Raw genomic sequence first — 115,343 nt, forward strand, 5'->3', positions numbered from 1 at the left:
TTCCACGGTTTAATATTACTGGTAACGTTTCGCCACTAACCGTCTATTGAGAAGCCAACGAACCACTTACCATCTACTAAAATAAAAGTTTTTATGTGAAAATAGGAGTGAAGTTAAGAAAAACCTGCAATGATCGTGTAGCGGCTATTATGGGTAGTACTCTTTTAACTTTCATCTTCCGTTTTATCTTTACGTTGATTAAGTTTTACTACAGTTCCGTCAAACAATAAAGTTCCACGTTCACAAAATTGTTCTATATACTTTATTACAATAAATCTATCAATATTATTAAAACTCATGCACAATGTTTCAATAGTTATTACTTTATGTTTCATTACAATATCTAATATTTCAACATCTGGTTTTGTTATTGTTTTTGTACCAACTTGCCCAACCTGTTGTTGCATAAAAGAAACTTGATTTTTTAAAAGATCGAAAGTTTCTTTATTTAAGTGCCCAATACTACCTTTAATTTCGCTTAACTCTTTCTTCAGTTCAGCTACATCAGAGTTAGATTTGTCCTGCATAATTTTTTTTATCTCATCAATTTGTTTTGAATGAGAGCCATAATAAAAATACATAGATAAAACTAGAGATATTATCGCTAATAGGTCTGCTATTATGCCTAAATAATTTACTTGCCCCATAACTATGCGTTTTTAGATTTTATCCAGTCATACTCTTCTTGGGTAAAACCAACAGCTGCCCATTCACCAGAAAGTTTGGCCACAAATAATTTATCATTTCGATCTATAAATTGTTTCAAGTAATCACGAATAACTGCTGTTGATGTGTTATTCGCTGAAATTAACCAAACAGAACCTGTTTGATGCCACCAAAAACCATATTTCTTGATTGCACCAGTGAGTGTGTCGTAATCTCTTCCAGGATTCGATAAATCATACGTAATTGAATATAATGCCATATTTTTCTTTTATAATTTTTAATTTCTGTGTTTAGATTTTCCGATGCATTACCCATAACAATTCAATAGTTGTTAGACTATACCTCCTATCAACCTCACAGTTGGATATATTACCACTATCATATTCTAAATTAGTAATCTCAAATATATTAAGATTTCTATTATGCTGCATTAATTTCATATTTTATTTCTTACGATTCCTCCATTTGTCATTAGAAAATATACTCTATCTACATTCTTTAATTTGTTACCAAGGTTAGCCCCCAATTATGATAACCGGGATTACTATTTCATACCACTCCATAGATTTGATTTTAAGAAGGCTCAATGTATTGAATAGTATTTCAAAAGGGTATGTAATTTGGGAGTATTCGTTATGCTAAAAAGGATTTTTAGACTTGAAATAAGAGTGGATTAGTTTACGTTGTGCATATCCACGATGCAAGTACAAAAGTATATCAGTGTTTAGAAATGGCTAAAATACTGTAATATATGCGAAATGATTCATGTGGCAGTGGGGGAGATAACCATAATTTCGCTCATTTCAATGTTTTAACAGAGTAACTATGATTTTTCTCTACAGAAGAATCTTAAATCATCCAACTGTTGATAAATAAAAACTCATCTATTTCTCCTTTTAACAAACCATAAGTGAAATAATGTAACGGATTGATAAAATATAAAAAATCACGTATAATCTCTTTAGACTTTGGATTTTCTAGAACGTCAAAGCTTGAATAAAATGTCAAGAAGTCTCTGTCATAGTGTGCTGAAGCCTTATTTCTAATACTAGCCATTACATTATCATAATCATAGGTGGCTTTGAATTCTGTAAGTTCTCTGTTAAGCATATCAAAAAACTTTTTGTATATATCTTTTTCTTCATTTGTAACAGTTTTGTAAACTTCACTTTTATACTTATGATAGGTGTTAATTGTTTCGTATATAAATAAGTAAGCTATTTTAATGTTGTAGAATTTCTCCCAAGCCGATTTTGATCTTTTTAAATTTCTATAAGTACACAGCAAATCGATATAGCTACTCGTTACAAAAGAAAAAAATTCAATTTTCATTTTTTTTTGGTCGGATATTACAACATCTTCTTTATTTAAAAAATCAATTTTGGACAATAATCTAGCACTAAGTTCAAGCTCTTCTTGATAGTGATTTATTCTCTCGTCAATTTCTTTGAAAGTCATCATTGTCTAAATTACCTTTATAGTTCTGCAATTCTGCGATAGCTGTTAAAATTAACGGAACTACTCCAAATATAAAATTCCTTTATGATTTTTGATTGAAAATCGTGAGGACATCGAACCTGGTGGTTACGCAAAGCCGATACTTATGTGTCTTCATTTTTACTTTTTGCCCGTTTTAAAAACTCAGGGATGGTTGTATTAATGAAAAGGTTAACATATTGTTCAGCAACATCATTTGCGTTAACAATATATTTTAGTCTTTCATTTTTATATTTTTTTATTTTGTATTCCAGGTAAAATTTTGGCATCATTCTTTTGAACTCATCTCCTAAATCCATATTGAATTTTTCAGAATTTTTATATAACATCATAGGGCCTTCAATATCATCTTTTTCAGAATCTTTGAATATAGCTCTATGTGAGTTTAAATGTCTTGCATTAATAATATGCTCAAAACTTTTATGATAATATTCTATTATGTTTAAAGGGATAGAACCTTTCAAAGTTTCAGATTTTAATAAATTTTCCCAAGTGCATCTTTTACCATTATATCCAACTTCATACACCTCATTTATCATTAATTTAAATAATTCTAAAATCGTATGAACCTTATGATAAAACACTTCCGTGTGATACTTTATGTAATCTAAATGCGAAATTTCATTTTTTTCATAAAACTTTTTAAGAGGGAATCGCCGAAGAAAGATTTCTATTTTTCTTAAATCTTGTTGTGTTTCATGGATTTTTGAAAAGTGCTTGAATACTTGCTGCGCATATTTTCCTTCTTGACTTAATAGGTTATGATTGTTTTTGCAAGAGCTGTATGCAGGGTGTTTATGAATTTCTATCATTGTTCTATTAACGACTTCGAAAAACTTGTTATGCAATTCTCCATTAAATTGGGTAATTTCCATTTTGCTCGGTTAAAGGGTTCCTATGTTTAAGCGGCTTTACAAGTAATCCGCTAACAGTTTATAAGATAATAGTTTTTAGTGAAAAAGGAAGAACAATTTAAGAAAGTTCAATAAGTGCTCCTAAATGCTATCATAAGCTATTTTGGTATCTATTCTCAATCACTTTAGTTTTTACTTCTCTAAAAGGATTGTTGTCTGATAATAACGTTTCTATATTTTCATCATATGACCATTTTTCATTTATGTATGACCAAAAAACTTGATAAAAGGAACTATCCTTGTTGTCTCTATAAGCTATAACACCAACGCATTTTGTTGCTTTTTGATCATATTTATGAGCAAGTAAAAAATTATTCAGTGCATTTTCCCAGTACTTTGAAAGGTATGTTTTGAAAGGTATAAAAACAAAAGCACAATCTGTTCTTGGAACATGTATTCTAAATGGGGTGATAATATTTTTATCATCACATTTTTCAATCATTTTTAAAAATCTAATCCTGAATTCGTAAAGTTCAGTACGATTAAGTTTAGCAATTTCTTTGATGATTTCATAATATTCGGTTTGATGTTTTGTCATAGTTATTTTGTTTGAAAAAACATCAATTAAAAATTTGATACTAAATTCTTCTGAGTTTATTGTTTGTTCTTTTAGTTTAAGTATATACCTTGGTTCATAGTGATTAGTTTCGAGTGTTTCAAAAAAATGAGCTAAAAAATACTGTTCAGGAAGCTGAATACTTAATTCTGTATTTTCTAAAAAATATTGTTCTCGAAATTCCAAATATTCATCTATTTCCGCCGGTGTTATTAAAAATTTACAAATCCAATAATAGTCCTCAGCATGAAACAAATGAACTAATCCTATTTTAGAGCTTTGGTAAAACTTTTTTTGTCGTAAATCTTCTGGAAAAGATTTGTGTGAATCATAAATAATAATTTTTCTCTTAGTCTTACAATTTTGTGCGTTTACAATATTTAGAAAATGACCTTTTTCATTTTGAATTGAAATCTCATTATAACTTTCTAAATAGTTTAATGTTGATTTGATTTGTAAGACTGCTTTTTTCAAGATTTTATTTTCAAACCATTTTTTTTCATTACCATTTTCTCCTTCTTTGTCTTTAATTTGAATTATAAATAGTATGTCATCAAGCCAAACAACGTTATCTGCAAATTCTAACTTCTGATTTGTGTCCAAATCTTTAAAGTCATTTTTGCTAAATGTAAATTCTTTGAAGAATACATTTGAATTAATGATTGAAATATTGTTTTCAGATTTTGTTTTTTGCATTATAGAGGTAAAATGACATATAACGTTTTACGGCTTCGAGACTGTTGCGAAGCCAGCGAACTGTCTGATAAGATAGAGTTTTTTCGTGAAGAAAAAACGAGAAGCTAATCAAACAACCAGCAATAGTGGTTAACGGTTGTTGGCAGTAGTTTTTTATTCATCGTTATATCCTCCATCATAATATTCACTCATTCTTCTTTCAACTAATTCGTCAATGTCAACATAATTTTCTGCGTCAATTCCTAAATATTCAACTGGATCTGGATACTCATAGTTTGTAAAAACATCGCTTAAGCCTACTATTTTTAATTGTTGATAGCCATCAATTTTTAAACCACAGGAAAAACAAGCTAATTTTGCGGGCAAATATCTTACTTCTTCTTTAAGTTCTCCATCTATTATTTTAGCACTTGAAACAGACACTTGTTCTCCTGTTAATAAAGCTTCATTTCCACAACAAGGACAATTTGGTTTAAGAGTATGTTTTAAAAATTTTCTCAATTCTTTTTCAGAAATTTCTTTTCTTTTGGTAAGCTCTTCTTCGCTCAATTCACTATAAACTTTTTTGTATGCTTCAATTCTGTCAATTACCATTTTCTTTATTTTAGCATCATCTTCTTGAATCATTATAGATGCTGCTTTTGCTTCTTGTTCGCCGAATAAATCTATTAAGTTTAAACCTTGATGATTTAATAGAATATTGTTAATACGATAATAATCACTAATCCAGATTTTTACGGGAAATTCTTGAAATCCTTTTAACCCACTGTGTAGTTCAGTGTTTCTCTCATTGATTATTAATGCTGCTTGTTTTTGTTCGTTTTGAGTAAAATCATTTATAATTTCTCCTAATCTATTAATTGCTGTAGTAATTGAGATGGATTTTGGTTGATTTGTAACTTCAAACCCAAAAGCATATAATAAACTTTTAAAATCATTAGAATTTGGAGTTTCAGCTAATAAAGCAGGATGTATTTTAGCTAATGTACTTCTAATAATAAATTCAAGAGATAATGATAACCAAAATGGATATAAATCACCTTCTCTTTCTTCATCGTGTGCTCTTTCAATATAAAGTTGCGCTTTTGTAAACAATTCGTTGTGACTAAATGCTATACTCATAATTTATTTATAGTAAAATTCGATTCTTTCAATTATTCTTTCTTTGTTTAGATTCGTAATTGAATCTCTAGAATGTAATATTCTCCAATTATCAATTATTAGAAAAGATTTAGGTTTCCAATTAATTTCAATTTTACTTGAATTATTTATAATTTGTTCCAATTCAACCTTTTTCTTTTTTATAACAGAATCCATTATTACAGGATTATAACGCAACATTTTTTTTCCATTTATTCTTTTGTTTATCAAAGGAGTAATTTCTTTAAATCCATTACCATTAATGTTAAAAATAGAATGATAGAAAATATTTTGATTGTTTAAAGCTAATTCAAAACCATCAAGTAAAAATGTCTTGGCTACTTCTATTTCACTAGACTTTAATTTCAATACAATAAATTTCGGAGGTATCTTATTTTGTACTCCATCGTTATGAAACGGAAATGCATTCAATCCATATATTTTTGACAATGTTATTCTTGAATCACTTGATTTATTTGGAGTTAAAGTGTTTTTTTTTATCGAAAAAGAGTCATCTGTATTTTTTTGAAATATGGACAACAATTCATTGTCTGAAAAATCTCCATTTCCAAAAAACCAACCATTTTTTTCAATTTCTTCTATCATCTCTAAGATTTTCGATAAAATTACTGCCAACAATTATATAGTCGTTAAATTATACTTCCTATCAACCTCACAAGTTTTGTATAACTACTACCATATTCTAAATTAACAATCTCAAATATATTAAGATTTCTTTCATAAAACATTAATTACGTGTTTTATTTCTTACGTCTTTTCTAACTGTCATTATGAAAAATACCTCTTCTATAGTTTTTGAATTTTTCTTTAATGTTTATGCCTAGAACTAGAACTGGGTTAATAATTGTAATTTCAGTCCAAACTAAAAAAATGGATTTAAAATGAGATAAATGTTTAGAATAGTATGTCAAAAAATTTATGCTGTTAAGAGTTTTCGTTATGTAAATAAAGAGCAAAAAAAAAAAGATGCCATAGCATCTTTAATCTTTGTTTTTATTTACTTGTCTGAAATTTAATATTCAAAAAAATCTTTTAATGATATTCCTATCATTTTACAGAACTTATTAATTGTATAGATTGTTACACCTCTCTTATTGTTAGTGCTTTCCCATCTATTTAGTATTTGCCTGTCAATTTCATGTTTTTTGGCAAATTCTGTCTGAGTTAGCCCTGTCTTAATTCTCAGATGCTGAATTCTTTCAGCTATCTGATTTTTTAATTCTATATCTTCTTTATCAAGCTCTGCCATACCGCAATTTTGGTATATTTTTAAAAAATACTGTAATCCATTTGGATTACAAATGTGTTTTGTATATATTTGCGATAAATATTACATTTGCGATTCTTCATATAATAATATTTGAAGCATTCGCTTTGAATCTCGACTTTGAAAACTGGTAATTTTTGCAACGAGATGATAAGTGCCAATGCTCACGCTCTAGGGCGTGGGCTCACTTATTGTTGCAGGGTATACCAGTACCTCAAAGTCAATAAGCTGAGTTCCGCGCCTTTTTTGCGTTTACTACGCTCACAGATTCACCATTTTTATTAGCCACAAGATAGAGGATAACTGCTGTACTGTTGCCTATTGTCTTATGTAGGATAGCATTGTAAAAGTCTGCCTTAACAGCCATAGTAATAAGTACAATGGTCAAGTTGCTTTATTTGAGTTGGGTTATTGGAATTAGTAATCGTTAGGGCAGCTTTTTTTCAATTACGAATTCGGTAGCTAATGCTTAAAACAACTAGTAATAACAAAACCCTATAGCCTATGGTATAAAAAACACAACTAAACAAACCAAGAAAAAAAAAGACTTCCTATCTCGTCGCCAAACTAACATAGGAAGCCGAAGCCTAATTAAACTATTGTTCAATTAAACTGGGCCGAGCGTTAAAAAAAACAGTCCGGTGGACTGTTTTAGCGAAGGAGCCAGGCGGCGCGGTGGCCTTCAAATACTAAAAAACTTTGCCTATGACATAACTAAACTAACAAAAAAGGCTCTTCCTGTATCGTCTGCAAACTACTCAGGAGAGCCATCAATAAACAAAACTAATGTTTCATTTAATCAACCAAAATTATGAATAAATCTTTATTATTCAGGAGTAGGGCTGTTATTTGGTATTCTATTTACTCATGGATCTTCCTTTTAAGCCTAACCTGTTTTGCCCAAAACCAACCCTACGACTCCGCTCAGGGCAAGCCCACTACAATTACCGGTACTGTAACAGATGCTAATGGAGTCCTACCAGGCGTTACAGTTACTGTAAAAGGGACTAACCAAAGTACCATAACCGATTCCACCGGAAAATACACCATCATGATGAGGCAGGAAGGAGTGCTTGTATTCAGTTACATCGGATACAAAATGACTGAAGTTGCCGTTAACGGTAAAACCTCAATTAATGTTACCATGAAAGAAGACGCCACCACTTTACAAGAAGTGACCGTGAATGCAGGTTACTATACAGTGAAAGAGAAGGAGCGGACTGGCAGTATTGCTAAGATTACTGCAAAAGAGATTGAGAAACAGCCGGTGAGTAACCCTTTAGCAGCAATGCAAGGACGGTTATCGGGGGTGAATATCATTCAGAATTCAGGATTGCCCGGTGGTCGTTTTAGTATACAAGTGCGTGGATTAAATAGTATTCGTACCGATGGTAACGACCCTTTGTATGTTGTTGATGGTGTGCCTTATTCTTCCCAATCGCTGGGTGATAATACTATCTCATCGGCTGCAATTACCGGAATGGTAAACCCACTTAATATGATTAACCCTGCCGATATTGAAAGTATTGAGGTATTAAAAGATGCTGATGCTACAGCTATTTACGGTTCTCGCGGTGCAAATGGGGTTATCCTGATAACAACTAAAAAAGGAAAAACAGCTAAGACAAGCTTTGCCGTAAACGCTTTTTCAACAGTGGGTAAGGTTGCCCGTGAGTTGACGATGATGAATACAGCGCAATATTTGGCTATGCGTACTGAAGCTTTTGCCAATGACAATATTGCTACCTATCCGAACGGGGCTTATGATGTTAACGGTGCCTGGGATCAAAGTCGATATACAAATTGGCGTAAGGAACTCATGGGAGGCACAGCCAATATTAACAGTGCGCAAGCCTCGGTATCGGGGGGCAGTCCCAATACTCAATTTATGGTTAGCGGTACCTATCGAAAGGAAACAACCGTTTTTCCCGGAGATGCCCATTATGGCAGAGGTGCCGTTCACAGCAGCATTACCCATAAATCGGAGGACAATAAATTCAGCATCAATTTTTCGGCTGACTATGCCGGGGATAAAAATACGTTACCGGGGAGAGACTTAACCTCACGCGCTTATAGTTTGGCACCCAATGCCCCTGCTTTGTATGACGATAATGGAAACCTGAATTGGCAAAACGGTACTTGGATTAATCCGTTGGCTACTATGCAAGGAGATTATATCACCACAAATCAAAACTTAGTGGCCAATACCTTGCTATCGTATAAAATAATCCCGGATTTGGAGGCAAAAGCCAGTTTGGGTTATAATGAGGTAAGAAGTACTCAAAACGTTACCGTTCCTTTGAGTGTTTATAGCCCGTTTGATACTTCCAACCACGAAGCTTTATTGATGGTCAATAACGGCAGTGGTCGTTCGTATATTTTTGAACCTCAGTTACACTATGGCAAAAAGTGGCACAAGTTGGAAACTAAGGTTATGGTAGGGGCGACTTTTCAAAGCCAGAAAACTACCAAATTGGCGCAAACCGGTTCGGGCTTTACTAGTGATGCCTTAATTAACAGCCTTGCGGCTGCCACCACTGTAAGGGTTTTGAACCATACCGTTACAGATTATAAATACAGCGCTTTGTTCACCAGGGTAAACTTTGATTGGGACAATCGCTATTTACTCAATTTAACGGGAAGACGAGACGGCTCGAGTAGATTTGGCCCTGCAAATCGTTATGCCAACTTTGGAGCTGTGGGTGCTGCCTGGATTTTTAGTCGGGAAAAGTGGTTTAAGGAGCGTAACAGTGTTTTGAGTTTTGGTAAGCTTCGCGCCAGTTACGGTACTACAGGTAATGACCAAATTGGAGATTACCAATATTTAGACACGTACCAAGTATCGCCTTATTTGTATGATGGGGTGGTAGGATTGACCCCGGCACGTTTGTTTAATCCTGATTTTGGGTGGGAAACCAATACCAAATTTGAGGTGGCTGCAGAGCTTGGGTTTTTTAAAGACAGAATTTTTCTTTCGGCCGCTTATTTTAAAAACCGCTCGTCGAATCAGTTGATTGGAGTGCCGTTGCCGGGCACTACGGGTTTCCCAACGATACAATCTAATTTTGATGCTACTGTCGAGAATACGGGACTTGAAATTGAATTGCGTACAGAGAACCTCAAAAGCAAAGATTTCTCATGGACGACGAACTTGAACCTTACGACTCCTAAAAATACCCTTGTTGCATTTCCAAATCTTGAGTTGTCTACCTATGCTAATTTACTGGTGGTGGGTGAATCCTTATTTATTACCAAAGGGTATGATTATACCGGTATAGACCCGGTGACCGGCACTTATACTTTTAGGGATTACAATGGCGACGGACAAATTTCGACTTTAGACAAGCAAGCCATTATGGACACGGCACCCGATTTTTACGGTGGTCTTTCGAATCAAATACAATATAAAAACTGGAATTTGGATTTTCTTTTTCAGTTTGTAAAACAGCAGGGTAGGAACTACTATCAGACTTCGCCACTAGCCGGTTCTATGGCAAATCTTCCGGCCGATTTTACAAGTCATTTTCCGGACAATGGTACAACGAGTGTCTCACAAATATACACCACCGGACAAAACAGTGCCGCGGTTGATGCTTACTACAATTTTATTGAAAGTAATGCTACCGTGAGTGATGCCTCGTATGTGCGGTTGAAAAGTATGAGTATTTCCTATTCGATTCCGTCTCGATGGTCAAAAGCCTTTAGTGCTAAAATTTATTTACAAGGGCAAAACCTCTTGACTTTTACCCATTATAAAGGAATTGACCCGGAGAACCAGTCGATGAGTTCACTGCCGCCACTAAAACAGTTTACACTTGGCGTACAACTAGGATTTTAACTTTAAAAAGCAAACTATGAAAACAAAAATTTATACCAAAATACTAGCCGTAATTACGCTGTTTGGCGTACTAGGCTGTAGTGATTTTACGGAAGTGGATACACCGCAATCACAACTCACAACTCCGGACGTTTATAAAAATGTTGAAACTGCTGAAGCTGCTGTGACAGACATTTATGCTCACATTAGAGAATTAGGTATCGTAAGCGGAACCCTTGGCGGTGTTTCGGTATTGCTTTCCTGTTATAGCGATGAGATGCAATTTACCAGCCAAAATACAGATATACTACAGTTTTATGACCATACTATGGTGGCTTCAAACGGATTGTTAAAGCCTATGTGGTCTAACACCTATACTGAGATTTATGCTGCCAATATGGTACTGGAAGGGCTTGCCAATTCAACAGCAATCAGTGCTGCGGATAGAGACAGACTAACCGGTGAGGCTTATTTTTTGAGAGCCTATTTGCATTTTTATCTCAGCAATGTATTTGGGGATATTCCTTATGTGACCACAACGAATTATGTTGCTAATGCTACTATAGGTAAAACTCCTGCCGATGAGGTTTTGCAAAAAGTGACTGTTGACCTATTGTTGGCGGAAACACTACTGCCAACTTCTTATCCAACAGCCGAACGTGTGAGAGTAAATAAAGCTGTGGCCACAGCCATGTTGGCCAGGGTTTATTTGTACCGCGGTGATTGGAATAATGCTGTGGCTAAAGCAACAGCCGTAATTGATAATCCGGCTTATGTTTGGGTGAACAATCCTGCTACTGAATTCCTGCGTCAATCAACTTCCACTATCTTGGCACTGCATCCGGGTACTCCGGGCTTGAATGCTAAGGACGGTCGTACTTTTATTTATTCAAGCGGACCACCATCAAAACCTTTTTTATCGCCACAGTTTGTTGCTTCCTTTGAAGCGGGCGATTTAAGACGTACCAATTGGGTACGTACAGTTACCACTGCAGGCGTAAACTGGTACATGTCCTATAAATACAAAAAAACAGGAGCTACGCCCACATCGGAAGAGTACACTATTTTACTCCGACTGCCGGAACAGTATTTAATTAGAGCCGAAGCGTATGCCCATTTAAACCAAATCCCGGCAGCACAGGCTGATATTAATAAAATAAGAACAAAAGCAGGATTAGGGAACACTACAGCGGTAACCCAAGCAGGCCTACTAGCGGCTGTTGCTAAAGAACGAAAATATGAACTCTTTACAGAGCAAGGACATCGTTGGTTTGATTTGAAAAGAACAGGTCAAGCGGCTACTGTGCTCTCGCCGATAAAACCCAATTGGGAAGGGACCGATTTGCTTTTTCCTTTACCGGCTTCCGAACTGCTTTTGAATGCTAATTTGTTGCCCCAAAACCCCGGATATTAATGAAGCACACTCTTTTTTTATGGATTGTTATGGTACCGCTTTTGCAGGCGGTACCCTGTTTTGGTCAAAATAAGACCAAGAAACGAGTTACCGTTGACGACTATGCCCGATGGAGTACAATGGGAGATGTACAGCTTTCGGCCAACGGTAAATGGGTAAACTATAAACTGAACTATGATTACGGCGCCGACACACTTTTTGTAGCATCTATTCAAGGTAAGAAAAGGATAGCTTTTCCAAAGGCTGAACGTTATTCGTTTAGCCAGGACGGGAAATACTTTGCGGTAATCGAATCAGAAGGCAAGCTAAGGTTGCTGGATCTTGATAATAAACAAGAAAGGCAATACTTGGATGTAGTTGACTATGAGTTTTCACCACATGATTTGGTGATTATAACCCAATCCGACAACAAGCAAACACTTATTGTATTTGATTTGGATAGCGGTGGTGAAACTGTATTTGAGGACTGTAGTGAGTTTGCCATAGCTAAGGATGGTAAAATAGCTATGGTAGCTGAGCAGTCGATACAGTATTACCAAAACGGCAAAGTGATTAAGTTACCCTTTACAGCCTTAAGTGAAAAAATGTTATTTAAAAAGTTGGCGTGGAATGCTCAAGCCAATGCCATTTGCTTTTTGGAGCCTATGGTAATAAGTCAAGGGATGGAGTCCAACAAGATATACCATTACAGTATAGACAGTCAAAGCACTACGGTATTGAATCCGACAACAGTTGAGGTGCTACAAGGACAATTGATTTATGGTGAAGGCAATACTGCGCTACGATTTTCAGACGATGGCAGTCAAGTGTTATTTTATTACAGCGAACCTAAAGAAAAAGAAGTCAAACAGCCCTATGAAGTTTGGGATACGGATACTGTTTATGAATATGGTTGGAACAAGTTGTATGGTAATCCCAGGGTATTGAATAAATTAGCTTCGTGGTTCACGGCAACAAACAAAGTGGTACTAATTGGCACAAATGAACGCCCGAGTGCTATACTTACTATTGACGGGAACTATGCGGTTTGCTATGACCTAAAGCAGTATGAACCCCAGTATGAACAGGTGGCTCCGGCTGATATGTACTTAAAGCATATTGATACGGGTGAAGAAAAGCTATTACTTCCCAAACAAAGTACAGCACCGGGGATGACGGGTATATCCCCGAAAGGCAATTATTTTTATTATTACAAAGACAGGAATTGGTGGATTTATGATAGTAAAAAAGGTGTTCATCATAACGTGAGTGGTGTCCTTCCTATTGCCGTTACCGATCATCAGCGCTATGAAGCCGGACCACCTTATCCGTATGCCAGTCCGGGTTGGTCATCCGATGAAAAATACTTTATTGTTTATGACGCTTATGATATGTGGGTGATTACTGTGGATGATTATAAGGCACGCAGAGTTACACGCGGAAAAGAGCAGCAAGTACAATTTAGATTGAGTGAGGAGCTTTATCCGTTAGCAAGGAAACAGTTTAAGGATGAATACCTTGTAAGGCTTATCGATTTTTCCAAAGGGTTGTTATTGTATGCTAGCACGGCTGGGGGTGAAAGTGGTTATTACAAAATGAATCCCGATTTTTCTATATCAAAAATACTGTTTGGTAATTCCGGTAAAAGCCGATTGCAAAAAGCAGCCCATACTGAGGATTATATTTTTGTGGAGGAAACCGCTGTAAACCCACCTAGGCTGATGCATTTTAGCGGTAAGCGACCGACAAAAACTATTTTTCAATCGAATCCATTTGCCAAAGCGTATAAGTGGGGTACAGCAGAATTGATTGATTACCAAAATACCGATGGAGTGCCGTTAAAGGGCATACTATACAAACCGGCTGATTATGTTAAGGGCAAGCAGTATCCTATGGTGGTTTTTATTTACGAAAAACAATCGACGGGATTTCATAATTACATAGTTCCTACTGAATTTGATTCTGTAGGGTTTAATGCAGCCCATTATTTTTTGGATGGATATCTTGTGTTCTTTCCGGATATCGTTTATACACCGGGGCAAGCAGGACTTTCTGCCTTAGATTGCGTGGTGGCTGCCGTGGATAAAGTTAAAAGTATGGGAATAGTGGATGATAAGCGGATTGGGCTCATTGGCCATTCCTTTGGTGGATATGAAAGTACCTTTATCATTACGCAGACAAAGCTGTTCACGGCTGCGGTGAGCGGTGCCGGTGTTACAAATCTCATAAGCGGATATTTTTCTTATTCAACTCCCGCCAGAAGACCTGATGCTTGGCGCTATGAATCACAACAACATCGGTTTGGATTTTCACCTTTTGACAATTGGGAAGCGTATAGTAAAAACAGTCCTTTGCCCCATGCAACACAGTGTGAAACACCATTGTTAAGTTGGGCCGGAAAAAAGGATACCAACGTTTTGTGGACACAATTAGCGGAATTTCACATGGCTTTGCGTAGGTTAAGGAAAAAGAACCTTTTTATAGTATATGAAAATGAAGGACATGCTGTGAAAACTCCTGAATTGCAGAAGGATTTGAGTATGAGAATAAAGCATTGGTTTGATTTTTACCTTAAAGAGAAAAGTGTGGTTATTGATTAGTAAAGAAGCCGAAACGATTTTGTTTCGGCTTCTTCTTTTTCTAATTTACTTTTCTGTACAATTCGATGACACAGTCGGTTTGGCTGCTCATATCGTACAGGAAGGCTCCGTTCGTGCCAATGCGACATTGCGGTTTAGAACTGTCGTCAGTACACAAAGTACTGGTAACATCACAATCGTCTTCCGGGTTATGACCCCAGATGTCGACAACATCTTTACCGGCAGTTGGAGCCGGTGTGAAAGCAAATGCTGCAAAAACGGCAAAAGCTACAGCAAATAACGAAAAAACAGGTTTTAAAAAATTTGTTTTCATAATTATTACAATTTAATGGTTTATGACCTACTCTGTTACAGGTTTTCGGTCTTCCCCTGATACTGCGCGGTATATTTTTATAAAACAATTTAGTATTGCCAAGGTTGATAATAATCGGTCTTTATTCTTTCGATTGTAAGATGTTTGCCATTGAGATTGACCACATAGTCGTTAATCACAATGAATTCATCCATAGTTGTGTCTTGTTTGTTATAGATGTAGAAACTAAAGGCGTAGGTGTTGTCTTTTAGATTGTATACATCTATTATGGAGGCTTTGTCCCACATGATTTTGGGTTCATGTTTGCCCATTAAAGCCGAATTGACGAACAGATAATTACCATAAGAAGCCATGAGACGATTTACCAGTAGTGGCTGTTTGGCCAGCACGGTTTCATTTTTAGACTTGATTTTTGCTACTTTAACTTGGGCTTTAGTGATGGTGTCAATAGTTTTTCCGGTTTTTATAAGTGTAAGTTTTGGATTGGTAATGAGGAATTGATTGCGATAAAAGTAGGTGTAGATTATTTGATTGGTTTGTTCATTAAATAGCAGTTGCCCGCTGGTATCAAATAAACCATCGACTTGTTTTTTTAGAAGATTGTGGTTCAATATTAATTTTTTCTCTTCCCCAAACCATAGAACACCGAGAACGTTTTGCTTTGTTTTTGAACTCACGGCTCTTACTATACCGCTATGCTTATTAGTAGGCACAAAAGCATTAAAATAGTCCTTTGTATTGCTCTTTAATGTTGCTTTCCAAGTGAGGGTGTCTCCTGTAAACACACAAGGAACGGTGCCGTCTGTGAAGTAGAAGTAAGGTGGTTTTACGGATAACCTAGGTGCTTTGTATTTAAAATCTATTCTTGGCATATTGATTCGGACTTCTTTTATTTTTTTTAGCTTTAAATCATAAATGGTTACCAATAAAGGTGCTGTTTTATTTCCGAGGTAAATGTGCTTATTGTCGTATCCTGCTATGAAATATGAAGCGTATGGCAGTTCGATTGCAATTTTATCTGTAGTAGGATGCTTTGGAAAACGACGTATAAAGTTGTTTCGATGATGGATGGTGTTTTCAGAGCTGATATAGAGAATTATTATGGTGCAGATACTCAATAGCGCTACCGTTGCGGTTGTAGCCAGTCTGATTTTAACAGGACTGTTTCTTTTCGATAAGAATAGTGCTGACAGACTTAGCATAACAAAAATGAGATTGAAAATTAGGTGTTGTTCCCAATTCATTTCTTCGAGTATACCCCCACAAGAGCAGGGCGTAAAAGGACTGAAATGAAGCATGATAAAAATATAGGCCGAGAACATCAGCATCAGTGAGAACGATCCGTAAAGGCCTATGTAACGGTATTTGGGCAGTAATAACAGGCAACTTATCAGAAGTTCAACAATAGGTACCATATAGGAAACCGGACTTGCATAAGCACTCAACAAAGGCGATTGCCCTAATTGCACCTGAAAATTCTCAAAATCCAATAGTTTTGTAACAGCCGCATACAAATACAACACTATATGAAGGAGTGCAACAACATAAATAAAATGCGATTTGAAAGAAGCAGCAAGTTTCATTACAACAGTGATTAGATGATTACTGTGGTAAAGTTTTGAATTTAAATACTTTACAAAAGGTTGATTTGGGAATTTCAATGAGTAAATAGCGGAGACAACTCATGTATTGCGGTTTAAACCATTTTCCCGTTTTACCATGGTTGGCGGATAATGGTATTTTCTCTTGAAAGCTTTTAAGAAGGTAGGATAATCACTAAAACCACAGCAAAGAGCAATATCTTTAAAAGGAAGAGTAGTATCCTCAATAAGTAAGTGAGCCTTTTTCAGCCGTTCATCATTATAAAATTGATAAATGCTGGTCTTTTGCAATCTCCTAAAACTATTTTTCAAAGCAAATTCGTTGGTGCCAAACATTCTGGCCAGTTTCCTGGTCGATGGGAGAGGTTCCTCCAAGTTATTATAAATATAATCAAGTACCTTCCTAACAAGGAGTAAACTGCTGTCATCAAGCAAACCTAAATCAGTTTTTCTGCTGAGGTACGGATTATAATACGCCATTTCCTCTAACTTTTCAGCCAATTGGTTGAGCAAGGTAGCCAATTCATCAAAGGATTCATCCGCACCATCCAACACCATCCGATACCCCAAGTTACCGTTAGCAAGAGCCAACAGCATACGGTAAATAGCTTTAATCCGATCTTGGTTTTGTAACGAACCCATGAGTATATAGCAGTGAGAAATAGTCGGAGAAGAATCAAATGAGAATAACCAAAACTATAAAATACAAATTCCCGAATCAAACACTATAGTGTGCCATTCGGGAATTACATACTCCAATTTAAAGTCAAATCTTCAATAAATTCAATACTTTCAAAAAATCACAACCACTCAAATACTTTCAAATAATGGCACTATGCCATCCTGAGCTTGTCGAAGGACTGAGCTGAGCCTGCCCTGAGCGTAGTTGAAGGGTCGAAGGACTGAGCTTAGCCTGCCCTGAGCTTGTCGAAGGGAAGGGAAGGGTCGAAGACCCCTCTTTACAACGAAACCCAATCCGTTTCCCATTTGTCAGTCTGAGCTTGTCGAAGACCTGAGCTGAGCCCTCACTGAGCCTAGTTTACCCTGAGCCTGTCGAAGGGAAGGGAAGGGTCGAAGACCCCTCTTTACAAAGAAACCCAATCAATAACCCCATTGTCACCCTGAGCTTGTCGAAGGGCTGAGCTACGCCTGCCCTGCGCTTAATCATAGACCATCTCTACCACCAAAACCCAATCCGTTTCCCATTTGTCAGTCTGAGCTGAGCCTGCCCTGAGCGTAGTTGAAGGGTCGAAGACCTGAGCTGAGCCTGTCCTGAGCCTAGTTTACCCTGAGCCTGTCGAAGGGAAGGATCGAAGACCCCTCTTTACAACGAAACCCAATCAATAACCCCATTGTCAGTCTGAGCTTGTCGAAGACCTGAGCTGAGTTTACCCTGAGCTTGTCGAAGGGAAGGGAAGGGAAGGCAAGAAAATGGAAGGCAAGAAAAACAAACAACAAAAATCCCAATCAACCAAACATATTAAAAAATCAAGTAATTTAGTACAAATAAAACAATATGAAAACCTACTTCGTATACATAGTAAAATGCAATGACGACAGCTACTATACCGGTTTTACAAACAATTTAGAAAGGAGAATGCAGGAGCACAGCTCAGGAAAAAAGAAAGACTGTTACACTTTCAATAAAAGACCTTTACAGTTGGTTTGGTTCGAAACCTTCAACGATGTACAGAATGCCATCGCTATAGAAAAGCAAATAAAGGGATGGTCAAGAAGAAAAAAAGAAGCCCTCATAAAACAAGATTGGGACAGACTAATCCAATATTCCAAAAACTACACCCAATACGGCAAAGAGTCTTCGACAAGCTCAGACTGACAATGTCGTAAACAATTGTTTTTTTCCAAAAACTAATACCTCTTAATGCTAACAACCATCAGTTAATTATGGAGATCCCATTCTTAGCCGACTTTATCCTTAGCTGAGTTTACCTTGTGCCTAGTTTACCCTTAGCCTAGTTTACCCTTAGCCTAGTTTACCCTGAGCTGAGCCTGCCCTGAGCTTGTCGAAGGGAAGGGAAGGGTCAAAGACCCCTGCAAACCACCAAACCCAATCAATACCCCCATTGTCACCCTGAGCTTGTCGAAGGGCTGAGTTGAGCCTGCCCTGAGCCTAGTTTACCCTGAGCCTGTCGAAGGGAAGGGTCGAAGACCCTCTTTTACACATAACATTACTATCAACCCCATTGTCATCCTGAGCTTGTCGAAGGACTGAGCCTAGTTTACTCTGAGCTTAGCCTGCCCTGAGCTTGTCGAAGGGAAGGGAAGGGAAGGGAAGGGAAGGGAAGGGAAGGGTCGAAGCACCGTAACCCTAACGTCTTCGCATACCAATTACAAATGAATTACCAAGTTTTTACAAACTCAATCAAATCCAATTTGATTAATTCCCAATGCTTACCTCTGAGACAGTCTGGTTCAAAATCATCATCCGCTTCGCTAAAATCTGTAAAGTTTTTAAGGAGTTGTGGGGTATGGTGAGTATAAGGGTAGCGTTTTTGGTGTAAAGCAAACATTTCAGCAAGGCTGTAAGTATCTTTAAGTTCGTGTATATCCCAAAAATCTTTTTTTCTTCCTCCCCTGGAAATGACGTCCATTTTCATAGCAATGATATCCGCGACGGTAGCCATTCGAATGTTATCAGTAACAACCATTGCATCAAGAAAAGGGTCAACATAAAAAAGATCAAGTTTAACACATTCTTTGGGACTATAGCCTATATAATAAGACTTACCAAAACCTACAGCAGCAAAATCATTGGTGTCAACATAGGGATACACCTCACGCAAATAGGCATCTATGGCACCAAAATCTACTGAACCATAAGCTTCATCGGTAAATAAGTCTATATCAACAGACATGCGATGGCCTTGGTATAAACTGAGAGCTGTTCCACCAACTAACCGAAACGGAGCGAAAACTTCAGCCTTCATTAAATTTTCTAATATTGATCTCAATAAAGGGGTTACGGTATTATAATAAAGCATGTTTATCAGTATTTAAAACTATAGAAATAGTTTCGTTTCCATAAAAACGGGTAATTTCTCTTTTCTCTGCTTCATTGCCACGCTCAAAAACTCTTTTAATAATGGCTTTCTTTTGTTTTTGCCAATCCAGCTTTTCCATTTTGGTATCCCAAAACAAAACCGGTCTGATGATAGATAAATCGGGAAGTGAACTATTTTGTTTATTTTTCTCTCGCTCAATATCATAATATACCTGTAGAATCATAAAAAAACCTTCCTCAATGCCCAAGAGTTTTTCAATCTTTAAAGCAAGTCCAATATTCATATCGCGTTTCCCTTTGGTAATAGTGGACAAAGTTTGTGGATACTCCTGAATTTGAAGCGCAAAATTTCCTTTACGTAGGCCACGTTTTTTTAACTCGCGTTCCAATACAAAACCCGGATGGATACCTCTTAATATACTTATATGTTTATTCATAACACAAAAGTAAACAAAAATGTTTATATTTTTATGTTAATTTCTACCACAATAGTTTTTATTTAATTATCCCACTTTACCGCAAAACCCAATCAATACCTCCATTGTCAGTCTGAGCCTGTCGAAGACCTGAGCTGAGCCTGCCCTGAGCGTAGTCGAAGGGTCGAAGACCCCTCGTTACAACGAAACCCAATCAATAATCCCACTGTCAGTCTGAGCTTGTCGAAGACCTAAGCTGAGTTTCCCCTGAGACAGCAGAAGGGAAGGGTCAAAGACCCCCGCAAACAACCAAACCCAATCAATAACTCTATTGTCAGTCTGAGCTTGTCGAAGACCTGAGCTTAGCCTGCCATGAGCTGAGTTTACCCTGAGCCTGTCGAAGGGAAGTGAAGTGAAGGGAAGGGAAGGGAAGGGAAGGGAAGGGAAGAGTCGAAGGACAACCCACAACCCACAACCACTAACTCTAAGATCCCTTAGGGATACAATACAGGTAGGAGAAAGGACAACCAAAAACAATAATCCCTTTAGGGATGATAGTAAAGCGATCGTTATAAAAAAAGCCCCCAACAAGCACAAAACTCATTGGGGACATTAAATCAAGACAACTTTTCTTTAAGCTTTACTAACTTTCACTATTGCGGAACAGTTATAAGACCCATCTTGCAGGGCATACATTTCCCCATTAATCTCCTGATAGAACGCCAAGCACACAACCAAAAATAGGGGATGAGTACTGGCAGCCGTTACCTCATGACTATGATTTAAAGCAACCGTGGGCAATCCATTCCATGGCAGTACAGCACTTTCAATAGAATCAACCTCAAAAGACCTATTATTAAAATCAATGGCAGCACCACTACTGATAATCTTGTAATGAGTGGCACCACTCGGTGCCATAATCATTTCTGTTGGGACATAAGGAGGCACTTCAAGCGTTAGAGTTCCGGTTGCCCTGTCAATCGTTCCGGTATACGGAGCATAAAAAGTGGCACTTAGCGGCGACCTATTGTTAAACTCAAAATCGGTAAGCAATACCACATCTCCCTCAGCTACATTCCGTAAACCTCGGGCACTGGTCAAGTCTGCTTGAATAACCCGCATCAATTGTCCGTGCAACCTACTTACAACTAGGTTGTCCGCATTCAGTACCAGTGACCGCATCGCCGTCCTTAGTAATTTACCGGCCCTGGCAGCCCTGCCAAACTCCATTCCGTTTTCCCTTGTCCGTTGAAAAACAGGGTCTTTTTTAATTCTATTTCCGTTAACACCGCCTTTTTCGCGGATAAGGTAACCATGCTGACTTTTATAAAAGTTGATGTCACCCAGGGTGCCTTGCACCTTCAATGGTCCTCTTTGTCTGGCCATAATTTTTTAATTTTTACGATTAATATTCATTTTCATTGTCCTCATTTCGATTATCGTTGCAACTAAAATCTAATAATGAACACCAAAGATTAAACAAAGGAGTCAATGCACAAATAGCAGGTGTAAAAAATGATCTATAATGACCAATATGTACCAATAAATACCAATAATTGACTATAATTGACTATAATTGACTATAATGATACAAAACCACCAATAATCGTATTATTAGCTGGTTCTAATAATCATCAACTGTATTAATAAAGCATCGATGGTGCATAGACAGTGCATGAAGAGAGCATTGTTCAGGAATAGCACCGCTAATTACCAACAAAACAATTTCAAGTTATCAGTCCGAACCTAGTTAACACCCATCACCCCAAAGGGAAGATTCTTGTTACCACAACACCCAATTGATCACACCATTGTCACCCTGAGCTTAATCAAAGACCATCTCTACCACCAAAACCAATTGATCACACCATTGTCATCCTGAGCTTGTCGAAGGACTGAGCTGAGCCTGCCCTGAGCGCAGTCGAAGGGGCGAAGACCCATCGTTACCACCCAACCCAATTGATCACGCTATTGTCATCCTGAGCTTGTCGAAGGGCTGAGTAAGCCTGCTCTGAGCCTGCCCAAGAGTCGAATACCCTCTTTGGCACTTGAATCTACTATCAACACCATTGTCAGTCTGATCTTTGCCTGCCCTGAGCTCAGTCGAAGGGTCGAAGTCCCATCGTTACCACCAAACCCAATTGATCACACCATTGTCACCCTGAGCTTGTCGAAGGGCTGAGTAAGCCTGCTCTGAGCCTGCCCAAGAGTCGAATACCCTCTTTGGCACTTGAATCTACTATCAACACCATTGTCAGTCTGATCTTTGCCTGCCCTGAGCGCAGTCGAAGGGTCGAAGACCATCTTTAACACATAACACTACTGTCAACAACATTGTCACCCTGAGCTTGTCGAAGGGCTGAGCCACGCCTGCCCTAAGCCTAGTTTACCCTGAGCCTGTCGAAGGGAGGGGAGGGTAAGAGTCAAAGGACAACCCCGAAACTCAGAGCCTTTAAAAGCAATTAAAAATCAATTGGGCAATGTTATTATAGGCAAAAAACCTATTGGCCCTTCGACAGGCTCAGGGTGACAAGGTTACACAGAGATTTACGTAGATTCACAGAGGGTTTACTGGTTGCGGGTTTCGAGTTTCGGGTTTAAGGTTACGGGTTTAAGGTTTAAGGTTTAAAAATTCTCTCTCTCAGTTCGCTTCGCTCCGGACAAATGCAGGAATGACAAGTTTGAGGGGGAATGGTAGCGGGTATCTAACTTAGTGATTTATTAAGGGGCTAAATCATGGAAAAGCAGTTGGTTAAGAATTGGGATTAGTTGATTTGTAGTGAGATTTTGATAGTATGGTATTTTTGTATATTAATTTTCTTATTTATTGGACAATGGATGGTGATTTTGACTTTTTGAATTTGTTAAAAAAGTGTAAAAAGCGATAATTGTAAGTTTATTACTCAAGTAATGCTTGTAAAAATCCCCATTGATGGGGATTTTTTTATTCGTTTTAATTGATGAAATTGTAAGCGGAATATTATAGTTTTTTTTATAATATTTTAAAAATCAAATCATTACTAACTATTAAATCACATGTTTATGAGATTGAAAAACAACCAACTTTTGCCCCAATGGCTTATGCTGTTTGTCTTTTTGAATGCTTTTAGCAGTTATTCCCAATCGTCGGGAATCCAGATTAGCTGGAATTTTTCGGTGGGCTGCCAAGTGTATTCGAATGAAGACCCCAGGGACGGTAAGGATCCTATTTTTATTGAGGATATTGCCGCCAATGAATGTTTGCTGACCTGTGCCGGACAGCGTGTTACTTACACCTTATCCGGTAGTTTAGGGCCAACGCCTGACACTACTTGGAATGTTAATGGCGGTACCATTATCAATGAGACTGAAACCGCTTGTACCGTAGAATGGAGTTCGGTAGGAATGGGTTCTATTTCGTTTACAGTAAATACCGGAGACGGAATTTTCAGTAAGACTATTTGTATAGAGAAAGTCCCTAGGCCTAAGGCTTATTTTACAGTATTGCCTGGAGTTAGAGACGGGGATACTTATTATGTTTGTTCAGACCAAACCATTGCATTTGAAAACCTTTCAGTAGCTGATTCAGGATCGCCTATAGTAAGTTATTTTTGGGATTTTGGAGATGGTCAAACGTCCACTGCTTTTGAACCTACTCATGTGTTTGCCGATAGCGAACCTTACCATGTAACCTTAACGGTAACCAATAGTTGTGGTTGCTCCAGTAAATACAGGGTTGTAGTTAAGGCAGATCGAAAAGGATTTGAAATTGATTGTCCCGCCGTGGTTTGTGAAGGTGATGTAGTGACTTATCATCTCCCTTTTGAAGGAAGGGAAATTTGCAGGGATAATTTCCATTGGACTGTTGAAGGTGGTACAATACAAGAAATTAACCAAGAAAACGGTGATGTAACCGTAATTTGGAATCATGTGGATGAGGACGGATTTGGTTATGTAACTTTTAACCCATCTGAATGTTCTTTACCTTGTTTGCTACCTACTACAATTAAAGTACCCGTGATTCAAAATAGAGGTACCATCAACGGACCGACGAATATATGTGTTGGTAGACAATACAAATACGTTATGCCTCAATGGCCTACCACTGATTTTCAGTGGGAGATTATTGATGGAAATAATGGTGCTAACGTCAACATCATTTTGACCGACCAACGCAACGAAATTTTCTTGGAACCCAGAGTAGGTGGTCCAATTATTTTAAAAGTCGTTTACAAAAACACTTTGCTGAATTGCGGAGGTATAGCTACTTTAGAAATTAATGTTAGTGAACCTTATAATATCTTTGGTCCTGATAATCTATGTAGTAGTTCTTTAGCTGTTTTTACAGAGGCTAACGGGCAGGTTGGTAATTGGATTTTGCTTACCGCTTCAGGACAGTTAGTAAATACGGTTTATGAAAGTGCTAATTTTACTTATAACTTTACAAGCCCGGGTAATTATGTATTGAGTGTAAGTGGGGCTAATAATTGTAATGGTGATCCTAAGTTAATTAAGGTGATTGCGCCACCATTGGCTCCGGAGGGTATTACGGGAGAAACTCAAATTTGTCCTGGTGTGCCTTACACTTATACCGTAAACAATTACGATCCTAACTTTACTTATGAATGGTTACCTCCTGTAAATGGTACCATACAAGGGGCTAATACCGGACCGCAGGTGGTAGTGGTTTTTAATAATAGTTCTACTTATCAAGTTTCTGTTAGGAGGAGTACAATCTTACCGTTAGCTTGTTCTTCGGCTACAACCTCTTTACATGTTACCAAAAAGATTATACCAGTGGCATTGGATGGGCTTGATTTTGTTTGTGGTAATTCGACCAGTATCTATAAGGCTTTGGTAGCAGGTACGACCTCTACTTTATACGATCAAGGCGAGACCTATACTTGGTCGTTGAGCAATACTGCAGTAGGTAGTATTATATCAGGGCAAAACACCAATACTATTTCTGTAATGTGGAATAATGTTACCACTATCACTACCGTAACTTTATTATGTATTGTACAGAAATGTACCGTAGTGACCCCTTTTGAAATTGAGATTGAAGTACGACCAACCCCAACCATAGCCATCAGTGGTTATAACGGACCGGTTTGTAGTGAAACCGATATTGCTTTAGAAGTAGTTTCCACTGATCCTTTGAACCCATTAGATAGTAGTTCGCAAGTGAATTGGAATGCCAATTTGCAATCGTTTCAGGGAGGATTATCTGAGATTTTTGCTTATGAAAATACTAGCACCGGTAACTCTGTTTATACGATAACGGCACAGGTAATTAATCCAAACGGCTGTGGGAACTCTACCAATATTGCTACTGTACAGGTGGCTATTTTGCCGGCACCGGATGTCTCTATTTCTTTGCATAGTGGTGCTAATGCCTTTTGTTTGGAGAGTCAAATTAACTCAGTGTTAAAGGTTGCCACTTCCAATAATGCTACGGTGGAATGGTTTTACAATACCAACACCGGTTTGGGAGTTACTACGGAGACTTACAATCCCACTCAATTTGGCTTTTACACTGTATGGGCGGTTAATCCGGCTAACGGTTGTGAAAATGAATCTGATCCCTTTATTGTGTATCAGGTAAATTGTGCACCGGTTTGCGTTTTAGACCCGGCTCCTCAGGTTACCAATAATTCTGTTGTAGAATGTAACAGCAACGGCGATGGTGGCTCCACTATTAGTTTAATTGGTACAGCCACCCAAACACCATTTACCCCGATACAGGATTATTATGATATTTTAGGTCCTGTACCTACCGCCGGTTATACCGGAAGTTCTTATCCTGTTACCGTAGCCGGTATGTACAATGTGTTGCACAGGGCTAAATACGAATGTGGTGAGGATATCAATATTTATGAAGCCCGAAAAGACCTGTTAGTACCTTATGTGCCACAGTTTAATTATGCGGCTGTTTGTAACGGTACCGGGAATTCCTCGTTTACCATAAGCGTAACCGATAATACCGATTTTTACAGTCCGATTACCAACCGTACTTTTGCGTACTACATAAAGCCAACAGCGGCACCGGACAGCAGTTATGCTTTAATGTTGAGTAGCGCCAACGGTACTTTTGCTACTACTTACGGCAGTGGTAATTATACCATTAAATTGGTCGTTACCGGGGATTATAACGGGGCAACCTTAGACTCTTGTGAAAGATTGGTTTCGTTTAGTTTGCAGACGTTGCCGAATATGAGTATTCTATTTGATTCCCCTGTGGCTTGTCATGATACGCCTGTTGAGTTTCAGGTTTCTTCACCTAATAATACTTATAATTATAATTGGTTATTAGAAAGTGGTATAAATAATACTTTGCAGTCGCCCAAAAGAGTATTTACCTCTAGTGGTATATACAATCCTTCAGTTGAAATAACCAACCGTTTAGGCTGTCAAAGAACTTATACTTCATCCAACGTTATTGTTCCGGTGGAGTGTTTCAATGGCGATATAGTAGCTACTCCAGCCAACGCCACTGTTTGTGCCGGAAGTAGTAATGGTGTACTGATGACCTACCAACCTAGCGGGTCAGAATGTGGTGCTTCCTACCAATGGATGAATGAACTAACGCCTGTACCGGGGGCTAACAGCATCAGCTATACGGCTAACAGTCCCGGAATTTATTGGGTTAAACTGAGCAGTGCGCAAAACTGTACTTACAGTTCTCCCAGCCGTATTGCGCCGGTGTTTCGCTTGCCTCCTGCTGTACAGTTGAGCGGTGCAACGGTTTATTGTGCTAATAATGTCAACAGAAACATCACAGCCTTGACAGCAGCCGGCAACGGTATCAGTTGGACGGTAAACGGACAATTTTACGGTACTGCGCCTACAATTAATTTGGACAACTTGGCGGTTGGCGTTTACAACGTAACAGCCACCGTTACCGATTCTTTTGGTTGTCAGAACGCTGCCGGAACTGTAGTAGAGATTATTCCGTTACCCGAACCTCCGGCTATAGAATATAGCTTGAATAATTGCCAGCCTTACAAGGTGGATGTATTTGTAGCAAATGCCGGTAGCGGTATTTACAATTGGAGTAACGGTATGGGTGGCACGGCTAATACTTTGGTGAATGGCGGACCGCTTGAAATTGCCTACACCGAGGGAGGATGTACGGTGCGAAGCCAAATAGACATTCCGAAAGACCCTGAGTTTTATGCTTGGATATTCCCTAGTGGTTGTATAGCCGCTTGTGATTATAAAGAAGGTTTTGGGTATTTGATAGGGCCAAGATTGCCTCTGCATTATTGGGGATGGTTACAAGATAACAATATAGTGTCAGAGGGAACGGATAGTTTTCCTGAACCTTTTGAGGTGACCGGTACCGGGATTTACAATTTGTCTTATAATACCGGTTTGTGCAATTTTATCACCAAACCTTTGGATTATACACTCAGTAAAGAGTGTGACAAGTGTAGGGCAATCAAAAGCATTACGATAGACAAACTTTATAAAAATGAAACCAAGTATTGTTCGTTTACTTTGGATTTAAAAATTGAAAATGGTACTTCAGATCCTATGACCTATACCGTTACTTCGTTAGGCCCTGATGTGGTAGTGGTTCCTTCATCGGTTACCGTGCAACCCGGCTCTGCCCAAATTTATTCTTTTACCATTATACCGGTAGATTTGATGAATGGCGGTAGTGTTACCTTGTTTTTTGAAGGAGTTGATGCTGAAGGCAAACCTTGTATGACCGAGTTTTCCTTTGACCTACCACCCTGTGATATTTCGTTTGAAGCCAGTAAAACAAATGCCGATAAAAACAATACTTTGTCAGCAACAAGACAATTGACCATCGTTCCCAATCCGGCTAAGGATAGGGTAGCAGTGCATTTTGAATCGTTTGCCCACAACACTTCCTTAGAGCTTTATGACTTGGCCGGCCGTTTGTTAGACCGTTTTGAGGCAACCGAAGGCAAAGGGCTGTGGGATGTAACCGTTAGCGATTATCCTGCCGGTCTCTACATAGTTGTCTTGCGTGAAAATAATGTAGTAAAATTACAGCAAAAGTTAGTCAAAGAATAGTTATCTTTGTAAGAGAGGTGCCCGGCACCTCTCTTTTTTAAAACACAACATTATGAAACAAACACTACTTTTTTTAGGAATTCTTTTCAGTACCTTGGGCCTGCAAGCCCAGTGTTTTAGCAATATATCCTCGGGGAATTACTTTAATTTCGGTATCAAGCCTAATGGCACTATATGGGGTTGGGGCTCTTCTGTTTTCGGACAGATGGGCAATGGCAGTGAGGCTGATTTTTATGTGCCCACCCAAATAAGCAATGCTAGTGATTGGCAGGCAATAGTGTGTGGACCATTTAATACTTTTGCCGTCAAAACTAATGGCACATTATGGGCTTCCGGCGATAATGCTACTGGTCATTTAGGAATTGGAAGTACGGTAAATTATATAAATACTTTTACCCAAGTTGGTACCGATACCAATTGGTCACAAGTCTCGGCCAGTAATGGGTTTACCATCGCCTTAAAAACCAATGGTACCTTATGGGCTTGGGGACAGAACGATTCTTATCAGCTGGGTGATGGTACTTGTTGTAACAATAGGTTATCACCTGGTCAAGTTGGAACCGACAGTGATTGGATGAAAGTTGAGGTTGCCTCTATACGTACTGCATTAGCTTTAAAAAGTAATGGGACTTTATGGGGTTGGGGCGGTAACAGCACTGGTCTGGTTGGCCCGTCGAATGTAGGTTCCCGTCAATATCCCACCCAATTAAGACCCGAAACGGATTGGGCCACCATTAGCGTTGGTAATGGCCATGCTTTAGCTTTAAAAACTAATGGTACATTGTGGGGCTGGGGAGCCGGAGGATTAGGGCAAGCAGGAGATACTTTTCCAGCGGCCTATTTTAGAGACACCCCTGTCCAAATAGGTACAGACACCAATTGGGTTTATGTAGGTGCCGGTTATAATACTTCCTATGCTATAAAAAGTGACGGCACCTTGTGGGCTTGGGGTAGCAATAATTATGGTCAAGTGGGCGACGGTACTCTTGTAGACCGAAGACAACCGGTTCAAATAGGTACCGATACGGATTGGGTAAGAGTTACCGGAGGTTTCAGGCACGGTATTGCCCAAAAGGCCAACGGTGCCATTTATACTTGGGGTTCTAATGATTACGGACAACTGGGTAACGGTACTATGGATGCGGTTAGCTTGCCTACGGGGATTACGGTCCCGGGTTGTACTTTGGATACGGCTGAGTTTAGTACTGTAAAAATGGTTATAGCGCCTAATCCGGTGCAGGAGGTGTTGCAGTTTTCTTATAGCGGTAATACAGTGGTTAACGGACTTAAGGTTTATGATATGCTTGGCAGGTTGGTGTATGGTAGTCATCCGGTAGCCACGAATCAGTTGCAAGTGTCCTTACCTTTGTTATTGCCTAAGGGGATTTATTTATTGGTGTTGGAGTCGAACGGCAGTGTAGTGGTTAGTGAGCGGTTTGTGAAGGAGTGAGGGGGAAGTATGAAGTTAGAAGTACGAGGTACGAAGTGGGAAGTACTAAGTGAGAAAGGGAAAAGGAAAAAGAGATAAGGTGTTCTTTTTTATTTTTTTTTTAAACACAATATTATGAAACAAACACTACTTTTTTTAGGATTTTTTCTTAGTACACTCGGGTCTTATAGCCAGTGTTTTAGTAACATATCTTCAGGGAATTACTTTAATTTGGGTATCAAGCCTAATGGCACTATATGGGGTTGGGGCTCTTCTGTTTTCGGACAGATGGGCAATGGCAGTGAGGCTGATTTTTATGTACCTACCCAGATAAGTAATGCTACCGATTGGCAGATAATAGCGTGTGGTCCATTTAATACTTTTGCTGTCAAAATTAATGGCACATTATGGGCTTCCGGTGATAATTTGTATGGGCAATTGGGTATAGGCAGTACAGTGAGTTATACCACCACTTTTACCCAAGTTGGTACCGAAACCAATTGGTCACAAGTCTCCGCAGGGAATGGCTATACTATTGGTTTAAAAACCAATGGTACTTTATGGGGTTGGGGTCAGAATGATACTTATCAAATGGGTGATGGTACTTGTTGTAATAACAGATTATCTCCCGGACAAATAGGGACTGATAATGATTGGGTAATGATTGAGGCTACGAGTGCCAGAGTTACAATAGCCTTAAAGAGCAATGGTACTTTATGGGGATGGGGCTTGAATGCCTCCGGATTGGTAGGCCCTTCTAATGTAGGCTCTCGTCAATATCCTACACAATTAAGACCCGAAACGGATTGGGCAACCATCAGTGCCGGAAACGGACATGCTTTAGCCTTAAAGACCAATGGTACTTTGTGGGGCTGGGGATATGGTGGTTTAGGTCAAGCGGGAGATACTTTCCCTGCAGCTTATTTTAGAGACACTCCGATTCAAATAGGTACTGAGACTAATTGGGTCTATGTGGGGACCGGATATAATACTTCCTATGCTATCAAAAGTGATGGGACCTTGTGGGCTTGGGGCAGTAATAATTATGGTCAAGTGGGCGACGGTACTCTTGTAGACCGAAGACAACCGGTTCAGATAGGTACTGATACGGATTGGATAAGAGTAACAGGTGGATTAAGGCATGGTATAGCTCAAAAGGCTAATGGAGCTATCTACACCTGGGGTACCAATGATTTTGGACAACTGGGTAACGGTACCATGGATGCGGTTAGCTTGCCTACGGGGATTACGGTGCCGGGTTGTACATTGAATACTGATGAGTTTAGTACTGTAAAAATGGTTATAGCGCCTAATCCGGTGCAGGAGGTGTTGCAGTTTTCTTATAGCGGTAATACAGTGGTTAACGGACTTAAGGTTTATGATATGCTTGGCAGGTTGGTGTATGGTAGTCATCCGGTAGCCACGAATCAGTTGCAAGTGTCCTTACCTTTGTTATTGCCTAAGGGGATTTATTTATTGGTGTTGGAGTCGAACGGCAGTGTAGTGGTTAGTGAGCGGTTTGTGAAGGAGTGATGAATGATGAATGATGAATGATGAATGATGATTGAGGATAGTGGGGCTTTTTTAAAACACAACATTATGAAACAAACACTACTTTTTTTAGGATTTTTTCTTAGTACACTCGGGTCTTATAGCCAGTGTTTTAGTAACCTATCCTCAGGGAATTACTTTAATTTCGGTATCAAGCCTAACGGTACTGTGTGGGCATGGGGGTCAGGTGGAGTAGGCCAACTTGGAAATGGAAGCGATTTAGATGAATATACACCAATACAAGTCGGTACAACTAACGATTGGCAAAAGGTTTTCTGTGGACAATTTATTACTTTTTTGATTAAAAATAATGGTACTTTGTGGGGCTCGGGTAGTAATGTTACGGGAGAGTTAGGTGTAGGAAGTACAGTAAGTAATGTATTGCTTTTTACACAAATAGGCTCTGACAATAATTGGATTCAAATATCACCTTCAAATAGCTTCGCTTTAGGCTTGAAAAGTAATGGTACTTTGTGGGGTTGGGGACAGAATGATACTTATCAAATGGGTAATGGAACTTGTTGTGCTAATCGTTTATCTCCTGCACAAATTGGAAATGATACAGATTGGATTAATATCGCATCTAGTGGAGTGAGATCAGCTTTGGCTTTAAAAAGTAATGGCACTTTATGGGGTTGGGGTTTAAATTCTACGGGATTAATTGGCCCATCAAATGTAGGTTCTCGTCAATATCCGACACAGTTGAGGGCTGATACGGATTGGGCCACCATTAGTGTTGGTAATAGTCATGCTTTAGCCTTAAAAACCAATGGTACATTGTGGGGCTGGGGAGCCGGAGGATTGGGTCAAGCCGGTGATACTTTTCCCGATGCTTATTTTAGAGATACTCCGGTACAAATAGGTACAGACACCAATTGGGTTTATATAGGCACCGGTTTTAATACTTCTTACGCCATTAAAAGTGATGGCACCTTATGGGCTTGGGGCAGGAATGATACCGGTCAGGTTGGAGATGGTACAACCACTAATAGAAGACAACCTGTACAAGTTGGTACCGATACGGATTGGGTAAGGGTAAGTGGCGGATTATGGCATGGTATTGCCCAAAAGGCCAACGGAGCTATCTACACCTGGGGTACTAATGATTTTGGGCAATTGGGTAACGGTACTATGGATGCGGTTAGTTTGCCTACGGGGATAAGTGTGTCGGGTTGTACTTTGGATACGGCTGAGTTTAGTACTGTAAAAATGGTTATAGCGCCTAATCCGGTGCAGGAGGTGTTGCAGTTTTCTTATAGCGGTAATACAGTGGTTAACGGGCTTAAAGTTTATGATATGTTAGGCAGGGTGGTGTATGGTAGTCATCCGGTAGCCACGAATCAGTTGCAAGTGTCTTTGCCTTTGGTATTGCCTAAGGGGATTTATTTATTGGTGTTGGAGTCGAACGGCAGTGTAGTGGTTAGTGAGCGGTTTGTGAAGGAGTGAGGAAATATGAATTACGAATTATGAATTACGAATTACGAATTACGAAGTGGGAAAGGGATGAGAGATAAGAGATGAGGGAAAAGAGATAAGGTGTTTTTTTTTATCTTTTTTAAAACACAACATTATGAAACAAACACTACTTTTTTTAGGATTTTTTCTCTATGCACTGGGGTCTTACAGCCAGTGTTTTAGTACTATATCCTCGGGGAATTACTTTAATTTCGGTATCAAGCCAAATGGCACTATATGGGGTTGGGGGTCGAACAATGCTTTTGGTCAGTTGGGTGACGGTACGGAAACAGATATATGGGTGCCTACTCAGATTACCACTTCAACCGATTGGCAGCAAGTAATCTGTGGCCCTTACGCAACTTTTGTCCTCAAAAGCAATGGAACGCTTTGGGGCACCGGTGATAATACCTACGGTCAGTTGGGTATTGGGAGTACTGTTAATTACAGAAATGCTTTTACCCAAGTTGGTACCGATACCAATTGGGCACAAGTCTCAGCCAGTAATGGATTTACCATCGCTTTAAAAACCAATGGTACTTTATGGGCTTGGGGTCAGAATGATTTTTATCAGCTTGGCAATGGAACTTGTTGTAATGATAGGTTATCTCCCGGTCAAGTCGGAACAGATACTGATTGGATTTTTATTCAAGCAGCAGGAATTGTCAGAACAGCTTTGGCTTTAAAAAGTAATGGGACTTTATGGGGTTGGGGCGGTAACAGCACCGGTCTGGTTGGCCCGTCGAATGTAGGTTCCCGACAATATCCCACTCAGTTGCGGTCAGAAACAGATTGGGCCACCATTAGCGTTGGTAATGGCCATGCTTTAGCGTTAAAAACTAATGGTACTTTGTGGGGCTGGGGAGCCGGAGGATTAGGGCAAGCAGGTGATACTTTTCCTGATGCTTATTTTAGAGATACTCCTGTTCAAATAGGTAATGAAAGCAATTGGGTTTATATTGGGACAGGGCACAGTACCTCTTATGCCATAAAAAGTGATGGCACCTTGTGGGGTTGGGGCAGAAATGATACGGGTCAGGTAGGAGACGGTACAACCACCAACCGAAGACAACCTGTACAAGTTGGTACCGATACCGATTGGGTAAGGGCAGCCGGAGGTTTTGCTCACGGTATCGCCCAAAAGGCTAACGGAGCTATCTACACCTGGGGTACCAATGATTACGGACAACTGGGTAACGGTACTATGGATGCGGTTAGCTTGCCTACAGGGATTACGGTCCCGGGTTGTACTTTGGATACGGCTGAGTTTAGTACTATAAAAATGGTTATAGCACCTAATCCGGTGCAGGAGGTGTTGCAGTTTTCTTATAGCGGTAATACAGTGGTTAACGGACTTAAAGTTTATGATATGTTAGGCAGGGTGGTGTATGGTAGTCATCCGGTAGCCACGAATCATTTGCAGGTGTCTTTGCCTTTGGTATTGCCTAAGGGGATTTATTTATTGGTATTGGAGTCGAACAGCAGTGTAGTGGTTAGTGAGCGGTTTGTGAAGGAATTATGAATTACGAATTATGAATTACGAATTACGAAGTGGGAAAGGGATGAGGGAAAAGAGATGAGGAAAAAGAGATAAGGTGTTCTTTTTTATTTTTTTTTTAAACACAATATTATGAAACAAACACTACTTTTTTTAGGATTTTTTCTTAGTACACTGGGGTCTTACAGCCAGTGTTTTAGCAATATTTCCTCTGGGAATTACTTTAATTTCGGTATCAAGCCTAATGGCACTATATGGGGTTGGGGGTCGAACAATGCTTTTGGTCAGTTGGGTGACGGTACGGAAACAGATATATGGGTGCCTACTCAGATTACCACCGCAACCGATTGGCAACAGGTTGTCTGTGGCCCTTACGCTACTTTTGCCCTCAAAAGCAATGGAACGCTTTGGGGGACTGGTGATAATACTTATGGTCAGTTAGGTATAGGAAGCATGGTTAATTACAGGAATGCTTTCACCCAAGTTGGTACCGATACCAATTGGGCACAAGTAGCTGCCAGTAATGGATTTACCATCGCTTTAAAAACCAATGGTACCTTGTGGGCTTGGGGACAGAACGATTCTTATCAGCTGGGTGATGGTACTTGTTGTAATAATCGTTTATCTCCCGATCAAATTGGAACCGACAGTGATTGGATGAAAGTTGAAGTTGCCTCTATACGTACTGCATTAGCTTTGAAAAGCAATGGTACCTTATGGGGTTGGGGCGGTAACAGCACTGGTCTGGTTGGCCCGTCGAATGTAGGTTCCCGTCAATATCCCACCCAATTAAGACCTGAAACGGATTGGGCCACCATTAGTGTTGGTAATAGTCATGCTTTAGCCTTAAAGACTAATGGTACGTTGTGGGGCTGGGGAGCTGGTGGATTAGGGCAAGCAGGTGATACTTTTCCGGATGCTTATTTTAGAGATACTCCGGTTCAAATTGGTAATGAAAGCAATTGGGTTTATATAGGCACTGGTTTTAATACCTCTTACGCCATCAAAAGTGATGGTACTTTGTGGGGTTGGGGTCGTAATGATACTGGTCAGGTAGGAGACGGTACAACCACGAATAGAAGACAACCTGTACAAGTTGGTACCGATACCGATTGGGTTAGGGTAAGCGGGGGATTATGGCATGGTATTGCCCAAAAGACTAACGGTGCTATTTATAGTTGGGGGACAAATGAGTACGGGCAGTTAGGTAACGGTACTATGGATTCGGTTAGCTTGCCTACGGGGATTACGGTGCCGGGTTGTACATTGAATACTGATGAGTTTAGTACTGTAAAAATGGTTATAGCGCCTAATCCGGTGCAGGAGGTGTTGCAGTTTACTTATAGTGGTAGTAGAGTTGTTAACGGACTTAAGGTTTATGATATGTTAGGCAGGGTGGTGTATGGTAGTCATCCGGTAGCTACTAATCAGTTGCAAGTGTCTTTGCCATTGGTATTGCCTAAGGGGATTTATTTATTGGTGTTGGAGTCGAATGGCAGTGCTGTGGTTAGTGAGCGGTTTGTGAAGGAGTGAGGAAATATGAATTACGAATTATGAATTACGAATTACGAAGTGGGAAAGGGATGAGAGATAAGAGATGAGGGAAAAGAGATAAGGTGTTCTTTTTTATTTTTTTTTAAACACAACATTATGAAACAAACACTACTTTTTTTAGGAATATTTTTCAGCACATTGGGCCTGCAAGCTCAGTGTTTTAGCAATATTTCCTCCGGGAATTACTTTAATTTTGGGATAAAGCCTAACGGTACTATATGGGGTTGGGGGTCGAACAATGCTTTTGGTCAATTGGGTGACGGTACAGAAACAGATATTTGGGTACCTACACAGATTACCTCTTCAACCGATTGGCAGCAAGTAATTTGTGGCCCTTACGCTACTTTTGCTATAAAAAGCAATGGAACACTATGGGGTACAGGTAATAATACCTACGGTCAGTTGGGTATTGGGAGTACTGTTAATTACAGAAATGCCTTTACCCAAGTTGGTACCGATACCAATTGGTCGCAAGTAGCTGCTAGTAATGGATTTACCATCGCTTTAAAAACCAATGGTACTTTATGGGCTTGGGGTCAGAATGATTTTTATCAGATGGGTGACGGTAGTTGTTGTAACAACAGGTTATCTCCCGGTCAAGTCGGCACAGATACTGATTGGATTTTTATTCAAGCAGCAGGAATTGTCAGAACAGCTTTGGCTTTAAAAAGTAATGGGACTTTATGGGGTTGGGGCGGTAACAGTACCGGTCTGGTTGGTCCTTCGAATGTAGGTTCCCGTCAATATCCCACCCAATTAAGACCTGAAACGGATTGGGCAACGATTAGTGTTGGTAATGGCCATGCTTTAGCCTTAAAAACCAATGGTACATTGTGGGGCTGGGGAGCCGGAGGATTGGGGCAAGCGGGAGATACTTTTCCGGATGCTTATTTTAGGGATACGCCAATTCAAATAGGCACTGAAAGTAACTGGGTTTATATAGGAACAGGACACAGCACCTCTTATGCCGTAAAAAGTGATGGTACTTTGTGGGGTTGGGGCAGGAATGATACGGGGCAAGTTGGAGATGGTACAACTACTAATCGAAGACAACCGGTTCAGGTTGGTACCGATACGGATTGGATAAGGGTAACGGGTGGTTGGTTTCACGGTATGGCCCAAAAGGCTAACGGTGCCATTTATACTTGGGGGTCTAATGATTACGGACAACTGGGTAACGGTACCATGGATGCGGTTAGCTTGCCTACGGGGATTACGGTACCGGGTTGTACATTGAATACTGATGAGTTTAGTACTGTAAAAATGGTTATAGCGCCTAATCCGGTGCAGGAGGTGTTGCAGTTTTCTTATCGAGGGAATACCGTCGTTGACGGACTTAAGGTTTATGATATGTTAGGCAGGGTGGTGTATGGTAGTCATCCGGTAGCTACGAATCAGTTGCAAGTGTCCTTACCTTTGGTATTGCCTAAGGGGATTTATTTATTGGTGTTGGAGTCGAATGGCAGTGTAGTGGTTAGTGAGCGGTTTGTGAAGGAGTGAGATTACTGCCTTTGCGAGAATGACAGGAGTGAGTTGGTCCTTCCCTTCGGCAGGCTCAGGGTAAACTAGGTTCAGGGTGACAAGGTTACACAGAGATTCACGGAGATTAACAGAGATGCACAGAGGGTTGGGTTCCTGCCTTTGCGGAAATGATATTGTTTTTTATCGGGTTTATACTTTTGATAAAATCCACAGCATTAACCATATAGCGAGTTCTAAAAAAAATATCTTTATTTTTTACCCAAAATCGTTTTGGAAAAAGAAAAAGGTTGTTATATTTGCATCCGCATTACGCAAGTAGGCACCGACTTATTGGAGAAATGGCAGAGTGGTCGATTGCGGCAGTCTTGAAAACTGTTGACTGTAACAGGTCCGGGGGTTCGAATCCCTCTTTCTCCGCAGTATTTCTTTCAAAGGAAATAAAAAACCTCAAAATCCTATGATTTTGGGGTTTTTCCATTTTTGAATCAACCAAATTATTCATTCTTTTTTAAAATACAAGGGACTAAATCGAGACCCAAAAAAATATATGATCCGGGTCTCGCAAAATTCGCTTAAGCATTGTATTTACTGCTATTACACAAACGGTGCTTAACATGTTCAGTAACCTTTTCAATACTTGAACATCTTGTCAATTGGCAAACCTTTTTATAAATTATTTCTAACTTAAAGGTTACCAAAAATGAAAACAAAAATCACTACGCATTTTTATGCAAAGTCGACTAAGGTCAATTCCTCTGGACAATTCCCAATTTATATTCGATTAACCGTAGATGGTAAAAGACTCGAGTATAGTACCAAAAAATTTATTGAACCTTCAAAATGGTCCTCTGAACAAGGCAGAATGAAAGGTAATTCAGAGGAGGCTTGTTCAATTAACAGTTTACTTGATTTTACAAAAAACCGAATTAATGAAATTCACTTTGAACTTTTAAAAGATGGTATAACAGTTACTTTAGAGGAATTCAAAAACAGACTCTTGGATATAAAAGTTAGAGAACGAATGCTCATCCCTATCTTCGTGGAGCACAATCGCAAAATTAAAGAATTGGTCGGCCATGAATATGCTGCCGGAACTTTGGAGCGATATGAAACATCATTAAAGCACACTAAAGAATTTCTTATTTGGAAATACAACATCTCTGATATCAATATTGATAAGATTGACCATGCATTTATTACAGAATATGAGTTTTATTTACGAAGTGTTAGAAAATGTGCAAACAATACCGCTGTTAAATACATCAAGAACTTCCATAAAATAATAAACCAATGTTTGGCTAATGGATGGCTGCAAAAGGACCCATTTGTTAATTATAAAGCCAAAATTAAAGAAGTCATTCGAGAGTTTCTTACCGAAAAAGAATTAGAGGAAATCATCAATAAACAATTTACAACTGAGCGGTTGGAACTTGTCCGCGACATATTCATTTTCTCTTGCTTCACAGGCCTTGCCTATATCGATGTTCAGCAGCTTACTACAGACAACATCGCCATGGGAATAGATGGCGATAAGTGGATATTCAAAAACCGTCAAAAAACGGATACCGCTTCAAAAATTCCATTGCTGCCAACAGCACAGAAAATAATATCCAAATACGAGAATCATCCGGTTTGTATAAATGAAAACAGATTACTGCCTATTTTAAGCAACCAAAAAATGAACGCCTACCTAAAGGAAATAGCTGATGTATGCGGTATTAAAAAAGACTTAACCTTTCACATTGCCCGACATACTTTTGCGACAACAGTAACGCTGTCTAACGGTGTACCGTTGGAAACCGTCAGTAAAATGTTAGGGCACACCAATTTGAAAACTACCCAACATTATGCTAAAATCTTAGACAAGAAAATTAGTGAAGACATGATAGCTTTAAAATCTAAATTCGGGACTAACTCATACTTAATTACTCATAAATCAGGAACCTGATTTGGTTTTAAACCATATCAAATAATATTGTTTTAAAGTACACTTTTTGTGTACTTTTTTATTTTATAAATTACAGTATTTTAGCACAAAACAAACCAAATCAATATAAACTATACATCATGCAATCATTTTGTGGTGAATTCTTTTGCAAGGTTGATTCTGAAATTTTAAGAACTGAAACGACTTATAATTCCCCAATTTGCCAAGCCAAACATTTGTCAAATTATTTGGAAGAAAAGCTCAATGAGTTATTTATTTGGCTGGAGGGTTATGAGTTTAAAAACATCGAAGAGGAAATTTTCTTTTTCAAGGAGTTAAAAAGCAAACTAACCTCAAAATACATTTATTACCACAAAATTCTGGAAATAGAATCCAAGGCACCTAACACCAGCCGGAAACTAAAAATCAAATATTACAAAGATGTAATTGTCAAATGTCATCAGGCATCAACCAAGGATAAAGAGTTTTACAAGTATTACCGCAGCGGTTTTACACATTATGATCACATGTACTTTACGAGGTATGGAACCAAACAATCAATCAACAAACACATTGCTAGAATTTATATTGATGTTAGGCGCTGCAGTTTATACGATTATAATGTGGCCTTAATTTTGGCCAACGATAATCTTATTGAATTCTACGAAGAACGAATAGAGGAACTGACAAATATTTCCAAAAGCTTATTCTATAACACCAAATCAAATCTTAATTGGACCGGTACTAAGGTCGACTTAATCGAGCTTGTTTATGCGCTTCATGCATCCAAAGCAATCAACCATGGCAATAATGACATCAAAGAGATTGCAATGTGTTTAGGTAGGATGTTAAACGTTGATATTGAAGATGGATTGTATCGGGCATATCTCGATATCAAAGCAAGAAAGAACAACAAAACAAAATTTCTGAACACACTTTCAGAAAACCTCAACCAAAAGATGATTGAGGAAGACAATTAAAACCCTGGTCTGCGACTAGGGTTTTAATTTATCCCAACTTGGGAACAACTTGGGAAAATACTATCTACTTTCAGTTTTGATTATTTTTTGTACTGTTCTACCAATCAAGCTATTTCAAAGGAGTGAAATTATAAATCTGAAACCCCAATAAAATCAAAGTGTTTAATCTAATTTGACTTAAAATCGTTCCCAACTTGGGTTCAACTTGGGAATAAAAAATTAGCAAATGAATTTGTTTTGTCACATAACAAATAAAACACTTTCATTATGAACTTACACCCAAGAAAATTGTTTCCGGAAGTTGATAATTTAGAGCTACTAAGTCATCAACCAATCACGAAAAAGGACCTATTAAACTTCAGTCATGTACTACTGTCTGAAATTCAAGAAATGCTCGGAAAAACAGAACAACCGGCACAATGGTTAAAATCAGCGGAAGTCCGCAAGCTGCTCAAAATCTCCCCAGGCACTTTACAAAACTTACGCATCAATGGTACACTCAACTACAAACGTATCGGCGGCATCATTTTCTACAAATACGAAGACATTAAAAAAATGCTCGAGAAATAGTATGGAACCATCAAACCAATGCTACGGAACATGCGAAGCATGTGACTGTATAAAAGTCATAATTCTTAAAAATTCAATTTTAATACTACTACCATGAATTACATAAAACACCTCTCCGGCTTTTTTGAAAAAGTAGTGCTCGATTACGACTTTAATCCTACACACATAAGTCTTTACATTGCAATATTTCAAGTATGGAATCAAAACCGTTTTGTAAATCCCATCAGCATCTCCCGGGACGAATTAATGCGTATTAGTAAAATAAGTTCCAAAGCAACTTACCACAAATGCATTAAGGATCTGGTTAAAAACGGCTATATAATCTACTCTCCGTCTTACAACCCATACAAAAGCAGCATGGTGGAAATATTGGAACTCGATTTTTATACAAAACCCATCACCCGCAAGGAAGCCAAAAAACTAAAAAATGAACAAGTTGATGAACCGGTACTGAACCAGCACTGTACTAGTAATGATACAAGTACTGAACAGGTATATATATATACAAACAATATAAACAATACAAACAGTTTAAACGATATAAATAGCGAATCAAAAAAAATTGAAAAATTAAATTTTCAACCTGACTTTAAAAGTGAATCGGAACCAAAAAAAAAGTTGCGCGAAAAAAAAAGGTACAACCAGGATGATATTCCTCCTAATTATGATGAGCTTCAAAACTACTTCATCGAAAAAAGCAGCACCATTCAAGAAGCAGAGAAGTTTTTCAACTATTACACTAGCAAAGGATGGCTTGTGGGCGGCAAATCAAAAATGAAAGACTGGAAAGCTTCAGCAAACAATTGGATAATTAATACCGACAAGTTCAATCCCAAAAAGAATGAGCTTCAGCCAAATCATTTAAACACTTCTAATCAAAAAAACTATGGCGAACCACTGTAAATACATCACAGATACTTTTACGGTTGAAGATAACGACAAAGTATATGATTTCAATCGATGCTTAGATTACATCGAGTATCACGGAAAAGCACAGTACGGAAAATCGTTTAAAATTAACCAAGACGATTGTCCAACATTCTACAAGCTTTTAATTTATATGATCAAAGACCAAAGCGAGGCCCAAAAACTCCAAATTGATTTATCAAAAGGTATTTTGTTGTCCGGTCCAATTGGTTGCGGCAAAACATCCATTATGCACCTCATTAGACCTTTTGCGTTTCAAGCATCCGATTATAAAATCAAAACTTGCCGGGAAGTTGCTTTCGAATTTGCCAAACACGGCTATCAAGCACTAGAACCTTATACAAAAAAGGCAAACAACCAAACCCGATTAACCGGTTATTGCTTCGATGACCTTGGTGCCGAACAACAAATCAAACACTTTGGTAACGATTGCAACGTAATGGCCGAAATCCTAATCAGCAGGTATGAAGAGTTTATATATAACAAATCCATAACGCATTTAACAACCAATCTATCAGCATCTGAAATTGAAAAGCATTATGGTAACCGTCTTCGATCCCGAATGAGAAATATGTTCAACCTCATCAGTTTTCCAACAACCTCAAAAGACAAACGCTAACCTATCATTTCTTTGAAAACTAAAAACTTACGGATTTTAAAAGATGAGTAAATTTAATTAATCCTTTATGCGGTGATAAGTTACCAAAAAGTTAAAAAATCTTAAACAAAATCATCAAAAGAAATAAGATTGACAAACGAATACAATTTTTATAGTACTTAATAAAAATTAACTATTTTTACAATCGTGAAACTCTTAAACTACATATTATCAATCTATCTAGTGGCACTATCTTGTTTGCCTTGTGCAGATATGGAAGTCAGTAGTGCAGCACACAAAGCTGCAGAGGTTTCAGCTAATCACGATGAGAAATCCCATGACCACGATAAAGAAAAGGATTTATGTTCTCCTTTTTGCAGTTGTAATTGTTGTGGTTCTCAAATAGTAAGTTATTTTAAGATTTTAACTGTAAATTTTGCAGTAGTTTCCAAAAATATTAAAACACAGTTACCTTCGTACACTTCTAAATTCACTTCCAATTTCTACGGAAGTATCTGGCAACCACCTCAAATAGTATAACGATGCCCGAGTAATTTCGGGTTAGAAAGTTGTGACCTTTTCACAAATAATAGCAAAAGCAGTTTTGCTAATTTTCTAATTCATTATAATATTTTCAATGTTAGACAAAATCATACAGTTCAGTATAAAGAACAAGTTTATAATACTTTTATTTACTTTGGTTCTAATAGCTTTTGGTAGCTACTCTATAAAACAATTACCGCTTGATGCGTTACCTGATGTAACCAATAACCAAGTGCAAATCATTACTACTGCTCCAACTCTTGCCAGTCAGGAAGTAGAACAATTAATCACGTATCCTTTAGAACAATCCGTAAAAACAATCCCCAAAGTAATTGAACTTCGTAGTATCTCTCGTTTCGGACTTTCGGTAGTTACAGTTGTTTTCAAAGATGATGTCGATATCTATTGGGCAAGAGAGCAAATTTTCCAACGTTTAAAGCAAGCCGAAGAAAATATACCAGCTTATGCAGGTACACCAGAGTTAGGTCCAATTTCAACAGGTCTTGGGGAAATTTACCAATACGATGTCTTTGCCAAAAAAGGGTATGAAGATAAATACGACGCCATCAAGTTAAGAACCATTCAGGATTGGATTATTGTTCCTCAGCTTCAAGGTGTTGAAGGCGTTGCCGAAGTGAGTACTTGGGGTGGGAAATTGAAACAATATGAAATCGCAGTAAACCCAAATACGCTTAACAGTCTTGGAGTAACCATTACTGAAATTTTTGAAGCACTCGAAAAAAACAATCAAAATACAGGAGGAGCTTACATCGAAAAAGACCAATATGCCTATTTCATCCGCGGTGTCGGTATGGCAACAGGAAATAAAGATTTAGAAAAAGTTGTCATTAAAAACAGAAACGGGGCACCGGTTTTAGTCAGGGATGTGGCAACCGTTAGAGAAGGCATTGCATTGCGTTATGGAGCTTCCACAAAAGATGGTAAAGGGGAAATCGTTTGTGGTATGGCATTGATGCTAAAAGGTGAAAATTCAAAAGCGGTAAACGAAAGAGTAAAAGAGAAAATGGAGCAAATCAATAAAACACTTCCCGAAGGTGTTGTTGCTGAAGCTTTTATTGATAGAGGAAAATTAGTTGATAATGCAATCGGAACAGTTACTAAAAACCTACTCGAAGGCGCATTAATAGTAATTTTTGTCTTGATTTTATTTCTTGGTAATCTTCGTGCAGGTTTAATAGTTGCTTCTGTAATTCCATTATCTATGCTTTTTGCGGTAATTCTAATGAATTATTTTGGCGTAAGTGGTAACTTAATGAGTTTAGGAGCAATCGACTTCGGAATTATTGTCGATGGTGCTGTAATCATTGTTGAAGCCACAATGCACCATTTGCAAAAACTCAAACGACAAAATAATTTAACCCAAACTGAAATGGACAGTGAAGTATATAAATCAGCTTCTAAAATCCGTAACAGTGCAGCTTTTGGAGAAATCATAATCTTAATTGTATACCTACCAATTTTAGCATTAGTTGGTACTGAAGGTAAAATGTTCAAACCTATGGCAATGACGGTAGGCTTTGCAGTAATCGCAGCATTTGTTTTATCACTGACGTATGTTCCAATGATGAGTGCAATGTTTTTATCCAAGAACACAGAGCATAAGCCAAACTTTAGCGATAGAATGATGGCATGGTTCGAGAAAATATATGCACCATTTTTAGAAAAAGCATTACGATTAAAAAAAACAGTTTTGGCTATTTCATTAGGGTTGTTTGCTTTGGCACTTATAACTTTTCAAAATATGGGAGGCGAATTTATTCCAACCATTGAAGAAGGTGATTTAGCCATTAATGTTACCATTATGACCGGAAGCTCATTAACACAAATGGTAGAAACAACTACTAAATATGAGAAAATCCTAAAAGCAAAATTCCCTGAAATAAAAACCATTGTAACAAAAATCGGAAGTGGAGAAATTCCAACCGATCCAATGCCAATTGAGAGTGGCGATTTTATTATTGTACTGAAAGACAAAAGCGAATGGACTTCTGCCGATAATTGGGAAGATTTAGCCAATTTGATGAAAGAAGAAATGGAAGTTATTCCAGGAGCGAATATCGAAATATCACAGCCTATTCAAATGCGCTTTAACGAGTTAATGACAGGAAGCCGAAGCGATATAGCCATTAAGATTTTTGGTGATGATTTAGAGATTTTAGATACAAAAGCCAAAGAATTGATTTCAAAAGTTAGTAAAATTGAAGGTGTTGGTGACTTAAAAGCTGATAAAGTTGTAGGTCTGCCGCAAATCACAGTCAAATACGATTACAATAAAATAGCCTTATACGGTTTGAATATTGTCGATATCAATCAAATAATTCGTTCCTCATTTGCCGGAGAAAGCGCCGGTAAAATCTATGAAGAGAGCAAACGATTTGATGTAGTGGTTCGTATGAATGAGGCTAATAGAAGTGATATAACCGATGTGAGTAATTTATTTATTCCATTGCCAAACGGTCAACAAGTACCCCTTTCCCAAGTAGCAACCATCAGTTACGAACAAGGGCCTGTACAAGTATCTCGTCAAGATGGAAAGCGAAGAATTACAGTTGGTCTAAATGTTCGTGGTCGTGATATAAAAAGTGTTGTTGAGGAAATTCAACAAAAGTTAGACACCAATTTCAAACTTCCAGCAGGATATTATGTTACGTATGGTGGACAATTTGAAAATCTAGTGGAAGCCAATAAACGCCTTTCGGTAGCTTTACCAATTGCTTTAGGACTTATTTTGGTTTTATTGTTTTTTACCTTCAACAGTATGAAGCAATCATTACTGATTTTCACAGCCATTCCATTATCAGCAATTGGTGGTGTTTTTGCTCTATGGTTACGCGGAATGCCGTTTAGTATTTCGGCAGGAATTGGTTTTATTGCTTTATTCGGAATTGCTGTTTTAAACGGAATTGTGCTAATATCTTATTTTAACCAACTTAAAACGGAAGGAATAACCGACCCAATGCAACGTGTCTTAATCGGAACAAAAACAAGATTGCGACCAGTATTAATGACTGCTGCGGTAGCTTCACTTGGGTTTTTACCAATGGCATTGTCAACAAGTGGCGGAGCCGAAGTTCAAAAACCATTAGCAACTGTAGTAATTGGCGGATTGGTTTCGGCTACATTACTAACCTTAATCGTTTTACCAATTTTGTATTTACTCTTTGAAAAGGGAATTAAAAGAAGAAAAAAAATGTCAAATCCAATTGTAACACTAATAGTTTTATTAATAAGTAGCTTTTCATTTGCTCAAAATAGCCAAACCATAACGCTAGAAAAAGCCATTGAAAAAGCAAAAGCAAATAACATCGATTTAAAAATTGCCGACAAGGAAATTGAAAAACAAACCGTCCTCAAAAAAACTGCATTTCAAGTAGATCCTTTGCAAGTACAATACCAAGGCGGACAATTCAACAATGTTGATTACGACCATAATGTTTCCATTCAACAGTACTTTCCTATTGGTAAAATCACAAAAGCCAATAGACAATTACAAGAAGAATTAGCAAAATTGGCTGAAAAGCGAAAAGCATTAACCGAATATGAAATCGAAAAAGCGGTAACACTTGCGTATTATCAATATTTATACGGTGTTTCCATTCAAAAACTGAATACTGAATTGTTCGACATTTATTCCAAATTCCTAAAAAATGCAGAGCTTCGTTTTCAAACAGGCGAAAGTGGTAATATTGAAGTCATAAGTGCCAAAGCTAAAGTAAAGGAAATCGAAACCCAAAAAGCACAATTAGAATATGATTTGGTTGTATATCAAAAGCAATTACAATACTTCATTCAAACCGATGAAAATATAATTCCAGATGCTACAACGCCACTGAAATATGCAAACCCAACTGATGTGAATAATGCTAAAGTGGAAGGATTGGTAAACGACTATTACACACAGCAAATTACAGTCTATCAAAAAGAAGCTAATACATTCAAAGCAATGCGTACACCGAGGCTAGGATTAGGTTATTTCGGGCAAACCATTGAAACAAAATCGTATTTTCAAGGATTTACTGCTGGTGTACAAATTCCTTTATTTGGTGGAGCAAATACCGCTAAAGCGAAAGCTTCGCAGATAAGTATTTCGCAATCGCAATTAGAATTGGATAAAAGCAAACTGACTTTAAAACTACAAAAAGAGGAACTACAAAACGAGTTTGAAAAGCAGAAAAAAGCAGTGGCGTATTACCAAAACGAAGGATTGCAATATGCAGACCAAATTATTACAACGGCACAAAAGAGCTACGCCAATGGCGATATGAGTTATTGGACTTACATCAGTTTTTTAAACCAAGCCATTGATATTAAAAAGCAAAACGCAGAAGCTGTTAATACCTATAATCAAAGTGCTATTCAATTGCAATTTCCATCTTTCAACAATAATTAATATTCAATAATATGAAAAATATAAAATCAAAATCGAAGTTTTTCTTAATACTTAATACTCTTGTCTTAATACTTTTTACTTCTTGCGGCGAAAAGAAAACCGAAGAAACACACGAAGAAGAAAAATCGGAAACCGAAGTAGCACTAACAGAAGCGCAATTCAAAACCATTGGTATAGAAACAGGAACTATCGTAATGAAAAACCTCAATACGGTAATCAAAGCAAACGGATATACTGCTGTTCCACCTCAGAATATGGCAAATATATCAACCTTAATTGGTGGTGTCGTAAAAGATATTTATGTGTTAGAAGGCACTTATGTGGTAAAAGGGAAAACATTAGCAACCATCCAAAACCTTGAAGTAACCGAAATGCAAGAAGATTACAATTCGGCTATTGCAAACATTGAATACCTACAATTAGAATACAACCGCCAAAAAACATTGAGCGATGAAAATGTAAATCCTCGTAAAACGTTTCAAGAAGTTAAGTCAAAATTAGCAGTTGAAAAAGCAAAAGCACAAGCAGCAAAAAATAAACTACAAGCGTTGAATGTTAGTTTAAAAGGCAGCACTTCTTTAATTCCGATTGTTTCGCCGATAAGTGGTTATGTGGGTAAAATTAGCATCACCAAAGGAGCGTTTGCAGAAACCGGAGTTACTCTTTTTGAAGTAGTCGATAACAGCCAAATGCACTTAGATTTGAATGTGTTTGAAAAAGATTTAGGTAAAATTTCCGTTGGTCAAGAAGTCGATTTTGTATTGACCAATCAATCCAATAAATCAATAAAAGGAAAAATATTCGGTATCAATAAATCATTTTCTAACGAAAGTAAAACCGTTGCAGTTCACGCCAAAATCAATCCAAGCGATGCTAAAGATTTAATTTCCGGAATGTATGTAGCGGCTAATATCAACATTACTAATCAAACAGTTCAAGCTTTGCCAAAAGATGCTATTGTTAGAAATGGAGACAAATATTACATTTACATTCAAGAAGAACACCAAGAAGAAACTCCAAAAGTAAAAGAAGAAGAACACAATCACAAAGAGGGCGAAGCACATAATGAGCACGCTGAAGGCGAAGAGGAAGAACACAACGAAATTCACTTTAAAGCCATCGAAGTAATACCAGGAACAACCGATTTAGGATATACTGAAATAAAATTAGTTGAAGAAATTCCTGCCAATGCAAAAATAGTAATTAAAGGAGCTTTCTACTTGCTGGCAACATCAAAAGGTGGTGGCGAACACGAACATTAATAAATAATAATTTAAAATAAATAACATGAAAAATTCAATTTTAAAATCAATCGCTTTTTTAGCAATAGTATTTTTTTCAACAAATCTAGTTTCAGCACAAAAAACTACTCAAAAAGCAGTCATAAAAACTTTCTTTCATTGCGACCATTGTAAAGAATGTGAAACGTGTGGTTTAAAATTCAAAACAGAAATGCTTAAAATAAAAGGAATAAAAATGTATGAGTTAGATGATAAAGCGATGACTTTTACAATCTATTACAATTCAAAGAAAACTACTTTACAAACAATTAAAGAAGGTATCTCTAAATTAGGTTATGATGCAGATGAAGTAAAAGCAGATCCAAAAGCGTATGAAAGTTTAGATGGTTGTTGTAAAGCTTAGTCATGAAATTTAATACGATAATGCCAAATAAGCTAATTCCTTTTTATCAAAAAGAGTTAGAATTAGTTAAGGATAATTTACAACTAAATGATTTTCAAAATGCTTGGCATCATTTGGAACGTGCACATATAATAGCTCAAAAATATCCATGCGAGCATACATTTGTACATTGGAAAATGTTACAATTTGGTATTAAGATTAAAAGTACAAATGAGGTAATTGGTCAAATACCAAGATTATTGATAGGTGGTGTAAAATCATTTGTTGGACATATTCCTGTTGGTAATACTGGTGGTGCAAACGTGCCACCTTTAAAACCAATGGAAATTCCGAAAGACATACAAAAAATAATAAATTCAAATTCTTAATAATTGAATTATGAAACATCAACACAAATACGATGCACAAGGAAAACAACTTTGTTGCACATTAGAAGAAAAAATAAATAAAAAACCCGATAATCATTCTGATGATGATGTACACGACCACAACCATTCCAACGAAGATAAATCTACCTTTCAAATGTTTGTTCCAGCAATCATAAGTTTTGTTTTGTTGATGGTTGCCATTGGTTTCGATAACTACTTTCCACAATCGTGGTTTACAGGTTGGGTACGAACTATATGGTATGTTGTTGCTTATGCACCAGTCGGTTTTCCTGTAATCAAAGAAGCTTTAGTTGCTATAAAGAAAGGAGAGATATTTTCAGAATTTTTGTTAATGAGTATTGCAACTATTGGAGCTTTTGCAATTGCAGAATTTCCAGAGGGTGTTGCCGTGATGCTGTTTTATGCTGTTGGCGAAGTCTTTCAAACACTTGCAGTTCAAAGAGCCAAAGCAAATATAAAATCCTTACTCGACCAAAGACCAGATGAAGTTACTATTTTAGAAAATAATGTAGCCAAAACAATCAAAGCAGCAACAGCTAAAATTGGAGATATTATCCAACTCAAAGCAGGCGAAAAATTGGGTTTAGATGGCGAATTACTTTCCGATACAGCTTCATTTAATACAGCAGCACTTACCGGAGAAAGCAAACCCGATACCAAAGCAAAAGGAGAAACCGTTTTAGCAGGAATGATAAACCTAAATTCGGTTTGTCAAGTAAAAGTAACAACCGCTTACACCGATAGCAAACTATCCAAAATACTCGAAATGGTGCAAGATGCCACAGCAAAAAAAGCACCAACCGAATTATTTATACGCAAGTTTGCCAAAATTTATACACCAATTGTAGTGCTTTTAGCCATCTTAATTTGTGTGGTTCCAATGCTTTTTGTAGCGGATTATCAATTTAGAGATTGGTTGTACCGTGCATTAGTGTTCTTGGTTATTTCGTGTCCTTGTGCGTTAGTCATCAGTATTCCGTTAGGATATTTTGGCGGAATTGGAGCTGCTTCTAAAAACGGAATTTTATTCAAAGGAAGTAATTTCCTCGATGTAATGGCTTCCATTCAAAACGTCGTAATGGACAAAACAGGCACAATGACCGAAGGTGTTTTCAAAGTGCAAGAAGTCGTTTTTAATTCCGATTTTAATCAAACCGAAATACTGCAATTGGTCAATGCCTTAGAAAGTCAAAGTACACATCCGGTTGCAACAGCCATTCATCAATATGTTGGAAAAATTGATAGTACCATTATTTTAAAAGACGTAGAAGAAATTTCAGGACACGGACTTAAAGCCATAGTAAACGGAAATGAATTATTGGTTGGAAATTTCAAACTAATGGATAAATTTTCTATTTCGTATGATATTGATCCAACCAGTATCGTTTATACCTTAATTGCTGTAGCTTACGATAAAAAATTCGTAGGTTATCTAACTATTGCCGACAGCATTAAAGAAGATGCACAAATCACAATAGATAAACTAAAAGCACTAGGTATAAAAACCATAATGTTAAGTGGCGATAAAAATACCGTAGTGCAGTTTGTAGCAAAATCACTCGGAATTACAAATGCTTTTGGAGATTTACTTCCCGAAGACAAAGTGAATAAAGTTAAAGAAATCATTGCTAAAAATGAAACGGTAGCATTTGTCGGCGATGGTGTAAACGATGCACCAGTAGTAGCGTTAAGTAACGTAGGAATAGCAATGGGTGGTTTAGGAAGTGATGCCACAATCGAAACTGCCGATGTAGTTATTCAAGATGACATGCCTTCAAAAATTCCAATGGCTATCAATATTGGCAAACAAACCAAGAAAATTGTTTGGCAAAATATTATTTTAGCATTTGCTGTAAAAACAATAGTTTTAGTACTTGGTGCAGGTGGTTTAGCCACAATGTGGGAAGCCGTTTTTGCCGATGTAGGAGTAGCTTTGTTAGCTATTTTAAACGCAGTTAGAATTCAGAGAATGAGATTTTAACATCAATTTTAACATAAAGCAATAATTTTTAGTTAGTTTTGTATTGTTTTAATATTTATATGAAAAAATACCACATCATACTTGTAGTTTTACTAGGCATGTTCCTCATGCCTAATAATGCTTTTGCTTGTGGTAAAGGTTCAGAAAAGAGTTCCTGCAAAAAAGAAATTTCATCCAATAAAACACAAAAAAAGAGCTGTTGCGCTGATGAAAATACAAAAGATAAAGACAACAAGGGTTGTGGCGGCAAATGCGGGCATTCCGGTTGCGGTTGTTCATCAACTTGCCCTACTTCATCGGTAAGCTTCGTACCCGAAATTAGTTTTCAGCTGACTGCCTTTAACTTTCCTTCATTCGAAAAAATCAATTTTTTATATACTACACCATCAATCTCCGATGGTTTTTATTCCATTTGGCTAATCCCTAAAATAAGCTAAATCCAATTTTTGACAGCCATAAGTGTGTCAAATTCATAGCGTTTTGCTATCCAATTTACAACAGTTTTAGAATACATTTTGCTATACCATTATTTGGTTTGCATTTCTATTTCTTTCGCAACTGTTATTTATTCAAATTTATTTTATCAATCAATCAAGGTAAAACACTTTGATTACTAACATTATTTAAAAATGAAAAGCTCATTTATAAAAATAATGGTAGCAGCTCTAATGTTGCTATCAACTTCTATCAACGCACAAATAAAAAATGAAAAAATAGAAACAGTTAAAGTCTATGGTAACTGTGGAATGTGTGAAACTAAAATCGAAAAAGCAGGAAGTATTAAAAAAATTGCTAAAGTCGATTGGAACCAGGAAACCCAAATGGCAACATTAACTTATGATGCTAGTCTAACAAATCAGGATGAAATACTTAAAAGAATTGCGTTAGCAGGTTATGATAGCGATAAATTTCTAGCTCCTGATGAGGTTTACAATAGCCTTCACGGATGTTGTCAATACGATAGAGTAGCAAAAGTTCCTGTAAAAAAAGAAAACATAACTACTGCTAATACCGATGACCATTCCAATCATGGAAACCATTCTGAAACAACTACTAATGTAATTCAAAATGAAAATCAATTAAAAGCTGTATTTGATAATTATTTTTTATTGAAAGATGCTTTGATAACTTCTGATGGAACCAAAGTAGCTGCAACTTCAAAAGAACTCTTAACAGCTGTAAATAATGTCAAAATGGACAAGCTTGATATGGAGGTGCACATGGTTTGGATGAAGGTTTTAAATCCAATAAAAGAAGATGCAGAACACATCGCTGATACAAAAGATGTAAAACACCAACGTGATCACTTTACAACATTGTCAAAAGATATCTATACTTTGATTAAAGCAGCAAAATACGAAGTACCTGTTTACTTTCAATTCTGTCCAATGTATAATGATGGCAAAGGAGCCAATTGGTTGAGCAAAGAAAACACTGTAAAAAACCCATATTATGGGACAATGATGTTAAACTGTGGAAAAACAGTAGAAACTATTAAATAACCTAAAAAAAATAGAAATGAAAAATTTATCAATGATAGCTTCATTCATTGGAGCAATATTTTTAACCTCTTGTAGTAACAACGATGACAATATGGATATGACATTAAATGTCGATTATCCAGCGGCATACATTGTAAACGGAGAAGATGGTTCCGTTTCAGTAGTAAAGTTAAGTACTAATGAAGTAACCGGAACTATAGAATTAATGGGAAGTGGTTCAGATATGATTATGTGGCCACATCACATTTCATCACACCAAGATCATCTAGCGATTGGTGTTCCGGGAATGGATTTGAGTGCAGGTCATTCTGGTTTAATGACATCAGGGATGACAGGAAAATTGTTAGTAATTGATGCTATGAATGGTTCGATTGTAAAAAACATCAACCTGCCATTAATGAACCATAATTCTATTTATTCACCTAACGGAAATGAAATTTGGGTACCTCAAATGGATGAAATGAATAGTAAAGTCTTAGTATATGATGCTACTACCAATGCTTTATTGAATACAATCGATGTCGGAATGATGGCAGCTGAACTAACATTTTCTTCCGATGGTACAAAAGCCTATGTGGCAAATGGTGATGATGATAGCATAACAGTTATAAACACGGCAACAAAAGCGATAATCACAACTATTGCCGTTGGAGATAACCCTGTTGGTGCTTGGACAGGAAGCAATGGTAAAATGTATGTAGACAATGAAGACGGACAAACCATTTCTGTAATTGATGTAGCTACAAACTCTGTTGATGAAACAATTACTTTGGGCTTCATGCCAGGAATAGCATCATATAATGGTCCTAAAAATGAATTATGGGTTTCCGATCCAATGGCTGGAAAAGTGCATTATTGGACTTGGGATACAGGAATGAATATGTGGATGCACGGAAGCTCATTTAATACTGGTGCCGGTGCACATGCAATTGCATTCACAACAGATGGTAATACTGCTTATGTAACCAATCAAACTGCTAATACAGTTTCTGTTGTAAATACCACTAATCATTCAGTAACAAAAACAATCAATGTTGGAAGAAAGCCAAATGGGATTGTTATAAAAATGTAACACTTTAATAGACTAAGTCTTATGTTGGCATAGGACTTAGTTTTATAAAAAACAATGGTACTAATATGTTATTCAAAAATCAAGTAAAATACTTTACAGCACTATTAATATTGGTCGCGCTTTCGATGAATGCACAGATTAAAGTAGGTGATACAATACCATCAATTACACTAAAAAGTAATAGCAACAGCGATGTAAACACCTCATCTTTTAAAGGAAAATACGTGCTTGTCGATTTTTGGGCATCTTGGTGTGCGCCTTGCCGGTTAGGTAATAAAAAATTAGTCAAACTACACAATGAGGTTAGTCCGGATAAAATGGAAATAATTGGAATATCAATCGACATTGATGCAAACAAATGGCTCAAAGCAATTGAAAAAGATAAAATCAAATTCACTCAATTGATAGACCCTAAAGGATTTGATGCTAATGCCGCCTTAGTTTTCGGAGTAGATGAATTACCGTCCAAATACCTTTTTAACCGCGAAGGTGTTCTAATAGCGAAGAATCCAACAGAAGAAGAAATAATAAAATTAATAAAAGATTAAAATGAAACGCCTATTAACATTATTTAGATATAAAGAAGATTTAGTAGACGTTCTATCTTCAATTAAAAAACAAATATTAAATACAGATGAATAAAATAAATAAAGTGCGTGTAATTGTAGCATCAATCGTTTTGATGTTCTCAATAAAGAGTAACGCCCAAATAGTAAAAGCCGAAATCAGGGCTACGGGTTTAACTTGTTCTATGTGTTCGAATGCCATAAACAAACAGCTAAAAACATTGCCCGAAGTAGTTAATGTAGAAACCGATTTAAACACCAATACGTTTACGGTAACGCTGACTGAAGGCAATACATTAAGCCCAAAAGTATTTAAGGAGAAAGTGGAAAAAGCAGGTTTTTTTATCGGGACATTGGTATTAACAGCAAAACCTGAAACCATAACCCAAAGTACTTATATTTTGGTTAATAATAACACAGCCAACGGCACCGAAATACAATTTCAGGTAGTAGACAAAGGCTATGTGACTGAAAAGGAATTCAAAAAATTATCCAAATCATACAAGAATGTTGAAACGTATGCTTCAAACAATGAAGATGATTTCCACATTAAAATTCTGAATTAATGAGAAAGATTATTTTATTTTTAATTGCAATAAGCAGCCAAAACATTACTAGTCAGGAGTTATTCGTGGTAACTGATCCGGCCAGTAATGTTCCGGCAAATTCTTTGGCAGTTAATGTGATGCAGTCGCTTTTCAAAGAGGAAATGAAATCAGGCTATAATTACCATTTCATGCCCGAAGTAACTTATGGACTTAACAAAAATATTATGTTCAGGGCTTCTGCTTTTATAAGTAACCGAAGTAACCAACTGGTTACCGAAGGAGGTAGTTTTTATACAAAGTATCGTTTTTATTCCTCCGATGATTTGAACAGTCACTTCCGGATGGCAGCATTTGGAAGATATAGTTTCAATAATGCTGACATTCACCAGGAACAAATAGAAATCTTAGGACACAACACAGGTTTTGAAGGAGGATTTGTAGCCACTAAGTTGATTAAAAAACTGGCAATAAGTTCATCTGTAAGTTTTGAAAAAGCCTTCGACAACAAACCCGATTATCCGTTTCCCGATAATATGGGCGACAATGCGACCAACTACACCTTATCATTTGGTAAACTGATGTATCCAAAAAAATATACCAGTTTCAAACAAACTAATATTAATCTAATGGTGGAATTTGTTGGGCAAACTATCAATGAAAATGGGAAGTCATATCTAGACGTTGTGCCGGCAATACAATTTATTTTCAATAGTCAGGCGCGATTAGATTTAGCATACCGCCAAGAACTGCTAAGTTCAATGGTACGTTCAGCACCAAACGGTTTTTATTTCAATCTGTACTATACTTTTTTTGATTTAACGAATAAAACCAACCAGAAAAATTAATAATTACTAAAAACAATACATCATGAAAACACTTTTTTTAACAGCTTTTTTAGCGATAACAATAGTATCGTGTAACAATAAAGCTAAAGAAACAGAAACCAATGCAACAGAAACCCAAGCAGGTTCAAACGAATTATTCGCCTGTCCAATGCACCCTGAAGTAACAGGAAAAAAAGGAGAAAAATGCTCCAAATGTGGCATGGAATTAACAGAACCGGTTACTCAAACAAAATCGGATAAAAATGTCCAGGAAGCAAATTCAACGGATAAAGCAGCAAATGTCGAGATGCATGGTCAAGATGCACAGGTAACGTCATCTGATTATGTAAATGACATTGTTATCAGTTACATAAACCTAAAAAATAAATTAGTAAAAGACGATTCTAATGGAGCTGCTGATAAGGGAAAAGCATTATTGGTATCATTTAACAATTTTGACACAAAAAAGCTAAATGCTAATCAGAAAAAAGCTTACATAGACATTGCTGAAGATGCTAAAGAACAAGCTGAGCATATAGCTGAAAATGCCGGTAAACTAGACCACCAAAGAGAACATTATATTTTGTTAAGCAAAGACATTAACGATTTAATTAAAATGTTTGGTTCAAAAATGCAACTATACCAGGACTATTGTCCTATGGCAGATGATGGTAAAGGTGCTATTTGGATAAGCGAAACCAAAGAAATAAAAAATCCTTTCTACGGCTCTAAGATGCTAACATGTGGCAGTTTGAAAAAGACGTTATAAAATGAAAAATAGTTTAAAGAAAGTAGGTATTTTACTTTTTTTGGTAGTGGTTGCAATACAATTTTATCAACCTGCCCTGAATCAAAATCCCGACCAGGATTATACAAATGATTTTATTATTACAACCAATGCACCAAGTAATATTTCAAAACTTATAAAGACATCTTGTTACGATTGTCACAGCAATAACACTGACTATTTGTGGTATGATTACCTTCAGCCTGTTCGAATGTTTGTAGAAAAACATATAACAGATGGGAAAAAAGAGTTAAACTTTAATGAGTTTGGCAGTTATTCAAATCGAAAGCAGCAAAGTAAACTAGAAGCCATCGGTAAACAAATTAAATCGGATGAAATGCCATTAACTTCATATACCCTATTACATCGCGATGCAATAATTAATGAAGTCCAAAAACAGGAATTAATAACCTGGATTAATTCAATAAAACAAAACAGTTTATCTGAAAAATAAGGAAATATGGTAGAAAAACTAATAACATTCTCACTAAAAAACAGAGCAATTGTGCTACTGGTCTCTGCAGGATTATTTGTGTGGGGAATCTACAGCGTAAGACAAAACCCTATCGATGCAATTCCTGATTTATCCGAAAATCAGGTTATTGTATTTACCGAGTGGATGGGTAGAAGCCCACAGGTAATCGAAGCGCAAGTAACTTATCCTTTGGTTTCTAATCTTCAAGGGATACCAAAAGTTAAAAATATACGGGGAGCCTCCATGTTTGGGATGAGCTTTGTCTATATCATTTTTGAAGACAATGTAGATACCTACTGGGCAAGAACCCGTGTGTTGGAACGATTAAATTATGCCCAACGTTTACTTCCACAAAATGTTGTTCCAACCTTAGGTCCTGATGGTACAGGAGTAGGCCACATTTTTTGGTATCATTTGGAAGCTAACGGAATGGATCTTGGGGAACAACGTGCCTTACAGGATTGGTATGTGAAATTTGCACTGCAAACTGTTCCCGGTGTAGCAGAAGTTGCTTCATTCGGAGGTTTTGAAAAGCAATATCAATTGGTTTTAGATCCACTAAAAATGCAGTATTATAATGTCAGTATGATGGAAGTAATGAATGCTGTTAAGGCTAATAACAATGATGTAGGCGGCCGAAAGTTTGAAATGAGTAATATGTCTTATATCATTAGAGGTTTAGGCTACATAAAGAACAGTAAAGATGTCGAGGATATTTCGATTAAAAATTACAATTCTATCCCTGTGAAGGTAAAAGACATAGGTTCAGTACAAATGGGTGGAGATTTACGCCTTGGAATTTTTGACCAAAACGGAACTGGGGAAGTCGTAGGCGGTATAGTGGTAATGCGTTACGGCGAAAATGCTGATAAAGTCATCAAAGCGGTTAAAGCAAAGATGAAAGAAGTTGAAAAAGGATTGCCCGAAGGAGTGAAATTTAAAACTTCCTATGACAGAAGCGAGTTAATCGAAAAAGCTATTGAATCTGTCAAGGGAACACTTATAGAAGAAATGATAGCAGTTTCACTCGTTATCTTAATTTTTCTGTTCCATTGGAGAAGCGCCCTTATAATCTTAATTCAACTTCCTATATCCGTAGCAATTGGCTTCATATTGCTTGAAGCATTTGGTATTTCATCTAATATTATGTCATTAACCGGTATTGCACTCGCTATTGGAGTTGTTGTGGATGATGGAATTGTAATGGTTGAAAACGCCTACAGGACAATCTCAGAGAAACAAGAAGAAATGATTGATAACAAGTAAATTGGTATGATGATAGAAAAAATTAAAAATTTATTTAAAAAGGAACACGACCCTTTATCCTCTGATGAAAAACTTCAACTAATTGAAAAATCATCAAAGTTAGTAGGACCGGGTGTTTTTTACTCAACACTAATCGTAATTGCTTCTTTTCTGCCGGTTTTTTTACTCACAGGTATGGAAGGAAAGTTGTTTAGCCCTTTGGCTTGGACTAAATCTTTCATTCTTATCGTTGATGCATTTTTAGCCATCACACTCACACCGGTGCTTATAAGCTTTTTATTAAAAGGCAAACTTCGCCCTGAGAATAAAAATCCAATCAACAGAAAACTGGAAAGTATATATACTCCAATTTTAGTTTTTTGTTTGAAATGGAGGAAAACGGTTTTAGGAATTAATATAGTCGCTTTACTAATTGGTTTAGTGATGTTTACTCGCTTAGGTTCCGAGTTTATGCCACCGTTGGATGAAGGCTCTGTACTTTTCATGCCGGTTACTTTGCCCGATGTTTCCAACTCGGAAGTAAAAAGAATATTGCAGGTTCAAGACAAACTAATAAAATCAATTCCCGAAGTAGACCATGTATTGGGAAAAGCCGGTAGAGCAAATACAGCTACAGATAACAGCCCTATCAGCATGATTGAAACCATCATTTTATTAAAACCTCAAAGTGAATGGAGAGAAGGAAAAACGAAGAATGACATCATTACCGAAATAAACAATAAACTTCAAATTCCTGGAGTAACCAACGGCTTTACACAACCTATCATTAACAGAATAAACATGCTTTCTACCGGTATCCGAACCGATGTTGGGATTAAGGTTTACGGAGAAAGTTTAGATACTATTAATGCACTATCTCAAAAAATCAAAAAAGCACTCGAAGGTACTTCGGGTGTAAAAGATTTATATGCAGAGCCAATTACCGGCGGAAGATACATCGATATTGAAGCCAAAAGGGAAATGTTGGGACGATACGGCCTTTCAATTGACGATATTAATGCAGTTGTTGAAGCAGCTATCGGAGGAATGAAACTGACAACTACAATTGAAGGACGACAACGCTTCTCTGTAAATGCAAGATATGCACAAGAATATAGAAACAGTATTGATGCACTGAAAAAATTGCAAGTCCAAACGATGCAATATGGCCCAATTCCTTTAGAAACCATTGCAGAGGTAAAAATAAGCGATGGGCCGCCTATGATAAATAGCGAAAATGCCATGCTTCGGGGAAGTGTGCTGTTTAATGTACGTGATCGAGATTTAGGTAGTACTGTGAAAGAAGCTCAGAAAAAATTAAATTCAATGATGTCTAAAATGCCAAAAGGATATTACATTGAATGGAGTGGCCAGTGGGAAAATCAGTTGAGAGCCAATAAAACGCTAAGCATCATACTACCAATTGTGGTGATAATTATCTTCCTTATTTTATATTTTACTTACCACTCCATGAAAGAATCTCTAATTACTATGATAACAGTACCTTTTGCTTTAATTGGTGGTGTTTTTATGGTCTACTTTTATGGAATTAATTTATCTGTTGCAGTTGCAGTTGGTTTTATTGCCCTCTTCGGAATGGCCATTGAAACAGCAATGTTGATGACTATTTACTTGAATGAATCTATGAACAAAATGGTTGAGAAATACGGAAATAGCAAAGAGGTTATCACCGAAGAAATATTGAGACAATATATTATTGATGGATCAGCCAAAAGGTTGCGACCAAAACTAATGACGGTTTCTGTTTCTTTATTTGGTCTTATTCCGATACTTTGGGCAACAGGTACAGGTGCCGATGTAATGTTACCTATCACAGTTCCTCTTATTGGTGGGACAATTACTTCTACAATTTATGTATTATTAGTAACTCCTATTGTTTTTGAAATGGTGAAACTTCACGAATTAAAAACTAAAGGCAAAATAGAACTTATAGATGTTAAAGAATAAATATTATATCGTTATAAGCTTTTTGATTTTAAGCTTTACAATTGCTAATGCACAGATTGTTTCACTGGATAATATCTTGAGCACAATCAAAACCGATAATCCGCAGCTAAAAATGTATGATGCCGATATCCAAAGTATGGATGCTGCTGCAAAAGGGGCTAAAAGCTGGATGGCACCTCAAGTAGAAACCGGTTTTTTTATGACGCCCTACAATACCAAAATGTGGAAAGCAGATGATATGAGTCCTGGCATGGGCAGTTATATGATTGGAGTCTCACAAATGATTCCCAATTCAAAAAAACAAAATGCCGAATACAAGTATATGAACGCAATGTCATCTGTTGAAAAAGAAAACAAAAATTACACTTTAAATCAGCTTTATGCTATAGCCAAGACAAATTATTATCAATGGCTTGTACTAAACAAAAAAGTCAAAGTGGCCAATGATAACTTACTACTCTTAAAATACATGATAAAAAGCATGGAAATAAGATACCAGTACAATATGGATAAACTCCCCACTTATTATAAAGCAAAATCTCAATATAATGAGTTAGAAAGTATGATTATAATGCTTCAGAATGATATTTCACAAAAAAGAATTATGCTCAACACTCTAATGTCAAGAGATAAAAATATGGTGTTTGAAATTGAAGAAGCATTCGAACTAAAGGAATACAATTCACAACTATTGGACACCTCATCAATTTCCAAAAACAGAAGTGATATAAATGCCATCAAAAGAACCATGGAAGTAAACCAACTGAAAATTGATGCAGAAAAATCAAAATTTCTACCCGAATTTGGAGTTAAATATGACCACATGTTTGCTTTTGGACAACAGCCACAGCAATTCTCACTAATGGGCATGATGACTATCCCCATGCCTTGGTCAACAAAAATGAACAAAGCCAATATCAGTAGCTTTCAAATTAAAAATGAAAGTCTCAATTGGCAAAAACAAATGATTTTAAATGAAACAGTTGGAATGATTTCGGGCATGAATACAGAGCTTTCTAACCTCAATAAACAATACAATATCTCCGAAAAAAGCATCATCCCTTCATTGCGCAAAAATTATGATACCGCCGTTTTGGCTTGGCAAAATAACACTGGTGATTTGTTCATTGTCTTAGACGCATGGGAAGCTTTGAACATGGCCCAAATGGACGCTCTCGACAAATTGCAGTCCATACTAAACACTCAGGTCGAAATCGAAAAACAACTCGAAATTAAGTAACTATGAATAAGTATATAAAATATGGTTTGATTCTAGGTATAATAGCAATAATCGGTTCTGCTATTTATTTCTATGTCATAAAACCTGAAGTACATGACGCAAGCTCTCATCAAAACGTTGTCTATACCTGTTCAATGCATCCGCAAATTATTAGAGATAAACCTGGAAACTGCCCTATTTGCGGAATGACTTTAGTAAAAAAAGTAATTGACAATCATGCTATTGAAGATTATAATATTGAAAATATCATCAAGCCAACAGATAACTTTGTAGTGGGTAAATTTCAAACTATAACAGCAATAGATTCAACTTTAAGTGGTGAAATCAATCTTCCTGGCACTGTCGCTTATGACCCAAATTCAGCGGTAAATATTGCAGCAAAAATAAGTGGCCGAATTGAAAAAATATATGTGAATTTTAAATACCAACGAATTAATAAAGGACAAAAATTATTTGATTTATATAGCCCTGAACTTTTAACTGAGCAAGAAAACTTTATTTATTTACTTTCAAATGATATTGATAACAGCTCAATTATTGAGGCATCAAAACAAAAGTTGTTGCTTTACGGTATGACTCAAAATCAAATAAGTGCTTTAGCTAATTCAAAAAAAGCCAATCCTAAAATAGCCATTTACAGTCCTTCTAATGGAATTGTCATAGGGTCAGAAACAATGGTTACTCCATCAAATTCTGCAATGCAAAGTATGAATAACAGTACTGAAAAACTTGGGTTAAAAGAAGGAAACTATGTCAAAAAAGGAGAAGTTGTGTTTAAATTAGTAAATACTGATAAAGTTTGGGGAGTATTCAACATTACTCAGGAAAGCAGCAGTTTTATTGAAGTCAATCAAGCCATTAAAATAACTTCTGAACTCAATGCTGAAGAATCAATAGAAGCGAAAATAAATTTTATTGAAACACAATTTAATGCTACCGACAAAACCAATAGAATTAGGGTTTATTTAAACAACAATACACTCAAATTGCCGATAGGTTTGAGATTGCAAGGTATTATAAAAACACGGTCAATTAGCGGTCTTTGGATACAAAAAAACGCATTGGTAAGTACAGGTAATAAAAAAATTGTTTTTGTTAAATCTCACAATGGTTTTAAAGCAACACCGGTAAAAACAGGGTTTGAACTGAACGGTTATATTCAAATCATTAAAGGTATTTCTGTTAGTGATACTATTGCAAAAAATGCACAATATTTAATCGATAGCGAAAGCTTTATTAAAACGGAGTAAGTATGAAAAATTTAAATCAAATAGGCATCTTTTTATTGCTTTCCCTAATATTTACAGCTTGTAATTCTTCTAAAAAAGAAGACCATTCTCAGCATGAGAATAAAAAAGAAGACCACTCTCAACATGATAAAAATAAAGAAACTACTTTTTATACATGTTCTATGGATCCTCAAGTAAAAGAAGATAAACCCGGCAAGTGTCCTATTTGCCACATGGAGTTAACACCCATAAAACAGGATGATAGTGAGGTTAACCAAATAAGTTTAAGTAAACAACAAATTCAACTTGGTAATATCACAACTCAAGTTATAGGACAAACACAAAACAATTTAGAACAAAACTACACAGGTGTTTTAACATTCAATCAAGAAAAATCTAAAACCTTTTCTTCAAAAGCAATGGGCAGAATTGAAAAATTGTATTTCAAATCTACGGGTGATTACCTATCCAAGAACAAGCCAATATATCAATTGTACAGTGAAGATATTGCAATAGCAAAACAAGACTATTATACTGCCTTTAAACAATTGGAGATGCCCGGTGATTTTGGAAAAAATGCAAAAAACATAATGAATGCGGCCAAACAAAAGCTTCTCTTCTATGGTTTGTCCAACACTCAAATTGAGAATATAAAAAGCAACAAAGATGTTTCGCCCTATACCACATTTTACAGCACTGTCGGTGGTACAATTTCTGAAATAAATGCCGTTGAAGGGAGTTATGTCATGGAAGGAACTCCAATAATTAAAGTAACCGATTTAAGTAAACTTTGGCTCGAAACACAAGTAAATATCAACTATTTCAATAGTCTTAAAATAGGTCAAAATGCTACCATAACTTTTGCCGATTTTCCCGATAAATCTATAAGTGCTAAAGTCTCATTTATCAATCCTGAAATAAACCCGGAAACCCGTTTACTATTGATTCGATTTGAAGTCCCAAATCAAAATCTAATCTTAAAACCGGGAATGCAGGCCATTGCAAAATTGATGATTTCCGGCGGTAAAGGAATCTACATTCCTACCGATGCAGTAATTAGAGAACAAAACGCATCCTACATCTGGGTAGAAAAAAAACCGGGAGTTTATGAAAATCTAATGGTAGAAACAGGAATTGAAACCAATGGACTGATAGAAATCAAAACAAAAATTGCCAATGATCAAAAAGTAGTGATAACAGGAGCCTATGCCATCAATAGCGAATATAAATTCCGCAAAGGCAGCGACCCGATGGAAGGCATGAAAATGTAATTTAAACAGTAAGGATGAACAATTTTAATCAAATAATACAGCAATACAAAAACGATTCAGAAAGTGTTTATAATACTTGGTTTGTGGATAATGACCAACGGTTAAAAGCGTTCAGAACTATCCGTCGAGGCATTATTCAGGTTGTTGAAGATATCAAAAACAAATCATTCCCAAACGATTTTAAAAATAGCAGCTTAGAATTTGTACTGAATTGCATTGCCGAGCAAAAACAGGTATTTGTTGGGGTTTCACATCCTTTTTATTGGAAACCAAAACTCCGAATTCCTGATATCTATGAAAATCAAACCAATAAAATTGCTTTTGGCCAATTCTTAGAAAATTGTATTAACGCAAAAAATGAAGAACAGGTACTTAAAGAAATTGTTAAACTGGACGAATTACGCATCAAAGGATTGGGGCCGGCCGTTGCCAGTATTTTGTATTTTTTGCACCCAACGTGGTTTCCTCCTTTCAACACGGCAATTGTAAATGGTTTTAATTTTTTATTCAAGGATAAAAAAAAATTGGGGAGCTGGAGTGAATACTTAAAAATTAGAGAGACACTACTGGAAACAAATTCAAAATTCAAATCGGAACTATCCAATGATTTAGGTGCAATCGCAGGATTGTGTTTTGAAATTGGGACTCAAAAAATGCTAATAGGAAATGATGATTATCTGAGTGAAGAAGAGCGTCATAAATTCGAAAAAAACATAGTAAAACGCCAAAAAGAAATTATCGAAGAAAAAAAAGAAGATAATCTGCATAGTGAAATGCAATACCATCTATTGAAAATTGGGGCATCATTAGGATTCGATGTTACACCGGCAAGTAATGATAAAAGCAAAGCTTTCAACGGACAAAATTTTTCTTTTATCTCTATAAATAAATTCCCTGAATTACCTTGTGACAAAGACACTCAGAACACCATCAAACTCATAGATGTTTTATGGTTTGAAAAAGGAACTGACAACATTATCGGAGCATTTGAAGTAGAAAAAAGCACTAGTATTTACTCTGGGATTTTGCGTCTTTCAGATCTTTATTTCAGTATTTCTGATGGTGATGAAGTATTTTATATCATAATCCCTGACAGTCGCGAAAAAGATGTCATTCAGCAACTCAATAGACCTGTTATAAAAAATTCAAAAATGAATATTAAATACATTCTCTTTTCAGAACTAAGAACCAATTGTGATGCAATTTGCAAATTCGGTACAGACCATTCGATCATGGATAAAATAGCAAAAACAATTTAATAACTCAATGATGAAGCTACACATTAAAAATATGGTATGCAGCCGCTGCAAGATAGTAGTAAAATCTGTATTTGAAAATATGGGCATCAATCCTGTTTCAGTTGATTTAGGTGAAGTTGAATTGAAAAATGACATTCAGGAAATCCAAAAAAACGAATTATTAAAAAAGCTTCATGCTGTAGGCTTTGATTTGATTGATGATAGGAAAAGCAAAACTATCGATAAGATTAAAACATTGATTATTGATTTGGTTCAAAATAAAAACAATCATTTAAAAACAAATCTATCCGAGTTTCTATTCCAAGAGCTACACCAAGACTATAATACCTTGAGCAACCTCTTTTCCGAAGTAGAAAACACAACAATTGAAAAATACTTCATTAATCTGAAAATTGAGAAAGTAAAAGAGTTGATCATCTATGATGAATTATCCCTAAGCCAAATAGCTTACTCTTTAAACTATAGTAGCGTTTCACATTTAAGTAATCAATTCAAAAAAGTAACCGGCTTTTCACCAACACACTTTAAGAATATAAAAACCATTAAACGAAAGCAAATCGAAGACTTATAAATCTTGCAAATCAAACCCAAAATTTTGCAAATACAAAAAGCAGTTATGATAGAAATTTGTATTAAAATAATATAAAAAAATGATACATACTTACAGCATTACCGGAATGACTTGCGATGGTTGTCGCTCTAAAGTCGAGAAAGCATTGAATACTATTGATGGTATTGAAGCAAAAGTTTCATTAAGCCCACCAGTGGCCATAATTACTATGGACAAACACATTCCAACATCAAAGTTGCAGGAAGCACTGACGACTGTTGGAAAATACACCATAGAAATGAGCAATGATAAAACTACAGAAGATACTACAACTAATGAATCCGCTGCAAAGTCATGTTGTTCTACTCATGAGCATAATTATAAAAAAGAGGCTGTTATACCAACCAACGCCGCTGGTAAATATTATTGCCCAATGCATTGCGAAGGCGAAAAAGTCTATGACAAAGCGGGCGATTGTCCTGTGTGTGGAATGGATCTAGTCAAAGCACCTGAACTAACCGTAAACAAGACACTATATACTTGTCCAATGCATCCCGAAGTAATTAGTGAAACTCCGGGTTCCTGTCCTATATGCGGTATGGATTTAGTACCAATGGAACCAAGCGAAAGCGGAGACCAAAGGACTTATAAAGATTTGGTTAAGAAAATGAAAATAGCAGTTGTGTTTACAGTTCCCATTTTCGCCATTGCCATGATTGAAATGGCACACAATAATCCTTTATTGCAACTAATGGATGCGGACAAATGGAACTGGGTACAGCTTATTTTATCTCTTCCTGTTGTTTTTTATGCCTGTTGGGTATTTTTTGTCCGCGCCTGGAAATCAATTATTACTTGGAATCTGAATATGTTCACACTCATCGGAATTGGAACGGGAGTGGCATTTTTATTTAGTTTAGTCGGAATGTTTTTTCCGGATATTTTTCCAAGTGAATTCAAAACAGAACACGGAACTGTATTATTATACTTTGAAGCAACAACAGTTATTCTGACTTTAGTTTTGTTAGGACAATTACTCGAAGCAAGGGCACACAGCCAAACCAGCGGAGCTATCAAAGAATTATTAAAACTTGCGCCAACTGAAGCTACTTTGGTTATTGATGGCGGTGATAAAGTAATATCAATCCACGACATCAAAAAAGGCGATTTATTGAGAGTAAAACCCGGAGATAAAATTCCTGTTGACGGTAAAATAACCGATGGGGAAAGCAGTATAGATGAAGCCATGATTACTGGTGAGCCAATACCGGTTGATAAAAAGAAAGGCGATAACGTAATTTCCGGAACAATAAACGGAAACAAATCATTTGTGATGATAGCCGAAAAAGTAGGTTCCGAAACCTTGCTATCTCAAATCGTGCAAATGGTAAATGATGCCAGTCGTTCACGAGCTCCAATTCAGAAATTAGCAGATAGTATCTCCAAGTACTTTGTGCCAATTGTGGTTATCATATCAGTAATAACATTTTTTGTTTGGACAAAATTTGGTCCCGAACCGGCCTTAGTCTATGGTTTTATAAATGCAATTGCTGTATTAATCATAGCCTGTCCTTGTGCTCTGGGTCTGGCAACTCCCATGTCAGTAATGGTTGGTGTTGGCAAAGGAGCACAATCAGGCGTTTTAATAAAGAATGCCGAAGCTTTAGAGAACATGAATAAGGTTAATGTTTTAATTACCGATAAAACTGGTACCATCACCGAAGGAAAACCATCTGTCGAAAAAATTTATGCATCCAACAACAATGATAACGAACTATTGCAAAGTATCGCTTCTTTAAATCAACATAGCGAACACCCATTAGCACAGGCTGTTGTCAATTATGCTAAATCAAAATCCATTGCTTTAATCGAGGTAAAAGATTTTGAAGCTGTTGCCGGTAAAGGAGTTACAGGAACAGTTACCGGTAAAAAAGTAGCATTGGGTAATAAAAAATTAATGGAACAAGTCAAAGCAACAGTCGCTGCCGATTTAGAAAGCAAAATCATTACCGAACAAAAATTAGGTAAAACCGTTTCATACATTGCTATTGATGGCATTGCAGTTGGTTTTGTATCTATAACAGACGCCATTAAAACCTCCAGCAAAGATGCCATAAAAGAGTTAATGCGCCAAGGTGTCGAAGTAATCATGATGACTGGTGACAATGTCAATACAGCTAAAGCAGTTGCTGATGAATTGGGATTAAAAACCTATAAAGCTGGATGCTTACCCGAAGACAAACTCAAAGAAATTAAAAAATTGCAGGCAGAAGGCAAAATTGTAGCCATGGCTGGCGATGGTATAAATGATGCGCCGGCATTGGCACAAGCCAACATTGGAATAGCAATGGGAACAGGAACAGATGTCGCTATTGAAAGTGCCAAAATAACTCTGGTCAAAGGCGATTTACAGGGTATCGTAAAAGCCAAGAATTTAAGCCATGCTGTTATGAGAAATATTAAACAAAATCTATTTTTTGCCTTTTTCTATAATGTACTTGGTGTCCCAATTGCAGCTGGTGTGTTATATCCGGTTTTCGGAATTTTACTATCTCCTATGATTGCAGCTTTGGCAATGTCTTTCAGCTCCGTATCTGTTATTATCAATGCCTTGAGACTAAGAGGTTTAAAACTATAATAATTAACGATAACACGAATGAAACTAAAAAATAACATAGATAAATTAGGAACAATCGGGATGTTCTTTACAGCATTGCTTTCGCCTTGCTGTTTCCCTCTTTTTGCATTTGTAGCATCTGCTTTAGGTTTAGGTAGTTTTGAACTTTTTGGAGGTTGGACAATGTGGATTTTTCAAGGGATGGTCCTATTATCTTTAGTTGGCTTTTTTCTTTCCTATCGCCTGCATAGATGCCTATATCCTTTGTTGATAGCTATTCCAAGTACAATAATCATTTTTTACAGCTATTACTTTTGTAATAATGATTATCAGTCCTATTTTTTATATACTGGTATGTTCGGGCTTCTTATCGCTACAATAGTCAATTATCATAGAAACAAACTTCACTATGGCTGTAATACTTGCACGATGTACAACGGTAAATCAGTAGAACTGAAATCAAAAATAACATGTCCACATTGCGGTCACAAAAAAGAAGAAATGATGCCTACTGATGCTTGTCAATTCTTCTATGAATGCGAAAACTGTAAAAAAATAGTGAAACCTAAACAAGGTGATTGTTGTGTTTATTGCAGCTATGGCACTGTAAAATGTCCACCTATTCAATCAGGTGAAAAGTGCTGCTAAAAATAGTACAGGGCAGCATGCGGAAGCTAACAAAATGAAAGCTAAGCTTAAAGAATTAGATTAATATTCCAACATATTTAAAAATTAAAATAAATGAAAAAAAACATCCTATTAAGCTTTATGCTTTTGCAATCTGTAATACTGTCAGCACAAGACAAAGTTCAAATTAGAGTAACTGCAGCTAGCCCTGCAGCATCGTATGAGCAAGAAGTGGGTAGCGCAAAAATAAAAATTTCATATAGCAGACCTTTAGTCAGAGGACGAAAAATATTTGGGGAGTTAGTACCATTTGATAAACTTTGGCGAACAGGGGCAAGTGATTGTACTGTAATAACTACTTCCGAAGATATTTCATTTGGCAACAATGTATTAAAAACAGGTAGTTACTCAATATTCACAATTCCTTCAATAAATGAGTGGACTATAATTGTCAACTCAGACACTACTTTACATGGTGAAACTGGCTATGATGAGAAAAAAGATATTATGCGTTTCAAAGTCCCTTTAGAAAAAAGTCACAACTTTTATGAAACATTTACTATTGAATTAAATGACATCAATAGCAAAGGAGAAGCATTTCTAAAAATACTTTGGGAAAATACAATGGTTAAAATACCTGTAAAGAGCAAAGAGGACGATACTTTAATAGCGTTGATAAATCAACATATCATTAAAGCAAAAACGAAAGATGCCGCTTTATTATTTCAGGCCGCTAATTATTACTACAGTACTAATAGAGATTATAAACAAGCAATTCTATGGCTTTTGGAAGCAGAAAAAATAAACCCTGAAAATTTTTACTACCCAAATTTGAGACAAAAAATAGCTTCAGAAGCAAAAGATTATACTAATGCAATTGAAGCAGCAAAGAAAGCACTTTCGCTGGCGGATAAGGAAAAAATGAAAAGTTCAATAGAAATATTGAAGAAAAAAATAGCTGATTGGGAAATAATACTAAAAAATTAAAGTCATGAAAATCAAATTGTCAATTATAGTCTTTCTTTTTTTTACAATTCATTTTGTTACAGCACAAATTAATTCAACGCAAACATTTTACACCTGTGTAATGCATCCCGAAATACATTCATCCAAACCCGGTAAATGTCCCAAATGTGGTATGGCATTAGTAAAAGAAAAAACAAAGACAGTTGAACCGAAAGCAAGTGCAAAACCAAAAACCACTACACCTGTTAAAAAGACAACACTCGAAAAAACTAAATCTGCCTCCACAGACAAAGTCGATACTAATAAGGCTCATGATATGAAAAACATGGAGAAGGCACCGGCAAATCCTCCCATAAAAAAAAGAGTAATAAAAGACGAACCGCCAAAAGTAGTTAGGTACGATTTATATGTTCGCGATACAATAGTGAACTTTTCAGGAAAATCAAGAAGAGCAATAGCAGTAAATGGTCAAATTCCAATGCCCACATTAACCTTTACAGAAGGCGATACAGCAGAGATTTATGTTCATAACGAACTCGATGAAGAAACATCATTGCACTGGCATGGCTTGTTTTTACCTAACAAAGAAGATGGTGTTCCCAACCTTACACAAATGCCAATAAAGCCACACAGCACTTACAAATATTCCTTTCCAATTCGCCAACATGGTACACATTGGTACCATAGCCATTCCGGATTACAGGAACAAATCGGAATGTATGGTTCATTTGTAATGAATAAAAAAAATTCCGATCCGAATTTCCGAGAAGGAATAGATGATCTTCCAACAATTCCGATTGTGTTGAGCGAATGGACCGATATCAACCCCGAGAATGTCCATAGGATGCTACACAATGCATCAGATTGGTTTGCCATAAAAAAAGGCACAACCCAAAGCTATGGCGAAGCCATACAACAAGGCTATTTCAAAACCAAGATTATAAATGAATGGAAGCGCATGAACGCTATGGATGTAAGCGATGTTTACTATGAAAAATTCTTAATCAACGGTAAAAATGAGAGCCAGCTGTCACAATTTAAGGCAGGTGATAAAGTAAGATTACGGGTTTCGAATGGCGGTGCCTCAAGTAATTTTTGGCTAACGTATGCCGGAGGTAAAATTACCGTAGTCGCCAGTGATGGTAATGATGTCGAACCAGTTGAGGTAGACCGTTTGCTTATTGCCGTTTCTGAAACCTATGATGTTGTACTAACAATCACCGCAGAAAACACATCCTATGAGTTTTTAGCCACACCGGAAGATAGGACAAAATCAACTTCAATATACATTGGCAACGGCATCAAACAACTCATTTCACCTTTACCCAAACTGAAGTATTTCGAAGGAATGCAAATGATGAACGATATGATGAAGATGAATGGTGATCTTGATGACATGGGAATGCAGATGTCGTTGAACCAGATGGACATGAACGCCGTAATGTATCCCGAAATTACAGGCCCACAAAAAAAGGATTCTAAAGAAATGCCTATGGAAATGGATAAAGGAGAAGCCAAAAAGGATACTCCCGAAAAGCAGCATGATAGTCACAATATGGCAAATAAGTACAATCCCAATGAACTTGCTGATATCGTAACATTAAACTATGCCATGCTAAAATCGCCTATAAGCACAGCATTATCAAAAGACGCTCCTGTTAGGGAACTCAAGTTTGAACTTACCGGAAATATGAATCGCTATGTTTGGAGTTTGGATAATAAAGTCGTTTCAGAAACCGACAAAATTCTAATTAAAAAAGGAGAGATTTTGCGCATTGTTTTGCATAACAATTCAATGATGCGACACCCAATGCACTTGCATGGTCATGATTTTAGACTGATTAACGGGCATGGTGATTATGCGCCTTTAAAAAACATTATCGATATCATGCCAATGGAGACCGATACTATTGAATTCGCTGCAAGCGAAGACGGCGGTGACTGGTTCTTTCACTGTCATATCCTTTACCATATGATGTCTGGAATGGGAAGAGTTTTTAGTTATGAAAATTCGCCTCCAAATCCTGAAATCCCAAACCCTAAATTAGCCCAACGTAAATTATTTGCTGATGATAGGAAGTTTCATTTTATGGCAGAAAACGATTTTGCCACCAATGGAAACGATGGTATGGCAATGTTAAGTAATACACGCTGGAGTATCGGAACAGAATGGCGATTGGGTTACAATGACCATCATGGTTATGAAACAGAAACACATATTGGTCGCTATATTGGCAAAATGCAATGGCTCATGCCCTTCATAGGTTTCGATTGGCGCTACAGAAAGATGGGGAAAGACCAACAAGAGCATAATATTTTCAATCAAACCAATACGAAAGACATTCGTTCCGTTTTTAGCGCAGGTTTAGAATACATACTGCCAATGCTAATAAGAGCGCAGGCTGAGGTATTTACGGATGGTAATTTTAGATTTCAGTTGGAACGTATGGATATTCCGGTTTCCAAAAGGATACGTATGGATTTGATGTTGAATACAGACAAAGAATACATGGCAGGATTGCGATATATTATTAGAAGAAATCTTAGTGCACGGACTCATTATGACAGCGACATGGGATTTGGTTTGGGTGTAAATTTGAATTATTGATGAATTATGACTCCACACTTCTTAAATAAAGACTTTCAAAAATTACATGGAAATTAAAAATTTTATATATTAGCTAACTGACTAACAATCAATAAAAAAACCTATGAAATACAAAAAAACTTCAATTATCGCAACAGCATTTGCAGCCATGTTTATAGCAAGCTGCAATAGCTCCGACAACGCTGAAACAGAAAATACTGCCGCAGCAGCAGCTATGACAGTATCCTTAAACAAAATGGTTGAATCTAATGTTCAATTGAACATTCACCACAGTGGTCCTTTATACCATCATCATGACAGTATTTTTCATCACCATGATTCAGTTTATGTACATGAGCATAATAATTACCATCACGGTGATACTATACATCATCATTCCGGCGGCCAGCATACCGAAACGCACCACCATCAGCATGATTCTATAGTGGTATCCCACCATAACATTGCTCATTAATCTTTTATTCATCAAAAAAACGCTCCACCTACATGGAGCGTTTTTTAATTCATCATTAAAGAGTAACTTTACCCTCTTTCTTTTCTAATGCTAACAGATACATTCCTACAGCTCGTAAACAAATATTCCAAGGATAAAGAATTGGCCACTAACTTGTGGTTGGAAATATTCACAAAATATTCTGACTCTAAAAGACAGTATCATACAATTGATCATTTAGAAGCAATAATTGTTGATTTGACCGAAGTAAAAGACAAGATTGAAGATTGGGATACTACGCTGTTAGCGGTTTTTTACCATGATATAATCTACAAAGCATCGAGTAGTACCAATGAAGGCGACAGCGCTAAACTTGCAATGCAAAAGCTTTCTGAAATTGGTTACCCAGCTGAAAAAATTGCAAAATGCGCCAACCTGATATTGGCAACCAAACTACACGAACTATCTGAAGACAATGATACAAATTACCTTATAGACGCTGATTTAGCTATATTAGGCAGAGGTCAATATGAATATCAAAAATATACCGAGCAGATCCGGGAAGAATATTCAATCTATCCCGATTTTATGTACAACAATGGAAGAAAAAAAGCGCTTCAGCATTTCCTTCAAATGGATGCCATATACAAAACAGAGTACTTTTCTAAAAAATACGAAAAACAGGCAAGATTAAATATCAATAATGAACTCGAAGCATTGTAGAAAGTGACGAATAACTTTCTTTTGCCACTCCTTCCCAATGCTCCTAAAAAAATTACCGTCACAGTTATTGGTACAATAACACGTACACTGCGTGACTTGCGCCGGTAATTTTTTCTCCAAAGCTTCTTTACATAACGTGGCGTTATGGCTCATTATGAACTCCCTGCTTCTAAAAAAAACTTGTCATGAGCCATAACAACATTATGTAAAAAAGCCGCACACATTATCTTAACGAGAACCATGGTGGCGGCTCCAGGGCAACTTTTTTAAAACCGTCATCCTGAGCGCAGTCGAAGGACTCGCACCAGCCTGTTTTAAAAAAACCACCCTTCGCCGCCACCTTATCACCAATACCTTTTCAATTGAAGTATTGCAGTCATCTGTTTTTTATTCACCAATAGTGCAACTGTTTTATCAGCTTACCGTTTAAATCGGTAGTATTGGCATTGCTTTTATAAGTGCCTTTGCTCGTTCTAAACCACTATACCATTGAATAGAGGTAAAGCTTTCCATTCACAAATCAAGGCACCTATAAAACCAAAATCCCCGGCAAGAGTATAATTTTTCATTTGCTCAGTACATTCATTTACATTGCTTTCCCGGCTGTCCAATGCACAGTAATTACAAGTTACATTATATAAATTTTGACGAATGTCATCTATCCACTTTTAGAATAGCATCGGCCATCCAAAAAGCAATCACAACTATCTCGTTAAGCAAATGTAAAATCTATACCCTTGCCCGCGCTACTGCCCAAAGCACTAGGTATGTTAATGCATTGCTTTTATAAGTGCCTTTACGCATTCTTTACAACAACTCTGCTATAATCATATAACGCTTTCTATTCACTACTCAAGGCACACATAAAACCAAAACCTAGGAAAGCGTATAAAATCCGTACCGGAATTTTATACCCTTTCCCGAACCTCCGTAGTATCACTACCTAAAAAATCTACACAACATAAATAGACTAAAATTGGTCAAAATAAAAATGAAAAAAAAGAGAGCAAATCTATGTTGCAGGTATTCAAAAAAGCAAGTTCAAGCCCTTTGGGTTTTGGCTAAAATCTCCACCCTGCGGGTAGTATTTCATCCAAAAAACTGGCTTTTTAGAAACCTTCCACAAGGTCAAACGGCTTTCTTTTTTTTCCTTTTTTCTTTTGAAAAATTTGTGTGTGGGGCAGGGTGATAACCCGGAACCACCGCTCAAGACAGGAACAGGAAGAAGTTAACTTTAATTCCGAAGCCATGACCAATTTTATCATCAAAACCCACAGACCAGGAACTAACTATTCAAAACCGCATTTGTTCATCCTAAACAAAGGATTAAACAGCGGCAAACCCCAAAAAGAGCCGTTTACAAATAGCTTTGTGATACTCTTACAACATGAAGAGGACTGCGAAAACTTCTATTTTATTGCCTTCAGCTTATGGCAAACCAAATTCTGGCATCAATTCCTAATCGGCTCCGTAATACCATTTTTGCGCCTTCCGGATTTCAAAAATGAATTCACTCCAAGAGCAAAAACTATGATGGAAGAACACGAGCAGCACCAAAAAAATATAACCGCGCTGAAACTGCTCCAGCAAAAGGAAAAACAATTTCATGAGAATTTAATCCTTATAAATGATTTGCGGAAAGCTATTTTGTATCGGTACTGTAATAAATAAAAAAAGCCTGGTCTAACGACTAGGCTTTCTCATATCCGGTAAAGGTTACCAATCAAAACCGGACTATTGTTTTTTAGATTTTGTTACCCATTTAAGGAATAGAGAAACGGAAAAACTTACTGTTGCTCCAATCACCGCTAAGATAATTGTTTTTACAATATCTTCCGAGAGTATATTGGGCAAAATGCTCAAAACTGTTCCGGAAGCAGTTCCCGTTTTGATGGAAAGATTAGTCTCCATCACGAGGTTTATTGAGGTTTTTAGCCTTGTCATCCAGGGCTTGTCGAAGGACCTTGTCCTCAACAGTTATCTGACTGACTGCCGAAAGTACTCCGCCGGCTACGGCTGAATATCCGGCAATGGTGACAACTACGGCCGGCAAAGCTACAGGTGCAGCTATGATGCTACCACTTACGGCCAATAATGCCAAGCCAATGGTTCGCAAAATCTTAAAAAACTTCGGGGTTGGGGCAGCTGCCCTTTGAACTACATTCATGATTTTATGATTTAGTAGTGATTAGAATTTTTACAACTTGATTATCGGAGAGAACCGGATAAACCAAATCCTTAACTTTCGAAAATGCTTTTCTGGAATAATTTCCTTTTCCAATCCCGGTGTGCGTAGTAACAGGAGCAATACAACCTAATAATTCTTTTTTGGCATCATTGGCGGGATGAATCAAGATGTAATCTCTTCCCGGAACATTCACTAAATGCAAGTGCCATCCAAATTTTTTACTGAAACGCTTCTGTAAAATATATTCTCCTTCAGGAACACAAGAAATTCGCTTTTGGTTATCCAACCAGGGCAGCTCGATGGTATAGCAAATCAAATCGCCGTTCCATTCTAAAATCCCTTGCGTTCCCTCCGGAAAATATGTTCTATGCAACACAAGAACCATTACACGCCACTGTCAACTTTCACAATCGCCAAAGGGTTGAATGCACCATTTTTCAATGGGTACATTTGACCATTGATTTCTTGGTAGAATTCAATACCCAAAGCTAAAAACAAGGGTTTAGTACTCGCCGGAGTAACCGCATTGGTTTGGTTGATGGCTGCTGTTGCAGTTGCGTCCCATGGCAAAATTGCTGTCTCAGAAGTTGCTACTACATAGGTTTCAGCTTCAAAATCAACTTCTGCACCAGCAGAGATAATTTTAAAGTGAGTGGTTCCACTCGGAGCAGCTAACATGTTGGCAGGCACAAAAGAGGCCAAATCAACTGTGATTTCACCGGAAACACGGTCAATAGCGCCAACATACGGAGCATACAAACTAGTTCCTAATTTACCCCTGATATTGAATTCAAAACCGAATAACAATTCAGTTTCTCCATCAATAACGTTTCGTAATCCTCTATCGCTAACTGTGTCAGCTTGGATTACTTTCACCATTGCCTGGGTAAGTCTGCTCACCATTCTGCTATCAGCAGAATTCAAAAGCAACGGTCTTAAAGCAGTTCTTAAAAGCTTTCCGGCTTTTCCTGCTCTTCCAAATTCGGAACCATTTTCGCGCGTTCTCTGGAACGCAGGATCGCTTGCGATTCTGCTGGCATCAATGCCCCCTTTTTCGCGTGCCAAGTGTCCGTCTTGGGTTTTGTAAAAGGTAATATCCCCGATAGTACCTTTCAACTTAATTATGCCTTTCTGTCTGGCCATAACTACAAAATTTTAATTAATAACTAATGTTCAAACTCTGTCAATCTTAATCCTGTTGCAACACTTTCCGACTGATTCAAGAACAAAGTTTATACTTAAATAAACCATTTAAAACATCACACAATACAATCTGTCAACCATTGGAATAAATGACATAATTAAACTTAGAAGTCACCTAAAATCGGCTGCAAATCACCAAAAACGATTACTTAAAAACAAAAGGAATTATTTCTAACTTTAAACCTACTCAAAGGCATATCAAAGGCATGGATAAAGTATGAAATCACACAATAAGAGGTTGTGTATCTACCCAAAGGATATACAGCGTATTACAGGCAAAAGTTACAGGCAAAGTCTTAGACTATTGAACAAGATTAGAAATGACCTCAATAAGCTCGAAAATGAGTTTGTGAGCATAGAAGAATTTTGCATTTATACAGGGCTTAATTTTGAAAAAGTTCTAGAGTTAATTATTGATTAATTATCAATACTAATTCACTTATTAAACTTCTATCTATAATTTATTTTGTATATTTGATTATTAAGATTTGTCAAAAAAAGTTTGATTTTTTGAGGTTTAAAATCGAGACCCTAGAATTTAGTATTGCTGAATCCTTATTATTAAAGGCATAAAAGAGGAAATACAAATCCCTCTTTCTCCGCAAAGAAAAACCCGAAACGAGAGTTTCGGGTTTTTTGGAAACAAAAAACCAACGCCTTTTCAAAGGCGTTAAGGTTTTTGCTTTGCAAGGTTCTCCCACTGGGATCACCCTAGGTAATCCCTTAACTGGTTTACTTGTATTTCCTTCGGCAGTCGCTTTGCTCGTGTGAGAATTTTTTGGAAACAAAAAACCAACGCCTTTTCAAAGGCGTTAAGGTTTTACTTTGCAAGGTTCTCCCACTGGGATCACCCTAGGTAATCCCTTTCTTTTGATAAGTGATGGTAACTTGTTCAGTCACTTATTTTTTGAAAACAAAATACCAACGCCTTTAAAAAGGCGTTACGATTTTCTATTACAAGTTCGGATTACCCTTGGTAACCCCACACCATACATTTTTTGTTTTTAACCATTATTGCTTAAATCTTCTTTACATTTGAGGGATATAGTAGTTGAAGACTCATGTATACATCCTTACAAAAATTTTTGCTAAGCAAAGCACCGGTTTCGTCTGATGCCTTGGAAACTATTTGTTCTTGCTTTGAGTCCCTAAAAACCAAGCGCAATCAAATAGTACTGAGTTACGATGAGGTGGCCGGTTATTACTATTTTGTGAACAAGGGCGCTGTTAGGTTGTTTACTATAACGCCCGATGGGCAAGAGCTGTCTCGTTATTTTGCTTTTGAAGACACCTTTGTGACGGCTTTGCCGAGTTTTATTGACCAGAAACCGGCCAAGGAGTACTTGCAAACTATAGAGCCCTCAGAATTGTTGCGCATAAAAAGGGAAGATTTTTATCGGTTGGTAAGGACTGAGCCGGTATTTGCTGCTATTTACACGGAAATTTTAGAAATGGGTTTTATAGTGGCCCAAGAGCGTATTTATGGTTTTCAAGGATACGATGTTCTGAGTAAAGTGCGATGGATAATACAAAATCAACCAAAACTACTGTTGCGGGTTTCTAATAAAATAGTGGCTTCCTACTTGGGGATTTCGCCTTCTACCTTGAGTAGGATTAAGTCTAAATTATGAAAAAACGTTGACCTAGGTCAACAGCTACGTTTACCTCTCGCAGTAACTTTGCTGAAAAAAAGAGATGAAAAAGATTAGCTTCGTTTTTTTAAGTTTTACAACTGTGCTGTTGGCACAAAGTGAAACGGGTAAAAATCATTTTCCAACGCATTCCAATTATTGGAATACTACCAGTAGTGTAACACAGGAAGGCGCTATAGCATTGATGCTTAAAGCCAATGAGTTGTCTGCGATATCCCAAAAAAAGATAGCGCTGGCTGTTTTGAATTCCGCCGGGAACTTGATATTGCTTAGTGTAGCTGACGGTGTAGGACCACACAATGCCTTGGCAGCCCAAAGAAAGGCCTTTACCGCTTTATCTACTAAAACACCAACATTGATACTGTCCAGAAATGCTGCAGCCCATGCTGATAAGGTCAATTTAAATACGATACCGGAATTACTATTATTGGGAGGCGGTATCCCCATTATAAAGGATAACATGGTTTTGGGGAGTATTGGTGTTGCCGGCGGTGGCGGTCCGGAGCAAGATCATGTATTGACAACGCAAATCATCACCATTTTAAATAATTAAAAAAAAAAAATAACCATTATGAAAAAGATTATTGCAGTGCTAATTTTTGCCTTTTGGTCTAAAAATGCAGTGGCACAAACGACCGATTACCAATTATCAAGTCACATACTCGATGTTAGCAAAGGGACACCCGCCGTTGGTGTAACCATTCGACTTGAGAAAAGGAATGAAAAAACAAACTCATGGTATACTGTTGAGCAAAAAGTAACCGATGCTAATGGGAGAATCACTGATTTTTTGAAAAAGTCTGACGCTAATTTGGGGATTTATAAATTAACCTACTTTACTAAGCCTTATTTTGAAAAGCAAAATACAGCGAGTTTTTATCCTTTTATTGAAGTGGTGTTCGAGATTTCAGATTATAGTCACTATCACGTTCCCATAACACTCTCCGCTTATGGCTATTCCACTTATAGAGGGAATTAAATTCGGTATTATTTTGTACAAAAGGCTGTAAAATTAGAATTACGGCCTTTTTGGGTTATCGGCTTCGTGGTGGTACAAGATTTAAAAGTAAATATTGTTACTATTAAAAAAACCGACGGGTCTCCCAATCGGTTTATATACTTCTCACTTCGTACTTTCCTAATACCCCACATACTCCGTAATCTCCAATCCGTATCCAATCATCCCTACGCGTTTGGTTTGTTGGGTGTTCGAGATTAAGCGGATTTTGGACACGTCTATATCGTGTAGGATTTGAGCGCCTATGCCAAAGTCTTTGGCATCCATTTTAATTTGCGGTGCTTTAAGGTTACCTTGTGTTTGCATGGTTTTCAGTTCCGATAGTCTGTTGAGTAAATCGCTAGAGTCGCGCTCACTGTTGATAAACACCACAGCACCTTTTTCCTCGCGGTTGATGAGGTTGAATACTTCGTCCAGTTTTTTATCCATGCTGTCGGTAAGCGAATTCAGGATATCGTTATTCGATTGGGTAGAAATGATGCGCGTTAAAATAGGCTCTCCGGCACTCCAGCTGCCTTTGGTTAAGGCCAGGTGCACTTGCTTATTGGTGTTTTGCCAGTAGGCTCGGAGGCGGAACGACCCAAAGCGGGTTTTCATCTCAAAGTCTTCTTTTTTGTCAATCAGACTGTCGTGTTGCATACGGTAGGCCACCAAGTCTTCTATGGAAACCAGTTTTAAGTCGAATTTTTTAGCCACTTCCACCAATTGTGGTAAGCGTGCCATAGTGCCATCTTCGTTCATGATTTCGACTATCACTCCAGCGGGTTTAAAACCAGCCAAACGCGCAAAATCGATAGCGGCTTCAGTATGGCCGGTTCTTCTCAATACACCGCCTTGTTTGGCCGTTAAGGGGAAAATATGTCCGGGACGCGCTAAATCGTGCGGTTTCGTTTCGTCGTTAACCAAAGCTAAGATGGTTTTAGCCCTGTCGGCTGCCGAGATACCGGTAGTTACGCCATGACCTTTTAAATCCACCGATACGGTAAAAGCCGTTTCCATATGATCGGTGTTGTTTTTTACCATCGAATGCAATTCCAATTCGTTGCAACGTTTCTCGGTGAGCGGTGCACAAATCAAACCACGACCGTGGGTAGCCATAAAGTTGATCATTTCCGGTGTTACTTTTTCGGCAGCAGCCAAAAAATCGCCTTCGTTTTCACGGTCTTCATCATCTACCACGATAATTACTTTGCCTTGGCGGATGTCTTCTATGGCTTCTTCTATAGTATTGAGTTGTATTTTGGTGTTGTGGTCCATGGTAGTGTTAGTTGTTGTGTTGTTTTATCCAAAGGCTGTTATAACCGTAAAACAAGAAGTAGAACGGAAACCCTGCCAGTAGTAAAACAATTAGTGGTATGTCGTAGTTGTTTTGTGTCATTTTTCCAAGTTTGGATAAGCTTTGGTGCGATTTGAAACTGCCCCATAAAAGTAGTAGGCCCAGGGCACCAGCGACGCTTATTAAAAGCGGTGTATTGATCATTTCAAAAAAGAACAACACCAATAAGATGATGTTCGATGCTAATGCCATTAAACTGTACAGTTGGTAAGTAGAGGCTTTATATTCTATGGTTTCTATCACTTTGCCTTCCGGTAGTTCCGGTGTGGCGTTAGGGTTATCGGATAAGGTGTTTAGATAGTTATGAATTTCATCGGTTGCAATAGCCAATTCAGGTGTAACCGAAGGCAATACCGGTTCGGGTTGGGTTTTATCCGGAAATATTTTGTTGAAGAAGTTGGACAACCAATCAAAATTCAAGCTAAAGCCTTTATCATCAGTAGCTCTTTTGGTCAGCAAAATGGCAAAAGGCGTTAACACAAAAGCCGACATCCAGCAACCCAAGAAAGGAGACAATTCGCCTTGTTGGGCTACTTTTTTACCAAACGTATTGATGAAGTGGAAGATGATAAAAATTAAAATGGCAAATACGATAGGCAAGCCCAAACCACCTTTGCGGATGATAGCTCCTAAAGGCGCGCCAATGAAGAACATCAGCAAACAAGCGTAGGCTATAACAAACTTGTCGTATAGTGCAATCCAATGCTGGTTGATGTTTTTGATACGGCTGTCAATTTCATAAGTGGTGGTTTCCAAGGTAAAGGTAATGCCATCCACAGTTCCGGCAGCCACACGCAAAATGCGCATTCTATCAGAATTGTTGAAGTTGTCTAAAATGGTAGTTTTAGTCAGAGACTGTTCTGTATTGAAACGAGGGTCTAAGGTTTGCATTACCACGCGCTGATTGATATTATCGGCATACGACTTTACTTCTTTGTTGAAATTTTTTTGGAGTGAGTCGATGGTAAACGACAATTCACTCACGTTAAGCATGGTATTGGTATTGGTAATGCTTTCCTCGTTTACATTGGTATTGTTTAGTTTTGAAAGGTCGATGTTAATGACATAACGCTGAAACGTACTTTTGGCAAACGGCATTTTGTTGCGGTCTTCAAATTTTTTCGGGGTGATGTCTTCGTAGTAGTTTCCGTCTTTTAGAACCAGTTGCAAGGTGTTAGAATCTTCGCTGCTGATGAGTTCTCCTTTTTTGGCTTTGATTACGGTATTACTTCCGGCACCTACTGCGGCTTTTTTGTGAATGGTAACCCCACTTAAGAATCTGCCATTGTCACCCGATTTTTTTTCGACCTTAATACTGTAGGCACCAACATCGCTAAATTGTCCTTCGGCTATGGCCATGGCGGGTTTTACTTGGGCGATGTTTCGGCGGAAGTTGATGAACTTGTATTCGGCGTAAGGAATCACGTTGTTGGCAAAGAAGAAAGCCACTATGCTTAATAAAAAAATGAACACCGTTAAGCTGCGCATGGCGCGTTGTAGGGAAATGCCCGACGATTTCATGGCGGCAAACTCATAGTTTTCGGCCAAGCTACCAAAGGTCATGATAGAAGCTAACAATACCGAAAGTGGTAACACCAGCGGAATGATACTCGGCATTTTGAACAGTAAGAACTTTAAAATCATTACGATATCTAAGTCCTTTCCGGCCAATTCTGAAATGAAGAGCCAAACTACTTGTAAAACGAATATAAAAAACAAGATTACAAATACCGTGGTAAATGTAATCAGGAATGATTTTAATAAGTAGCGGTCAAGTATTTTCACCCGAGCTTAGTCTATTTTATTGATGTAGTAATTTGGATATTTACTCGCCGCAAAGGTAAACTGATTTTTCGATAAAGGCTGATTGGTTTTAAAAGAATTAACAGTCAAAGTAGTTTTTGAACCGTTTTTGCCCATTTCAATCACGTTGTAGATGTTTTTGGTTTGCGAATCTATCCCTAAAAAAACCTCTTTGCGCGGGTCTTTTGGGTTGGTGGGTACCAATTTGATGTATTGAATTTTGCGGCCTTTCACATCTTGTAAAATATCCCAGTAGTATTTGTAGCCGTTGTTGAAGAACGTCAACATTTTGGCCGGTGTTACCGTGTTTTCGTCTTTTTCATTCACACTCGAAATGGTAATTTCTTCATCTTCCGGTACTATGGTATAGCTTTTTTTACCGTCGAATATTTTGGTGACGCCCAAAAAGTTCAACACATATTTATTGCCTTCCAACAACAAATTGCCTTTGCTTTCTTTGTTGATGTTTTCCTTAGCGTTGGTTAGCGTGTATTTAAAATCGATGGCAATGTTTTGGTAGGTTTTGACTTTAGCCGTGACTTGATCCAGCAAATCTTTGGCTTTTTTATCCTGTGCATTGGCTGTTACAACTGTAAATAGCAATAATGCCATAGATAGGAACTTGTTCATTTTAAGAATTGTTTTGTTCATTGATAAAAAATTGTTCAAGCGAAGCCAAGTCGGTTATGTTCACACTACGTGCTTTGCTTCCTTCAAACGGTCCTACAATCCCGGCGGCTTCCAATTGGTCAATCAATCGTCCGGCGCGGTTGTAGCCCAGTTTCAGCTTTCTTTGCAATAATGATGCCGAACCTTGCTGTGCTGTTACAATAATTTCAGCGGCTTCTCTAAACATGCTGTCGCGTTCCGAAATGTCGAACTCCAAATTCACGCTGCTGCCTTCTTCGCCCACGTATTCGGGTAGGAGATAGGCGCTGGCGTAGGCTTTTTGCGAGCCGATATAATCCACAATTTTTTCTACTTCCGGCGTATCGACAAAGGCACATTGCACCCGCACCAAGTCGTTTCCGTTAGAATATAATAAGTCACCGCGTCCAATCAACTGGTCGGCACCTTGCGAATCTAAAATGGTTCTGGAGTCGATTTTCGAGGTTACTCTGAAGGCAATACGGGCCGGGAAATTCGCTTTGATAATCCCCGTTATTACGTTTACCGACGGACGTTGGGTAGCAATAATCAAGTGAATACCAATAGCACGGGCCAACTGCGCCAAACGGGCGATAGGCGTTTCCACTTCTTTACCGGCGGTCATGATCAAATCGGCAAACTCGTCTACTACCAAAACAATATAGGGTAAGAAACGGTGGCCGTTTTCCGGATTTAATTTACGCGATTTGAATTTTTCGTTGTATTCTTTGATGTTGCGTACCATGGCGTCTTTCAACAACGAATAACGGTTGTCCATTTCCACACAAAGCGAGTTCAGGGTATTGATTACTTTGGTGTTGTCGGTGATGATGGCATCTTCTACATCGGGCAATTTGGCCAAGTAGTGACGCTCTATTTTGTTGAAGAGAGTCAGCTCAACTTTCTTAGGGTCAACCAATACAAATTTGACTTCCGCCGGGTGTTTTTTGTATAATAACGATGTTAATACCGCATTCAATCCTACCGATTTACCTTGTCCGGTAGCTCCGGCCATCAATAAGTGCGGCATTTTAGCCAAATCGACTACAAAAGTTTCGTTGGAGATGGTTTTTCCCAAGGCAATCGGCAATTCCATTTCGGCTTCTTGGAATTTGGCTGAAGCGATTACCGTTTTCATCGGCACCATCGTCGGGTTTTTGTTCGGCACCTCAATACCGATGGTTCCTTTGCCCGGAATAGGCGCGATGATACGAATTCCGAGAGCGGAAAGCGATAGTGCTATATCGTCCTCTAAACTTTTGATTTTAGAGATACGAATACCGGCTTCGGGTACAATTTCGTATAAAGTCACCGATGGTCCGACGGTCGCTTTGATTTGGGCGATGTCGATTTTGTAGTTGCGCAGGGTTTCTACAATACGGTTTTTATTTTCTTCTAATTCCTCCTGATTGATGGTAATGCCTACCGAAGTGTATTCTTTCAGCAAATCAATCGTTGGGAATTTGTAGTTTGATAATTCTAGGGTTGGGTCAAACAAACCAAAATCGGCTACCAGTTTGGCTGCCAGATTTTCTTCCATTACATCTTCATCCGCTGCTTTTTCAATTACAAAGGCTTCATCGTTGGTTTCGATGATTTCTTTTATCGGTTCTGAAACGATAGGGGCTGTTTGTAAAGTAGGCGTAACCGGTTTGATGGTTGGCTCTAAACTAATTTCTGAAGCGTGCTCGATGGTAGGTTTGAGCGCTTCTTTGTTAATTTCAAACGAAGAGGTTTTTAACACCGGTTCCGGTATAGGTTCTTCTTCGATGGTCATAACTTCACGCTCGTTGTTATCGGTTACGGCGTATTCCTCTAAGTTGTAATCGGTACTTTTATTTTCCGGGATAATGCTGCTGATGTCTTCTTTGATTTCTTTGTGTTTTTTCTCGAAAAAAGATTTGATAGCATCGGGAGAAACTTTGATTTTAAAAATCATGTATACAATAATCGAAAACACTAAGACTAAGACTGTTCCGGTTTTACCAATGTAGTCTTGCAGGAACAAATTCATTTCATAGCCTACGGTTCCGCCCAGTTCCGGTAGGTTATCGGCAAAGAAGCCAAACAAAATCGACACGATAATCAAGGCGAATAAATCCCAAAACCAAGTGTTTTTTAACTTGCGTATCGGCAAGTCTAAAATAAGGAAGGCACCACTTAAAAACAGTAATTTTACCAATAAAAAAGCTGCTACACCAAAACCACGGTAAATGAATAAATCGGCTATATAGGCGCCAAATTTGCCCAACCAGTTCTGAGCACTTTCACTGCGATCGGTTAAGGCATCTACCGAGCTTTGATCGGCTTGACCGTGTAAAAAGAAAGAAATAAAAGAAACTAAAAAAGCTATCGAAGTGAGCACCAATACAAAACCGAAGAGCATTCGGTACTGCTTTTTAGTTTTCAATATTTTCAGTTCCTGGTTAGGATCTTTTTCTTTGGGTTCTTTTTTTACTGTTTTTGCCATGAATTATAGTATGAAGCTATAAAAATAGAAATTTATTCGGAGGTTTAGCCAAATTTAGGCACATAAATAAGCAAGCCAATAGCCATAGCTGCCAAGGCAGCAAACATTACTGCACCGGCTGCAATGTCTTTGATGAAACCAATTCTTTCATGGTATTCCGGATGGACAAAATCGGCTATTTTTTCTACTGCGGTATTCAAGCTTTCAACGCCTAAAACGAGTCCGAATGCGAGGATTTGCATCATCCACTCGTAACGGTCGATTTTGAAATAAAATCCGGCCACAGTCATCAGCACCGCTAACGACGATTGCACCATGACACTGTGTTCGGTAGTGATGAGTTTGAGGGCACCTTTAACAGCAAAGCCGACACTTTTGAGTCGGCCGCTGAAAAAAGTAGTATCTTTTTCGAATCCCATATTATAAAGCCGCTAGGGCTGCATCGTAGTTAGGTTCATCGGCAATTTCCGCTACTTGTTCGGCATGAACGATAGTCCCGTTTTCATCCAAAACAATTACCACACGAGAGTGTAAGCCGGCTAAAGGACCATCGGTGATTTCCAAACCATAGTTTTTTCCGAAAGCACCGGTGTTGAAATCGGATAAATTAATCACATTGTCTAAGCCTTCAGCACCGCAAAAACGTTTTTGGGCAAAAGGCAAATCTCTGGAAATACACAATACTTTGGTGTTTTCTAAAGTACTCGCTTTGGCATTGAATGCTCTAACAGAAGCTGCACAAGTACCGGTATCTATACTAGGGAAGATGTTTAAAACTACTTTACTTCCGGCAAAATCAGCCAGCGTAGCTGTTCCTAAATCAGTTTTAAGCAATTGAAAATCGGGTGCTTTAGTGCCGTTTTTCGGTAAGTCACCGTTGGTGTGAATTGGATTTCCTCCTAAAGTTATTGTAGCCATTTTGTATAATTTTTTTGATTGCCAAAAGTAGTGAAAATATTGTGAATTGCGAATGGCAAATGATGAATTGTAAATTGTCAAATAAGATTGGCGGTATAAAAATAATAGAAATATTTTGGTTTGTATTATTGTTTTATCGTAATATTGCAATATAATAATTGATAGGAATCATGGGTGCATCAAAAACAGAATCCTTTTCTCCGGAACAAAATGAAATGGCAAGCTTATTCAAAGCCTTGTCACATCCGGCGCGAATTGCCATTGTGGATTATCTTTTAAAGGTAGATAGTTGTATTTGCGGTGATATAGTAAACGAATTACCATTGGCGCAACCTACCATTTCACAGCATTTGAAAGAATTGAAAAACGCCAACATCATCAAAGGTACTATTGAAGGCACTGCCATTTGCTATTGCATCAATCCTGATACGATGGAAAAAATTGAGAGTCACTTCGGGACGATTCGCCAAAAGTTGAAAAATAAGTGTTGTTGAGTTTGAGAGAAAGCCCTTCGACTGCGCTCAGGGTGACAAATAAGGGATAAGGGAAAAGGGAAAAGGGATAAGGGAAAAGGGATAAGGGAAAAGGGATAAGGGAAAAGGGATAAGGGAAAAGTATTTTTCTAGCAATCTAAGTAGTCTAACAATCTAAGCAGTCTAACTATCTAAATAGTCTAACAATCTAAGTAGTCTAACAATCTAAGTAGTCTAACAATCTAAATAGTCTAACAATCTAAATAGTCTAACAATCTAAGTAGTCTAACAATCTAAGCAGTCTAACAATCTAAGCAGTCTAACAATCTAAGCAGTCTAACAATCTAAGCAGTCTAACAATCTAAGCAGTCTAACAATCTAAGTAGTCTAACAATGAAATTATCCGAAATTAAAAACGAATTACAAAAGCTAAACACTATAGCTTTCCAATTGCCGAATGGTGAATTGGTGCCGAGTCATTTTCATGTGACCGAAGTGGGCAAAGTCACCAAACACTTTATTGATTGCGGCGGAACGGTTCGCCAAGAAGAAGTGGTGAATTTTCAATTGTGGGAAGCCAACGACTATGACCATCGTTTGCATCCCGAAAAGTTGGTTCATATTATAGAATTATCCGAAAAAGTATTGGGATTGCCTGATGCCGAAATTGAAGTCGAATACCAAATGAAAGATACGATCGGGAAGTTCAGTTTGGCTTTTGACGGGACACTTTTTTTGTTGACTTCCAAACAAACCGATTGTTTGGCTAAAGACCATTGTGGCATTCCGCCCGAAAAATTAAAGGCCAAAATAGGCGAGTGGAAGCCTAAAGCAACGAGTTGTTGTGCGTCCGATTCGGGTTGTTGTTAATGGTAATTAAATTTTAAAGATGAAAAAAAGATTAGGGTTTTTAGACCGATTTTTAACCTTGTGGATATTTTTAGCCATGTTACTGGGCGTTGGTCTTGGTTATTTTGTTCCGAATACAGCCGATTTTATCAACTCATTTTCCTCCGGTACTACTAATGTACCTTTGGCGATAGGTTTGATTTTGATGATGTATCCGCCACTGACGAAAATCGATTTTTCGAAAGTGCCGCAGATGTTCAAACAGCCTAAATTACTAACCGCATCCTTTATCATTACTTGGATTGTTGGTCCGTTTTTGATGTTTTTACTGGCCACTTTTTTTCTGAGAGCTTATCCCGAATACATGACCGGTTTAATCATCATAGGCATTGCACCCTGTATCGCTATGGTGATAGTGTGGAACGAATTGGCTGAAGGCAACCGCGAATTAACCGCCGGTTTGATTGGAATCAATAGTTTGCTGCAAGTGTTTTTCTTCAGTTTGTATGCCTATTTTTATTTAGAAATAATGTTGCCGTTATTTGGTATCAAAGGATTAGAATTGAACATCACAGTAACCGAAATTGCTAAAACCGTTGGGATTTACTTAGGTATTCCTTTTGCTTTGGCGGTTGTAAGTCGGTATGCGATTAAAAAGTTTATCGGTGACAAATGGTTTAACCAAAAGTTCCTTCCTTTCGTTTCACCGATTACGTTGGTAGCATTATTATTCACTATCATAATCATGTTCAGTTTAAAAGGCGAAATGATAGTCGATTTACCGATGGATGTAGTTCGAATCGCTATTCCATTAGTGATATTCTTTGCCATTATGTTCTTCCTGATGTTTTTTGTATCGATGAAGATTGGGGCGAATTATCGTGATGCAACAGCCTTATCATTTACGGCTTCGGGGAATAATTTCGAGTTAGCCATTGCGGTTTCGATAGGTGTTTTCGGGATTAACAGCGGACAAGCTTTTGCCGGTGTCATTGGTCCTTTGGTAGAAGTACCGGCACTGATTATATTGGTGAATGTAGCCTTTTGGTTGAGGAAGAAATATTTCACTCCAAATCCCTGAATTTTTAAACTAAACCAGATTTTATTTTTACAGATTTAAACGAATTGAACCATGAAAAACATTTTAGTCCTTTGTACAGGTAACAGCTGTCGCAGTCAGATGGCGCACGGCTATTTGTCGCACTTTACCAATCCTGAGCAAGTTACGGTTTACTCGGCCGGTGTTGAAACGCACGGCGTTAATGCCTTAGCTGTAGCTATTATGCAGGAAGATGGTATTGATGTTTCCAAACATACTTCGAATAATGTAGAAGAGTATTTCGACATTCCTTTTGATTATGTGATAACCGTTTGTGATAATGCCAACGAGCGCTGTCCGTTCTTCCCGACACAAGCCGTAAAGTTGCACCACAATTTTCCCGATCCCAGCAAAGTTAAAGGTTCAACTGCTGAAGTGATTGAAGAATTCCGAAAGGTAAGGGAAATGATTAAAGCGTATTGTAATGACTTTGTTGTAACCAATCATTTGTAAATACAAACGTCCCGATATCATCGGGACGTTTGTATTGTCTAATAATCTAACGATCTAATAATCTAATAATCTAATAATCTGATTATACGTGCAACGCTCTATTATCCGTGGCGGCTAAAGCGGCTTCTTTTACTGCTTCGGCAAAAGTAGGATGCGCGTGAGACATTCTTGAAATATCTTCAGCAGAAGCACGGAATTCCATAGCGGTTACCGCTTCGGCAATCAAATCGGCGCAACGAGCACCAATCATGTGAACGCCCAATACTTCATCGGTTTTGGCATCGGCTAAAATTTTAACGAAACCGTCAATATCGCCACCGGCACGAGCTCTTCCTAAGGCTTTGAATGGGAAACTTCCGGCTTTATAGTTTACACCGTCGGCTTTTAATTGCTCTTCGGTTTTCCCTACAGCCGCTACTTCCGGCCAAGTATATACTACACCCGGAATCAAGTTGTAATCGATATGTGGTTTTTGACCCGCTAAAATTTCGGCTACCATTACCCCTTCTTCTTCGGCTTTGTGGGCTAACATGGCACCGCGCACTACATCGCCAATCGCGTAAATGTTCGGTACGTTAGTTTGCAAGTGGTCATTCACTTCCACCATACCTCTTTCGGTTACTTTAACACCGGCTTTGTCGGCTGCTAAACCGTCGGTGTAAGGTCGACGACCCACAGCTACCAAACAGTAATCACCGTCGAAAGTGATGGTGTTGCCTTTAGCGTCATCGGCTAAAACGGTTACATTTTTGCCTTTGCGAGTCACTTCTTTGACTTTGTGAGAAGTGTAGAATTTCATGCCTTGTTTTTTCAAGACTTTGGTCAACTCTTTCGACAAACCGCCATCCATACCCGGAATGATTCGGTCTAAGTATTCAATCACTGATACTTGAGCGCCCAATCGCAAATACACTTGTCCTAATTCGATACCGATAACGCCACCACCAATGATGATTAAGTGTTTTGGAACTTCCGGTAATTTCAAGGCTTCGGTAGAAGTGATGATGCGTTCTTTATCGATTTTAATGAACGGTAAAGAAGATGGTTTAGAACCGGTTGCTATGATGATATTTTTCCCTTCGATTACTTCAGAGGAACCGTCGGCTTTGGTAATTTTTACGTGAGTAGCATCTTCAAAAGAACCCAATCCTTCAAAAACGGTTACTTTGTTTTTGTCCATTAAGAACTTCACGCCGCCACTGGTTTGGTCGACTACCGCTTGTTTGCGGGCAATCATTTTTTCCAAGTTCACTTTTACTTTTCCGGATACTTCGATACCGTGATCGGCAAAGTGTTGCAATTCTTCATAATGATGCGAAGATGCTAAAAGCGCTTTGGATGGAATACAACCTACATTTAAACAAGTACCTCCTAAAGTATTGTATTTTTCAATGATAGCGGTTTTGAAACCCAATTGGGCACAACGAATAGCCGAAACGTAACCGCCCGGACCTGAACCTATGATGACAACGTCAAATGCACTCATGATAGTATAGAAATTAGTGTGTTTTAATTTTTGTGTCACAAAATTACAGTTTTTATTTTACTAAAAAGCGAAATAATTTGCTTAAAAGCTATAGCTTATTTTATAAGGTAAACGCAGTAGTATTTTTGACTTCGCCTATCATAAAAGTACTGTGTGTACTGCCGATGTGTTGCAGCGTTGTGAGTTTAGTGACCATAAACTCGCGGTACGCTTCCATATCTTTGACACAGATTTTTAGAATGTAATCGTAATCACCGCTCACGTGGAAACACTCTAACACTTCTTCCAGTTTTACCACTTGGTGTTCAAAAGTAGTTAAGAATTCTTTGGTGTGTTGGATGAGTTTGATGTGACAAAATACCACAAAGCTTTTGTCGATTTTAGTCCGATTCAATAAGGCTACATACTTATCGATAATCCCTTCTCGCTCCAATTTTTTGATGCGTTCATACACCGCTGTGACCGAAAGATTGAGTTTTACCGAAAGCTCTTTGGTGGTTTTTTTGGTGTCTTGTTGGAGTAGGGCTAGGAGTTTTTTGTCGGTGGAATCCATAAGTTGTAGGTTCTAGGTTATGAGTTGTAGGTTTTAATAGTTTTAAAAACTAATGAAGCCTATTTATAGATGTAAATCTAAAATTATTTTCTATAAATATTTATTTTTTTAGTTTTAAAAACTGTATTTTTTTATTTGTATTGATAATTTAACTGTATTGATTCAAATTTGTAAAGGATAAAATTAAACATCAACTTTATGACCCACAACATAGAACATACAACCTACAACCCGAAATCTTTCCATCCTGCCGATAAAATCCAGGATTTGCAATACTTCGGCGAATTTGGTGGTGTGAATCCTTCTATATCCGATAGTTCAACTTATACCTTTCTTTCGGCTAAAACCATGTTTGACACCTTTGAAGGCAATGCCGAAGGTTGTTATTTGTATTCGCGTCACTCTTCGCCTATGAACTTGTATCTGGGGCAAGCTTTGGCCGCTATGGAAGGTACCGAAAGTGCTAATGTGGCAGCTTCCGGTATGGGTGCGATTACGCCTGTTTTGCTCCAATTGTGTGCTGCCGGAGACGAAATCGTCTCCAGCCGTACCATTTATGGTGGAACCTACGCTTTCATGAAAAACATGTTGCCCAAATGGAACATCCATACTCGATTTGTAGACATCACTAATCTGGAACAAGTGGTGGCTGCAATTACAAAAAATACCAAAGTATTGTATTGCGAAACTGTTAGTAATCCACTGTTGGAAGTCGCCGATATTGAAGCTCTGGCCGTGATTGCCAAAACGCATAATCTGAAATTGGTAGTAGATAATACTTTTTCGCCAATGTCGGTTGCGCCGGCTAAATTAGGAGCCGATGTCGTTATTCACAGTTTGACCAAGTTTATCAATGGTAGTAGTGATACTGTTGGCGGCGTTGTTTGTGCTTCGCAGGATTTTATCAACGACTTGAAAAATGTGAACGATGGTGCCAGTATGCTTTTGGGACCAACGATGGATAGTTTACGTGCGGCCAGTATTTTGAAAAACTTACGCACGTTGCATATTCGCATGAAACAGCACAGTCACAATGCGATGTATTTGGCACAAAAATTCGAAGCCGATGGGTTAAAAGTCGTTTATCCCGGATTAGCCAGTCACCCGAGTCACGAATTGTACGCCAAAATGATCAATCCCGAATACGGTTTCGGCGGTATGATGACTATAGATGTGGGCAGTTTAGACAAGGCTAATGAGTTGATGGAATTAATGCAAAACCGTAACTTGGGTTATTTGGCCGTGAGTTTAGGATTTTATAAAACACTGTTCAGTGCGCCCGGCAGTTCTACTTCGAGCGAAATTCCGCTGGAAGAACAAAAAGCCATGGGCTTAACCGATGGCCTGATTCGTTTTTCTATCGGTTTGGATAATGATATTGAACGTACTTACCAAATGATGAAACAGTGTATGACAGCATTGAACGTTTTCTGATTTTAATTATAAATTAGTTGTAGAAATCCGTTGGTATGCCATTACCGGCGGATTTTTTATTTTATAGAAACAATTTTATAATTTTATAGACTTTGAATCGTTCTGCTTTCAGCATAACCTCACAGTCTTTTAACCTAATTTCAGTGAACATGAAAAAGTTGTTTTTTCTTTTAGGAATCTTCATAACATCCAATTTAAGCGCACAAACCGATATACGATTGTATTCAATTATCGATGCTGTTTCCGCCCAACGATTGGAGAACGATATTCGCACTCTAGCCAATTTCGGCACCCGAAATACGTTTAGCGATACTATTTCCAAAACCCGAGGTATAGGAGCCGCCAGACGTTGGATTAAAGCCGAGTTTGATAAAATTGATAATAACTGCAACAATTGCTTGGAGGTCTTTTACCAAAAAGATTTGGTTACGCCTAAAGACGGCAATCGCGTGCCTAAAGAAGCCTATGTGGTCAATGTAGTCGCCGTTCAAAAAGGCACCAAATATCCCAATCGCTACATCATCATGACCGGTGATATCGACAGTCGCAATTCTGATACCATGGATTATACTAATGATGCTCCGGGTGCCAATGACAATGCTTCGGGTATGGCGGGAACTATTGAAGCGGCGCGGGTTTTGTCAAAATACCAATTTGAGAACAGCATTGTTTATCTCGGACTTTCAGGCGAAGAGCAAGGCTTGTTCGGAGGAAAAGGTTTTGCCGAATATGCCAAAAAGAACAACTGGGAAATTATAGGTGTTTTAAACAATGATATGATAGGCAATATCGAAGGTGTTGACGGTGTAATTGATAACCGAACCTTCCGCATTTTTTCTGAACCAACTCCGGTTACTGAAACCGAGAAGGAGCGCAACCAACGCCGATTTTACGGTGGCGAAGTTGATGGTGTTTCCCGTCAACTGGCGCGTTACATTCACAAAACAGTGAGTACCTATATGCCTGAAATGAATCCGATGATGGTGTATCGCTTGGACCGTTTTGGTCGCGGTGGTCATCACCGTCCGTTTAATGATTTGGGTTACGCCGGGGTTCGCATTATGGAAGCCCACGAAAATTACAACCGCCAACACCAAAACAACCGGGTAGAAAACGGTATTAAATACGGCGACGTGATAGAAGGCGTCAATTTTGAATACGCCAAAAAGCTAACCGCTGTCAATGCTATTGTATTGGCAAGTTTGGGTTGGTCGCCACCCGAGCCGAAGAATGTCACCATCGGTGGTGTGGTAGAACCCAATACCAAACTCAAATGGGACAAAGTTGCCGATGATTCGGTGATAGGGTATAAAATTTATTGGCGCTTGACGACTTCTCCGCAATGGGAATTTAGCCGTTTTGTTGGCAATACCGATAACTTTGAACTCAAAGGAATTGTGATTGACAATTACTATTTCGGTGTAACCAGTGTGCACCAAAACGGTCAAGAAAGTGTGGTAGTGTTTCCGTCAGCAGTGATGCGAAGTACCGGTAAGTAATTAAGGTTGATTTAAATAAGTTTCCAATTTTTCCCTAATGTTTTGCAGCGGTGTAGCGATGGCATTCACATACTGAAAATTGCCGTCTCGTTTATTGCTGATGGACAATTGAATAGGGCAGGCTTCGCTTTGAATGGCGTTGACTTCAAATTCATTGAGCTCCGAATTATACACTAAATAAGGTGCGCCCGATGAACCAAATCGGAAATAGCCTTTGATTAAATAGCGCAATCCTTCCAAGACATAATTACCACCAATGCGTTCCGGGAAAATGGAAAAGTGCTCGGTAAAACCTTCAATTTGGGCTTTGTTCAATAGTTTACCCACTTCACTGGTGGGCGAACTTTGCAAGCCGTAAAAATGGTCTTGGCTATCGGGTAAAATATCAAAATTGACTTTTACTGCCGGCATAGCATCAATAATTTCTTGAGGTGTGTTTACCATTTTATACAAAGCGATGTCATCAGCATAGAACGCTTCAACCAGCGCTACTTCTATCAAAAATGTATGTCGGTTAATGGCCGGTTCGGCAAAATTTGTATCGGAATTGAAATGATTGGTCAAGTTGGCGTTTTGATAAAACAACGGCGCTTTGAATTGAACTATCAAATGGGTTTGGCAGATTTTCTTCTCTAAAAAAGTCACCCAACGCGTATCGAAGTTGATTTGTCTTAATGTATCTATCATCGCATTAAAATCGTTCGGATTGTTACTCTTCCAATAATAACGTTGGTTAGTGGAATTAAGTTGAAAACAGTTGTCAAATAATTGCCGTTGCGGTTGGTTTAAAAACGGCAGTATATCACGTTCAAAAATTCCCGTGTCGATTGATTTGAATATTTTGGCTTCCGTTTTTAAATTGTGTGCTACAGTCAAGAAATACCCTTTTCCCACATGGAAAGCACAAATATTATTTTCAAAATGACGTAGGTTTGGTGCCTCTATATTTTGGGTAAACATAATTCGAAACAAAGGCGAAGTTTGTTCGTGCGTCAGTTCGAGTTGTTTGGTGAGTTTATCTTGCTTCATACTTAATATCAATTCATAAAAACCAAATATACCAAACAAATCCTCACTGCCGATTTTTAGTGTGATTTTCTTACCCGAATTTATTTGTTTAAGGTTTGTGAGCCTTTAATGATTTCGGCACTGACTTTCTTTGTAACTTTAATCATTAATTTGTATCAACCATGGTCAGTCTTAAAAGTATCCAAACCGAAGTAGATGTTTGCTATCTCTATCAAATTTTAGCTGAAAACGAAAAAGATCCCAATGTAGCTGCTGTTTTCAAGCAGATGAGTGCTATAGAACACAGTCACGCCTTGGCTTTTTTAGCCAAAAACAATTTGGATGAAAGTCATTTACCAAATCCTTCCGGAAGAGCTAAGGCACTGCATTGGATTGGCAAATGTTTTGGTTACGATTATATTTTAGGCGTTTTATTGGATACAGAAAAAAGCGTTTCTTCTTCCATACTTAAAGCCCGAAAGCAAAGCCAAACCCAAGAGTCAATATCAGATACCGCGCATGTTGCCATATTGAAAAATATCCTCAACAGTAGCTCCAATGTATCGGGAGCCAATTTAGCCCGGTTTGAAAAGCGCCATCGCTCAGTTGGCGGCAATGCTCTAAGAGCTGCTGTTTTAGGTGGTAACGATGGTTTGGTTTCTAATTTCAGTTTGGTGATGGGAATAGCCGGCGCCACCGGTGGTCAGGATGAAGTACTATTGGCCGGAATGGCCGGGTTGTTAGCCGGAGCACTATCCATGGCTTTAGGCGAATGGATTTCGGTAAAAAGTTCTCAAGAATTATACGAAAATCAGATGCAATTGGAAATGGAAGAGTTAGAAACCAATCCCGAAGGAGAACAACAAGAATTGGCTTTGATTTATATGGCTAAAGGTATCCCGGAGGTGCAAGCTAAAGCGATGGCGGCCGAGTTGATGCAAAATAAAAGTCAGGCTCACGAGCTGTTGATTAAGGAAGAATTAGGCATTAACCCAGAGGATTTGAAAGGCTCGGCTATGGAAGCAGCGCTGACGTCCTTTTTTCTATTTGCCATTGGAGCTATTATACCGGTATTTCCGTTTTTCTTTTGGGGTGGTATGCAAGCCGTAATCATCAGTACGGTTTTCAGTGCGGCCGGTTTGTTTTTAATTGGCGCAGCCATTACATTGTTTACCGGCAAAAGTGTTTGGTTTTCAGGAATGCGACAGGTAGTCTTTGGGTTGGCGGCCGCAGCCATTACTTTTGGCATCGGGAAATTGATAGGCGTTTCGGTAGCAGGATAAAAAAAGGAGGTTCACAACCTCCTTTTTGCTTTTTTAATTCAGTGTATAGCTGACACTAATCTTAGTGTTGAGTAATTTCGAAATCGGACAATTGGCTTCTGCATCTTTGACCAATTCGTCAAATTTAGCGTTGTCAATTCCTTCTACTTTAGCAGTAAGGGTTAAATTTGAAGCGACTATAGAACCGTCTTCAAAAACGATTTCCGCGTCGGTCTTCAATTCGGTAGCGGTAAATCCGGCCGCTTGTAAATTGAAAGCTAGTTTCATAGAGAAACAGCCGGCATGTGCGGCACCGACTAACTCTTCGGGATTGGTTCCGATGCCTTCTTCAAAACGAGAACCAAAGGAATACTGTGTCTGATTTAAAACGGTGCTTTGCGTAGTCAAATGGCCTTTACCGTCTTTTCCTGAGCCGTTCCAAACGGCAGTTGCTTTTCTTTTCATACCTAAAATTGTTGTGATTTTTAATGACTGTAAGGTACAAAATTCTGTACAGTTGTAGTTTACTTTTTTTTGACTAAGCTTTTACTGGTTAGGACTAACCCTATTAATAGAAATGGAACGATAAAAACAAAATACAATCTGAAAAGCATAGTACAAGACACTGCAACTGTAGCCCAAACGAAAAATAATCCAACGGTATAAATGGCCTTAGGGATATTTTTTTCATTATAACCATCAATACCATAGCCAAGGAACGGTAATAGGGGTACTATGATAAAAAGCCAATTCATTAATACTTCCCGTTGAGCAATTCTCCGCCTATGGTTGATTTGGTTTCAATACCAAGCTTCTTCATCATCTCATAAGTAGTACAAACCGCTGCCGAAGTTACCGGTATGCCGCATTCTGCCTGAATCAAATCGATGGCTTCCAAAGAAGGCATTTGTACACAAGCTGAAGCTACCAATACATCCACGTCCGTTAAGTCGAGTTGTTTGTAAATTTCCAATAAGTTGAGTGGGTTTTGCGCGGCCACTTCCAAATTATCCGGAATTTCCAAAGCTATACTTTCTTTTACTTTGATGCCTTGGTGTTCTATATAATCGACCACTTTGTCGGTCAGCGGGCGCATATAAGGCGTAATGATTGAAATTTGTTTGGCTCCTAATACTTTCAGACCATTAATTAAAGCTCCGGCCGAAGTTACAATGGGTGTTGGGAAGTTATTGGCTACTGTCTCCTGATGCAAGTTCACTTCCGAAACACAATGATAACCGCGTCCCATGCTCATAATGGCTACCAAACAGGCATACCCCATTACATCAACATGAGCGTCCGACAATTCTTGGGCACATTTTAAACTCATCGCATCCATAGCTTCGAGTTCTTCTTTGGTTACTTTCTTCATTCGCATGCGACTGCTGTGAAACGTAAATCGTTCCGGTAGTATGCTTTCTCTGGCCCTAAAAATGGCCGGTATTTCGGTTTCCATCGTCACATTCGACGAGGGAACTATTTGTCCTATTCTAAATTTCATTTTTTTGCAATTACTATTAAATCTGTTGTGTCTTGTTCGTTGTGTCTGTATTTTTTTCGCTCCAAATGAATGATGGTGAAACCGGAATTTTCCAGAGTTTCAATCAGATAATCGGCTTGATGGTAGTTGATAAAAACTTTATCACCTGTACTTCCTTTTTGAAATCCGGAATTTTCGTTGTCGTCTTCCATGGTACTAAGATAAAGAATACCTCCATCTTGTATACAATAATCGGCATTCACTATAAATTCGATAGCTTCTTTTTTGGAAAGATAAGGCAATCCAAATCCGCATACTACGGCATCAAACTTTTGGTTAAGTTGTTTTATTTCCCTTAAATCAAATAATTTAAACTCAGCATTTGGGTTGTTAATTGTAGCCAGTTCAATCATATTGGGCGCTAAGTCAGTTCCGAGTATGTTTAAATCTGGGCGTTTTGTTAACAGGTATTGGGTAATATTTCCCGGTCCGCAAGCCAATTCCAATAAGGAGGCATTTGCTTTCGGAATGTGTTGGCAAAAGGTGTCAAATGAATCGTAATACATAGAAACATCCATAAACCGTTCCTGATAAATATGGGCCAGTTTGTTGAACACTTCTACCGCTATTTTCGTTTGATCCATTTTATTAAAGGCTAACTTCTCGTACAATATTACTTATGGTTCCTATGCCTTCCACCGAAGCTTCTACCACATCACCGTGGTGCAACCACTCTTGCGGATCGCGTCCTGCACCAACACCGGCAGGAGTTCCTGTTGCAATAATGTCTCCCGGTTCTAAAGTAAATACGATACTCAAATCTTCAATCAAATCGTTGATGTTGAACAGCATGAATTTTGTATTGGAATTTTGTTTTTCGATACCGTTAACTTTTAAAGACAAGTTTAAGTTGTGCGGGTTTTCAATTTCATCTTTGGTCACTAAAATTGGTCCCATCGGCGCAAAAGTATCTTGTCCTTTGGAAACAATCCATTGGCCTTCTCTACGACAATCCCGCGCGGAAATATCGTTGATAACCGTATAACCAAATACATAATCCAAGGCATCTGCTTTGGGCACATACTTACCGTGTTTACCGATTACGACCGCCAATTCCACTTCCCAATCCAATTGCGAAGTCAGTTTGGTGTTCTTAATGATCTCGGTATTGGTTCCTGTAACCGTTGTAGGCGGTTTGGAAAAAATAATTGGTTTTTGCGGTAATTTTCCGGTAGTGTCTAGAGTTCGGGCACTTTCCGCCACGTGTTCGGTATAGTTTAAGCCGATACCGATGATGTTTTTTCTTGGTTTTTGAATAGGCGCTAAAAGCGTCACTTCTTCTAAGTTATAAGCAATTTCTTTGAAGTAATTTTCCGGAGTTTCGGCTACCATTTCATTTAATTCGGCTATAATTTCAATGCCCATGTCAATCAAGTCCAACATGTCGGAAGGCAACGGGAAATTCGAAATCTCGCCAAAGTCTTCCATATCGATGACTTGGTTGTTGTGAAGGAATCCTAAACGAGGTTCGGTGTCGGCAGTTTGGTAAGTGAGTAGTTTCATTTTTTAAGGTACTAAGGCGCTGAGGCGCTAAGGTTCTGAGATTTTAGTTTGTTGTATGTTCTAAGTTAGTATTTATTTTTGCCTTTGACATTGTCATTACACTTTCTGATGCCCGTTGTTTTCGGTGTATTCTTTGCCTTGGAATAAGCCTAAGCCTTCAATTACCGGCAAGTCGTTGAAGTTAAATAAACTCGCGTCTTCTGAGTCAGAAGCGTTGTGGTGTTCGTGCCAAGCCCAACTCGGTACGCAGAAAATATCGCGTTCCTTCCAATCAAAGCGTTGTCCGTTGATGATGGTGTAGCCGCTTCCTTTGGCACATTGGTATACAAAAGAACCGGTATGTTTGTGGGCTTTGCCGTGGAATCCGGCTGGTAACAACTGCATGGCGGCACCCATCGTTTGCATCACATGACCGCCGGTTAGCGGATTGGAGTATTGCATTAAGTATCCGTCAAAAGGATTGATTTCATTGACTTTGGCGACATCCAACAGGGTTGGATATACCTTACTCCAAGAGTATTTAAACAAAGGTGAATAAGGTTTGTCCCAAGTTTGATCCGCCGGAATTAAACCCGCACCACCAAATGTCATAGGTGAATGATTAACGGCGGAGATTAAAGGTTGTTTCCCATCATACACGGCATAATCATTGGCTTCCAGAGCATTTACTAACGGAATATCCAAACCGTCTTGCCAAATACAGGTTTGTCCGTCGGGTTCCACACCGTGTTCATGCCAAGCCGAATTGGGTGTGATGACAAAATCGTTGACTTCCAGCATGATTTTATTCCCATCTACTACGGTATAGCCTTTAGAACCTTCCATGATAAAGCGTAGGGCAGAGGCACGGTGGCGATGTGCCGAAGTACTTTCGCCGGGACGGGTAACCTGAATTCCGGTGTACAACCAACCTACAGCGGCAGAAACGTCTTTCCTTTTATCGTTTACCAAATACACTACGCGTCTTCCGGCTTGTTCCGGCGTTACGAGTTCGGAAGATTTTAAAACTAAACTGCGCAAGTCGTCGTATTTCCACAACATAGGCACCGAATTCGCTCGGGGTTCCCAAGGTTCAATATCGTTGGCTACTGTCCAAAGTGCTCCGGCTCCTAAGGTTTCTAATTCTTTATAATAGGCTTCGAGTTCAGGAGTGTCTTTTACACGGGCACGCCCGATAACGTCGTCTGAAAAGTTGTTGGTTTCCATATTATTTTTGGTTGAATTCATCGTGGTTATCTACAAAGGTAATCTTTCTGGTTGGAGCGGTATTGACTCTTAAATCAAAGATGTCAAATCGGTTGTAATGTCCGAGAATGTCGTGCATTTGTTTCGGTTGGATGCATTTCTCTAAGTTGATATCGGCATATACAATGCCTTCATCGTCAATCAAAGGTGTACCAATCACAGCACCATTGGGTCCGATAAATCCGGAGAAGGCGGAGCTTTTTCGGGATAACAATTCGTCTACATTAGGCACATCATCACGCAAAGCGTCTTTAATTTCTTGGGAAATGGTAGAACACGAAACGATGGTAAATAATTTGCCTTCAAACGAATGTGCGGCTGCACGAATCTTAATTGCTTCTGCCATATCATAATCAGGTGGCGCAACCGGTAGCGAAATATAGTTGGCAATGTGAATCAATTCGCCTTGCGAAAGCAGAGTGAATCGTGCTAAAGTATTGGTGTTTTCACCACAAGCCAAGGTTCCAATTGGACCAACTTCGGTATCATACACTTTTAGCGAAGAACCATCACCGGATGTCCATGTAAGTTTTTCGGCCCAAGTTGGCACGAGCTTTCTGTGTTTACCGATTAGATTTCCTTTATTGTCAATGATGAGATTGGTATTGTAAATTTCGCCATAACTGTCGCCGCGTTCGTTGATTCCGATGACGATGTGCATGTTGTGTTCTTTCGCGGCTTGGAACAACTGTTGCATGCTTTCATCGGTAACGGCTACCGAGTTTTTATACAATTGCTCGTACCATTTGCTGCCTTGTACCGGAGTCATAATCCAGTTCCAATAAGGATAACCGGCAATGAATACTTCGGGGAAAGCGATGAGTTGCGCACCATTATCGCTGGCTTCTTTGACGAAGGAAATTACCTTATCTATCGTTTTTTCTACATTGAGAAAAACCGGTGCTGTTTGTACGGTGGCGGCTTTGAATTTATGGAATATCATAATTATGGATCATAAGTTATGTTAGTATATTTAAGATTGTTGTAGGTAAGTTGTTCGTTTTTCTTAATAATGATTAACCATTCTGTGTCTTCAGGAATCTTTTTTTTGCTTCCGTAAACTGAAACCCAATTCGTGTTTTCAATGATTTCTTTTTTGAATTCGATGTCAAATTTTTCATTGAAACCACTTATGATTATTATACTTTTTATTTTCAGTTCAGAATTTAAAATTACTTTATAGAAAGCATATTCTTTATCACTTTCCATATTATTCTGATTTTTTAGGAAATTATCATAACCACAAGAGTTTATAATATTGGCTTTATTGCTTATTTCAATATTGTTGGCTTTTAGGTTTGTTAAAAGTTTAGTTAAGTTATCAATTGATTTTTTGTAGATAGGATTGTAATTTGGATAAAATTTTTCGTCAAATATCCTGTCAATTTGTTTAGACCCTGAACATCCATGAGTGAAGTAGTGATTGATGGAGTTAGTTGTATATGCAAAGAGTATCCATTCTGAATTTAAAGGTAAATATAAACCAGAAGTTGAATTAGTATTACTGCCAACAGTCATGTTATTAGCTTTATTTTGTCCTTTATACAATGTAACTATTTCTGCATTTGCTTGAAAATCCCCATCTCCACTAAATTCGGGAGAATCTTTCAGGATTTTTGTTATTTTGACTTTCGCAATAATATCTGCATTAATAAATTGTTGAGAAAATGTGCTTACACCACAAGAACTGCATCCAATTGTTTTAATTGAAGAGAACAGCAATAGTATAAATAACACTTTTTTCATTAAAGAATAAATTTTGAAATCAATGCTTTCATTTCCTCATTAAAAGCTTCCGCTTTAATGGCGTCTCTGCCGTTGGTGATAGCAACGTTAACCAATGTAACTTCGCCTTCCAAACAAGTATTGCCTTGTTCGTCTTCGAAATGGAAACCGCAAGTTACGGAAGCACCGCCGAGTTTGATGACCCAAAGTTTTTTGGTTAACAGTTCTCCAATACGGGCAGCTTTTTTGAATTGTACTTTTAAATCTACGGTTGGAATGCCGTTAGTCTCGTGAATTTTGGAGAATGGTCGGTCTAAGGCTTCTTCAAACCAATCTTCGACCAAGTCGTTGAGCATTTCTAAAAAGCGCGGATAGAAAACGATACCGGCGTAATCGACGTGTTTGAAACGTATTTTTTCAGGTTTGGTAAAGGTTTGGTTCATATTTTTATTTTTTGCCACTGATTACACAGATTTACACAGATTTTTAATTAATCACTTCCCATTACTGATAAGCTTAGCCCCGATAGTAGCAAGCTACCGTGTAGCGCGGATAGCGGGAAATAGCTCCTAATCATTTTAATTTAAAACGTTGTATTTTTCCGGTTTCTGTTTTGGGCAGCGTATCGGTAAAATAAATTACTCTCGGATATTTATAGGGCGCGGCTACCTCTTTGAACCAGTGTTGAATATGGTTTTTCATGTTATCGGTAGCTTTAGCTGAATCTTTTAGTACTATGTGTGCACAAACCAGCATGCCTCGTTCCTCATCGGGTAATCCTACTACGGCGCATTCGAGTATTTCTTCGTGGGTTAATAATACGCTTTCGACTTCAATTGCGGCAATGTTATAGCCCGAAGAAATGATCATATCATCGCCACGTGCCACAAACCAAAAATAGCCATCTTCATCTTTTCGGAAGATGTCGCCTGTAAAATTCCAGCCGTTTTGCACGTATTCACGTTGTTTGTCTTCTCGGTTCAAATATTTACAACCGGTGATGCCGCGTACCATGAGTTTTCCCGGTTCGTTTGCTGCTACTTCATTTCCGGCAGCATCTACCACTTTGGCTTCGTAACCGGTGATGGCTACGCCGGTGGCTCCGGGTTTCATGTTTGCGGTATTCGATGAGATAAAGATATGCAACATTTCGGTAGCGCCAATCCCGTCGATGATTTTTAACCCCGTCACATCGTACCAATCTTGCCACACTTTGAGTGGTAGTGTTTCTCCGGCAGATACGCATTTACGCAAGCTTGAAATATTGAAATCCCCGACTTTGGTCGTGATGATGCGCCAAGCTGTGGGAGCGGTAAAGCAAATGGTGATTTTAAAATCCTGAATGGCTTGTAATAGCATATCAGGGGTTGGTTTTTCCAGTAAAAAAGTCGATGCTCCGAAATAGAGCGGAAATAAGACCAAACCGCCCAAACCAAACGTAAACCCGAGTGGCGGACTACCGGTAAAAATATCATCAGCTGTTGGTTGTAAGGAATATTGCGGAAAGGCTTCGCAGATGTTAACTATATCTTTGTGAAAGTGCGAAGTCATTTTAGGTAAACCTGTGGTTCCCGAAGTAAAGCCGATTAAAGCGATGCTGTTGGATTTGGTACGGTAATTTAAAAACGTTTTGGGTTTATTGGCCATTAATTCCTCCAAGTGAGAATTGCCGTAAAAGCAAACCGATTGTAGAAACTCGGATTTGACCAAGTGCATTTCATCAGCCAAACTGTGATCGCAAATGGCGTGTGAGATTTCGGCACAGTCGATTATCGTGGTTAATTCTTTAGCTCTGAGTAAAGGCATGGTGGCTACTACGATACCGCCGGCTTTTAACACGGCAAACCATACCGCTACCATCATCGGGTTGTTGGCGGAGCGAATTAAAACGCGATTACCGGATTTCAATCCTAAATCCTCCACCAAAACATGTGCTATTCGGTTCGCTTTTTCGTACAAGTCATTGTAGGTCCAAGTGTATTCAAAGGTGCGAAGACAAGGAGCGTTACCATGACCATTACGAATGTGTTTGTCCAAAAGCAAATCAACACAATTGAGCATTTCAGGTTGATGGAATTGTGGTAAGTCTAAGAACACATAGTCCGGTTGTAAGTCGGCGCTTGGGAGATGGTTGTGTGCAAAATTATCTTCGTAGTGTGTCATGAGAATTATGAATTACGAATTATGAATTACGAAGTGTTTTTTGGATAGAACCAATTATCTTCAGTAATTCCTCAGTATCTTTTAATAAATAGTTAGCTTCTTCTTGTGAAAGGTAATCAGTATCTTTCATTAATCTAATCCAATAATGTGTTTCTCTTGCTTCTTTGTATGCTATAGTAAGTTTTGCATAAAAATCTTTATCCGATTGTCCGCCAATAGCTTCTTCAATGTTGGCGCCAATCGAAGTACCACAACGTAAAAGTTGTTTGCTTAGTACGAATTCTTTCTGAGTGGTACACAAATGCTGATACGTTTTTATAATTTTAACAGCAAAGGCATAACTCTTATTTTGAATAATATTATCTTTCTTCATAATTTCCCTCGCTTCGTTTCATACTGTTTCGTCATAATTCGTAATTCATAATTCGTAATTAAATTTTATTACTCTTTGGTTTTAAGGCTTTCTTCATGCTTTCGGTTTGTTTTCTCTCGGCGGCTTTTAGCGGATAGAGATGAGAACTTCCGGCTTTATAGGAATTGGGAATGTCTGTGGCTTCGAATTGTTCGTAGGCTTGCGCATTTCTCACAAAATTGGCGTCGGCTAATAACGGTCGGCCCAGCGCCACTAAATCAGCTCTACCGTTGAGTAATATGGTGTTGATTTGATCTATATCCTGGATATAACCTGCTGTGATGGTTGGGATGTCAACAGTATTTTTAACGGCGTCGGAGAACGGTGTTTGCCACATTCTGCCGACTTGCGGTTTTTGATGCGCTACGGTATTGCCGGTGGAAACGTTGATGATATCGGCTCCGGCATTTTTAAAGGCTGTTGCTATAGTGATCACTTCTTCTTCAGTGATTCCGTTTTCGGCCCAATCGGAAGCGGAGATTCTCACCGACATGGGTTTGTGTGTCGGGAATACTTTTCGCATTTCAGTAAACACATGGATGGGAAACTTCAAGCGGTTTTCGGCACTACCGCCGAATTCGTCGGTTCGGATGTTGGTTAAGGGCGATAGGAACGAAGCCAATAAGAAGCCGTGATGCGCTTGTAATTCTATTAAATCAAATCCGGCTTGGTCAGCATTTTTGGTAGCTTGTACAAATTGTTCGCTGATCAAATCCATGTCTTCCAAAGACATCTCTTTGGGAATCGGCATTTTTTCATGGAAAGGAATCGGCGAGGCAGACAGCAAATCCCATGGTAAATCGATAGGTTCATTATTGCCATCCCACGGTTTTTTTACAGCGCCTTTTCGACCGGAATGTCCTAATTGAATTCCGATTTTAGTTGGCGTGTTGTGATGGATAAAATCGGTTATCTTTCTCCAGTCAACTAACTGTTCCTGAGTATAAATTCCGGCACAACCTAAAGTGATTCGTCCGGTTTTGGAGACCGCTGTCATTTCGGTTATGATTAGTCCAACACCACCGGTGGCTCTGCTGCCGTAATGCACCAAATGCCAATCGGATACTTTACCTTCTGTAGCAGCATATTGTCCCATAGCCGACATGACGATGCGGTTTTGCAATTCTAAATCACGTAGTTTGAATTGGGTGAAAGCAGCCGGTCCCTCGACTGCGCTCGGGATGACAGCGTTCTGATGAAATTCTGTCATTACTTTATCCGTAAACGATTTATCGCGTAATCTTAAATTTTCAAAAGTGACTTTTTTAGAACGCGTCATGCAACCGAAAGCGAATTGGTAAAACGGATGCTGCATGTGTCGGTCCATGTGTTCAAACCAATCGAGAGAAACCAGAGCAGCATATTGTATCATTTCTACCGTATTGCGACGGGTTTTATCGTATTGCTCGAAAGCGGCTTGCACGTTATTCGGATGGGCAATTACAGCATCGGATAAACCAATGGCGCAATCCATCGCCAGTTTAGTTCCCGAACCGATTGAATAATGTGCTGTGGCTTTGGCATCGCCTAGTAACACGATGTTGTTGTGATACCACTTTTCATTGGTTACATGCGGAAATTGACGCCAATGTGATTTGTTGGAAATGAGTGGATGACCGTCGAGTTCTGCTGCGAATATTTCTGAGATTTTGGCTATGGTATCGGTTTCATTGGTGACTTCAAAACCGAGTTTTTGCCAGGTTTCGTCGCTGCACTCAAAAATCCAAGTGCTCATACCGGCTTCGTATTGGTAGGTGTGGGCAACGATAGTGCCGTGAGGCGTACTTCGGAAGAAATAGGTAAAGGCATCCAAGGGTTTGGTCGAGCCTAGCCATACAAAGCGGTTTTTCTTGAGCGATATTTTGGTGCCGAATTCCTTTTCATATAGTGTTCGGATGCCGCTGCTAATTCCGTCGGAAGCCAAAATAATATCGGCGTCTTGGTACTGACTAATGTCATCTATATTTTGTTCGAAATGCAGGTTAACTCCTTCTTCTCGACAACGTTGGTGCAATAATTTAAGCAATGTTTTTCGGGAACAACCACAAAAACCGTTACCGGCTATGCTGACTTCTTGACCGTCTCGAGCCACGATGATGTCGTCCCAATAGGCAAATTGACTTCGAATTAATTCATACGACTGCATATCGCGTTTAAGGAATTCTCCCAAAGTTTCATCGGAGAAAACTACGCCAAATCCGAAACTGTCGTCGGGTTTGTTGCGTTCGTAGATATCAATTTGGCAATGCGGTATTGCTTTTTTGGTTAGGATGGAGAAGTAGAGTCCGCCCGGACCACCGCCTATAACTGCTATTTTCATTTTTTTAAGTTTCTTAGTGACTGAGTAACTGAGTAACTGAGTCTTTTAATTTAGCCTCGTTTGATGGAGAATAATTCTCCTAATTTGGCATAATTGGAACCGGCTAATCTTGCCACCGGTTTATACGTTTCTAAATTGATTTTGTAATTGTCTAATAACACGGCGTCGTCAAAATGCATCATCACAATGCGACCGATGACGATACAGGAGCCGCCGTTTTTATGATCTTCGAGAAAGTAATGATGGACCAGTTCGCATTCCAATTGTACCGGACTTTCGGCTACGCGCATCGGTTTTATTTTTACGGATGGAATAGGCGTAACACCGGCCAAGATAAATTCGTCTACTTCAGCCGGAACCGATTGCGCTGTAGTGTTCATTTGTTCCACCGTGTTTTCGGTGACCATGTTTACCACAAATTGACCGTTAGCGAGTATGTTGTTTAAGGTGTCTTTATTGGAGTGATTGGCTCTGTTTACGGAAAACATGATGTGCGGCGGATCTTCTCCGGCAGCATTGAAATAGGAAAATGGTGCGAGGTTGTTGATGCCGTCTTCGCTTACGGTTGCTATCCATCCGATAGGTCTGGGAATGATAGCACCTGTCATTAATTTATAAACTGCTGAAGAATCCAGCAGGTTAGGGTCAAATAGCATAGTGTTGTTTGTTTACTACAAATTAAAGCTATTTTTTTTATTTTTTTGACAGTTGTATAATTTCTGAAGTCAAAAGTTATCAATACTTCAAAAAAAATCTTAATAGGTCATTAGTACTATCGGGTATTCTTTCTTGGTTTTGTGATTAATCCAAACGCCTTTTATGGTTCCGTTTTCCCATTTGGCCTCAATCACACCTATTAAACCTGAAAAGTCATCAGCACTTTGTTCCCTGAAATAAAAGTGATTGTCTTTAAAAGTACCGTGACATTCAATAGGTTTTTTGTATTTGTCGTACCAATAGGTAATGGTTAAGGAATTGTCGTAATTGATGTTTGGCAACACAAATGTGACGGCATTGTTGCCAATTTTTCCTTTAAACATTTTCCCGATAGGCTGAGCACTGTTGTAATTTTTGATAGGAGTATCGTATAGCACGTTCTTGCCGTAATCAGAAAGTAAAGGAAGCAAATCGGCGTAAGAAAACGGCAGATCAAATTGGTATAAATCATCAACAGCTCGATTCACATGACTTGAACAGCGACCTCTTAACAGGTGTAGTTGGTTTTTGGTGAAATAGTAATCAAAATCACCCAATTGGTATTCGGTATAGTCGGACAAGCAGTTTTCGTATAATTCAATTTGTTCTTGGTAGCGATCGAACAACTCGCGTTGGGATATACTATCTATTTCCGCTAAGTTCTTTTTTGTCTCTGAAAGAAAAGCAGTGATTTCTTTTTTTACCATAGTATTCACTTGCTGGGCCAGTAAAGTATGCTTTTCGGGCCGAATGATATCGGTTACTAAAAGATAATTTCCGGTACGGAGGTCATAATTTTCGTGGGTCTCATAGCCTTCAATATAGGCACCACTAAACTCGGTGCTCATGGTTAGGCTTAATACGTTAGGAGGTGTATCTTCTTTCGTCCATCCGTAAAACAGATAGGTGCCACCTTGATTTTCAGGACTGTTGTAGGAGACTTTCTCAAAAGGAGTTTTCTTAAAAACACCCGGTAAGTGCTGTAAATAGTGTAATTGCAAAAAGATGTTTATTTTTTCACCTATTTTGGTTTTGGGAGCTGTTTGTATTTCGGGAAAGGTGTATTCTTCTGAAACCGGTTCCAAGTTGCGAATGGTGGTGGTATTGTTCTGTCCGAAAACGAGTTGTGTTAACAGCGTTGCACAAGCTATTGTCTTATTTAACCTCATTTAATTTGAATATTTTTTTGATGAGACTAACAATAGTGGTGGCCAATATGGCTCCTAAAAATGCCAAAAATATATCTTTTTGTGCATCCCAAATATCGCCTTGAGTTCCCAAATAAGCATCGCCTTGAGATGGGAAAAAGATGTCGGCCACAGCCCATTCTATCAACTCGTAAAAACCGCTTACTGATAAAGTAATTTCTATCGGTAACACCCAAGCCACCAAGTTTGGGTATTTAACCCATTTTAAAAACAATTCCCTCATAGGGTAAGCCAGTAAAAAGCCAAAGCTAAAGTGGACTATTCTGTCGTAATGATTGCGTTCCCATCCCATATAGTCTTTAAGCCAATAGCCAAAAGGGTTTTCGGCATAAGTATATTTAGCACCATAAACGTGCAGGCATAAATACACAGTAATTAGTAAATAAGAGAGGTCGCTGAATTGGTATTTTTTATAACTCACTATCAAAAACAAAAAGAAAAGTGCGGTCAAGGTATTTTCTAAGAGCCAATTATTGAGGTCGTTGGTGCCTATCAAAGTACTAATCCATAGAACTGTAAAACTCGTAAGGAAAATCCATAGCCAAGGATTATGTTTGAAAGGAATACGGTTGGGTGAGATGGCTAAGGTAAAAGGCATAAGCAAGAGTTTAAAAAAACGAATATAGAGAAAATATTTTACGGAATATGGAGCAAAGATTGCTTTCCTCTAGTTATGCCATCAAAATATATATATTCTTAGGATTAAGCTTTAAAGCTGATAACAAAATTGGTTCCTTTTCCAATTTCACTATTTACCTCTATCTGTCCACCCATATCCATCACGTGATTGTACACTAAATACAGACCGATACCGTGACTGTCTTTGTGTTCGTGAAATGTTTGATGAAGCCCGAAAATCTTATTTTTTACTTTGTCTATATCGAATCCACAACCATTGTCGGACACTACCAATTGGCGTACACCATGCTTTATTCGGGTGCTAATCGCAATAACCGGTATTATACCGGGTTGTCGGTATTTGATGGCATTGGTAATAAGATTGATAAAAATACTTTCCAGGTAAACCCTATTGTATGATACAGCATCGAAAGCCTCAAAGTTGAGGTTTACGGTAACTTTAGCTTCGTTGATTTGTGATTGAACAGATTGCAATACCTTTTGAACCGTTTGGCTAAGTGATAGCTCTTCAACCATAATGTGTAAATGGTCTTGGTGGCCAATATTATCTACATAGCTGTTTAAGGTTTCTTTTAAACTATTGGAGGTGATTTTCAGAATCTCAATGAGTTCCAGTGTTTCTGAGTCGTCAATTTTACTCACGTCGAGCAATTCAAACACCGAGAGCAAATTGTTTACAGGAGAGCGCAAATCGTGAGAAGCGGTATATGTAATCTTTTTTAAATCCTGATTGATTTTTTTGAGATTGGTGAGCAGTTTATTACGCTCTTCTTCAATTTTTTTACGATAGGTTACATCTTTAGCAATAGCATACACCAAACCGTGTTCAAAGTGTGGCATAGAAGTCCACGCTAACCAAACAGTATCACCATTTTTGGTTAAGTACCTATTTTCAAAATCCAACAAAGGCTCGCCATTTTTGACTAAAGCGCGCATTTGGTTGGTTCTTTCTAAATCGTCCGGATATATAAAGCTGTTGATAGGTTGTGACAGCAGTTCTTCTTCAGTATAGCCTAAGAGTTTACAAACCGATGGATTGACTTTTTTAAAGTAACCATCGTAGCCGGCTATAAAGAACAAATCAGCAGAAATATCAAAAAAAACTTCAGTCCAGTATTGATGAGATAGGGCTTTTTTATCTTTCATTGGTGAGAAATCAGATTAGTAAAGATAACCAATTGTTTTTTTGTTGCAAGGCTAAATATAAAAAAAATCTCACTGAATTTAGGCGGCTGAAATTGTTTTGACTTTTGGGTTATGCGCCGTTTTTGTCATAAAAAAATCCCGCTTCATTTTGAAACGGGATTTTTATATGTTGAGTGCAAGAATTTTGAACTCTTATGTCATATTAAAATTGCTCTCTTCCTGCAAAGTGGAAAGCACCTTCGATAGCGGCATTCTCATCAGAGTCTGAACCGTGAACTGCGTTTTCACCGATAGAAGTAGCGTATTTTTTACGGATAGTTCCTTCTGCAGCTTCAGCCGGGTTAGTAGCACCAATTAAAGTTCTGAAATCTTCCACAGCATTGTCTTTTTCTAAGATAGCTGCTACAATTGGTCCGCGAGTCATAAACTCTACTAACTCACCAAAGAAAGGTCTTTCCGAGTGTACTGCATAGAATTTTTGAGCATCAGCTACTGTCAATTGTGTTAATTTCATTGCTACAATTCTGAAACCACCTTCAGTAATCATATTTAAAATACCACCGATGTGTCCTTTTTCTACAGCATCCGGTTTAATCATGGTAAAAGTTCTGTTTGTTGCCATTTTGATATAAATGAATTTAAATTTACTTCTGTATTGGGCACTTTGCCTTTTTCGCGTGCAAAAGTAGCGTTTTTTAAGCTATTTGCAAGTAAACATTTTATAAAACTAAAATTGTGAAGTTTGACGCTAACGGTTTTAGGTTGTCATGCAGTTTATCGATGAATTCATGACCGAATTCAAGGTAAAACTCCGAGAAATTATTGCGTCTTTCCTGTAAAGATTGATTGGGGAAGAGCTCGTTTTGTAGTTGGATGATACGCTCTAAGGCATCAGCATGTTGTCGTTTTTCGGCTTTGAGTAAACGTTTTTCTAAGTTATCCAATCCTTTGAGTTGTTTTACTTCCTGAGCTTTTACAGCCTTACCAAAAGAGCTGTCGGTTTGCAATGCTATTTGGTGTAAATCGGCGAATTGTTGTTTTAAATATTCCTTTTGCGCGGTAAAATCTAAGTTGAACTGCGAGAATTCTTGGGTTTTTCGATTGAATAATTCTTGCTGATTACTAAATAAATCAGCCCATGACAATCCTAACTTATCGGCTTTATGCCATTGTTTCTCTGTAGCCAATAGGGCAGAGTTACGGACCAAAAGTACAGGGAAACTAATTTTATTTGCTTCGAAGTTAGTTTTTAATTGCAACCAATACGCAATTTCACCGCCGCCACCTATATAACACAAATTGGGTAAAATGACTTCTTGGTATAGCGGGCGTAATATAACGTTCGGGCTGAATTTTTCCGGATTTGAATCGACTAAAGCCAAGATTTCCTCTTGTGTAAAAACCAAGTTGGTTTGGTTTACTTTGTAAAGTCCGTCTTCCAAAACGATGCGTTCACGGAGGTTGTCTTCTATGTAAAACAAATTAATCTCACGTGGATTAACCTGTATGGTGTAATCTTTCAGAATTTCGTTGGTTTGGTTGACTTTTTCAAAAGCCGTTTGCTGTAGTAACTCTTGCTTAACGTAAGGCACAAAAAGTTGCTTTAAAGCTTTATCATCACCATCTATGATTACCAAGCCTTGGTTCCCGAACAATTCATTGGCTAAATATCGGGTGGCATCGGCTAAATTGGAATGCTTTAAATAGCTTTCCTCAAACAACGATTTTAAATAGTTTGCATTATCACCTAAACCAAGCTCTTGGGCAAAAACTTCATAAACTTCCTCTAAACCAGCAGTGGACAAACGGCCAACCGGTCCGTTACTTTCTCGAAGCCATTGCATTTTGGCGTGCTTGAAGTGAAAATAATTGATTTCGGCAAAATCGTGATCTTCCGTTGCCATCCAGTAAATCGGTACAAAATTATAATCAGGATAAGCTTGTTTCAGTTCCTTGCAAAGGTTGATGGTGGACACAATTTTGTACAAAAAGTACAAAGGACCGCTGAACAAATTCAGTTGGTGTCCGGTAGTGACCGTAAAGGTTTTAGTATCGGATAAAAGTTTGAGGTTATTTTGGGTAACTTCCGAAATTACAAAGCCTTGGTACTGTTGTTCTAAAGAATGAACTAAAGTATTTCTGTTAGCATTGTTATTGTATTCCAGCTCTTTTTCCGCTATTTGTAACCGAAAGTTTTCCAGTGTCGGAAACCTGTTGTATAACGCTTTCAATTCGGGCTTTTGCTCTAAATAATCAACGATGAGTTTAGAGAAATATCCTGATTTTTGATAGCTGATACAGTCGGTTGGCATGTGTTATTTTTTGGTAAAGGTACAGTAATCCGTTTTTGAGATAAAAAGGTTTAACGTTCAGTTAAGGAGTGATTACCGAACCGTAAAGGTAGTCATCTCCCAAATAAAAGCTCGTATTCCCTCTGCTCATAGTGACCTTTTTCAAACGAATGGTATGTTGAAATCCGCTACCGAAAGTAGTAGTGCTGACTTCAATAATACCGCTTACATCGGTTACACCATCGTTAGCTGTCCATTCTTGAGCAAGAGTAGGTGTGGTTGGAGTAGTAGCGGCACAAAAATAAGCATCGTTAACCGGACCGCTAAACAAACGGTAAGTTGCTTTGTTGGTCGCACTAATTAAGGCTGTTCTGGGCGTAGTGGTAACTTCGTTTTGTAATAGCGTGCTGTAATCAGCCAAATCCAATACAAAAGATTCACCACCGCTAAAGTTAAAAATTCGGTTGTCGCAGGTGCTTTTTTCGGCTTCTTCATCAAAACCAAAAGCCAAAGGCGAAACAGTAGTCGTGTAATTTCCAAAGGTGTAAGTTTCGTATACTTGCGTACCGTTTGGTTTTTGGAACGTAATGTCTTTAAAAACAATAAAGTGTTTGTAACCGGTAATTTGTGTAATACCGGTAGTAGCATTTACGGTTTTAACAGCGGTAGTCGTAATTTGAACCGTTCCGGCAACGGCATTCCATTCTTCTAATAAATTAGGGGTTGCAGAAGGTACGGTAGGGCAGATGTTGTCGGCACTGGCGTCACCATTGTATTGGCGGTAAATGACTTCTACAGAAGAACTGATGTTAACTTCAATAGGATCGCCTTCAGGGGTTTCATCGTTGGCAAAATTACTGGCCGGTATGGCTAAAATCAGCATTTCGCTGTCTTTAACTTTGTAAATAACGTCTTTGCTGCTACACTTTTGCGCGTTAACTTCGCTAAAATCAATAGTGTCTACGGTTAAATCGCCATCATCGCAAGCGGTGATTAAAAGTAAGGCTGTCAATATCCCTAAGAGTCGTTTCATGGATAGAAAATTTTTAGCAAAAATAACTTTTTTACCCTACAAAATGTATCTTTTATCATTTAATTAGGATAGTCGTTTTATATATTTGCACCATGCAAAAAGTATATCTCGACAACGCCGCTACTACGCCCATTCGTCAGGAAGTGATAGATGAAATGGTGCGTGTCATGCAAACCGATTTTGGTAATCCTTCTTCTACACACAGTGCCGGCCGAAGTGCTAAAGCTGTTTTAGAAACTTCGCGCAAAACCATTGCTAAGCTATTGCATTGTGCGGCACCTGAAATTGTTTTTACTTCCAGTGCTACCGAAGCTACCAATTGGATTTTGAGAAGTGCTGTGAAGGATTTTGGTGTAAAACGAATCATCACTTCTAAGGTGGAACATCACGCTACATTGTACACGGTGAAAGCCCTACAAGATGAATTCGGCATTGCAGTCGACTACCTCAATGTTAATCCCGATGGTAGTTTAGACTATGCGCAATTGCAAGAGCTGTTACAAGATGGAGTTAAAACTTTGGTATCGCTGTTGCATGTGAATAATGAAACCGGTGTTATGAGCGATATGGTTCGAATAGCCGCGCTTTGCCAACAGCATCATGCTTTATTTCATTGTGATACAGTACAATCCGTTGGAAAAACGATAATCGATTTACAACAAGTTCCGATTGACTTT

Annotated in this window: 98 protein-coding genes, 1 tRNA gene and 3 pseudogenes (1 of these 102 running past the window's edge); 57 read left to right on the forward strand and 45 right to left on the reverse strand. The window is 38.1% G+C overall.

Features of this window, described 5'->3' with window-relative positions:
- Positions 1-164: 164 nt before the first annotated feature.
- The 8 genes from SK086_RS05880 to SK086_RS05915 form a co-directional block, all read right to left on the reverse strand.
- Positions 165-647, reverse strand: coding sequence for a hypothetical protein (locus SK086_RS05880; protein ID WP_324690448.1), 483 nt, complete (start codon positions 645-647; stop codon positions 165-167).
- Positions 648-649: 2 nt separating this feature from the next.
- Positions 650-925: a CRISPR-associated protein Cas2 gene (locus SK086_RS05885; protein WP_324690450.1), complete on the reverse strand. Its 276-nt coding sequence runs from the start codon at positions 923-925 to the stop codon at positions 650-652.
- A 590-nt stretch (positions 926-1,515) separates the two neighbouring features.
- Positions 1,516-2,127: a hypothetical protein gene (locus SK086_RS05890; protein ID WP_324690451.1), complete on the reverse strand. Its 612-nt coding sequence runs from the start codon at positions 2,125-2,127 to the stop codon at positions 1,516-1,518.
- Positions 2,128-2,267: 140 nt separating this feature from the next.
- On the reverse strand, positions 2,268-3,038 hold the full coding sequence (locus tag SK086_RS05895; protein WP_324690452.1) for a Cthe_2314 family HEPN domain-containing protein: 771 nt from the start codon (positions 3,036-3,038) through the stop codon (positions 2,268-2,270).
- A 130-nt stretch (positions 3,039-3,168) separates the two neighbouring features.
- Positions 3,169-4,329 carry a hypothetical protein gene (locus tag SK086_RS05900; protein ID WP_324690453.1) on the reverse strand — a complete coding sequence of 387 codons (1,161 nt, stop codon included), beginning with the start codon at positions 4,327-4,329 and terminating at the stop codon, positions 3,169-3,171.
- 153 nt (positions 4,330-4,482) lie between these two features.
- Positions 4,483-5,451: a hypothetical protein gene (locus SK086_RS05905; protein WP_324690454.1), complete on the reverse strand. Its 969-nt coding sequence runs from the start codon at positions 5,449-5,451 to the stop codon at positions 4,483-4,485.
- Between the two features lie 3 nt (positions 5,452-5,454).
- A complete protein-coding gene (locus SK086_RS05910; RefSeq protein WP_324690455.1) occupies positions 5,455-6,075 on the reverse strand; it encodes a Fe(II)-2OG oxygenase family protein in 621 nt (206 codons plus the stop codon).
- Positions 6,076-6,502: 427 nt separating this feature from the next.
- The gene (locus SK086_RS05915; protein ID WP_324690456.1) at positions 6,503-6,739 is read right to left on the reverse strand and encodes a helix-turn-helix domain-containing protein; all 237 of its coding nucleotides are present in this window, start codon (positions 6,737-6,739) and stop codon (positions 6,503-6,505) included.
- An 829-nt stretch (positions 6,740-7,568) separates the two neighbouring features.
- Between SK086_RS05915 and SK086_RS05920 the strand changes: the two genes are divergently transcribed.
- From SK086_RS05920 to SK086_RS05930, 3 genes are read left to right on the forward strand one after another with little or no spacing between them, the layout of a single operon-like run.
- A complete protein-coding gene (locus SK086_RS05920) occupies positions 7,569-10,595 on the forward strand; it encodes a SusC/RagA family TonB-linked outer membrane protein (RefSeq protein WP_324690457.1) in 3,027 nt (1,008 codons plus the stop codon).
- Positions 10,596-10,611: 16 nt separating this feature from the next.
- The gene (locus SK086_RS05925) at positions 10,612-11,988 is read left to right on the forward strand and encodes a RagB/SusD family nutrient uptake outer membrane protein (RefSeq protein ID WP_324690458.1); all 1,377 of its coding nucleotides are present in this window, start codon (positions 10,612-10,614) and stop codon (positions 11,986-11,988) included.
- Positions 11,988-14,567 (forward strand): S9 family peptidase, encoded by a 2,580-nt coding sequence (locus SK086_RS05930; RefSeq protein ID WP_324690459.1) that lies wholly within the window; start codon positions 11,988-11,990, stop codon positions 14,565-14,567. The genes SK086_RS05925 and SK086_RS05930 overlap by 1 nt, the downstream gene beginning before the upstream one ends.
- 40 nt (positions 14,568-14,607) lie before the next feature.
- Here the strand turns inward: SK086_RS05930 and SK086_RS05935 are convergent, their stop codons facing one another.
- The 3 genes from SK086_RS05935 to SK086_RS05945 form a co-directional block, all read right to left on the reverse strand.
- Positions 14,608-14,880: a DUF6520 family protein gene (locus tag SK086_RS05935; RefSeq protein ID WP_324690460.1), complete on the reverse strand. Its 273-nt coding sequence runs from the start codon at positions 14,878-14,880 to the stop codon at positions 14,608-14,610.
- An 89-nt stretch (positions 14,881-14,969) separates the two neighbouring features.
- The gene (locus tag SK086_RS05940; protein WP_324690461.1) at positions 14,970-16,463 is read right to left on the reverse strand and encodes a MauE/DoxX family redox-associated membrane protein; all 1,494 of its coding nucleotides are present in this window, start codon (positions 16,461-16,463) and stop codon (positions 14,970-14,972) included.
- 99 nt (positions 16,464-16,562) lie between these two features.
- Positions 16,563-17,123, reverse strand: a complete 561-nt coding sequence (locus tag SK086_RS05945; protein ID WP_324690463.1) for a helix-turn-helix domain-containing protein — start codon at positions 17,121-17,123, stop codon at positions 16,563-16,565.
- Positions 17,124-17,997: 874 nt separating this feature from the next.
- On the opposite strand from SK086_RS05945, the gene SK086_RS05950 reads away from it, so the two are divergent.
- Complete coding sequence (locus tag SK086_RS05950; protein ID WP_324690464.1) at positions 17,998-18,318, forward strand: GIY-YIG nuclease family protein; 321 nt, start codon at positions 17,998-18,000, stop codon at positions 18,316-18,318.
- A gap of 523 nt (positions 18,319-18,841) precedes the next feature.
- Here SK086_RS05950 and SK086_RS05955 read toward each other — a convergent pair.
- From SK086_RS05955 to SK086_RS05965, 3 genes are all read right to left on the reverse strand, one after another.
- Entirely contained in the window at positions 18,842-19,483 is a 642-nt protein-coding gene (locus SK086_RS05955) for a nucleotidyl transferase AbiEii/AbiGii toxin family protein (RefSeq protein WP_324690465.1), read from the reverse strand.
- Positions 19,470-19,940, reverse strand: a complete 471-nt coding sequence (locus tag SK086_RS05960) for a helix-turn-helix transcriptional regulator (RefSeq protein WP_324690466.1) — start codon at positions 19,938-19,940, stop codon at positions 19,470-19,472. Before SK086_RS05960 ends, SK086_RS05955 begins: the two co-directional genes overlap by 14 nt.
- Positions 19,941-20,552: 612 nt before the next feature.
- Positions 20,553-21,101 carry a hypothetical protein gene (locus SK086_RS05965; protein WP_324690467.1) on the reverse strand — a complete coding sequence of 183 codons (549 nt, stop codon included), beginning with the start codon at positions 21,099-21,101 and terminating at the stop codon, positions 20,553-20,555.
- Between the two features lie 1,860 nt (positions 21,102-22,961).
- Here SK086_RS05965 and SK086_RS05970 point away from each other — a divergent pair.
- From SK086_RS05970 to SK086_RS06175, 42 genes and pseudogenes are all read left to right on the forward strand, one after another.
- Complete coding sequence (locus SK086_RS05970) at positions 22,962-27,944, forward strand: PKD domain-containing protein (RefSeq protein WP_324690468.1); 4,983 nt, start codon at positions 22,962-22,964, stop codon at positions 27,942-27,944.
- 52 nt (positions 27,945-27,996) lie between these two features.
- A complete protein-coding gene (locus SK086_RS05975) occupies positions 27,997-29,394 on the forward strand; it encodes a T9SS type A sorting domain-containing protein (RefSeq protein WP_324690469.1) in 1,398 nt (465 codons plus the stop codon).
- Between the two features lie 114 nt (positions 29,395-29,508).
- Positions 29,509-30,906: a T9SS type A sorting domain-containing protein gene (locus SK086_RS05980; RefSeq protein WP_324690470.1), complete on the forward strand. Its 1,398-nt coding sequence runs from the start codon at positions 29,509-29,511 to the stop codon at positions 30,904-30,906.
- A 66-nt stretch (positions 30,907-30,972) separates the two neighbouring features.
- The gene (locus SK086_RS05985; RefSeq protein ID WP_324690471.1) at positions 30,973-32,370 is read left to right on the forward strand and encodes a T9SS type A sorting domain-containing protein; all 1,398 of its coding nucleotides are present in this window, start codon (positions 30,973-30,975) and stop codon (positions 32,368-32,370) included.
- Positions 32,371-32,494: 124 nt separating this feature from the next.
- Complete coding sequence (locus SK086_RS05990) at positions 32,495-33,901, forward strand: RCC1 domain-containing protein (protein WP_324690472.1); 1,407 nt, start codon at positions 32,495-32,497, stop codon at positions 33,899-33,901.
- Between the two features lie 108 nt (positions 33,902-34,009).
- On the forward strand, positions 34,010-35,410 hold the full coding sequence (locus tag SK086_RS05995) for a T9SS type A sorting domain-containing protein (protein WP_324690473.1): 1,401 nt from the start codon (positions 34,010-34,012) through the stop codon (positions 35,408-35,410).
- A gap of 117 nt (positions 35,411-35,527) precedes the next feature.
- Complete coding sequence (locus tag SK086_RS06000) at positions 35,528-36,931, forward strand: T9SS type A sorting domain-containing protein (protein WP_324690474.1); 1,404 nt, start codon at positions 35,528-35,530, stop codon at positions 36,929-36,931.
- Positions 36,932-37,245: 314 nt separating this feature from the next.
- A tRNA-Ser gene (locus tag SK086_RS06005) sits at positions 37,246-37,330 on the forward strand.
- Positions 37,331-37,613: 283 nt separating this feature from the next.
- Positions 37,614-38,861, forward strand: coding sequence for a site-specific integrase (locus SK086_RS06010; protein ID WP_073364542.1), 1,248 nt, complete (start codon positions 37,614-37,616; stop codon positions 38,859-38,861).
- A gap of 119 nt (positions 38,862-38,980) precedes the next feature.
- Positions 38,981-39,820: an RteC domain-containing protein gene (locus SK086_RS06015; RefSeq protein WP_073364541.1), complete on the forward strand. Its 840-nt coding sequence runs from the start codon at positions 38,981-38,983 to the stop codon at positions 39,818-39,820.
- 267 nt (positions 39,821-40,087) lie between these two features.
- Positions 40,088-40,390 (forward strand): helix-turn-helix domain-containing protein, encoded by a 303-nt coding sequence (locus SK086_RS06020; RefSeq protein ID WP_073364540.1) that lies wholly within the window; start codon positions 40,088-40,090, stop codon positions 40,388-40,390.
- A 93-nt stretch (positions 40,391-40,483) separates the two neighbouring features.
- Positions 40,484-41,293 carry a hypothetical protein gene (locus SK086_RS06025; protein WP_073364539.1) on the forward strand — a complete coding sequence of 270 codons (810 nt, stop codon included), beginning with the start codon at positions 40,484-40,486 and terminating at the stop codon, positions 41,291-41,293.
- Positions 41,277-41,936, forward strand: coding sequence for a P-loop NTPase family protein (locus SK086_RS06030; RefSeq protein WP_073364538.1), 660 nt, complete (start codon positions 41,277-41,279; stop codon positions 41,934-41,936). Before SK086_RS06025 ends, SK086_RS06030 begins: the two co-directional genes overlap by 17 nt.
- A gap of 186 nt (positions 41,937-42,122) precedes the next feature.
- Positions 42,123-42,455 carry a DUF6660 family protein gene (locus SK086_RS06035; RefSeq protein WP_073364536.1) on the forward strand — a complete coding sequence of 111 codons (333 nt, stop codon included), beginning with the start codon at positions 42,123-42,125 and terminating at the stop codon, positions 42,453-42,455.
- Between the two features lie 97 nt (positions 42,456-42,552).
- On the forward strand, positions 42,553-46,869 hold the full coding sequence (locus tag SK086_RS06040; protein ID WP_073364533.1) for a CusA/CzcA family heavy metal efflux RND transporter: 4,317 nt from the start codon (positions 42,553-42,555) through the stop codon (positions 46,867-46,869).
- Positions 46,870-46,880: 11 nt separating this feature from the next.
- Positions 46,881-48,131, forward strand: coding sequence for an efflux RND transporter periplasmic adaptor subunit (locus tag SK086_RS06045; RefSeq protein ID WP_169522847.1), 1,251 nt, complete (start codon positions 46,881-46,883; stop codon positions 48,129-48,131).
- Positions 48,132-48,156: 25 nt separating this feature from the next.
- Positions 48,157-48,513: a hypothetical protein gene (locus SK086_RS06050; RefSeq protein WP_073364527.1), complete on the forward strand. Its 357-nt coding sequence runs from the start codon at positions 48,157-48,159 to the stop codon at positions 48,511-48,513.
- 2 nt (positions 48,514-48,515) lie between these two features.
- Positions 48,516-48,881, forward strand: a complete 366-nt coding sequence (locus SK086_RS06055; RefSeq protein WP_073364524.1) for a DUF3703 domain-containing protein — start codon at positions 48,516-48,518, stop codon at positions 48,879-48,881.
- Between the two features lie 10 nt (positions 48,882-48,891).
- A complete protein-coding gene (locus SK086_RS06060; protein ID WP_073364521.1) occupies positions 48,892-50,883 on the forward strand; it encodes a heavy metal translocating P-type ATPase in 1,992 nt (663 codons plus the stop codon).
- Positions 50,884-50,942: 59 nt separating this feature from the next.
- A complete protein-coding gene (locus SK086_RS06065) occupies positions 50,943-51,320 on the forward strand; it encodes a hypothetical protein (RefSeq protein WP_073364518.1) in 378 nt (125 codons plus the stop codon).
- A gap of 192 nt (positions 51,321-51,512) precedes the next feature.
- A complete protein-coding gene (locus SK086_RS06070) occupies positions 51,513-52,385 on the forward strand; it encodes a DUF3347 domain-containing protein (protein ID WP_290862952.1) in 873 nt (290 codons plus the stop codon).
- A 16-nt stretch (positions 52,386-52,401) separates the two neighbouring features.
- Positions 52,402-53,457 (forward strand): YncE family protein, encoded by a 1,056-nt coding sequence (locus tag SK086_RS06075; RefSeq protein WP_290862950.1) that lies wholly within the window; start codon positions 52,402-52,404, stop codon positions 53,455-53,457.
- A 65-nt stretch (positions 53,458-53,522) separates the two neighbouring features.
- Entirely contained in the window at positions 53,523-54,005 is a 483-nt protein-coding gene (locus SK086_RS06080; protein ID WP_284653184.1) for a TlpA family protein disulfide reductase, read from the forward strand.
- 86 nt (positions 54,006-54,091) lie between these two features.
- Positions 54,092-54,589: a heavy-metal-associated domain-containing protein gene (locus tag SK086_RS06085; protein WP_290862945.1), complete on the forward strand. Its 498-nt coding sequence runs from the start codon at positions 54,092-54,094 to the stop codon at positions 54,587-54,589.
- On the forward strand, positions 54,589-55,416 hold the full coding sequence (locus SK086_RS06090) for a hypothetical protein (protein WP_324690477.1): 828 nt from the start codon (positions 54,589-54,591) through the stop codon (positions 55,414-55,416). The genes SK086_RS06085 and SK086_RS06090 overlap by 1 nt, the downstream gene beginning before the upstream one ends.
- Positions 55,417-55,438: 22 nt before the next feature.
- Complete coding sequence (locus SK086_RS06095) at positions 55,439-56,164, forward strand: DUF3347 domain-containing protein (RefSeq protein WP_324690478.1); 726 nt, start codon at positions 55,439-55,441, stop codon at positions 56,162-56,164.
- Position 56,165: 1 nt separating this feature from the next.
- Positions 56,166-56,636 (forward strand): heme-binding domain-containing protein, encoded by a 471-nt coding sequence (locus tag SK086_RS06100; RefSeq protein WP_264542857.1) that lies wholly within the window; start codon positions 56,166-56,168, stop codon positions 56,634-56,636.
- Positions 56,637-56,642: 6 nt separating this feature from the next.
- Positions 56,643-59,870 (forward strand): annotated as a pseudogene (locus tag SK086_RS06105) (efflux RND transporter permease subunit).
- Positions 59,857-61,110, forward strand: coding sequence for a TolC family protein (locus tag SK086_RS06110; protein ID WP_026704796.1), 1,254 nt, complete (start codon positions 59,857-59,859; stop codon positions 61,108-61,110). The pseudogene SK086_RS06105 and the gene SK086_RS06110 overlap by 14 nt, the downstream one beginning before the upstream one ends.
- A 2-nt stretch (positions 61,111-61,112) precedes the next feature.
- Entirely contained in the window at positions 61,113-62,360 is a 1,248-nt protein-coding gene (locus SK086_RS06115; RefSeq protein ID WP_324690479.1) for an HlyD family efflux transporter periplasmic adaptor subunit, read from the forward strand.
- Positions 62,361-62,362: 2 nt separating this feature from the next.
- Positions 62,363-63,610, forward strand: coding sequence for an efflux RND transporter periplasmic adaptor subunit (locus SK086_RS06120; RefSeq protein ID WP_324690480.1), 1,248 nt, complete (start codon positions 62,363-62,365; stop codon positions 63,608-63,610).
- A 14-nt stretch (positions 63,611-63,624) separates the two neighbouring features.
- Positions 63,625-64,869 carry a hypothetical protein gene (locus SK086_RS06125; protein ID WP_324690481.1) on the forward strand — a complete coding sequence of 415 codons (1,245 nt, stop codon included), beginning with the start codon at positions 63,625-63,627 and terminating at the stop codon, positions 64,867-64,869.
- A gap of 10 nt (positions 64,870-64,879) precedes the next feature.
- Positions 64,880-65,440, forward strand: coding sequence for a helix-turn-helix domain-containing protein (locus SK086_RS06130; protein ID WP_026726771.1), 561 nt, complete (start codon positions 64,880-64,882; stop codon positions 65,438-65,440).
- 79 nt (positions 65,441-65,519) lie between these two features.
- Positions 65,520-68,057, forward strand: a complete 2,538-nt coding sequence (locus SK086_RS06135; RefSeq protein ID WP_324690483.1) for a heavy metal translocating P-type ATPase — start codon at positions 65,520-65,522, stop codon at positions 68,055-68,057.
- Positions 68,058-68,075: 18 nt separating this feature from the next.
- Positions 68,076-68,414 (forward strand): annotated as a pseudogene (locus tag SK086_RS06140) (MerC domain-containing protein); the annotation flags it as partial.
- 51 nt (positions 68,415-68,465) lie between these two features.
- Positions 68,466-68,684 carry a GDCCVxC domain-containing (seleno)protein gene (locus tag SK086_RS06145; protein WP_229658308.1) on the forward strand — a complete coding sequence of 73 codons (219 nt, stop codon included), beginning with the start codon at positions 68,466-68,468 and terminating at the stop codon, positions 68,682-68,684.
- A 93-nt stretch (positions 68,685-68,777) separates the two neighbouring features.
- A complete protein-coding gene (locus tag SK086_RS06150) occupies positions 68,778-69,650 on the forward strand; it encodes a DUF2911 domain-containing protein (protein ID WP_324690484.1) in 873 nt (290 codons plus the stop codon).
- Positions 69,651-69,654: 4 nt separating this feature from the next.
- On the forward strand, positions 69,655-72,237 hold the full coding sequence (locus SK086_RS06155) for a multicopper oxidase domain-containing protein (protein ID WP_121314460.1): 2,583 nt from the start codon (positions 69,655-69,657) through the stop codon (positions 72,235-72,237).
- Between the two features lie 103 nt (positions 72,238-72,340).
- Positions 72,341-72,691: a hypothetical protein gene (locus tag SK086_RS06160; protein ID WP_324690485.1), complete on the forward strand. Its 351-nt coding sequence runs from the start codon at positions 72,341-72,343 to the stop codon at positions 72,689-72,691.
- Between the two features lie 87 nt (positions 72,692-72,778).
- Positions 72,779-73,393 carry an HD domain-containing protein gene (locus SK086_RS06165; RefSeq protein WP_324690486.1) on the forward strand — a complete coding sequence of 205 codons (615 nt, stop codon included), beginning with the start codon at positions 72,779-72,781 and terminating at the stop codon, positions 73,391-73,393.
- Between the two features lie 991 nt (positions 73,394-74,384).
- Entirely contained in the window at positions 74,385-74,582 is a 198-nt protein-coding gene (locus SK086_RS06170; protein ID WP_324690488.1) for a hypothetical protein, read from the forward strand.
- 59 nt (positions 74,583-74,641) lie between these two features.
- A complete protein-coding gene (locus SK086_RS06175; protein WP_073364547.1) occupies positions 74,642-75,064 on the forward strand; it encodes a DUF6943 family protein in 423 nt (140 codons plus the stop codon).
- Between the two features lie 63 nt (positions 75,065-75,127).
- Here SK086_RS06175 and SK086_RS06180 read toward each other — a convergent pair whose 3' ends face one another.
- Genes SK086_RS06180 through SK086_RS06195 form a run of 4 tightly spaced genes read right to left on the reverse strand, consistent with a single transcriptional unit; the run spans position 75,128 to position 76,724 of the window.
- Positions 75,128-75,304: a hypothetical protein gene (locus tag SK086_RS06180; RefSeq protein WP_200798334.1), complete on the reverse strand. Its 177-nt coding sequence runs from the start codon at positions 75,302-75,304 to the stop codon at positions 75,128-75,130.
- Positions 75,294-75,560, reverse strand: coding sequence for a hypothetical protein (locus SK086_RS06185; RefSeq protein WP_073364466.1), 267 nt, complete (start codon positions 75,558-75,560; stop codon positions 75,294-75,296). Before SK086_RS06185 ends, SK086_RS06180 begins: the two co-directional genes overlap by 11 nt.
- Positions 75,561-75,564: 4 nt before the next feature.
- Complete coding sequence (locus tag SK086_RS06190) at positions 75,565-75,966, reverse strand: DUF5675 family protein (protein ID WP_324690489.1); 402 nt, start codon at positions 75,964-75,966, stop codon at positions 75,565-75,567.
- Complete coding sequence (locus tag SK086_RS06195; protein ID WP_324690490.1) at positions 75,966-76,724, reverse strand: hypothetical protein; 759 nt, start codon at positions 76,722-76,724, stop codon at positions 75,966-75,968. Before SK086_RS06195 ends, SK086_RS06190 begins: the two co-directional genes overlap by 1 nt.
- A gap of 1,121 nt (positions 76,725-77,845) precedes the next feature.
- Between SK086_RS06195 and SK086_RS06200 the strand changes: the two genes are divergently transcribed.
- The 3 genes from SK086_RS06200 (at position 77,846) to uraH (ending at position 79,415) form a co-directional block, all read left to right on the forward strand.
- The gene (locus SK086_RS06200; RefSeq protein ID WP_324690491.1) at positions 77,846-78,415 is read left to right on the forward strand and encodes a Crp/Fnr family transcriptional regulator; all 570 of its coding nucleotides are present in this window, start codon (positions 77,846-77,848) and stop codon (positions 78,413-78,415) included.
- A gap of 64 nt (positions 78,416-78,479) precedes the next feature.
- Positions 78,480-78,989 carry a GlcG/HbpS family heme-binding protein gene (locus tag SK086_RS06205; RefSeq protein WP_324690492.1) on the forward strand — a complete coding sequence of 170 codons (510 nt, stop codon included), beginning with the start codon at positions 78,480-78,482 and terminating at the stop codon, positions 78,987-78,989.
- Positions 78,990-79,007: 18 nt separating this feature from the next.
- Positions 79,008-79,415 (forward strand): hydroxyisourate hydrolase, encoded by a 408-nt coding sequence (gene uraH / locus SK086_RS06210; RefSeq protein ID WP_324690493.1) that lies wholly within the window; start codon positions 79,008-79,010, stop codon positions 79,413-79,415.
- A gap of 159 nt (positions 79,416-79,574) precedes the next feature.
- Here the strand turns inward: uraH and ribB are convergent, their stop codons facing one another.
- The 6 genes and pseudogenes from ribB to tpx all read right to left on the reverse strand — a co-directional run bounded on the left by ribB (position 79,575) and on the right by tpx (position 86,629).
- Positions 79,575-80,711, reverse strand: a complete 1,137-nt coding sequence (gene ribB, locus SK086_RS06215) for a 3,4-dihydroxy-2-butanone-4-phosphate synthase (RefSeq protein WP_324690494.1) — start codon at positions 80,709-80,711, stop codon at positions 79,575-79,577.
- A gap of 457 nt (positions 80,712-81,168) precedes the next feature.
- Positions 81,169-82,575: pseudogene (locus SK086_RS06220) on the reverse strand (LptF/LptG family permease); the annotation flags it as partial.
- 6 nt (positions 82,576-82,581) lie between these two features.
- Positions 82,582-83,223 (reverse strand): LolA family protein, encoded by a 642-nt coding sequence (locus SK086_RS06225; protein ID WP_324690495.1) that lies wholly within the window; start codon positions 83,221-83,223, stop codon positions 82,582-82,584.
- Position 83,224: 1 nt separating this feature from the next.
- Positions 83,225-85,711 carry a DNA translocase FtsK gene (locus SK086_RS06230; RefSeq protein ID WP_324690496.1) on the reverse strand — a complete coding sequence of 829 codons (2,487 nt, stop codon included), beginning with the start codon at positions 85,709-85,711 and terminating at the stop codon, positions 83,225-83,227.
- Between the two features lie 44 nt (positions 85,712-85,755).
- The gene (locus tag SK086_RS06235) at positions 85,756-86,130 is read right to left on the reverse strand and encodes a diacylglycerol kinase (RefSeq protein ID WP_324690497.1); all 375 of its coding nucleotides are present in this window, start codon (positions 86,128-86,130) and stop codon (positions 85,756-85,758) included.
- Position 86,131: 1 nt separating this feature from the next.
- Positions 86,132-86,629 carry a thiol peroxidase gene (tpx, locus tag SK086_RS06240; protein ID WP_324690498.1) on the reverse strand — a complete coding sequence of 166 codons (498 nt, stop codon included), beginning with the start codon at positions 86,627-86,629 and terminating at the stop codon, positions 86,132-86,134.
- A 170-nt stretch (positions 86,630-86,799) separates the two neighbouring features.
- Between tpx and SK086_RS06245 the strand changes: the two genes are divergently transcribed.
- From SK086_RS06245 to SK086_RS06260, 4 genes are all read left to right on the forward strand, one after another.
- A complete protein-coding gene (locus tag SK086_RS06245; protein ID WP_290872086.1) occupies positions 86,800-87,123 on the forward strand; it encodes an ArsR/SmtB family transcription factor in 324 nt (107 codons plus the stop codon).
- A gap of 372 nt (positions 87,124-87,495) precedes the next feature.
- Positions 87,496-87,972 (forward strand): DUF6428 family protein, encoded by a 477-nt coding sequence (locus SK086_RS06250; RefSeq protein ID WP_324690499.1) that lies wholly within the window; start codon positions 87,496-87,498, stop codon positions 87,970-87,972.
- Positions 87,973-87,991: 19 nt separating this feature from the next.
- Positions 87,992-89,032, forward strand: a complete 1,041-nt coding sequence (gene arsB, locus SK086_RS06255) for an ACR3 family arsenite efflux transporter (RefSeq protein ID WP_324690501.1) — start codon at positions 87,992-87,994, stop codon at positions 89,030-89,032.
- A 51-nt stretch (positions 89,033-89,083) separates the two neighbouring features.
- Positions 89,084-89,503, forward strand: coding sequence for an arsenate reductase ArsC (locus SK086_RS06260; protein ID WP_324690502.1), 420 nt, complete (start codon positions 89,084-89,086; stop codon positions 89,501-89,503).
- An 82-nt stretch (positions 89,504-89,585) separates the two neighbouring features.
- On the opposite strand, the gene lpdA is transcribed toward SK086_RS06260, so the two are convergent.
- Both lpdA and SK086_RS06270 read right to left on the reverse strand, forming a co-directional pair.
- The gene (gene lpdA / locus SK086_RS06265; protein ID WP_324690976.1) at positions 89,586-90,989 is read right to left on the reverse strand and encodes a dihydrolipoyl dehydrogenase; all 1,404 of its coding nucleotides are present in this window, start codon (positions 90,987-90,989) and stop codon (positions 89,586-89,588) included.
- 100 nt (positions 90,990-91,089) lie between these two features.
- Positions 91,090-91,542, reverse strand: a complete 453-nt coding sequence (locus SK086_RS06270) for an Lrp/AsnC family transcriptional regulator (RefSeq protein ID WP_290872073.1) — start codon at positions 91,540-91,542, stop codon at positions 91,090-91,092.
- Between the two features lie 198 nt (positions 91,543-91,740).
- On the opposite strand from SK086_RS06270, the gene SK086_RS06275 reads away from it, so the two are divergent.
- Together SK086_RS06275 and SK086_RS06280 are read left to right on the forward strand one after the other, a co-directional pair.
- On the forward strand, positions 91,741-92,976 hold the full coding sequence (locus tag SK086_RS06275; RefSeq protein ID WP_324690503.1) for an aminotransferase class I/II-fold pyridoxal phosphate-dependent enzyme: 1,236 nt from the start codon (positions 91,741-91,743) through the stop codon (positions 92,974-92,976).
- Positions 92,977-93,125: 149 nt separating this feature from the next.
- On the forward strand, positions 93,126-94,475 hold the full coding sequence (locus SK086_RS06280) for a M28 family peptidase (RefSeq protein ID WP_324690505.1): 1,350 nt from the start codon (positions 93,126-93,128) through the stop codon (positions 94,473-94,475).
- Here the strand turns inward: SK086_RS06280 and SK086_RS06285 are convergent, their stop codons facing one another.
- Positions 94,476-95,504, reverse strand: a complete 1,029-nt coding sequence (locus SK086_RS06285) for a hypothetical protein (RefSeq protein ID WP_324690506.1) — start codon at positions 95,502-95,504, stop codon at positions 94,476-94,478.
- A gap of 161 nt (positions 95,505-95,665) precedes the next feature.
- Between SK086_RS06285 and SK086_RS06290 the strand changes: the two genes are divergently transcribed.
- Positions 95,666-96,766, forward strand: coding sequence for a VIT1/CCC1 transporter family protein (locus tag SK086_RS06290; protein ID WP_324690507.1), 1,101 nt, complete (start codon positions 95,666-95,668; stop codon positions 96,764-96,766).
- Positions 96,767-96,799: 33 nt separating this feature from the next.
- On the opposite strand, the gene SK086_RS06295 is transcribed toward SK086_RS06290, so the two are convergent.
- From SK086_RS06295 to SK086_RS06380, 18 genes are all read right to left on the reverse strand, one after another.
- Positions 96,800-97,210, reverse strand: a complete 411-nt coding sequence (locus tag SK086_RS06295) for an OsmC family protein (RefSeq protein ID WP_290872058.1) — start codon at positions 97,208-97,210, stop codon at positions 96,800-96,802.
- 289 nt (positions 97,211-97,499) lie between these two features.
- Positions 97,500-98,246 (reverse strand): maleate cis-trans isomerase family protein, encoded by a 747-nt coding sequence (locus SK086_RS06300; protein WP_290872055.1) that lies wholly within the window; start codon positions 98,244-98,246, stop codon positions 97,500-97,502.
- A complete protein-coding gene (locus SK086_RS06305) occupies positions 98,243-98,869 on the reverse strand; it encodes a class I SAM-dependent DNA methyltransferase (protein WP_324690508.1) in 627 nt (208 codons plus the stop codon). Before SK086_RS06305 ends, SK086_RS06300 begins: the two co-directional genes overlap by 4 nt.
- 4 nt (positions 98,870-98,873) lie before the next feature.
- Positions 98,874-99,788: a fumarylacetoacetate hydrolase family protein gene (locus tag SK086_RS06310; RefSeq protein ID WP_324690509.1), complete on the reverse strand. Its 915-nt coding sequence runs from the start codon at positions 99,786-99,788 to the stop codon at positions 98,874-98,876.
- Between the two features lie 96 nt (positions 99,789-99,884).
- Entirely contained in the window at positions 99,885-101,015 is a 1,131-nt protein-coding gene (locus SK086_RS06315) for a cupin domain-containing protein (protein ID WP_324690510.1), read from the reverse strand.
- Positions 100,996-101,976 carry a carbon-nitrogen hydrolase family protein gene (locus SK086_RS06320; protein ID WP_324690511.1) on the reverse strand — a complete coding sequence of 327 codons (981 nt, stop codon included), beginning with the start codon at positions 101,974-101,976 and terminating at the stop codon, positions 100,996-100,998. The genes SK086_RS06315 and SK086_RS06320 overlap by 20 nt, the downstream gene beginning before the upstream one ends.
- 2 nt (positions 101,977-101,978) lie before the next feature.
- Positions 101,979-102,779 (reverse strand): hypothetical protein, encoded by an 801-nt coding sequence (locus SK086_RS06325; protein WP_324690512.1) that lies wholly within the window; start codon positions 102,777-102,779, stop codon positions 101,979-101,981.
- Positions 102,779-103,201: an acyl-CoA thioesterase gene (locus tag SK086_RS06330; RefSeq protein WP_324690513.1), complete on the reverse strand. Its 423-nt coding sequence runs from the start codon at positions 103,199-103,201 to the stop codon at positions 102,779-102,781. Before SK086_RS06330 ends, SK086_RS06325 begins: the two co-directional genes overlap by 1 nt.
- A gap of 130 nt (positions 103,202-103,331) precedes the next feature.
- Positions 103,332-104,921 (reverse strand): AMP-binding protein, encoded by a 1,590-nt coding sequence (locus tag SK086_RS06335; RefSeq protein WP_324690514.1) that lies wholly within the window; start codon positions 104,919-104,921, stop codon positions 103,332-103,334.
- A 19-nt stretch (positions 104,922-104,940) separates the two neighbouring features.
- Positions 104,941-105,294 (reverse strand): four helix bundle protein, encoded by a 354-nt coding sequence (locus SK086_RS06340; RefSeq protein ID WP_324690515.1) that lies wholly within the window; start codon positions 105,292-105,294, stop codon positions 104,941-104,943.
- A 58-nt stretch (positions 105,295-105,352) separates the two neighbouring features.
- Positions 105,353-107,653: an oxidoreductase gene (locus tag SK086_RS06345; RefSeq protein WP_324690516.1), complete on the reverse strand. Its 2,301-nt coding sequence runs from the start codon at positions 107,651-107,653 to the stop codon at positions 105,353-105,355.
- Positions 107,654-107,703: 50 nt separating this feature from the next.
- Positions 107,704-108,309 (reverse strand): flavin reductase family protein, encoded by a 606-nt coding sequence (locus SK086_RS06350; protein ID WP_324690517.1) that lies wholly within the window; start codon positions 108,307-108,309, stop codon positions 107,704-107,706.
- Positions 108,310-108,408: 99 nt separating this feature from the next.
- Complete coding sequence (locus SK086_RS06355) at positions 108,409-109,518, reverse strand: hypothetical protein (protein WP_324690518.1); 1,110 nt, start codon at positions 109,516-109,518, stop codon at positions 108,409-108,411.
- Positions 109,505-110,155, reverse strand: coding sequence for a DUF2238 domain-containing protein (locus SK086_RS06360; RefSeq protein ID WP_324690519.1), 651 nt, complete (start codon positions 110,153-110,155; stop codon positions 109,505-109,507). The genes SK086_RS06355 and SK086_RS06360 overlap by 14 nt, the downstream gene beginning before the upstream one ends.
- 104 nt (positions 110,156-110,259) lie before the next feature.
- Entirely contained in the window at positions 110,260-111,342 is a 1,083-nt protein-coding gene (locus tag SK086_RS06365; RefSeq protein ID WP_324690520.1) for a PAS domain-containing sensor histidine kinase, read from the reverse strand.
- 202 nt (positions 111,343-111,544) lie between these two features.
- Complete coding sequence (locus SK086_RS06370; RefSeq protein WP_290872016.1) at positions 111,545-111,964, reverse strand: nucleoside-diphosphate kinase; 420 nt, start codon at positions 111,962-111,964, stop codon at positions 111,545-111,547.
- 97 nt (positions 111,965-112,061) lie between these two features.
- Entirely contained in the window at positions 112,062-113,654 is a 1,593-nt protein-coding gene (bshC, locus tag SK086_RS06375) for a bacillithiol biosynthesis cysteine-adding enzyme BshC (protein WP_324690521.1), read from the reverse strand.
- Positions 113,655-113,715: 61 nt separating this feature from the next.
- Entirely contained in the window at positions 113,716-114,666 is a 951-nt protein-coding gene (locus tag SK086_RS06380) for a hypothetical protein (RefSeq protein ID WP_290872010.1), read from the reverse strand.
- Between the two features lie 92 nt (positions 114,667-114,758).
- On the opposite strand from SK086_RS06380, the gene SK086_RS06385 reads away from it, so the two are divergent.
- Positions 114,759-115,343: the 5' portion of a cysteine desulfurase family protein gene (locus SK086_RS06385; RefSeq protein ID WP_324690522.1), read on the forward strand. Its footprint extends 537 nt past the window's final position; only the first 585 of its 1,122 coding nucleotides appear in the window; the start codon lies at positions 114,759-114,761; its stop codon lies beyond the right edge, outside the window.

This window comes from Flavobacterium cheonhonense, from assembly GCF_035671315.1.
GTDB lineage: Bacteria > Bacteroidota > Bacteroidia > Flavobacteriales > Flavobacteriaceae > Flavobacterium > Flavobacterium cheonhonense.

Excerpts from the sequence above, each read along its gene's own strand:
- SK086_RS06125 (WP_324690481.1), top strand. The coding sequence starts at position 63,625 with ATGAACAATTTTAATCAAATAATACAGCAATACAAAAACGATTCAGAA.
- SK086_RS06030 (WP_073364538.1), top strand. The coding sequence starts at position 41,277 with ATGGCGAACCACTGTAAATACATCACAGATACTTTTACGGTTGAAGAT.
- SK086_RS06300 (WP_290872055.1), bottom strand. The coding sequence starts at position 98,246 with ATGAAATTTAGAATAGGACAAATAGTTCCCTCGTCGAATGTGACGATG.
- SK086_RS06060 (WP_073364521.1), top strand. The coding sequence starts at position 48,892 with ATGAAACATCAACACAAATACGATGCACAAGGAAAACAACTTTGTTGC.
- ribB (WP_324690494.1), bottom strand. The coding sequence starts at position 80,711 with ATGGACCACAACACCAAAATACAACTCAATACTATAGAAGAAGCCATA.
- SK086_RS06155 (WP_121314460.1), top strand. The coding sequence starts at position 69,655 with ATGAAAATCAAATTGTCAATTATAGTCTTTCTTTTTTTTACAATTCAT.
- SK086_RS05920 (WP_324690457.1), top strand. The coding sequence starts at position 7,569 with ATGAATAAATCTTTATTATTCAGGAGTAGGGCTGTTATTTGGTATTCT.
- SK086_RS06205 (WP_324690492.1), top strand. The coding sequence starts at position 78,480 with ATGAAAAAGATTAGCTTCGTTTTTTTAAGTTTTACAACTGTGCTGTTG.
- SK086_RS05905 (WP_324690454.1), bottom strand. The coding sequence starts at position 5,451 with ATGAGTATAGCATTTAGTCACAACGAATTGTTTACAAAAGCGCAACTT.
- SK086_RS06075 (WP_290862950.1), top strand. The coding sequence starts at position 52,402 with ATGAAAAATTTATCAATGATAGCTTCATTCATTGGAGCAATATTTTTA.
- SK086_RS05970 (WP_324690468.1), top strand. The coding sequence starts at position 22,962 with ATGAGATTGAAAAACAACCAACTTTTGCCCCAATGGCTTATGCTGTTT.
- SK086_RS06190 (WP_324690489.1), bottom strand. The coding sequence starts at position 75,966 with ATGGTTCTTGTGTTGCATAGAACATATTTTCCGGAGGGAACGCAAGGG.
- SK086_RS05930 (WP_324690459.1), top strand. The coding sequence starts at position 11,988 with ATGAAGCACACTCTTTTTTTATGGATTGTTATGGTACCGCTTTTGCAG.
- SK086_RS05935 (WP_324690460.1), bottom strand. The coding sequence starts at position 14,880 with ATGAAAACAAATTTTTTAAAACCTGTTTTTTCGTTATTTGCTGTAGCT.
- SK086_RS06260 (WP_324690502.1), top strand. The coding sequence starts at position 89,084 with ATGAAAAACATTTTAGTCCTTTGTACAGGTAACAGCTGTCGCAGTCAG.
- SK086_RS05965 (WP_324690467.1), bottom strand. The coding sequence starts at position 21,101 with ATGCGGTCACTGGTACTGAATGCGGACAACCTAGTTGTAAGTAGGTTG.
- SK086_RS06180 (WP_200798334.1), bottom strand. The coding sequence starts at position 75,304 with ATGGAGACTAATCTTTCCATCAAAACGGGAACTGCTTCCGGAACAGTT.
- uraH (WP_324690493.1), top strand. The coding sequence starts at position 79,008 with ATGAAAAAGATTATTGCAGTGCTAATTTTTGCCTTTTGGTCTAAAAAT.
- lpdA (WP_324690976.1), bottom strand. The coding sequence starts at position 90,989 with ATGAGTGCATTTGACGTTGTCATCATAGGTTCAGGTCCGGGCGGTTAC.
- SK086_RS06295 (WP_290872058.1), bottom strand. The coding sequence starts at position 97,210 with ATGAAAAGAAAAGCAACTGCCGTTTGGAACGGCTCAGGAAAAGACGGT.
- SK086_RS06305 (WP_324690508.1), bottom strand. The coding sequence starts at position 98,869 with ATGGATCAAACGAAAATAGCGGTAGAAGTGTTCAACAAACTGGCCCAT.
- SK086_RS06090 (WP_324690477.1), top strand. The coding sequence starts at position 54,589 with ATGAGAAAGATTATTTTATTTTTAATTGCAATAAGCAGCCAAAACATT.
- SK086_RS05960 (WP_324690466.1), bottom strand. The coding sequence starts at position 19,940 with ATGAATAAACATATAAGTATATTAAGAGGTATCCATCCGGGTTTTGTA.
- SK086_RS06185 (WP_073364466.1), bottom strand. The coding sequence starts at position 75,560 with ATGAATGTAGTTCAAAGGGCAGCTGCCCCAACCCCGAAGTTTTTTAAG.
- SK086_RS06275 (WP_324690503.1), top strand. The coding sequence starts at position 91,741 with ATGACCCACAACATAGAACATACAACCTACAACCCGAAATCTTTCCAT.
- SK086_RS06085 (WP_290862945.1), top strand. The coding sequence starts at position 54,092 with ATGAATAAAATAAATAAAGTGCGTGTAATTGTAGCATCAATCGTTTTG.
- SK086_RS05950 (WP_324690464.1), top strand. The coding sequence starts at position 17,998 with ATGAAAACCTACTTCGTATACATAGTAAAATGCAATGACGACAGCTAC.
- SK086_RS06340 (WP_324690515.1), bottom strand. The coding sequence starts at position 105,294 with ATGAAGAAAGATAATATTATTCAAAATAAGAGTTATGCCTTTGCTGTT.
- SK086_RS06195 (WP_324690490.1), bottom strand. The coding sequence starts at position 76,724 with ATGGCCAGACAGAAAGGCATAATTAAGTTGAAAGGTACTATCGGGGAT.
- SK086_RS05990 (WP_324690472.1), top strand. The coding sequence starts at position 32,495 with ATGAAACAAACACTACTTTTTTTAGGATTTTTTCTCTATGCACTGGGG.
- SK086_RS06130 (WP_026726771.1), top strand. The coding sequence starts at position 64,880 with ATGAAGCTACACATTAAAAATATGGTATGCAGCCGCTGCAAGATAGTA.
- SK086_RS06070 (WP_290862952.1), top strand. The coding sequence starts at position 51,513 with ATGAAAAGCTCATTTATAAAAATAATGGTAGCAGCTCTAATGTTGCTA.
- SK086_RS06110 (WP_026704796.1), top strand. The coding sequence starts at position 59,857 with ATGTTAAAGAATAAATATTATATCGTTATAAGCTTTTTGATTTTAAGC.
- SK086_RS06355 (WP_324690518.1), bottom strand. The coding sequence starts at position 109,518 with ATGAGGTTAAATAAGACAATAGCTTGTGCAACGCTGTTAACACAACTC.
- SK086_RS06345 (WP_324690516.1), bottom strand. The coding sequence starts at position 107,653 with ATGAAAATAGCAGTTATAGGCGGTGGTCCGGGCGGACTCTACTTCTCC.
- SK086_RS05890 (WP_324690451.1), bottom strand. The coding sequence starts at position 2,127 with ATGATGACTTTCAAAGAAATTGACGAGAGAATAAATCACTATCAAGAA.
- SK086_RS05945 (WP_324690463.1), bottom strand. The coding sequence starts at position 17,123 with ATGGGTTCGTTACAAAACCAAGATCGGATTAAAGCTATTTACCGTATG.
- SK086_RS06010 (WP_073364542.1), top strand. The coding sequence starts at position 37,614 with ATGAAAACAAAAATCACTACGCATTTTTATGCAAAGTCGACTAAGGTC.
- bshC (WP_324690521.1), bottom strand. The coding sequence starts at position 113,654 with ATGCCAACCGACTGTATCAGCTATCAAAAATCAGGATATTTCTCTAAA.
- SK086_RS06170 (WP_324690488.1), top strand. The coding sequence starts at position 74,385 with ATGAAAAAAAAGAGAGCAAATCTATGTTGCAGGTATTCAAAAAAGCAA.
- SK086_RS05895 (WP_324690452.1), bottom strand. The coding sequence starts at position 3,038 with ATGGAAATTACCCAATTTAATGGAGAATTGCATAACAAGTTTTTCGAA.
- SK086_RS05910 (WP_324690455.1), bottom strand. The coding sequence starts at position 6,075 with ATGATAGAAGAAATTGAAAAAAATGGTTGGTTTTTTGGAAATGGAGAT.
- SK086_RS06320 (WP_324690511.1), bottom strand. The coding sequence starts at position 101,976 with ATGATATTCCATAAATTCAAAGCCGCCACCGTACAAACAGCACCGGTT.
- SK086_RS06150 (WP_324690484.1), top strand. The coding sequence starts at position 68,778 with ATGAAAAAAAACATCCTATTAAGCTTTATGCTTTTGCAATCTGTAATA.
- SK086_RS06135 (WP_324690483.1), top strand. The coding sequence starts at position 65,520 with ATGATACATACTTACAGCATTACCGGAATGACTTGCGATGGTTGTCGC.
- SK086_RS06365 (WP_324690520.1), bottom strand. The coding sequence starts at position 111,342 with ATGAAAGATAAAAAAGCCCTATCTCATCAATACTGGACTGAAGTTTTT.
- SK086_RS06290 (WP_324690507.1), top strand. The coding sequence starts at position 95,666 with ATGGTCAGTCTTAAAAGTATCCAAACCGAAGTAGATGTTTGCTATCTC.
- SK086_RS06310 (WP_324690509.1), bottom strand. The coding sequence starts at position 99,788 with ATGAAACTACTCACTTACCAAACTGCCGACACCGAACCTCGTTTAGGA.
- SK086_RS06325 (WP_324690512.1), bottom strand. The coding sequence starts at position 102,779 with ATGAAAAAAGTGTTATTTATACTATTGCTGTTCTCTTCAATTAAAACA.
- SK086_RS06040 (WP_073364533.1), top strand. The coding sequence starts at position 42,553 with ATGTTAGACAAAATCATACAGTTCAGTATAAAGAACAAGTTTATAATA.
- SK086_RS05900 (WP_324690453.1), bottom strand. The coding sequence starts at position 4,329 with ATGCAAAAAACAAAATCTGAAAACAATATTTCAATCATTAATTCAAAT.
- SK086_RS06380 (WP_290872010.1), bottom strand. The coding sequence starts at position 114,666 with ATGAAACGACTCTTAGGGATATTGACAGCCTTACTTTTAATCACCGCT.
- SK086_RS06335 (WP_324690514.1), bottom strand. The coding sequence starts at position 104,921 with ATGACACACTACGAAGATAATTTTGCACACAACCATCTCCCAAGCGCC.
- SK086_RS06165 (WP_324690486.1), top strand. The coding sequence starts at position 72,779 with ATGCTAACAGATACATTCCTACAGCTCGTAAACAAATATTCCAAGGAT.
- SK086_RS06175 (WP_073364547.1), top strand. The coding sequence starts at position 74,642 with ATGACCAATTTTATCATCAAAACCCACAGACCAGGAACTAACTATTCA.
- SK086_RS05885 (WP_324690450.1), bottom strand. The coding sequence starts at position 925 with ATGGCATTATATTCAATTACGTATGATTTATCGAATCCTGGAAGAGAT.
- SK086_RS06000 (WP_324690474.1), top strand. The coding sequence starts at position 35,528 with ATGAAACAAACACTACTTTTTTTAGGAATATTTTTCAGCACATTGGGC.
- SK086_RS05880 (WP_324690448.1), bottom strand. The coding sequence starts at position 647 with ATGGGGCAAGTAAATTATTTAGGCATAATAGCAGACCTATTAGCGATA.
- SK086_RS05955 (WP_324690465.1), bottom strand. The coding sequence starts at position 19,483 with ATGCTTTATTATAATACCGTAACCCCTTTATTGAGATCAATATTAGAA.
- SK086_RS06050 (WP_073364527.1), top strand. The coding sequence starts at position 48,157 with ATGAAAAATTCAATTTTAAAATCAATCGCTTTTTTAGCAATAGTATTT.
- SK086_RS06315 (WP_324690510.1), bottom strand. The coding sequence starts at position 101,015 with ATGAATTCAACCAAAAATAATATGGAAACCAACAACTTTTCAGACGAC.
- SK086_RS06080 (WP_284653184.1), top strand. The coding sequence starts at position 53,523 with ATGTTATTCAAAAATCAAGTAAAATACTTTACAGCACTATTAATATTG.
- SK086_RS06065 (WP_073364518.1), top strand. The coding sequence starts at position 50,943 with ATGAAAAAATACCACATCATACTTGTAGTTTTACTAGGCATGTTCCTC.
- SK086_RS06360 (WP_324690519.1), bottom strand. The coding sequence starts at position 110,155 with ATGCCTTTTACCTTAGCCATCTCACCCAACCGTATTCCTTTCAAACAT.
- SK086_RS06225 (WP_324690495.1), bottom strand. The coding sequence starts at position 83,223 with ATGAACAAGTTCCTATCTATGGCATTATTGCTATTTACAGTTGTAACA.
- SK086_RS06200 (WP_324690491.1), top strand. The coding sequence starts at position 77,846 with ATGTATACATCCTTACAAAAATTTTTGCTAAGCAAAGCACCGGTTTCG.
- SK086_RS06235 (WP_324690497.1), bottom strand. The coding sequence starts at position 86,130 with ATGGGATTCGAAAAAGATACTACTTTTTTCAGCGGCCGACTCAAAAGT.
- SK086_RS06020 (WP_073364540.1), top strand. The coding sequence starts at position 40,088 with ATGAACTTACACCCAAGAAAATTGTTTCCGGAAGTTGATAATTTAGAG.
- SK086_RS06025 (WP_073364539.1), top strand. The coding sequence starts at position 40,484 with ATGAATTACATAAAACACCTCTCCGGCTTTTTTGAAAAAGTAGTGCTC.
- SK086_RS05985 (WP_324690471.1), top strand. The coding sequence starts at position 30,973 with ATGAAACAAACACTACTTTTTTTAGGATTTTTTCTTAGTACACTCGGG.
- SK086_RS06095 (WP_324690478.1), top strand. The coding sequence starts at position 55,439 with ATGAAAACACTTTTTTTAACAGCTTTTTTAGCGATAACAATAGTATCG.
- SK086_RS06270 (WP_290872073.1), bottom strand. The coding sequence starts at position 91,542 with ATGGATTCCACCGACAAAAAACTCCTAGCCCTACTCCAACAAGACACC.
- SK086_RS05925 (WP_324690458.1), top strand. The coding sequence starts at position 10,612 with ATGAAAACAAAAATTTATACCAAAATACTAGCCGTAATTACGCTGTTT.
- SK086_RS06160 (WP_324690485.1), top strand. The coding sequence starts at position 72,341 with ATGAAATACAAAAAAACTTCAATTATCGCAACAGCATTTGCAGCCATG.
- SK086_RS06350 (WP_324690517.1), bottom strand. The coding sequence starts at position 108,309 with ATGCTATTTGACCCTAACCTGCTGGATTCTTCAGCAGTTTATAAATTA.
- SK086_RS06015 (WP_073364541.1), top strand. The coding sequence starts at position 38,981 with ATGCAATCATTTTGTGGTGAATTCTTTTGCAAGGTTGATTCTGAAATT.
- SK086_RS06115 (WP_324690479.1), top strand. The coding sequence starts at position 61,113 with ATGAATAAGTATATAAAATATGGTTTGATTCTAGGTATAATAGCAATA.
- SK086_RS05940 (WP_324690461.1), bottom strand. The coding sequence starts at position 16,463 with ATGAAACTTGCTGCTTCTTTCAAATCGCATTTTATTTATGTTGTTGCA.
- SK086_RS06100 (WP_264542857.1), top strand. The coding sequence starts at position 56,166 with ATGAAAAATAGTTTAAAGAAAGTAGGTATTTTACTTTTTTTGGTAGTG.
- arsB (WP_324690501.1), top strand. The coding sequence starts at position 87,992 with ATGAAAAAAAGATTAGGGTTTTTAGACCGATTTTTAACCTTGTGGATA.
- SK086_RS06280 (WP_324690505.1), top strand. The coding sequence starts at position 93,126 with ATGAAAAAGTTGTTTTTTCTTTTAGGAATCTTCATAACATCCAATTTA.
- SK086_RS06245 (WP_290872086.1), top strand. The coding sequence starts at position 86,800 with ATGGGTGCATCAAAAACAGAATCCTTTTCTCCGGAACAAAATGAAATG.
- SK086_RS05915 (WP_324690456.1), bottom strand. The coding sequence starts at position 6,739 with ATGGCAGAGCTTGATAAAGAAGATATAGAATTAAAAAATCAGATAGCT.
- SK086_RS06145 (WP_229658308.1), top strand. The coding sequence starts at position 68,466 with ATGTACAACGGTAAATCAGTAGAACTGAAATCAAAAATAACATGTCCA.
- SK086_RS06045 (WP_169522847.1), top strand. The coding sequence starts at position 46,881 with ATGAAAAATATAAAATCAAAATCGAAGTTTTTCTTAATACTTAATACT.
- SK086_RS06230 (WP_324690496.1), bottom strand. The coding sequence starts at position 85,711 with ATGGCAAAAACAGTAAAAAAAGAACCCAAAGAAAAAGATCCTAACCAG.
- SK086_RS05980 (WP_324690470.1), top strand. The coding sequence starts at position 29,509 with ATGAAACAAACACTACTTTTTTTAGGATTTTTTCTTAGTACACTCGGG.
- SK086_RS06120 (WP_324690480.1), top strand. The coding sequence starts at position 62,363 with ATGAAAAATTTAAATCAAATAGGCATCTTTTTATTGCTTTCCCTAATA.
- SK086_RS05995 (WP_324690473.1), top strand. The coding sequence starts at position 34,010 with ATGAAACAAACACTACTTTTTTTAGGATTTTTTCTTAGTACACTGGGG.
- tpx (WP_324690498.1), bottom strand. The coding sequence starts at position 86,629 with ATGGCTACAATAACTTTAGGAGGAAATCCAATTCACACCAACGGTGAC.
- SK086_RS06250 (WP_324690499.1), top strand. The coding sequence starts at position 87,496 with ATGAAATTATCCGAAATTAAAAACGAATTACAAAAGCTAAACACTATA.
- SK086_RS06285 (WP_324690506.1), bottom strand. The coding sequence starts at position 95,504 with ATGAAGCAAGATAAACTCACCAAACAACTCGAACTGACGCACGAACAA.
- SK086_RS06370 (WP_290872016.1), bottom strand. The coding sequence starts at position 111,964 with ATGGCAACAAACAGAACTTTTACCATGATTAAACCGGATGCTGTAGAA.
- SK086_RS06055 (WP_073364524.1), top strand. The coding sequence starts at position 48,516 with ATGAAATTTAATACGATAATGCCAAATAAGCTAATTCCTTTTTATCAA.
- SK086_RS05975 (WP_324690469.1), top strand. The coding sequence starts at position 27,997 with ATGAAACAAACACTACTTTTTTTAGGAATTCTTTTCAGTACCTTGGGC.
- SK086_RS06330 (WP_324690513.1), bottom strand. The coding sequence starts at position 103,201 with ATGAACCAAACCTTTACCAAACCTGAAAAAATACGTTTCAAACACGTC.